A 113171-nucleotide genomic window follows, 5' to 3' on the forward strand; every position below is an offset into this window, starting at 1 on the left:
GCAGTTGGTCCTGGCGCCCAGGACGGAGTTGGCGTACACGACCGCCGACGACTCCATCCAGGCGCAGTGCTCGCCGCGCACCGGCAGGTTCCCCACCTGGTACGGCGTGCACGTGGCGAGGATGTTGACCCCGTGCGCGCCGTAGAAGGACTCGGCGTCCCCTTGGAGCGCGACCATGTTCTCCGGGTACGGCACCACCCCGAGCGCGTCCTCGCCGAATCCGTGCTGAAGCTGGCACGTCGGCACCCGCATGTGCGGGATCTCCAGATCGTCGTCGCTGTCCAGGTTGATCACGGCGAACGCCTTGTTCCAGCCGCCCTCGCGCACCAGCCTGGCCTTCACCGGGGACGGCTGGGTCATCGTCCCCGCGACGTTGCGGATGTCGCACAGCCCGTCGGCGCCCAGCGCCTCCCCGTACCGGACGAGCAGATCCATCGCGGCGGCCACCGCCGGTCCCTCGGCTCCGTCCAGCATCGCCTTCTCGTCGTCCGCCAGCCGCACCGGCCCTCTCCCCTCCCTTGTTCGCGTACAGGTCGCCTACACGTCGCCTACAGGTGCCTACTCGTCGACGTTCTCGCGGATCCGCTCGCGCAGCTCGCCGGTGTCGATCTCCTGGACGGAGCCCTCGCCGGCGAGGTCGAGCGCGTGCGCGGCGGCATGCCCGGTCGCGGCGCACGGGCCCATCACCCGGACGCTCGACAGCGCGGCGGCGTCACCGTCCACGCAGCGCCCGGCCGCGACGAGGTTGTGCGCGCCCAGCGGGATCAGGCTGCGCAAGGGGACGTAGTGGACGTGGTCGGGCCCGAACGTCTCCCACACGTACCCCTCCGCCCGGTCGTGCAGCTCGATCGGCCAGGCCGTGCGGGCCACCGCGTCCTCGAACCGGTACCCGGTCCTGACCTCCTCCAGCGAGAGCTGGTGGACGGCCGCGATCCAGCGGGTCTGGCGGCGTCCGGGGAATCCGTAGTTGCGCACCCGCGCCTCCCCGAACGCCTTCGGGAACTCCCTGCGCAGGAACTCCACGACACGGTCGGCCTGGGCCCGCCCCTCAAGCTGCGCACGGGACGCGTGGACGGCCTCCAGCGGCGCCTCGACATGGGTCATGTTCATGACCGCGGTGTTCCGGCCGGGGAAGAAGAACGCCAGGCCGTCCCGCCGCAGCAGGCCGTACTCCGTCGCCTTCTCCTCGATCCGGGCCACCAGCTCGGCCGGTTCGGGCTTGAACTCCTCGCGCAGGTTCTCCAGCCGGATCTGCTGCGAGCCCCAGACGGTGCGTTCGGGGACCCGGCAGGGCAGGCCCGCCTCCCAGGTGAGGGCCGCGTCGCCGGTCGCGTCCACGAAACCGGTCGCGCGCACCCGGACCAGGCCGTGCCGGGTGGCGAACGTGGTCGCGCCGATCCGGCCGCCGTCCGCCTCCACCCGCAGCACCGACGCGCCGAGCACGACCTGGATCCCCAGGGAGTGGACGAGGTTCTCCACCCACCGGCCCAGGACCACCTCGTCGTAGGCCACGGTCACGGTGTGGCCCTTGTTGAAGTGGATGTCGTTCGTCCTGGCCAGATCGGTGAACATCGGGTCGAAGATCCCGCGGGTGAACCGGTGGTAGCGCGGGGCGTTACCGTAGACGCCGCAGAACAACCCGATGATCGAGTTCACGCACTGCCCGCCGAGCAGCGGAAGGGCGTCCGCGAGCACCACCGACCGGCCGAGCCGCCGCGCCGCCACCGCGGCCGACAGCCCCGAGATCCCGGCGCCCACCACGCAGAGGTCGGCGGTCAGCTCCTCCACCGGGTCCGCGGCCGGCCTGGTGACGGTGTTGACCTTAAGCTCGGTGAGCTCGTGCGGCATTCGTGCTCCTGTCGCTCGGGGGAAGGTCGTTGCCACGCAGGGTCGCCCCACGGTGCAGGGGCTCGACCGAGCGCGCGTACACGGAGAGCCATCCGGAGCTGTCACCGGGCACCTGATGCGGCGGCCGCTCCGCGTGCCGCCGCTCCAGCTCGCGCTCGTCGACGAGCAGGTCGACGCGGCGGGCGGCCAGGTCGATGGAGATCGGGTCGCCGTCCTCGACGACCCCCAGCGGCCCGGGGAGCACGCCTTCGGGCTGCACCTCCCCCACCACGATCCCCTTGTTGACCAGCCCCGACAGTTGACCGTCGGTGACCACGGCGACCCGTTCGGTCAGCCCGGCGCCGTTGAGCGCGAAGACCGTCTGGGACGCCATGCCCATGCCGGGGGTGCCCACGGGGCCGAGCCCGCGCAGCACCAGCACGTCCCCGGGGCGGACGCCGCCGCCTTCGATGGCGGCGATCGCGGACGGCGCGTCGTCGAAGACCCGGGCCGTGCCCTCAAAGGTGGCGGGACGCTCCTCGGTCACCGACAGCTTGACGATGGCCGTGTCGGGAGCGAGCGAGCCGCGCACGACCACGACCGTCGGGTGATCGCCGCGCGGGTCGCTCAGCGGGCGGATGACCCGCTCGTCCTTGACGACCGCGCGGGCCACCCGGTCCGCCATCGTGTCGCCGGTGACGGTGACGGCGTCCCCTTCGAGCGCCTCGCCGAGCTGCTTGAGGACCGCGAGGGCGCCGCCCGCGTCCTCGAACTCCTCGATGCCGTCCTCCCCGTTGGGACGGACGGCGGCCAGCGGCCTGATCGTGTCCGCGTACTTCTCGAACAGCCGGTACACGTCGATCTCGGCGCCGGACTCCCGCGCGATCGCCTGTAGATGCTTGACGCAGTTGATCGAACCGCTGACCGCGAGCACCGCCATCACCGCGTTGGCGAACGCCCCCGGCGTCATGATGGTCCGGGGGCGGCGATCCTCGCGCACCGCCCGGACGATCGCCTCGCCACTGGCCTCCACCGCCCGCCACATCGTCTCGCCGTTCGCCCGTACCGGCGCGGTGCCGGGCAACGTCATGCCGAGCGCCTCGGCCACGATGTGCATGGAGTTCGCGGTGCCCATGCCGGTGCACACGCCCGGCCCGGTGATCGCGCGTTCGCTCAGGTCGCACAGGCCGTCGACGGTGATGCCGCCGAATCTCAGCCCTCCGGCGCGCAGGAACACCTCCTCGATGTCGACCCGCTCACCGTTGTCGAGCCGTCCGCAGCTCTGGTAGCCACAGGCCAGGACCAGCGTCGGGACGTCGGTCCGGGCCGCCGCCATGAGCTGGCCCGGCGTCGTCTTGTCGCACGACGCCAGGCACACCATGCCGTCCAGTTGGGCGCCCTCGACCACCGCCTCGATGTCGGCGGCCAGCAGGTCGCGGCTCGACAGGACATGGCCGCCGCCGCGGCCCGCGGACATGATGAAGTCCGTCGGCGCGACCGTGCGGATCTCGAACCCGACCCCGCCCGCGGCCTCCACCGACCGCTTGACCGCCGCGGCGACGGGGTCGAGATGCGCGAAGCACGGCGCCAGCCCCGACGACGAGTTCACGATCGCGATCTTCGGTTTGGTCAGGTCGTCGTCGGTCAGCCCGAGCGCGCGCCACTGTGCCCTGCGCGTCGCCCAGCGCGGGCTGCCCTCCGGAACCTCGCTCCGCAGCCGCCGGCTCATGTCTTGGGCAGGAGGGAGTTGTCGAACCACGAGGCCGCGTCACCGCCGGGTTTGGCGATGCCGGCGGAGGTGAGCTCCTTGTACCCGTTGGCCCACACGGTCCCGTCCGTGACCAGCAGCGGCTTGCTCGGGTCGCCGCCCGTCCAGGAGCCCCGGAGCTGTGTCAGGCTCGCCTTGACGATCTTGTCGTTGTCGAGCGTCGCGAACGAGTACTTCTCGCGCAGCGTCTTGACGGTCGCGTCCAGCGACCGGTCCGTCACGATCGAGGACACCGCGTCATGGATGGCCGCCATGAACTTCTTGAGGGTGTCCGGATCCTTCTTCAGGGCGTCCTTCGTCGTGACGTACACCTGCTGGTCGGACTTGACGAACTGGGCGGGGTCGAACGCCCCGGCGTCGGGGTTCTGCGACATCAGCAGGTTGGCGGTGTCGACGCTGACCACGTACCCGACGATCCTGCCCCGCTCCACCAGGTTGAACGTGCCCGGGGTGAGGCCCACGACCTGCCGCCTGGTCTCCTTGGGGTCGATGCCGGCGCCGGCCAGCACCAGCGACACCACCTTGTCGCTGGTCCCGCCCTCGGACGGCACGCCCATCGTCTGGCCGACCAGGTCCTGCGGCTTGGTGATCGGGTGGTTCTTCTTGCTGTACATGAACCGCAGCGACGAGCCGCGGCTGAGCGTCCCGATGGCGACGAACGGGCGCCGGGTCTCGGCGATCGCGATCATCACGTCGATCTGGCCGAGCCGGGTGATGGGGCCGATACCGGACAGCAGCGTCTGCATGGCCTGCGGCGATCCCTTGACCGGCTGCAACTTCACGTCGAGCCCGTGCTTCTCGAAGTGGCCGCCGGCCACGGCGAGCAGCTCGGGCGCCATCGACACGGTCTCCAGCGGCAGGTAGCTGAGGAACGTCGTCTGCTTCCCGCCCCCGCCGCCCCCGGAACCACCCGCGGGACCCGAACCGCAGGCCGCCAGCAGGGGAGAGCCGGCCGCCGCGGCGGCCAAGGCGAGGAAGGATCTGCGGGATGAGGCGAACTCGTTCACGGCACGACACTCCTATGTCCGATCTGACCAGGTCACACCCCGATTGCCGACGCACTGAGACTCGTGCCACGGCGCCCCGGCGACCACCCGCGTTTCCACATACCGGAAGGCCAGTCCAACGAATTCCGCTGCGCTCTCCGCGAGCGGGCGGAGCGGGAGGCGCGGCCGAAGATGCCTTTTGAGCGATTGCGCCCCGTATTAGGGTTCGGTCATGAAGGCAGCGGTTGTCGCCAGATACGGCCCGCCCGACGTGGTCAGGATCGCCGAGGTCGAACGGCCTTCACCCGGTGAGGGACAGGTTCTCGTCAAGGTCCATGCGACCACGGTCAACCGGACGGACTGCGCCTACCGGAGGGCATATCCCTTCTTCATTCGGATGGTCAGCGGGATCGTCCGCCCGCGGCGCCGCATCCTGGGAACCGAGTTCGCCGGGGTCGTGGCGGCGGTCGGCGAAGGCGTCACGTCCTTCGCCGTGGGCGACCGGGTGTTCGGCTACAACGAGGGCCCGTTCGGAACGCACGCCGAATACGTGGCGGTGCGCGCGGACGGCATGATCGCGACAATGCCGGAGGGCACGACGTTCGCCGAGGCGGCGCCCGGCACCGAGGGCTCGCACTACGCCTACTCGTTCATCAAGTGCGCCGGGATCGAGGCCGGGCAGGCCGTCCTCATCAACGGGGCGACCGGCGCCATCGGCTCGGCGGCGGTACAACTGCTGAAAGCCCTCGATGTCACGGTCACCGCGGTCTGCGGCACGGCGAACCTGGACCTGGTGCGCGGACTCGGCGCCGACCGGGTCATCGACTACACGGCCGAGGACTTCACCAAGGACGCGCAGACCTACGACGTGGTGTTCGACGCGGTCGGCAAGAGCACGTTCGGCCGGTGCAAGCCGCTGCTGAAACCCGGCGGGACGTACGTGTCGTCCGATCTGGGCCCGGGATGGCAGAACCTGGTCCTGCCGCTGGCCACGCGACTACGGGGCGGGAAGCGGGTCAGGTTCCCGTTCCCGCGGAGCGGCCAGGAGGTGGTGCTGTACCTGCGGGACCTCATCGCCGACGGACGCTTCCGGCCGGTCATCGACCGGCGCTATCCGCTGGACGAGATCGCGGACGCCTACCGCTACGTCGAGACCGGCCAGAAGATCGGCAACGTGGTCATCGAGGTCGTGCCGCCGGACCCACCACACTGACCACCGCTAGATCCGCACGGCCCCGGGACGCCGGTCCTCGACGGCGAAGGACGCGAAGGTCGTCGCGGGCGCGTCGGCACGGCTGACGGTGGGGACCATGCGCAGGTCGGTCCGCCATTCCCGGGCGTTCACCGTGCAGGTGACGTAGCCGCGCCGGTCGCCGTCGAAGAACCTGATGTGCGGGTTCCACTTGATCATCGGGCCGTAGTAGGGCCCGTAGACCTCATCGTCGCCGTTGGTGCTGATGGACGTGCCGACGAACTCCGTCGCGACGACCGGCGCGCCGGGCCGGTCGAAGTCGCTGGTGATGTCGTTGACGAACGTGGAGTGCCAGTCGCCGGCGACCAGGACGGGGTTGCGCACCCTGGCCGAGGTGAAGGTGTCGGTGATCGCCCTCCGCGAGGCCGGGTAGCCGTCCCACGCGTCGTGCCAGATGATGTCGCCGGACGGGCCGTCGTGGTCGAGCCGTGCCATCATCACGCTGGTCGCGATGACGTTCCAGCGCGCGGACGAGCGGCGCAGACCGTCCAGAAGCCACTTCTCCTGCGTGGCGCCGAGCATGCTGCCCTTGGACGGATCGTTGCCGGCGTCGCACGACGGGGCCTCGCCCCAGCCGCACGGCGGCGCGGTGCGGTACTGGCGCGTGTCCAGCAGGTCGAACTGCGCGAGGCGTCCCCAGCGCAGCCTGCGGTAGAGGGTCAGCGAGCCGTTCCTGCGCGGCAGCGACCGGCGGCCCACCGGCTGGTGCTCGTACCAGGCCCGGTACGCGGCGACCCGGTTCGCGCTGATCGGATCGTCCTCGGCACCGGCGTAGTCGTTGACGACCTCGTGGTCGTCCCAGGTGACCAGCCACGGGAAGCGGGCGTGCGCGCGTTGCAGGTCCGGGTCGGACTTGTAGAGCGCGTACTGCATCCGCCACCGGGCGAGGTCACGCGGGCCTTGGCGCAGCACGTCGGGGGTGGGCGTCCTGCGCAGGCCCCCGTCCGCCGGGACACCGTATTCGTACACGTAGTCGCCGAGGTGCAGCACCAGGTCGAGGTCCTCCTCGGCCATGCTGCGGTACGCGGAGTAGTAGCCGTGCGACCAGTCCTGGCAGGAGGCGAAGGCGAAACGCATCGACATCAGAACGTCGCGTTCACGCGGCGCGGTGCGGGTGCGGCCCACCTCGGTGACCTCCCCGCGGTAGCGGAAACGGTAGTAGTACTCCCTGTCCGGTTGCAGACCCCGGACCTCGACGTGCACCGAGTGCGCGAGCTCGGGCAGGGCCGAGACCGTGCCGCCCTTGACGACCTTGCGCATGCGCGGGTCCAGGGCGACCTGCCAGTCGACCGGGACCGCGCGGCTCGGCATGCCGCCGTCCGGGCTGAACGGCTCGGGCACGAGCCGCGTCCACAGCACGACGCCGCCGGGCTCCGGGCAGCCCGAGGCGATGCCGAGCTTGAACGGGAACTCGCCGCCGCGGACGCGCGGAGCGGCGAGGGCGCCGCCTTCCAACGGGATCTGAGCGGCGGCCGCCAGCCCGGCGACCGCGCCGATGCCGCCCAGGAAACGGCGGCGGTCCACGGCGGAAAGAGGGGAGCTGTTCTTGGTCATGGCGGCAGATCACCGGATATCAGCGGCATGACGGCTGCACCCGGATGGCGCGGACATGACGCCTCGCCGAAACATCGGTGCCTCCGATGCGCGGCGAACTGGGCCGCCGCCGTCCGTGCCGCCAGGTCGGAGCAAGATCGGACGGATCCGGCGGTACGCCCGTTATAGTCGTGGCCACGCGCAAGCGGACAAGGCGGTGGAGCAGTCGTGGTGGGTCCGGAAGAGGCGCCCAAGAGAATCGACACCTCGACGCCCAACCATGCGCGGGTGTACGACTACTTCCTGGGCGGCAAGACCAACTACGAGGCCGACCGACTGGCGGCCGGGCGGATCGCCCGGTCGGCGCCGGACACCCCGGTGCTGGCGCGCGAGCTGCGGCAGTTCCTGGTCCGTGTGGTGCGGACGCTGTCCGAGGCGGGGATCAGGCAGTTCATCGACATCGGCACCGGCATCCCGACGTCCCCGAGCGTGCACGAGGTCGCCCGCACCGTCGATCCGGACGCGCGGGTGGTGTACGTCGACAACGACCCCGTGGTGGTCGTCCACGCCGACGCGCTGCTGGCCACGGACGCGGGGGTGGCGGCCGTCGAGGGCGACCTCCGCAAGCCGGAGCAGATTCTCGACGATCCCGCCGTCCGGCGGCTCATCGACTTCGGCGAGCCGGTCGGCATCCTGTGCATCGCCGTGTTCCATCTGGTCGCCGACCACGAGGACCCCGCCGGGATCGTGGCCGCGTATCGGGAGAGGATGGCACCCGGCAGCCACCTGGCGCTCGTGCAGTTCTCCGCCGACAGCGATCCGGAGGGGATCGCCGCGTTCAACGAGATCTACGCCGACTCGCCGGTCAAGGTGACCTTCCGGGAGCGGGAGCGGATCCGCGACCTCTTCGACGGCTTCGAGCTGCTGCCTCCCGGGCTGGTCGGGATCGAGGAGTGGCGGCCCGAGCGGGACCATCCGCGCACCCGGCTGAAGATCGCGGGCGGTGTGGGCGTCAAGCCCTGAGAAGCCCCGGGTCAGGTCGCCCGCACCCGGGCGAGGGCCTCGGTGAGCGCCCGGCGCGTGAAGACCTCGGCCATGGCGCGCTTGTACTCGGCCGTCCCGAGGGAGTCGGTCTCGGGCGCGATCTCGTCCCGCACCGCGGCGGCGGCCTCCGCGAACACCTCTCCGGTGGGGCGCGCGCCGAGCAGCGCGTCCTGCGCGGCCGGGGCGACGACGGTGGCGGGACCGGCGCCGACGAGCGCGAGACGGGCGTCGGCGATCCGCTCCCCCGCCTCGTCCAGGCCCAGCCGGACCGCCACGCCCACGGTCGGGTAGCCGCCCTCGGTCCCCGGCAGGTACTTGAGGTGGACCAGGGTGCTTCCGGCGGGCTGGAACGGGACGTGCACGTCGACGATCAGCTCGTCGGGCCGGACCGCGGTCGCGCCGTCCCCGGCATAGAGGTCACCGAAGCCGATGGTGCGCTCGCCCCTGGTGCTCACCAGGCGCAGGTCGGCGTCCAGCACCGCCAGCAGCGCGGGCAGGTCCAGGCGCGGGTCGCCGCAGGCGAGCGTGCCGCCGACGGTGGCCTGGTTGCGGATCCGGACGACCCCGATGCGCGCGAGCGCGTCCCCGAGCCCGGGGATGAGGCCGCCGACCGCGGACGCCGTCTCCAGGGTCCGCAGCGTGGCCCGCGCGCCGATGCGCAGGCCGCTGAAGTGGTGGTTCACCTCCGCGATGCCCGGTATCCGATGCAGGCCGAGCAGGACGCGCGGCGTGGCGATCCGCCGCCTCATGAGCGGGAGCAGGGCCGTCCCGCCGCCGAGCACCCTGGCGTCGGTGCCGTGCTCGGCCAGGATCTGCGCGGCCTCGGACAGGCGCGCGGGCGCCAGGAACTCAGGCTCGCTCATCGGCCGCCTTCCCCTCCCCGGCCGCGGCCAGCACGGCTTCGACGATCTTGTAGTAGCCGGTGCAGCGGCACAGGTTGCCGGCCATCCAGCGCGTCACCTCGTCGGGCGAGGGGTCCGGGGTCTCGTCCAGCAGTGCCCGCGCGGCGAGGATCTGGCCCGGCGTGCAGATGCCGCATTGGAAGCCGCCGTGCTCGACGAACGCCCGCTGAAGCGCGGACAGCTCACCGTCCTGGGCCACGCCCTCGATCGTGACGATCTCCCTGCCGTCGGCCATGACGGCGGGCAGCAGGCACGAGCTGATCATCTCCCCGTCGACGAGGACGGTGCAGGCGCCGCACGCGCCGGTGCCGCAGCCCTCCTTCGTCCCCGTCAGCCCCAGGTCGTGGCGGAGGCAGTCGAGCAGCCGGCGTGCCGCGGGCACGTCGAGCTGGTACTCCTTGCCGTTGACCGACAGCCGGACGCGCGTCACGAGGCCCTGCCTTCCTTGGCGTGCAGAGCGCGCCAGATCTTCTCGGCGGTGATCGGTGTGCTGGTGATCCGGACGCCGACCGCGTCGAAGACGGCGTTGGCGATGGCGGGCGCGGTGGCCGCCACCGTGTACTCGGCGATGGGACGGGCGCCGAACGGCCCGGGACCCGTCGCGTCCTCGACGAGCACCCTGGTCAGCGGCGGGACGTCGGCGGCCGTGGGGATCCGGTAGTCGACGAAGCTCCCGTTGGCGACATGGCCGTCCACGATCCGCAGCTCCTCCATGAGCGCGTACCCGAGCCCCTGGACGACGCCGCCCTCGATCTGCCCCTCGACCATCATCGGGTTGATCACCGTGCCGGGGTCGTTGGCGGTCGTCAGCCGCAGCACCCGCACCTGGCCGGTCTCGGGATCGACCTCGACCTCGGCGACCTGCGCGGAGAAGCATTCGGTCTCGGCCTCGTCACCCGGATGCAGGAACTGGCCGGGGACGGCGAACGGACCGTCGGCGGCCAGCGTCCCGGCGAGGTCGGCGAAGCCCAGCCTCCGCTCGCCGCCGGGGTGGGAGAACGTTCCACGCTCCAGCGTGACCTGCTCCGGAGGCACCCCGAACGACTCCGCGGCCGTCTCCTTGAGCCTGCCGGCCAGCTCCGCGCAGGCCGACGCGACCGCCTGCCCGTGGACGTAGGTGTGCCGGGACGCGCCCAGGCCCATGTCCCACGGCGACTCGTCGGTGCTGCCGGGGAGGATCCGCACCGCGTCCAGCGGCAGCGTCAGCAGCTCGGCGGCCACCTGCCGCAGCATCGTGTGGCTGCCGACGCCCGCGTCGGGGACGCCGGTGCGGACGGCGACCTCGCCGCCGGGGAGCAGCATCGCCACCGCCACCGAGAACCCGGTGCCGAGCTTCTGGTTGCTGACCGCCAGCCCGCGCCCGACCCGTCCGCCTCCGGGTGGGCTCGGCTTGGGCCCGTGCCAGCCCGCCGCGTCGACGGCGGCGTCCAGCACGGCCTGGAACTGGAGACCGGTCTTGCGGTGCCCGGCCGCCGACGGCTCGTCGTCGGCGAGCAGGTTCCGGCGGCGGAACTCGTACGGGTCCAGCCCGAGCTCCCCGGCGATGGCGTCCATGTGCGACTCCAGCGCGAAGATCACCTGGGGCTCGCCGGGCGCGCGCATGAACCCGGCCGGGACGTGGTTGGTGTAGACGCAGGCGGCGTCCATGAACACGTGCTCGAACCGGTAGCCGCCGCCGAGATGGCGGGGGCCCACCAGATGCACCTCGGGCCGCGGCTTGTAGGCGGCGTAGGCCCCGCCGTCGAAGATCGCCTCGGCGCGGTGGGCGACGAGCGTCCCGTCCCGGCGCACGCCGGTCTTCATGCGGATGACCGAGCCGTGCCGCGTGCTCGCCGCGGCGAACTCCTCGTCGTAGTCCATCGCGAAGCGCACCGGGCGGCCCGTCAGCCTGGCCAGGTGGTACGCCAGCGGGGCGTCGCGCAGGTCGCCCTTGCCGCCGAAGTCGCCGCCGATCCGGACGAACTCGAAGACGATGTCGTCCTCCGGCACCCCGATGGCCTGGGCGAGCCACGCCCGGCCGGGGAACGGGTTCTTGTGCGTCATCCACACCTGGACCCGGCCGTCCTCCCCGATCCGCACCGTGGACACCGAGGGCTCGAGGTAGCCCTGGTGGGTCGGGGGCGTCCTGAACTCGTTCTCGAAGACGAGGTCCGACTCGGCGAAGCCCTGCTCGACGTCGCCGTGGCCCCACTTCACGTACGACTGGACGTTCGGCACGTCATCGGGGATGAGATGCGGAAGCGGCCAGGCCGGCGGCGGGTCGGGCACGTACCCGTAGGACCGGACGTCGGGATGCAGGACGGGCGCGCCTTCGGAGGTCGCCTCGACCGGGTCGAACACCGCGGGCAGCGGCTCGTACTCGACGTCGATCAGCTCCACGGCCGCGGCGGCGATCTCCACCGAGTCGGCGGCGACGGCCGCCACGCGATCGCCCGCGAACCGCACCACGTCCCGGGCGAGCAGGGGCAGGTCGCGGAACATGCGTCCCACCATGGTCGGCGGTGCGTCCCGCCCGGTGAGCACCGCGTGCACGCCCTCCAGTTCCCGTGCGCGGGAGGCGTCCACCGACACGATGCGCGCGTGCGGGTGCGGTGAGCGCAGCGTCCTGCCCCACAGCATTCCCGGGACCGTCACGTCCGCCGCGTACAGCGCCTCACCTGTGACCTTGGACGGGCCCTCGATCCGGGGAATGCGTTTACCAATATGGCTCGTCGTATCGGTCACGGCCGCACCTTGTGAACGCACAGGCCATTGGCCTGCGATCTGCCGAACGCAGAAAGGGGGGACAATGGGGGGACAACCTTCGCGAGGCTAATAGTGGCTCCTGGAGAGGTCAAGGGAGTCCGGCAAGGCGATGCACGAGTCGTTATCCGGGGCGTTTGTGTTTCCGTTCCCCGGGCCGGGTGCTCAGGTCGCGGCGAGGATTTCCTCCAGCAGGCGACGACCGGCGGCCACGGACCCGGCCTCGATGCAGAGCCGGTCCATGATCTCCATGTAGTCGTCCACGTCCCTGGGCTTGTCCAGGTACAGCGCGCTGTTGATCTGCTCGATGTAGACGACGTTGGCCAGGTCGGGCTCGGGGAACTGCAGAATGGTGAACGGCCCGCCCGCGGCGGCGTGCCCGCCGGCGTCGAACGGGACGATCTGCACGGTGACGTTGGGCAGCTCGGTGATCTCGATCAGATGCCGTAGCTGCTCCCGCATGACCTCCCGGCCGCCCAGCGGGCGGCGCAGGGCGGCCTCGTCGAGCACGGTCCACAGCTTGGGCGCGTTGGGCTCGGTGAGCAGCCGCTGCCGCGCGATCCTGAGACCGACCCGATGCTCGATCTCCTCGGGCGGCGCGCCGGTGTGGCGGAGCAGGATGACGGCGCGGGCGTAGTCGGGGACCTGGAGGAGCCCGGGGATGAACTGCACCTCGTACGTGCGGATGGCCGAGGCGACCTCTTCGAGCCCGATGTAGGTCTCGAACCAGGAGGGCAGGATGTCGCTGTAGCGATGCCACCAGCCCTGGGTCCGGGCCCGCCGGGCCAGTTCGAGGATCGCCTCCCGCTCCAGCTCGTCCCGGACCCCGTACAGCGTCAGCAGGTCCGCGACATCGCGTTCCTTGGCGCTGTTGCGCCCCAGCTCAAGCCGGCTGATCTTGGAGTGGGTGGCGCGGATCGCCGCGCCCGCCTCTTCCCTGGAGATGCCGCGCGCCTCTCGCAGCCTGCGCAGTTGGGCGCCCAGCAGGATGCGCAGCGCCGTCGACCCCGTGCGGGGTTGGGGAACAGGATTTCCTGCGCTCATGGTCTCGCTCAACCGGGTCGGGTTCATGGCTTCTCCTCCGGCGGAGTCACCCAACGATGCCGCGCCGCCCACCTCGCGGCCGACTCGATCTGGCCGTGCCTTTCCCTCCCCTCGGCACTATCCAGGAACAGTACTCGGGTTCGCCGAAAACACCAGAGCATTGCACGAATTCGGACTGACACCCCTCTTACCGGCGGTGGCCGGCCTCTCTATAGTCCGCAGGTGTGGACGCGGACGACCCGGGGATCCTCTCCACCTGGTCCGCTGCCGCTTAGCGGTCCCGTGACCACTTCCACACCGGCGACCACTTACGGTTCCGCCACCGCTTACACCGATGGGAAACGTCAATGCGCGCAGCAGTCGCCACCGGGCCGAACACCCGGCTGTCCTTGACCGACCGCGAGGTTCCCGAGCCCGGGCCGGGAGAAGTCCTGGTGAAGGTCATCGCCTGTGGAATGTGCTACTCGGATGTGAACCTGATACGCGGGCGCGTTCCGTTCGCCCGGTTCCCCGTCGTCCCCGGGCATGAGATCACCGGCACGGTCGCCGCGGTCGGCGACGGGGTGCCGGGCCTGTCCACCGGTGACACGGTCGGTGGCCAGTGGCTGTACGACTCGGACGGGTCCTGCGACTACTGCGTGCGCGGCGACCAGATCCTCTGCCCGCGCAGGCGCGTCACCGGCATCGTCGTGGACGGCGGGTACGCCGAGTACGTCCTGCTCAAGGGCGGGTTCACGACCCCGCTTCCGGACGGGCTCGACCCGGTCGCGGCGGCGCCGCTGATGTGCGCGGGCCTGACCGCCTTCAACGGCCTGAGGGTGGCCGGGGCTGGGCCGGGCTCGCGGGTGGCGGTCATCGGCACCGGCGGTATCGGTGCGCTCGCCATCCGGTACGCCGCCGCGATGGGCGCCCGGGTCGCGGCGATCGGACGGTCGTCCCGCGGCGAGGAGAGGGCGAGGAGGCTCGGCGCGGAGCTGTTCGTCGCCGGCTCCGAGACCGACGCGGCCGAGGCGCTGAAGGCGTGGGGCGGCGGTGCGGACGTCATCCTGAACTCCGCCCCGACCAACGCGCCCGCCTCCGCCGTCCTGACCGGCCTGGCACCGGACGGGACGCTGGTGCTCTGCGGTTACGACGGCGCGCCGCTGACGCTGGAGGTCCCCCCGATGGTGCGCGACCGGCTGCGCGTCATGGCCACGCCGTCCGGCTCGCCCCACGACACCCGGGACACGCTGGCCTTCTCGGCGCATCACGGCATCCTGCCCGAGATCGAGCGCATCGGGATCGACGACGCCCCGGCGACGCTGGAGGCCATGGCCGGCGGGTCCCTGCACGGTGTCCGCCGCGTCATCACCTTCGGCTGACCGCCGGGCGGCGTACCCGGACCGCCCGGGCCGTTCACGGGACGGCAAAGTCTCGGCACCCATCCGCGATGGCGTGTTTGTCCCGTCATCCGGTGCGTAAGTCTCCAGTGGGCGATTGGACATTCGGATGGCCACACCTGACGAGACGGCGGGCGGTAAGGCGGGCGCGACGGCAGGCGGTACGGAGGCGTCGGACGCGGCGGAGGTGGCGAGGCCCGCGATCACCGTCCTGAACGGCGCGGGCCGGGTGGTCGGGTGGACGCGGGCCGCCGAGGCGCTCCTCGGGTTCCGCGCCGAGGACATCCTCGGCCATCCCGGCGGCGAGCTCCTCGCGGGAGAGGGCGACGCCTCCCGGATCTGGAGCCGGGACGGCGGCAGCGGCGACATCGAGTACCGGTCGGGTCTCGAAGAGCTCCGTCACCGCGACGGCCGAAGGACCCTGGTCCACCTTGAGCGGTCGCGGCTCCTCGTCCCGAGAGGACCGCACGACTGGCTCGTGCGCGCGCTGCCCGCGAGCGCGGACGGCGACGGGACCTCGGTGCTGGAACCGCTGCTGACCCGCGCCCCCGTGGTCGTGGCCGTCTGGGACCGCGACCTGCGGTGCGTCTGGCTGAACGAGGGCGCGCACCAACTGCGCGACGTGTTCCCCTATTTCCGGGTCGGCGGCCAGTTGACGCAGATCCCTCCCGACGCGGACGCCCCCGTCCCGCCGAACCTGATCCGGGAGGTGCTCGACGGCGGCGAGGCCGTGATCGACCGCGAGTCCCGCTGGTCGCTGGCCGGTGAGGACGAGGAGCGCTCCCTGTCGACCTTCCTGTTCCGCGTGGAGGGGGTGGACGGGCGTCCCCTGGGCGTGTGCCTGCTGGCCATCGACATCACGCACAGCATGGCGCGGGAGCGCCTCGCCCTGCTGCGCGAGGCCAGCGTCCGGGTCGGGACCACGCTCGACGTCATGCGGACCGCGCAGGAACTGGCGGACCTGGCCGTGCCGGGCTTCGCCGACTACGTGACCGTCGACCTGTCGGAGTCGGTCCTCCCCGGCCCCGAGCCCCTGGACCATCTGGACACCGCGGACGCGGGCCGGCCGGTGTTCCGCCGCGCGGCGCTGGCCTCGATCCACGGCGAGGTCCCCGGTCCGCTCTGGCCGGCCGGGCAGGTGGTCTACGTGCCGGAGAACTCGCCGTTCACCCGTGTCCTGGAAACCGGCCACTCCTACCTCGAACCGGTGCTGGACACCTCGCCCGACGGCTGGCTCAGCCACGACCCGCACCGCGCCAGGGTCGTCCATGAGACCGGCATGCACACCCTGGTCATCGTTCCGTTGAAGGCACGCGGGAACATCCTGGGCGTCGCCGCGTTCCTGCGCACCGACAACGAGACGTCCTTCACGAGGGACGACCAGATCCTCGCGGAGGAACTCGCCGACCGCGCGGCGCTGAGCCTGGACAGCGCCCGCCAGTACACGCGCGAGCACACCGCGGCCCTGACCCTGCAACGCCACCTCCTGCCGAGCCGCGTCTCGGGCGGGGACGCCATGGACGTGGCCTCGTACTACATGCCGTCCACGCGCTATGAGGGCGTCGGGGGCGACTGGTACGACACGATCGCCCTGCCCGGGTCCCGCGTCGCCCTGGTCATCGGCGATGTGACCGGGCACGGCATCGCCGCGGCCGCGAGCATGGGGCGCCTGCGCACCGCCATGCGCACCCTCGCCTACCAGGACCTGCCGCCGGACGAGCTGCTGGCCCGCCTGGACGGCGTGTTCGCGCGCGAGGCGGAGGAGGAGGACCGCGACTCCCCCATCGCCGCGACCGTCCTGCTGGCGCTGTACGATCCGGCGGCCGGGCAGTGCACGATGGCCTCGGCGGGGCACCCGCCGCCCGCGCTGATGGACCCGGACGGCTCGATCACCTTCCCGGACGTTCCCCCCGGCACTCCGATCGGGCTGGGCATGGGAACGCACCGGTCGATGGACCTCGACCTCGCCGAGGGGACGCTGATGGTGCTCTACACCGACGGCCTGATCGAGCGCCGCGAGTCCGACCTCGACCAGGGCATGAACCGCCTGGGCGCCGCGCTCGCCGGCTCGCGGGGGCCGCTGCCGGAGAGGTGCAGGCATGTGGTCGACACCCTGGTGGGCGAGGACGCGGAAGACGACGTGACGCTTCTGCTGGCCCGCACCCGCGCGACGTAGCCCCTAGGCGCTCATGCCCTGGTCAGAGCGTCCTCGACGGTCCGGGCGGCCTCGATGAGGACCGGCGCCCACCGTTCGGCGGCGGCGCGGTCGAAGCGGCTGGACGGCACCACCAGGGCGATCGCGCCGAGCGGCGCTCCCGCCGGGTCGCGCACGGCGGCGGCGACGGCGCAGATCCCCTGCTCGCTCTCCTCCAGGTTGACCGCGTACCCGTCCCGGCGGACGGCCGCCAGCTCGGCGCGCAGCCGTTCGCGGGTCGGCCGCGTCCCCGCCGTCAGCACGGGAAGGTCCTCGGCGGGGAAGCGCGAGTCCAGGTCGTCCTCGGGGAGCGCCGCCAGCAGCGCCTTGCCGCCCGCCGTCGCGCCGGCGGGCAGGACGAGGCCGGTGCGGTCGCCGACCCGTACCGCGCGGGTGCCCTCAAGGCACTCGACGAACCGGACGCTCTGCCCTTCGAGGACGGACAGGCTCACCGTCTCCCCGGTCCGCCGCCGCAGCTCCTCGAGCATCGGCGCGGCGGCGCGGCGGACGTCCAGCCGCTCGTTCGCGACCAGGCCGATCTTGGTGAGGGCGGGGCCGATCCGGTACGCGGCGTTCCCCTTGTCCTGGGCGGCGAACTCGTGCTTCTTGAGCGTCGCCAGCAGGCGGTGCGCGGTGGAGCGGGCGATGCCGAGCTCGGCCGCCGCGTCCGCGACGCGGAGGCTGGGGCGGGCGCTGAGCAGGACGAGGATGCGCAGCGCGTTGTCGACCGAACTGAGTCCCGGCGACGAGGAGCCCCCACTATTCGACATAGAGGAATAGTATGCTGCCGTTGTTCAAAGTCAAGGGACGGTAGCCGTCCGGCGGGCGCTCAGCGGTTGGCCCGATAGTTGCACATCGAGACCCGGTCGCCGGCTCCAGATGCGGCACCCGGTCCAGTTGTCACCAGAAGGTCGTGCTCGGAGCCGAAGTGGTGGTCGATCAACCCCGGGCTGACCCCGGCGGCCTCGGCGAGGTCGCGGCACGGGTCCGCCGTCAGGCGTCGAACCACTGGTTCGTCGTCTTCTTCGGCTGCGGCCGCGGGGCGGGCGCCTCCTGGGACGGGGCGGCCGGCTCACGGCGCCGCGCGAGCTCCTGCGTGCGGCGGTCCAGGTCGGCCGCGTGGACCATCTCCGCCTCGCCGGGGAACACCGTCACGATGACCAGGAGGACGACCGCCACGACGCTCACCCCGACGACCAGCGGCATCAGCAGGTCGATGGCGCCGGCCCCGGTCGGCCCGGCCGCGCCCGCCGCGGGGCGCACGTTCAGCGCGGCCATGCCGGTGTAGTGCATGCCGCTGACCGCCACACCCATGATCATCGCGGCGGCGCCGGTCGCGAGCGTGCCGCGGACCCGTAGCGTGAACCAGAGCGCGGCGGTGGCCGCCACCACGGCGATCAGCACCGACAGCAGCACGATGCCGGGGGTGTAGGAGACCTCGGCCGCCAGGTTCATGGCGGCCATGCCCGTGTAGTGCATCGCGGCGACGCCGAGCCCGGTGACGAACCCGGCGGGCAGCACGACGATCGCCTTCGGGCCGCCGAACCCGGCCATGAAGGTCCCCACGCCGACCACCGCGATCGCGATGACCGCGCTGAGCAGCGTGAGCCCGACGTCGTACCGGATCTCCATGCCGGACACGGTGAAGCCGAGCATGGCGATGAAGTGCATGACCCAGATGCCGGTCCCTCCGATCGCCACCGCCGCCAGCGCCAGCCAGGAGGCCCGCGACAGACCCGAGGCCGCCCGCGCCCGCGAGGTGCACTGGAGGCCGATCAGCGAACCGATGAACGACATCACGTACGCGGCGACAGGAGTGAGAACCCCGTAACTGAAATGGTGCACCTGTGACATGAACGCCCCCGCCCCCCGAAAACCGTCCCGCTCCCAGCGTGACGGACCCCTGATCAAATCGGAGGGATCCTACCGGTTTTTGGCACGTTCCCGTTGACCGCATGCGGCCCCTGACCAGGCATTGAACGATCATGACCGGCGGGTCAAGCCGCCACGCCGGACGTGCGGCCGTGCACTCTCCGTGACCGTTCCGGGCGGCACGCACCCCAGGTCGCCCCGGTCCGGCCGGAAGCGGATCATCGCGGCCCAGCAAACCTAACAAGCGCTTGATTCTAGGCCGTCGCCCGCCCTACGCTGCACCGGAGCGCGGTGATCTCTTGCGGGCCGGAAATCGGTTCCGGCCGGGTCGCCGGGGAGGAGGCGCCGTGGCCGAGCAGCGCATCGGGGCGAACCTGCTACAGCTTCGCTGGAACGTGCCGCCGGAGAAGGTCGCGGATTTCGAGGCGTGGTACGACGAGGAGCATCTGGCCGACATGGCGGCGGTCCCGGGGATCCTCGGCGGTCGGCGGTTCGCGCGGGTGGAGACCGGATTCTCCAGCCCCACCCAGTTCGGCTTCCTGACCCTCTACCAGCTCGCCGACCTGGGGGCGCTCACCCGGCCCGAGTTCCAGGCCCTGGTGGACGACCCCAGCCCGTGGACCCGCCGCGTCGCGTTCGACCTCGGCCTCTCCCGTACCGTCTACGAACGGATCGGCCCGTTCGCGGCGGGCGACGCCACACAGCCGGTCGGCTCGGCGCTGCTGCACGTCATGATGGCCGCCGAGCCCTCCGTCGTGGACGACTTCAACTCCTGGTACGACGAGGAGCACGTACCGGCGATCCTGGGCGCGCCCGGGGTGCTGAGCGCCCGGCGGTTCGCCGCCGTCCCCGACGACTCCGGTTACAACGGGGAGAACCCTGAGGCCGATCACACCTTCCTCGCGGTGTACGAGCTGGCCGACGCCGGAGTCGTCGACGATCCGGCCTTCCGCAAGGCGGGCTCCCCGACGCCCCGCCGCGAGCGCCTGGGCACGGCCGTCCGCTCGCACGTCCAGGTCTACCGGCAGGTCTTCCCCAAGGAGGGCGCGTTCGAGGGGAGCGGATCGTGAAGGTCGGAGGCATCGCCGTCACGCCCGTCGACGACGGCATCGGGCACGTCACGCCCGGCCAGCTCTACGCGGCCGGAAGCGGTGGCCGCGAGGGCAAGGGGACCCGCGACGAGGACTGGGAGGAGCACCGCGAGTTCCTGTCCCCCGACGGCGAGCTGGAGATGCCGGTCGGGACGTTCGTGATCCGCTCCGGCGACCGGCTGATGCTGGTCGACGCGGGCTACGGACCGCAGGCGCCGCCGACCGTCTCCGGCCCCCGCCTCCCCGAGAACCTGGCCGCCGCGGGCGTCCGTCCCGAGGACGTCACGGACGTGGTCCTCACCCACCTGCACGCCGACCACATCGGCTGGTGCGCCGTCGAGGGCGAGGCGACCTTCCCCTCCGCCACCTACCGCTGCGCCGAAGCGGACTGGACCCGTTTCGTGGACGGCGCGGGCGACGAGAACGCACCCGACGCGAAGTACCGCGAGGTGGCGGCCGCGACGCTCGGCCCGATCAAGAACCGTTTCGAGATGTTCGCGGGCGAGACGACGCTCGCGCCCGGGGTCGATATCGTGCCCGCCCCCGGCCACACCCCCGGAAGCTCGATGATCGTCCTGAGCGGCGGCGGCGAGCGGGCCCTGCTGATCGGGGACGTCGTCCACCACCCCGTCCAGCTCCTGGACGACGCCTGGGAGCGGGTGATCGACGTCGACGAGGCGCGGGCCCGCGCCATGCAGATCGCGGTCGCGCGGGACCTCGTCCGCGACGGGACACCCGTGGTCGGCGCGCACTTCCCCGGCTTGCGTTTCGGGCGCGTCGTCCGGGACGGGAACAGGCGACGATGGGCGGCATGACCTTCCGTATCGCCGTACTCGACGACTATCAGAACGTCGCCCTCGACCTGGCGGACTGGGACTCGCTCGGCCCGGACGTCACGGTCGTCCCCTTCCACGACCATGTGGCGGACGAGGACGCCCTGGTCGCACGCCTGGAGCCGTACGACGCCATCGTGGCGATGCGCGAGCGCACGCCCTTCCCCGCCCGCGTCCTGCGGAGGCTGCCCAACCTGCGGCTGCTGGTCACGACGGGCTTCGTCAACGCGGCGATCGACGTCCCGGCGGCGCGCGAGCTCGGCATCACCGTCTGCGGCACCGAGGGGCTCGCGGGCATGGTGTCGACGGTCGAGCTGACCTGGGGCCTCATCCTCGCGCTGGCGCGGCGGATCCCGCAGCAGGACGCGGTCGTCCGGTCCGGCGGGTGGCAGCTCGGTCTGGGCATGCTCCTCCAGGGCAAGACCCTCGGGGTGCTCGGGCTCGGCAACATCGGCCGCGCGGTCATCCCGGTCGGCCGGGCGTTCGGCATGCGCGTGACGGCCTGGAGCCGCAACCTCACGCCCGAGAAGGCCGCCGAGGCCGGTGCGGAGTACCGTCCCCGCGAGGCGTTCTTCGCCGAGGCCGACGTGGTGACCGTCCACCTCAAGCTCGGCCCCGGCTCGCACGGCTACGTGACCCGGGACGACCTGCGCCGCATGCGGCCGACGGCGCTCCTGGTCAACACCTCGCGCGGTCCGCTGATCGACGAGGAGGCGCTCGCCGAGGCGCTGCGCGAGGGGTGGATCGGCGGGGCCGCGCTCGACGTCTACGGCACCGAGCCGCTGCCGCCCGGCCACGAGCTGCGCCACCTGCCGGGCACCGTCCTGTCGCCGCACGTCGGATACGTCACCGAAGACAGTTACCGGGGCTACTTCGCCCAGATCGTCGAGGACGTGGCCGCCTTCCTCAAGGGGAAGCCGATCCGCGAACTCGGCTAGGACAGCCGTCGAGGAGGGTCCATGAACGCCCAGCAGGTGCCCGACGCGCCGCTCACGCCCTGGAAGCCGCCCGGCTACCGCGTGGACGAGCGCGGGAAGGTCGTCGGGGCGCGCCCCGGATCGCCCAACAACTGGGGACGCTGGGGCGAGGACGACCAGCTCGGCTGCGTCAACCTCATCACCCCCGGCAGCGTGCGCAGGGGCGCGTCGATGGTGCGCACGGGCACCTGGTTTTCGCTGGGCCTGCCGATCGGGGTGCCGCCGACGGGTGCCGTTCCGCGGCCGATGACGCTGCGCACGGCGGCGGCCGGTGACGGCGTGCTGGACCGTCCCTCCACCCACCCGGCCTACTCCGACGAGGTCCTGGTGATGGGCACGCAGACGTCCACCCAACTGGACGGGCTGGCGCACGTCGCGGCGGACGACACCATGTACAACGGCTACTGGGCCGGTCTGGTCACCGCCGGCGGCGGCGCCAAGCGGCTGGGCGTCCACACCATGGGACGCGGGATCCTCGGGCGCGGCGTCCTGCTGGACATCGCCCGCCATCTCGGCGTCCCCTGCGTCCCGCCCGGCACGGTGATCGGCCCGGAACTGCTGGACGACGCGCTGTCGGCGACCGGGCTCGACCTGGGTTCCGGCGACATCCTGCTGGTGCGGACCGGGGCGCTGGGGAGCTGGGACGGCACGCCGGGCTCGTTCGGCACGTCGCCGCAGCCGGGACTGGACGCCTCGGCCGCCGCCTGGATCGCCGAGCGGGACCTCGTCCTGGTCGGCGCCGACAACTCGGCGGTCGAGGCGCTGGACGCCACCCAGGACTCCTGGGACATCCCCTTCCACATCGCGGCGCTGCGCGACCTCGGCCTGCCGCTCGCCGAGCTGCTGTGGCTGGACGACCTGGCCGAGGACTGCGCGGAGGACGGCGTGGCCGAGTTCCTGTTCGTCGCGCAGCCGCTCCCGATCGTCGGCGCCGCGGGCTCGCCGTTGAACCCGATGGCCGTCAAGTAGGTGGCCGTCAAGGAGTCCGGATCAGACCCCCGTTCCGGTCCGGGTCTGCCCGAGGTAGGACGCGAGCACGGTGTCACGGTCGCGCAGTTCCTCCGACGCGGCCTCCATGACGATCGAACCACCGCTCATCACCGCGGCGCGCTGGCAGATCCTGGTGGTGAGGTGGACGTTCTGCTCGATGACCAGCAGCGCCGTCCGTTCCCGCACGGCCACCAGCGCCTGGGCGACCGCGTCGGCGACCAGCGGCGCCAGCCCCAGCGAGGGCTCGTCCACCAGCAGCAGCCGCGGCGCCGCGACCAGGGCGCGGCCGATGGCGACCATCTGCTGCTCGCCGCCGGACAGCGCGAAGCCCAGCCGGCCCCGCAGCTTGGCCAGCGGCGGGAACAGGTCGTAGACGTCGTCGAAGCCGAACCCGCCGGTCCGTCCTCCACGCGCGGTGGTCCCGATCTGGAGGTTCTCGTGGACGGTGAGGTCGGGGAACACATGGCGCCCCTCCGGCACGTGGATCAGCCCGCGCCGGGCGACCTCCTCGGGTGACACCTTCGCCAGGTCGTGGCCCTCGAACGTGACCGTCCCGGTGCAGGCGGTCAGCCGGCTGACCGCGCGCAGCGTCGAGGTCTTGCCCGCGCCGTTGGGGCCCAGCAGCGCCACCGCCTCGCCCTCGTCCACGGTCAGGTCGATTCCCCGGACGGCGTGCGTGGTGCCGTACCGGACGTGCAGTCCCTCAATCCGCAGCATCTGCCGGAACTCCCAGGTATGCGCTCACCACGCGGTCGTCCCGCCAGACCTCGTCGGGCCGGCCGGAGGCGATGATCCGGCCGAGCTCCAGGACGGCGAGGCGGTCGCACAGCGCGTCAAGAAAGTCGATCTTGTGATCGACCAGGACAAGGGTGTTGCCCGCCGCCCGCACCTCGCCCAGCAGCGTGGCCAGCGCGGTGGTCTCGGCGTCGTTCAGGCCGGCGCTGGGCTCGTCGAGCAGCAGCAGCTTGGGATCGCCCGCGAGCGCCCTGGCCAGTTCGAGCAGCCGCTGCTGCCCGTAGCTGAGCAGCGACGCGTCCTCGGCCGCGAGCTCGGCGAGCCCGACCAGTTCCAGCGCCTCCATCGCGCGGTCCCAGCGGCGGCGCTCGCGCCGGAACATCAGCGGCCGGGCGGGCCACGCGCCGGTCAGCCCGCGCAACGCGGGGTCGGACGAGGACACCAGGACGTTGTCGATGCAGGACAGCTCGCCGTACACCTGCGGGGCCTGGAACACGCGGCCGATTCCGGCGCGGTGCGCGGAGCGCGGCCTGCCCAGGCGCACCGGCGTGCCGTCCACCGACACCCGGCCCTGGGCCGGGACGATGCCGCACAGCGCGTTGAGGAAGCTGGTCTTGCCGCTGCCGTTGGGCCCGGCCAGGCCGATCAGTTCCCCGCGCCCGACGGACAGGGCGACGTCGTCGACCACGCGCAGGCCGCCGAAGGTGACGGTGATCCCCTCAGCTTCGAGCAAAGGGCACCCCCTTTCGCATGAGCCGGTCCGGGACGACCCGGCCGGCGAACCGGCGGACGGCCTCGGCGATGCCGTTGGGCAGCAGCAGGACGACGGCCAGCAGCATCAGCCCGTACACGATCGAGCTGTACTCCTCGATCCCCGACAGCACCCGGGGCAGCCCGACGAACACCGCCGCGCCGATCAGCGGTCCCCACATCGAGTTGATGCCGCCCAGCAGCAGCATCAGGAAGATGCCGATGGCCAGGTCGATGTGGAAGGACTCGGTGCCGATGACCCCCTGCCAGTGGCCGATCAGGGAGCCCGCCAGCCCGCCCAGCGCCGAGCCCAGCATGAACAGCACGAGCTGCACGCGCTGGACGGCGACGCCGGAGAGGCTCGCGACCAGGCCGTTGTCGCGCGCCGCGATCGCCTCGCGGCGCATCGGCGAGCGCTCGATGCACGCGGTCAGCAGCAGGCACAGGCCCAGGGTCCCCAGGAACAGCCAGAACACCTGGCCGTCCTTGACGAACTCGTAGCCGAACAGTCGCGGCGGGTCGATGCCGACGGCCTGCCCGTGCGGGCCGGTGAACCCGTCCGCGCGCTGGAACACGACCATGCCGACCTGGGTGACCGCGAACGTCGCGATCGCGAAGTAGAAGTGCTGCGCCTTGTGCACCAGCGCCCCCACCACGCCCGCCACGAGCGCCGTGACGAGCATCGCCGAGGCGACGCCGACCCAGAACGGCTGGCCGTCCTCGCCTCGGGTGATCCAGGCGGAGGTGTAGCCGCCGAACGCCATCATGAACGTCTGGCAGAACGCGAACCGTCCGGCGAGGCCGAAGACCAGGTAGAACCCCAGCGCGGCGATCGAGTAGACCAGCCACAGGTTCACCAGGAACTGGCTGGACCTCGACGTGGCGACCTGCGGGGCGATCAGGGCGACGAGCACCACGAAGACGGCGATGGCCAGGAAGTGGTGCCGCCGGTAGTCGGGCGGCCGCACCGCCCTGAGCGGGTCCCGCATGACCTGCTTCTCGGATGTCTCTGTCGTGTCGTGCGTCTTGTCGGTCTTGTTGGCGTTATCCGGCTTCGTGGCGGCCTGCGCGGCCGCCGGCTCCCGGGGCGTCACAGCCGGCTCCTCGCGAGGTCGAACAGTCCCTGCGGGCGCAGGGCGATGACGATGAACAGCACGATCGCCGGGTAGGTCGCCGCGTACTCGGGCAGCACGTACCCGCCGACAAGCTGCTGGACGATGCCGATGACCATCGCTCCGGCCACGACGCCGCCCAGGCTGCCGAACCCGCCCAGCACCGCCGCGGCGAACGCCGTGATCATCAGGCCGAAGCCGAAGTTCAGCTCGACGGCGCCCAGCGGCGCCACCAGCAGCCCGGCCAGCCCGGCCAGCATCGCCGACATGGCGAAGGACGCCATCGCGACGTACTTGGTCCGCACGCCCATGAGCTGCGCGGTCTCCGGGTCGGCCGCCAGCGCCCTGACCTGGCGGCCGAACGCGGTGCGCTGGAAGACCATCAGCAGCGCGATCACCGCGATCGCGCCGACGATGAGGATGAGGATGCGCTGGTAGGCGATGTTGGCGCCGGCGACGCGCAGGACGCCGCCGCCCACGGGGCTGTCCAGCGCCCGGGGGGTGGCGCCCTGCCACACCGAGATGAAGCCGCGGATCACGATGGCGGCCGCCAGGGTGGCGATCACGACCACCATCGCGGGCCGCTTGCGCAGCGGCGCGTGCGCCACCCGCTCGATCAGCACGCCGATCAGGCCCATCAGCACGATGGTCAGGACATAGCCGGGGATGGTGGGCAGGCCGAGGTCGGCCACCGTCCACACCCCGATGTAGGCGCCCAGGGTGATCAGATCGCCATGGGCGAAGTTGATCACCCCGGTGGCCTTGTAGAGGACGAGGAAGCCGAGCGCCACCAGGGCGAGCACGGCGCCCAGTGCGATGCCGCCCGCGGTCAGCGCGATGAATTTGTCCACGGTCAGCCCTTCGCCGCCTCCGTCGGCGGGAACTGGTAAGTGATCATTTCGGTGGATTTGCCGTCCGCGCCGAAGCGCTGGATCGAGACGGTGTGGTTCATGAAGTGCGCGCCGTCGGTCTTGTACTGGGCGGCGCAGATGATCCCGTGCTGCGGGGTGACGGTGATGCCGTTCAACGCCTTCTGGATCGCCTCCGGTTCGGTGCTGCCGGCCTTCTCGATCGCGGCCTTGGCGATGTAGACGGCGTCATGGCTCTCCGCGGCCAGGTCGGTCGGGATCTGCTTGAAGCGCCGCAGGTACTCCTGGCCGAAGGCGTTGGTCGCCGGGTTCTTGGACCCGACGGGCGCGCAGGCGTTGGTGCCGTACAGCAGGCTCAGCGCCTCACCGGTGACCAGCTTGTTGTTGGCCGCGATGTTGGCCGAGGACGAGGAGATCGTGGGGATCTTCATCCCGTTCTGCACGAACTGCTTGAGCTGGACGGCCAGCGGGTTGGGGTAGGTGAACGCGATGACCGCCTGCGAGCCCTTCATCGCCAGCACGTCCTGGGTGAGGTCGGTGGCGGTCGGGTCGTAGTTGCGGGTGGCCACCGGGGTGAGACCGCGCTGCTTGAGGGCGGCGGCGACGGCCTTGGTGTTGGTCATCCCGTACGACTCGTTGGTGCCCATCAGGCCGATCTTGGTGGCCTTGAGCTGCTCGACGGCGAACCGGACGGTCGCCTGGTCCTTGAACTCGTCGGACGGCTGCACCACCCAGAACCACTCGCTGCCGCCCGGACCGCCGAAGCGCAGCGGCGAGCTGGCGCTGGCCAGGCTGATCAGCGGGATGCCGGCGCGGTCCACCTGGGTCTTGCTGGCCAGCAGCGCCGACGAGGCGGTGAAGCCGAGCATCACCACGGGGTCCTTGTCGACCGCCTGGAGGAACTGGCCGGTGGCCTTCTGCGGGTTGAGCGGGTCGGCCGGGACCCGCTCCAGCACGATCTTCTGCCCCTTGATCCCGCCGGCGGCGTTGATCTTCTCCACCGCCATCAGGGCGCCGTTGTTGTAGTCGTCGATGGCGGCGGCGCTCTCGCCCTTGACCTCCCACAGCCCGACCATCTTGATCGGCTCGTCGATGCCCTTCTCGGATCCACCGCCGGAGCCACCGCACGCGGCCACGAGGACAGCGCAGGCTCCGAGCAGTGACGTCAAGGCGGGTCTGGCACGCATGGTGAATCGCCTCCATACACACACGTCCGGCCCTGGCGGGAGCCGTTCGCCCGCCCCCCTCGGCCGTTGTGGTGGTCAGCTTCTACCAAGCGCTTGTTTTAGTCAATGGTCTAGATCTGGCCAGCTCAGACGGCGTGATCATCCGAACGCCTGCTGTAGGGTGCGCGCGACCAGCTCGCCGAACCCGTGCAGCGCCCGCTCGCTGGAGCGCTCCTGGGGCGCGGCGACCACGACGGCGGCGGCCGTCCCGGTCTCCGGCGGGACGGGCACCGCGGCCGCCCACAGCGGCCGTTCCGGCTCGGCCTGGACGGCGTACCCGCGGCGCCGCACCTCGTCCAGGACCGGGGCCGCGCCGGCCGCCTCGGCCGCGCCCAGGACGCGCTCGACCTCCGCCCCGTCCATCGCCGCGAGGATCGCCTGGCCGCCCGCCGTGCCCATGCCGAACGGGCCGCTGTAGCCCACCGGGTAGGAGATGCGCAGCGGATGGGTGCTGGCGATCTCGTCGGCGACGATGAGCGACGAGCCGTCCGCGACCGTCAGCCACACGGTCTCGTTGGTCGCGTCGTGCACCGCCCGCAGCACGCCGCGGACCCGTTCGCGCACCGTCCGGTCCCCGACGAACCGGCCGCCGACCGACAGCGCGCGGCCGGTGAGCACCCAGCGGCCGTCGCCGGGCGCGGGCCTGATCCAGCCCTCCTCGTGCAGCGTCGCCAGGATGCGCTGCACCGCGCTCTTGTCCATGCCGAGGTCTCTGGCGAGCGCGCCGAGCCCCACGGGCTGGCGTTCCGACACCGCTTCGAGCACGGTGAGCGCCCTGCTCACCACCTGGATCGTCTTGACAGCCACCGTCCGGAAGCCCCACGCTAGGGTCGATTGGTGCTACACCATATCACTCAGTGATACACCTGTGGGCGCGACCGACCCGGGAGTAGCCGATGGCCCGTATCCACCCCGCCGAGGGCTTCGACCTCGGCGACCTCGACCGGCTCGACCAGCGGACGCGGATCGCCCGGCTGCACGCCTCCGTCCTGGCGCACCGGCCCAAGATCGCCCACGCCGTGAACGAGGCGTACCGCGCCGCGCTCGAAGAGGAGGGCACGCTGCCGCCGCGGCTGGTGGAGCTGGTCCGCATCCGGCTGGCCTTCCACAACCAGTGCCGTAGCTGCATGGCCGTCCGGTACACCTCGGGCATCGAGGACGGCGTCACCGAAGAGCTGGTGTGCTCCCTGGAGAAGCCCGAGGAGGCCGAGGACCTGACGCCCGCCGAGCGCGCCGCGCTGCGCTTCGCCGACCTGCTCGCCACCGACCATCTGGCCATCGACGAGTCCGTCTACGACGACCTGCGGCAGTACTTCGACGAGGGCGAGATCGTGGAGCTGGGGCTGCGGTGCGCCCGCACGATCGGGTTCGGCAGGCTCAACGCGACCTGGATGAACATCGACCATCTGCCCGACCGGTTCAAGGACGTCGAGAACGTCCTGACGCCGTGGGGCGGCGAGACGATCACGTGGTGAGCGAGGCCGAGGCGCTGGTCCTGGAGGACTACGGCCGCCTGGAACGCCGCGCGCTGCCGCTGCCGCCCATCGGCGCGGACGACGCGCTGCTCCGCGTGGAGGCGTGCGGGCTGTGCGGCTCCGACCACGAGGTCTTCACCGGGCGCATGCGCTGGCCCGTCGGCTTCATCCCCGGGCACGAGACCGTGGGCGTCCTGGAGAAGGTCGGCGCCGCCGCCGCCGAACGGTGGGGCGTGCGGGAGGGAGACCGCGTCGCCGTCGGCAACCGGCGCGCCTGCCGCGACTGCCCTCGCTGCCGCGACGGCGACCTGGCGGGCTGCGAGCGCTTCGACCCCCGGGAGTCGTACGGCATGATCCCGGTCTCGACCGCGCCGGGCCTGTGGGGCGGCTACGCCTCGCACCACTACCTGGCGCCGGAGTCCGTCGTCCACCGCGTCCCGGACGGGCTCGACCCGGTCACGGCGACGCTGTTCAACCCGCTGGCCGCCGGGCACACCTGGGCGGCCGAGGTGCCGCGCACCCGTCCGGGCGAGGTGGTGGCCGTGCTGGGGCCGGGCGTGCGCGGCATCTGCGCCGCGGTCGCCGCCAAGGCCGCCGGGGCGCGGTTCGTGCTGGTCACGGGGCATGGGGAGCGCGACGCTTCCCGCCTGCGCACGGCGTCCGAGCTGGGCGCCGACCTGGTGGTGGACGTGGCGCGGGACGATCCGGTGGAGGCGCTCGAGGCGGCGACCGGCGGGCTGGCGGACGTCGTGGTCGACGCCACGGCCGACGCGCCCGAGGCGTTCGGCCAGTCGCTGAGGCTCGCGGGCCGCGGCGCCCGCGTGGTGTGCGCCGGGGTACGCGGGGACGGCGTGACCGCCACCTGCGAACCCGACCTGATCATGTCGAGGGAGCTGCGCGTCACGGGGGTGCGCGGAGTGTCGACGGACGCGCCCGGACGGGCCCTGGACCTCCTCGGCTCGGGGCGCTTCCCGTTCGGGTCGGTGTCCACGCGGGTGGCGGGCTTCGACGACGTCGGCCGCCTGCTGCTCACCATGGCGGGGAAGACCGCGGAGGCACCGCCTCTGCACGCCGTGTTCGTCCCCGGGACGGCCCCATGAGCTGGCTCGACGACGTCCACGAGATCGAGCAGGTCATCTACGCCTACGCGATCGCCATCGACACCCGCGACTGGGACCTGCTCGACGGCTGCTTCGCGCCCGACGCCGCCATCCGGATGAGCGTCGCCGGCCGCTACCCGTCCCCGGCAGCGTACCGGGACAAGGCCAAGGCCACGCTGGCGACGCTCGACGCGACCCACCACGTCTTCTCCTCCCCGAGGATCGTCCCGGACGGGGAAGGGGCACGGGCCCACACCTATTACCAGGCGCAGCACGCGCGCAACGACCTCGCGCCCGACTCGCTCCTCATGATCGGCGGATGGGTCGAGGACCGCTTCGAACGCCGGGACGGCCGCTGGGTCATCACCGCCCGCCACGGAACGGCCGTCTGGTTCGATGGCAACCCTCAGGTGCTCGGCCTGGACGTCACCCGGGGCGCCAATCCCGCGCTCGGCCGATGAGTTCTCGCCCTCACCCGAGTCTGCACTGGTGACAAGCGGATTCCGACTTGGGGGAGGGCATTGATGAGCGAGTCGAAGACCTACACGCTGGACGCGCCGGGAGCCGTGCTGCACTACGACGTGCGCGCCGGCGAGAGCACCACCGAGCCCGTCCTGCTGCTGATCGGATCCCCGATGGCCGCCCCGGGGTTCGTCAGCCTGGCCGCCCACTTCACCGACCGCACCGTGGTGACCTACGACCCGCGCGGGTCCGAGCGCAGCAAGCGCACCGACGGCGCCGCGGAGACCACCGTCGACGAGCACGCCGACGACCTGCACCGGCTGATCGACGCGCTGGACGTCGGGCCGGTGGACGTCTTCGCCAGCAGCGGCGGCGCCGTGAACGCGCTGGCGCTGGTGGCCCGGCATCCCGAGCAGGTCAGGACGCTCGTGGCGCACGAGCCGCCGGCCTCCAGCCAGTTGCCCGACAGCGAGGCGATCCTGGCCGCCTGCGTCGCCATCCGGGACACCTATCTGAGCAGCGGCTTCGGCCCGGCGATGGCGAAGTTCATCGCGCTGATCAGCCACTCGGGGCCGTTCCCCGCCGACTTCGCCGAGCAGCCCGCGCCCGACCCGGCGACCTTCGGGCTGCCCACCGAGGACGACGGGTCCCGCGACGACCCGCTCCTCGGGCAGAACATGGTCACGTGCAACGCCTTCCGGCCCGACTACGAAGCGCTCCGCGCCGCCTCCACCCGTATCGTCATCGGCGTGGGCGAGGAGTCGGGCACGATCCTGCCCGGACGGGCCGCCCTGGCCGTGGCCGACGGGCTCGGGACGAAGGCGGTCACCTTCCCCGGCGGCCACGACGGGTTCCTCGGCGGCGAGTACGGCGCGATGGGCAAGCCCGATGAGTTCGCCGCCACGCTGCGGACGGTGCTCACCGGCTGAGCAGGGGCGCCCCGCCTCCCCCGACCGCCCGGTTCCCCCGGCCGGGCGGTCTTGCATGATCGAAATGCCTGATATACGACCGAGGGCGAATGATCATCTTGCATCGGCTCGTGCCGGAAGGCCGCGCCGCGCCTTGGGAGGCATGATGCACGAGTCCGAGGTCAGCCGCCGCACCCTCCTCCGCGGCACCGGAGTGGCGATGGGCGGTGCCGTGCTCGGCACGGCCGCGTCCACGGCACCCGCCGCCGCGGAGGAGCGGGCCGGGCGGTCCGAGACCGCCCTGGCGGAAGGAACCAACATCTCCGCAACGGCGGCGCACTTCCTCGACGGGATCTGCTCGGCCTACCACGACGCCCGGTTCTTCGGGCTCGCCTGAGCCTCCTAGCCGAGGCCCTTGGTGGTGGTGCGCTGAAGCCGGCGGCGTGAGGTGAGCCCCAGCTTGACGAAGATCTTCCGGAGATGCCATTCGACGGTGCGGGGGCTGATGAAGAGCCGGGCGCCGATCTCCGGGTTGGTCAGGCCCTCGCGGACGAGCCGGATGATGTGCGCCTCCTGAGGCGTCAGCTCGCTCGCGGCCTGGGCGGTGCGCCTGCGCGCGCTCTCACCGGTGCTCCGCAGCTCGCGCGCCGCCCGCCGCGCGAACGCGAGCATGCCCATGGCGGCGAACAGGTCGTAGGCGGCGCGCAGGTGCCCGCGTGCGGCGCGCCGGTGATGCCGGCGGCGCAGCCACTCGCCGTAGAGGAGGGGCCATGAACGCCGCCGCGGCGGCCAGCCCTCCGCGCGCCCGTGCCCGTCCCGCCGAGCCTTCGAGTTCCAGCGCCACGGCCTCGTCCGGGCCGAGCGCGCCGTGCGCCGCGTGCCAGGCGCGCCGGTCGGGGTCGGCCTGCGGGTCGGTGACCGCGGCCAGCGCCCGGTGCGTGCCGCGCCGGCTCTCCGGCGACGCCGACCAGTACACGCCCGACCGGACGAGCGGATGGGCGAAGCGCACCAGCTCGCCGATGTCGAGCAGCCCGGCCGACACCGCGGGCGCCGCCGCCTCGATCCCGATCCGCAGCCGCTCGGCGGCGCGCCACAGCAGCACCGGCTCGCCGCTCGGCTCGGCCGCCGCCACCAGCAGGAACCGCCGGGTCTCCAGCGGGAGGTGGGCGACCCGCCGCTGGTAGGACTCGCGGATCCGTCCCGTCAGGGCCGGCCCGCCGGGCAGGCCGAACCCGCCGGCGAACTCCGCGGGCGTGCAACCCCTGGGCAGCTCCACCAGCGCCAGCGGGTTGCCCCTCGCCTCGGCGACGATGCGGTCCAGCACCTGCGCGTCCCACCGGCCCGGGAGCACCGAGCGCAGCAGTTCGCGGGCGTCCTCGTCGGGCAGGCCCCCCACCAGTAACTCCGGTAGGCCGGTGGGCTCCGTACCGGCCGGGGCGCCGCCCGGCACCCCGTGGGTCACCCGGGACGCGAAGACGATCGCGACCGACTCGGCCATCAGCCGCCGCGCGGTGAAGGCCAGCACCTGCATCGACGCCCGGTCCAGCCATTGCGCGTCGTCCACCACGCACAGCAGCGGCCGTTCCCTCGCCACCTCGGCCAGCAGCCCCAGGGTGGCCAGCGCCACCCGGAATGCGTCGGGCGCGTTCCCCGACCCCAGCCCGAGCGCCGCCCTCAACGCCTCCTGCTGCGCGCCGGGAAGGCGATCGAACCGATCGGACATCGGCGCGCACAATTGGTGCAGGCCCGCGAAAGCAAGCTCCATTTCGGACTGCACACCGGTAATACGCGACACCCGAAAACCCCGGGCCCGGCCGACCACATAGTCCAAGAGGGCGGTCTTCCCCACGCCCGCCTCACCGCGCACCACCAGCGCCCGGCTCTCACCACCACGGACGGCGTCCAGCAGGCCGTCCAGCCGCTCGCACTCCCTGCCCCGCCCCCGCAACACCAGGCACCACCCACCCATCAGCCCATCGCCGACTCGTCCCAGGGGCTGACGCAACCCACACTAGAAAGCCCGTGTCACAACCGGAACGGGCATGGGCCCGGAAACCATGATCGGCCACCTCCGGACACGTTTCGAACCGGCCCGCCCGGTCGCCTCCGGCATCACGTTTCGGAGGGCGGGAATGCCATAACCTATACGCTTTATCGGATCCTCCAATATCACCGGAGGAATCGGATGTCCATAACGCCGCCGTGGTAGTCCCCGGCGAGCCCGGCGGCCCGCCGGGGGCCGGTCGGCTCACGAACGGTCGCCCAGCTCCTTCCGGAGCAGCCGCGCGGCGCCGGACATGGCGCGCATCTTCCCCTCCGCGGACTCGCGCGGAAGGTACTTCATCCCGCAGTCGGTGGCGATGACGATCTGCTCGGGCGGGATCCGGTCGAACGCCCGGCGGACGCGGCCGGCGACCAGCTCGGCGGACTCCACCGCGTGGTCGGACAGATCGATCACCCCGAGGATGATGGTCTTGTCCGTGAGGTCGGCGAGCACCCCCAGGTCGAGCCCGGACTGCGCGGTCTCGATCGAGATCTGGTCCACCGGGCAGCCCGCCAGCTCCGGCAGGAACGAGTAGCCCTCCGGACGCTCGTGGATGATCGCCGCGTAGCCGAAGCAGATGTGCACGGCGGTGGTGCCGGTGATCCCCTCCAGCGCGGCGTTCAGCGCGGCCAGGCCGTACGCGCGGGCGGCCTCCGGGCGCGCCTGCATGTAGGGCTCGTCGATCTGCACGATGTCGGCGCCCGCCGCGAACAGGTCGGCGATCTCGGCGTTGACCGCCTTCGCGTAGTCCATCGCCGCGGCCTCGGCGTCGGGGTAGTACTCGTTCTGCGCCTGCTGGGACATGGTGAACGGGCCCGGCACCGTCATCTTGATCGTCCGGTCGGTGTGCGCCCGCAGGAAGCGCACGTCATCGACCTCGACCGGGTGGGGCCTGTGGATCGGCCCGACGATCCGCGGCACGGGATTGGGGTGGCCGCTGCGGTCCAGCGCCGTGCCGGGATTGTCGATGTCGACGCCCTCCAGCGCCGTCGCGAAATGGTTGGAGTAGCTCTCCCTGCGGATCTCCCCGTCGGTCAGGATGTCGAGCCCCGCCTCCTCCTGCGCCCGGATCGCCAGCAGCGTGGCGTCGTCCTGGGCTTGGGCGAGGAACTCGGGTGGGATGCGCCACAGTTCCTTGGCGCGCACCCGCGGCGGGAAGCGCCCGGCGAGCTTGGAACGATCGATCAGCCATTCGGGCTGGGCATAGCTTCCGACAAGCGACGTCGGCAGTAGGGGCAACGATGCCATGGGGTCTCCTCGGGATCATGACGACCGCCCCAGTCTGGGCATCCCGCCCCGCCCTCGTCCAGTTGCCTCTTGTCCCATAGGTCGGACATACGTCATCATTCCGCCCCATGCGCGGGGGACTGGTCGTACGGAGGATGGGAGGCGACCGGGCCCTGCTGCTGGCCGCCTGCGCGACCGCGCTGTTCACCACGACCCTGCTGGCGGCGCTCGTCGGGTACGCCGGGTCGGTGACGCGGGAAGGGTTACGCAGGACCCTGGCGGAGGCGACGTTCGACTCGTCCGGGACGAGGATCGCCGCGCACGTCCCCGCCGGGGGCTTCGCCGCGACCAAGCAGCGGGTCGAGCGGTCACTGCGGCGGATCTACCGGGACGTGCCGCTGTCGGTCTCGGCAGGGATGCGCAGTGACTCCTACACCCTGCCCGGGCAGGAGCGGCGCGACCACCCCGACCTCACCGCGTTCGCCGGCTACACCGGGATCGAGGGGCATGCCCGGCTGGCACGGGGTCGCCGGCCGCGTGCCGCCGGGGGCGGTGAGGTGGAGGCGACCCTACCGAGTGCCGCCGCCAGGTGGATCCGCGCAGGCGTCGGGGACGTCCTCACGCTGCGCGGCAGGATCGACACCGACGATGTCGTGCGGGTGAGGGTCGTCGGGCTGTTCGACGCCACGCGTCCCGAGGAGTACTTCTGGCAGGGCGACCGGCTCATCACCACGGGCGCCGAACGGCTGGACTACACGACCTACGGGCCGTTCGTGGTGCGTCCCGAGGTGTTCGCCGGCCGGTTCACCGCCACGGGCGCGGACGTCCGCTGACGGGCCGGACGGAGGTCAGGGCGCTGCGCGGCGCCTCGCTGAGCGCGTACCCCGGCGAGCTGGTCGCGATCAACGGCCGTTCCGGCTCGGGCAAGACCACCCTGCTCAACCTGATCGGCGGCCTGGACGTCCCGGACTCGGGCACGGTCCGGGTGGACGGCCGGGACGTCGGCGCGCTCGCCGAGGACGACCTGCTGTCGCTGCGCCGCGACGTCATCGGGTTCGTGTTCCAGTCGCACGGCCTGATCCCCGTGCTGTCGGCGGCCGAGAACGTGGAGGTGCCGCTGCGGCTGGCCCGCAGGCCGGCGGCCGAGCGCGCCGAGCGGGTCCGCGTCCTGCTGTCCCTCGTCGGCCTGCGCGAGCACGCGGAGCAGCGGCCCTACGAGCTGTCGGGCGGCCAGCGGCAGCGGGTGGCCATCGCCCGCGCCCTGGCCAACCGTCCCCGGGTGCTGCTGGCCGACGAGCCGACCGGCCGGCTCGACTCCGAGACCGCGGCGACGATCATGCCGCTGCTGCGCGCGGTGGTCCGCAGCGAGAACGTCACCGCGCTGGTCGCCACGCATGACAGGGTGCTGCTGGGGGCGGCGGACCGCGTCCTGAACCTGCGGGACGGCACGATCGCGGAAAGCCGGCGGCCCGCCTGAATCCTCCCCGCCGCGCCGGAACCCCGGAATGGTACCGGCGCAAGGGGGGAAGGGTGGATCGGAGGGGATCCTTGCGTATCAGCGGTGTTGAGGGGACGGATCTGTTCACCGGGCCGCCGCTCGCACCCCGGCAGGTCGTGCGGGTGGGGCTGGCGGCGGAGCGCGCGGTCGGGGAGCTTCGGGTACGGGTGGACGGGCCGGCGGTCACGACGCCCGAGCCGGTGATCGTGGCCGGGCTCGCGGCGGGCGAGGAACGGTCCGTCGAGGTGGGGGTCCGGCTGGACGAGCCGGTCACCGAGGGGGCCGCGCGCCGGGTGACCGCGGTCGCCGAGGAGACCGGGCCGGACGCGGGACGGTGCACGGCGGAGGGTGAGATCGTCGCGGCGGCCACCGGCTGGACGATGTGGATGGTCTCGCACTTCCACTACGACCCGGTGTGGTGGAACACCCAGGGCGGGTTCACCGAGGCGTGGTACGACCTGCCGGGGGCGGAGGCGCTGCGGCCCGGAACGGTGAAGACCGCCTTCGACCTGGTGCGCGCCCATCTGGACGCCGCGCGCCGGGACCCCGACTACAAGTTCGTGCTCGCCGAGATCGACTACCTCAAGCCGTACTGGGACGTCTTCCCCGAGGACCGGGCCGACCTGCGGCGCCTCCTCGGCGAGGGACGGATCGAGATCGTCGGCGGCAACTACAACGAGCCGAACACCAACCTCACCCACCCCGAGTCGACCATCCGCAACGCGGTGTACGGGGTCGGCTACCAGCGCGACGTGGTCGGCGGCGACCCCCGGTCGGCGTGGATGCTGGACGCGTTCGGGCACGACCCCGCCTACCCGGGGCTCATGGCGGACGCGGGGCTGACGTCCAGCGCGTGGGCGCGCGGCCCCTTCCACATGTGGGGGCCGAACCGGCATGTCGGCGACAACCGGCGGATGCAGTTCCCCTCGGAGTTCGAGTGGATATCACCGAACGGGCGCGGGCTGCTCACCGCGTACATGGCGAACCATTACGGCGCCGGCTGGGCCATGGAGGGAGCCCCGGGACGCGACGAGGCCGCGCGGATCGCCTACGGGCAGTTCGCCGAGCTCAAGCCGGTCGCGGCCACCCGCAACGTGCTCCTGCCGGTGGGCGCCGACCATGTCGTCCCGTCCCGCTGGTGCACCGAGATCCACCGGGACTGGAACGCGCGGTACGTCTGGCCGCGTTTCGTGGTCGGCCTGCCCCGCGAGTTCTTCGGCGCGGTGCGGGAGGAGCTGGGCGCGAGCGGGCGGCGGCCCAGCCCGCAGACCCGCGACATGAACCCCGTCTACACCGGCAAGGACGTCTCCTACATCGACACCAAGCAGGCGCAGCGCGCCGCCGAGGTCGCCGTCCTGGACGCCGAGCGGCTGGCCACCCTCGCCGCGCTGGGCGGCGCCCCCTATCCGGGTGAGGAACTGGACAAGTCGTGGCGGCAACTGGTCTACGGCGCGCACCACGACGGCATCACCGGGAGCGAGTCCGACCAGGTGTACGTCGATCTGCTCGGCGGCTGGCGGGAGGCGTACGAGCTGGCCGACCGGGCGCGGACGCAGGCGATCGACGACCTGGCGGCGCGCGTGGACACCTCCGGCACGGGCGTCGCCGTCGTCGTGGTCAACACGCTGTCATGGCCGCGGCACGGGATCACCGAGGTGCGGTTGACCATCCCGGACGGCGGCTTCCGGGGTGTGCGCCTCGTGGACGAGGACGGGGAGACCGTCCCGGCGCTCGGTGCAGGGGTGCGGCGCGACGGCTCGGGACGGCTGACCCGGATCACGCTGACCTTCCTCGCGAGGGACGTCCCGGCGCTCGGGTACCGCGTGTATCGCGCCGTCCCGGACGAGGCCGTGCCCGGCGGCTGGACCGCCCTGCCCGATGAGGGGCGGGCGGCACCGGTGACCGTGGCCAACCAGGCGTTCGAGGTGACCGCCGATCCGGCGCGCGGCGGTGCCCTGACCTCGATCCGTGCCCTGCGTGACGGGCTTGAGCTGCTGCGGTCCGGCGGGCTCGGCGGCGAGTTCGTCCTCCAGCGGGAGCACCCGACCCACCCGGTGTGGGGCGAGGGGCCGTGGCATCTGCTGCCCGCCGGTCCCGGCACCGGGAGCGGCGACGGCGGGGCGGGGAACGCGGTCGTCCGGGCGGAGGAGTGCGCCGTCGGCCGCCGCGTCGTGACCGAGACGTCGCTCGGCGGTCTGCGGATCACCGGCGAGGTGCTGCTGTGGGACGGCGTCGGCCGGGTCGACTTCCGGAGCCGGGTCCACGGGTCGATCGGCTCGGACCACCTGCTGCGGGTCCGCTTCGATCTCAACGTTCCGGGCGGGCGGCCGGTGTCGGAGGTCGGGTTCGGCGCGATCGGCCGGCCGTTCGGGTTCCCGGACGCCGACGCCGCCGAGGACCTGTGGACGCTGGACAATCCCGCGCACACCTGGACGGCGCTCGGCAGCACCGCCCGCATCGCCCTGACCGGCGACGACGGAACCCGCCACGAGCACGCGATCGGCGTCGCCGAGGTGGTCGCGGCCGACGATCCCCAGGCGGCCGGGGAGGTGCGCGCCGTGCTGGCCGCGCTCGCCGCGCAGGGCGTGACGGCGACCCGGACCCTACCGGAAGGTCCCCGCTACGGCGCCCTGGACGTCGACTCGAACCTGCCGGACGTGCGCATCGTCCTCGGCGGCCCGGAGACCAACCCGTTCGCCGAAGAGGTCCTCGAGGGCGCCGATCCGGCGTACCGGGAGGCGCTGGCGGACCACGGCCGGGTGCTCGTGCCGCCCGCCCGTCCCCTCAGCGAGGTCTGGCGGCCGGGCGCGGACCTGCGCGGGACGAGGGACCTGCCGGTGCTCATCGTCTCCGGCGACCTGGCCGCCTTCCGGGACGACCTCGCCGACGCGACGATCGAGGTGCGCCACTCCGGGGCGCTCGCCGATGCGGACGGCGCTCTGGCCGGGTACTCGGTGGCGCTGCTGAACGCCGGCACGCCCGGTACCGTCACCACGACCGGCGGGACCATCAACCTGAACCTGATGCGTTCGTGTAGCACGTGGCCGAGCGGCGTGTGGATCGACGGGCCGCTGCGCACCGCCCCGGACGGGTCCAGCCTGTCGTGGCAGCACTGGAGCCACACGTTCCGCTACAGCCTGGTGGCGGGCGAGGGCGACTGGCGCACCGCCGGGTTCGTGCAGGCCGGGCAGGAGTTCAACCATGACCTTCTCGCGCGGGAGACCACGTCCCACTTGGGTGGGCTACCGCCGAGCGCCGGGCTGGTGACGGTACGGCCGGGCAACGTCGTGCTGAGCGCGCTCAAGCCGTCCGGCAACCCGCTGGCCGCTGGGCGCGACGGCGCCCAGGACCCTCTGGACGGCCTCACCGTACGTCTGCACGAAACGACGGGACGGGCGACGACCGCGCGGATCGAGCTGCTCACCGGAATCGCCGAAGCGGAGGTGACCGACCTGCTGGAGGCCCCCACCGGCCGGCGCCTCGACGACGCTTCGCCGGAACTGGGGCCGCTCGACGTGGTGACCCTGCGGCTGCGTCCCGAACGCGGGCTACCGGCCGCTGATCACCGGCAGGCCGGGCGGGAGCGGCGGCCGGTGTTCTCCCGCTACTGGCTGCACAACCAGGGCCCGGCACCGCTGGGCAACAAGCCGGTCGCGGTGCACGTGTCCCCGCCGCGGCTCGACGGGCCGGGGACGCTGCGCGTGACGGTGGCCGCGTCCGGGCGCCCCGCGAGGGGAAGGCTGGAGCTGCTCGTCCCCGACGAACTGGTGGCCGCCGTGCAGCCTGGCCGCCTCGACTACCGGTTGGACGAGGGCGAGTTCGCGGCATGGGACCTCAAGGTGGGCGTGGACGGCGCCGCCGAGGGGACGTACTACCTCGCCGCCCGGATCCACGATGACCAGGGCCGCGCCTGGGAGGACGTGGCGGCGATCAGAATCGGCGAGGCGGCCCAAGCCGACCCGCTGGAGATCCTGGTGACCCCTGGCGCCCTCGCCCTGGCGCGAGGGGAGTCGGCGGAGCTGAACGTGGAGGTACGCGGCTGCGCGGCGTCCCCGGTGCGAGGGGAGGCGCAGGTGGTGAGCCCCTACGGCACCTGGGGTCCGGGCGCGGACGTGCTGATCGATCCGTGGACGCTGCCGTTCGAGGTGGCGCCCGGGGACACCGCCGCTCTGCGCTTCCCCGTGCGCGCCGCCGCGTCCGCGAGTCCGGGCGCCTGGTGGGCACTGGTGAAGGTGACGGCGTTCGGGCACCTCCACTACAGCGAGACCACCGCCATCACGGTGGGCTCCTGCTAGCCCAGTTGCTCAAGCGTCATTTTCGCGAGAGAAACCGTGCTCAATGTGGACTCCGGATCGGCCACCAGGTCCCGAAGCATGCGGACGGCCTCGTCCCGATCCCCTCTCTGGTTGACGATGAGCGCCTTGTTGAGCAGCAACTGCCCCTTCGTCTCGGCGTCCGGCGTCGCGGCGAGCCCGCTCTCTATGGCGCGCAGCCGGGCATCGGGATCGTCGGTCAGAAGTCCGGCGAGCTCCTTCCAGGCCGGGGCGAAGTCCGGGAACTGGGCCACGATGCCTTCGAGAATGGCCCTCTTCCGTCCCGGATCGTCGAGGAATTCGAGCATCAGGAACGCGCGTGCGAAGCCCTCGTGCAACTCCCCCGCCAGCTCGCGCCGCAGAATGTGGAGGGAGGTCTTGCAGGTGAAGAATCCGCGCGGCGCCATCTGGTCGACCTGCGCATAGGCCCTCTCCGCCTGGACGATGTCGCCCATGAGCACGTAGGTGAAGGCCGCGTCGTACGGCGGATAGGGCCAGTCGGGCGCCTGCGCGTGGGCGCGTTCGAGCAACCGGAGCGCGCCGTCGTAGTCGCCTTCCTGGCCCGCCATCCGTGCCTGCTGGTGAAGCCGCTGCGCCTCCGCCGGGACGGCGCCGCCTTCCGTGATCTCCATGGCGGCTCACGCTACCGGCGGCTACCCGCCGAAGTAATACCTCCTGGCGCCCGGGTGCAGCGGGATCGGCTCGGTCTTCGCGGCCTGGGCCTTGTCGATGTTCTCGGCCTCGGGATGCACCCTGACCAGGTCCTGCCGGCGGTCGAAGATGACCTTGGCCAGCTCGAAGGCCAGGTTGTCGGGCATCTTCGGTGAAACGATCAGCACGTTGGGCACCAGGATCGTCGACACCGGCCCCGGGGTCCTGTACACGTTCCGCCGGATGGTGGTGGGCTGGTAGATCTGGCCGTACCTGGCCTGCAACTTGGGCAGCTCCCTGCGGAGCGGCACGAAGACCGCCCGGGTCTTCACAGTGGTCATCAGGTCGGTGATGCCGCTGGTGGGCAGGCCGCCCGACCACACCATGGCGTCGATCGTGCCGTCCTTCATGCCCTGGACGGTCTCGGGCAGCGACAGCGCCTGCCGCCGGATGCCCGACTTCGGGTTGATGCCCGCCGCCTCCAGCAGGCGCACCGCCATGGCCTCCGTCCCGGAGTTGGGCGAACCGGTGGAGACCCGCTTGCCCCGCATGTCCGCGACGCTCCGGATGCCGGAGTCGGTGCGGGCGATGACGTGGACGTAGTTGTTGTAGATGCGGGCGAGCGCGCGGATCGGCTGCGGGGAGTCGAACGAGTGCTTGCCCGTCGCGGCCTCCCCCGCCACGTCGGCGAGGGTGAACGCGATGTCGGAGTCGCCGCGCACGACCCGCTGGATGTTCTCGATGGACGCGCCGGTGGCCTCGGCGGTGGCCTGGTAGCCGCGGACGTTCTTGCTGATCACGTCCGCGTAGCCGCCGCCGAGCTGGTAGTAGACGCCGGTGGTGTCGCCGGTGGCGATGGACAGCCGGCCCCGGTTGTAGAGGCCGCCTTCGTCGCTCTCATGTTCGCCGCCGCAGGCCGTCAGCCCCAGCGTCGTCGTCAGCGCCAGCGTCGCCAGGACGGCGCGGGAGCGGAGGATGGTGCGCATCGTTGTCCTTCCCTGGCAGAGGGGGTGGAGGAGAGGAGAAGGGTCTGGCCGGCAGCAGATGGACGGCCACGGCGGCGGCCACCCCGAACGCGACCGCCCCGGCCACGTACGCCACCGGCCCGCCGAGCCTCCGCGCGGGCCGCTCCGCGTCATACTCGGCGATCACGGCCTCGGCATCGCCCGTCCCCACACGTTCGGACACGGCAACCTCCCGTTCGGGGTCGCCCGCACGATAAGTGCGCCCCGCCCGCCCCGAAAACCCCGCACCGCCGTAACTTGACGAACCCTTAACTCGGGACTCCTGCCGGAACCGGTCACGATGGTCTTGGGATGCCGCGGTCCGCTTACGGTTCTCGCAGTGACCGAGCTCTCGGCTGTGACCGATCGCCTACCGCTGGAGGAACCCGTCCATGCCCAGCCTGTACGACCACGCCGGCGGTGATGAGGCGTTGCACCGGCTTGAAGAGATCTTCTACGGCAAGCTGCTGGCCGATCCGGTGCTGAGGCCGCTCTTCCCCGCCCGGAGGCCGGACCATGTGAAGCATCTGACGTGGTTCACGGCGGAGTCCTTCGGCGGACCCGACCGGTTCAGCCGCGAGCTGGGGTTCCCGTACCTCGTCCGGGAGCACCGGCACCTGCGGATCACCGACGAGCAGCGGCAGCGGTTCGTCGACCTCTACATGGAGGCGCTGGACGAGGCGGGGTTGCCCGACGACGAGGCGTTCCGCGCGGCATTCCGCGAACACGCGGAGTTCGGGTCGCGGGTCGCGCAGCAGAACTCCCTGGCAGAGACGGATGCCGACTTGCATCCGCTGAGCGAGGTCCCACGCTGGGCCTGGGACGGTGATGAGTGACAACGGACCACCGCAGGCGGGAGGCTCCGGCCTAGAACGAGAATGTCGCCGACACCCACTTGCCTTGCGGTGGCGTTAGCTCCACCTTCCGATCACCGGTCAGCGCCATCACCAGCGCGAGTCCCCACCCGCCGATGTCCTCCGACTCGTAGCCCTCGTCCAGGGCATGGAGGTCGGGCTCGATGTCGTGCGGCTCCCGCTCTACGACCTGCTTCGGCTGCGGCGTCGCGTTGCTGGAGTCCCAGACCCCCACCCGCACCGATCGCGCTCCGAAGAGCGCCCGGAACGTGATCGCCTCCAGCGGCGTCGCCTCGCAGGCGTTGTTGGCCAGTTCGGACGCGGCGAGGTAGATGTCATCGAGCATGCCCGGCGGCATCCGCTCGGCCAGGCCCGATCCCTCCAGGCGCGTGGCGAGCAGAACGCGAACCGTCTTGGCGAAGTCGGCAGAGGGCAGGCCGCTGTGCGCCACCTCATCGAGGACCGTCGGCCGCCCCCCATCCCGACCGATCCGCACGATTTGGTCATTTTTCACCCTCATGTCTCGCTCCCATTTCTGTCATTCGCATAACAGGATGACCACTCCACCTCTAATCTCGGAAGGTGAATTCACGATCTTCATGACGCCCCCCGAACGGAGAATGCATGCCAGGCACCCCCCCGTCAGCTCGACCCCGACCACGACATGTACGACTGGGCAGCGGTTGAGCTGCACAGACTCCGCAAGGCAAGGTCGTCCAGCCATAGGGACGTTGCGGACATAATTGACAAAGACCGCTCATTGATCTCCAAAATTGAAGCGGGTGAATCTCGGCTTCAGGAGAGGGACGCGGACAAGCTCGATGTTGCTTGGGAGACAGGCGGGCTTCTCGGGCGCATCATCAGGTGGGCCAAGTCCCGGCACTCCTCCGAGTGGAGGGCCGAACGGGCCGCGAGCGAATCGAAGGCAGACCAGATCCGCATCTGGGCACTCGGCTGGATACCGGTCCTCGCCCAGACCGAGGACTACGCCCGCGCCGTCTTCGTCGAGTGCGGGCGGCAGGACGTCGACCAAGCGGTCAAGGCCGTCCTGGAACGCCAGAGGATTCTGGAAAGGAACCCGCCCCCGCTGGTGTGGCTGCTGATCGATCAAGACGCCCTCGAGCATCAGGTCGGCGGCCGGGAGATCCACCGCGCTCAGCTCGCGCGCCTACTGGAGCTGGCGGAATCCCCGGCATGGACGGTCCGGGTGGTCCCACGATCAGCGGGCGGACATGTCGGACGAGATGGCGCCTTCGAACTGTATAGAGTGGGAAACCAGGACGTTCCATACACGGAGACGCTCGGCCCCGGGCGGCTCGTGCGGGACGCCTCCGAGATCACCCAATACGACGTCTGGTTCCGCCGGATCGGGGACGTCGCCGAGTCCAAGACCGCGTCCCTGACTATGATCCGGAGAATCATGGAGGGATTCGCATGATCAGGTGGCGTAAGTCCAGCCGTAGCGAGGGCAGCGTAAACGGAGGCTGTGTCGAAGTGGCCAGGCTAGACGCGCGTCTCGGTATACGGGACTCCAAGGACCCGAACGGACCGAAGCTGACACTCCCCGCCGGGTCCTTCTCCGAACTCCTCACCCGGATCAAGTCCGGAGAGCTCGACCTTTAGCCTCTCCACACGTGCCTGGCCTCGGGTAGCTCGTGCGGGACGCGGCCGAGATCACCCAATACGACGTCTGGTTCCGCCGGATCGGGGACGTCGCCGAGTCCAAGACCGCGTCCCTGGCCCTGATCCGGAAAATCATGGAGGGATTCGCATGATCAGGTGGCGTAAGTCCAGCCGTAGCGAGGGCAGCGTAAACGGCGCCTGCATCGAGGTGGCCAGGCTAGACGCGCGTTTCGGTGTACGGGACTCCAAGGACCCGAACGGACCGAAGCTGACACTCCCCGCCGGGTCCTTCTCCGAACTCCTCACCCGGATCAAGTCCGGAGAGTTCGACCTTTAGCCTCTCCGCACGGATACAGCCATCCTGAGTGAGGCCCTCAGCGGGACCGCCCTCCGCCGACGGTAGGACCGAACGTCGTCGAGCTTTGCCGTGGACGGGGGCGGCGTCCGGGACTAGCGTGCGGGAAGGTGATGATCTTCGGGGGGCGGAGGGAGTCGTCATGTCCCGTCCCCGTGCCCGCGGGCGCCGTCCCGCCAGGCCCTTCGCCGCGCTGCTGGCGGGGCTCCTCACGGTGACCGGTCTCGCCGCGCCCGACGCCCACGCCGGCGGCAAGGACCCGCGGCTGCTCAGGCTCATCCGGTCGATGACGCTCGAGGAGAAGGCGGCGCAACTCTTCGTCCTGCAGGTGTTCGGAAAGAGCGCCGACACCACCGACCCCGCGGACGTCGCGGCGAACCGCAGGCTGTACGGGGTCGACAACGCCGCGCAGGTGATCGCCCGCTACAAGCCCGGCGGGTTCATCTACTACGCCGCCAGCCCCGCGAACGTGGAGAGCCCGAAGCAGCTCGCCGCGTTCTCCAACGGGATCCAGAGGGCGGCCATGGCGCAGCGCAACCGTATCCCCGCGACCATCGCCATCGACCAGGAGGGCGGCATCGTCGCGCGGGTCCCACCGCCCGCGACCCAGTCGCCCGGCAGCATGGCGCTGGCCGCCGGACGGAGCACGGACGACGCCAGGACCCTCGCCCGCATCACCGGGCGGGAGCTGCGGGCCATCGGCGTCAACCAGGACTACGCGCCCGACGCCGACGTGAACGTGAACCCGGGGAACCCGGTGATCGGCGTGCGGTCGTTCGGGTCCGATCCCGCGCTGGTGTCGCGGATGGTCGCGGCCCAGGTCGACGGGTATCGGTCCGGCGGGGTGGCCGCCACGATCAAGCACTTCCCCGGGCACGGGGACACCACCACCGACAGCCACACCGGCGTCCCCCGGATCGGCCACACCAGGGAGGAATGGGAGCGGATCGACCTGCCGCCGTTCCAGCGCGCGATCGCCCGGGGCGTGGACTCGATCATGACCGCGCATATCGTGGTGCCCTCGCTGGACCCGTCCGAGGACCCGGCCACGCTGTCCCGGCCCATCCTGACCGGGATCCTGCGCCAGCGGCTGGGCTATGACGGCGTCGTCGTCACCGACGCCCTGGACATGCAGGGCGTCCGCGACAAGTACGGCGACGAGCGGATCCCCGTCCTGGCGCTCAAGGCCGGGGTGGACGTGCTGCTCAAGCCCCCGGCGGACGCGTCCGGCAACGGGGTGTTCCCCCGCCAGCTCGCCGCGGTCGTGGACGCGGTGAAGAGCGGCGAGCTGACCGAGCGCCGCATCGACGAGTCGGTGTACCGGATCCTGCGGCTCAAGCAGCGGCGCGGCCTGTTCCGCGACCCCTATGCCGACGAGTCGACGATCGACCGGGTGGTGGGGAAGGCCGCCCATCTCGCGGCGGCACAGCGCGCCACGGACCGCACCACGACGCTGGTCAGGAACGAGGCGGGCCTGCTGCCGCTCGCCCCGGGGGCGCGGAACGTGCTGGTGACCGGGTGGGGCGCCACGACCACCGCGACGCTCGCCGGCGAGTTCGCGGCGCGCGGCGCCACCACCACGGTCAGGGAGACGGGGCTGAGCCCCGGGCGGGCGGCGATCGACCAGGCCGTCGCGGCCGCCGAGGGCGCGGACCTGGTGGTCGCCGTCACCAACCGGGCCTGGGACGTCAAGGAGGAGTCCGGCCACAACGGTCCCGGGCAGATGAACCTCGTCAAGGCCCTGGTCGCCACCGGGAAGCCGGTGGTGGTCATCGCCGCCCGCGATCCGTACGACATCGCCTACTTCACCGAGGCGCGGACGTACGTGGCGACGTTCTCCTACACGGCCGAGGCCCTGCGGTCGGTGGCCAAGGTGCTGTTCGGCGAGATCGACCCGAAGGGACGGCTGCCGGTGACGATCCCCGTCCGGGACGGGTCCGCGACCCTCTACCCGTTCGGCCACGGCCTGGGCTACCGGCGCTGACACCTGGGCCAGGGCGGGTCAGTCCACGTTCAGGACCGCCTCGATCTCCAGGACGACCTGGATGCGCTCGCTCAGCCCGAGGTTGCCGCCGGGGATCGTGGCGCGGTCGCCCACGCCGAAGTCGGTGCGGTCGATCTCCCCGGTGGCGGTGAACCCGGCGCGGGCGCCCTTGAACGGGTCGTCCTTCCGGAACGGGTCGGGTCCGAACCCCTCGATCTCCAGGTCGAGGGAGACGGGCTTGGTGATGCCGCGCAGCGACAGGTCCCCGTCCAGGACGAACCCGTCGTCGGTGGCGCGCAGCCCGGTCGACTGGAAGGCCATGGTCTTGTGCCGCTCGACGTCCAGGAAGTCGGCGGAGCGGACGTGCTGGTCGCGCTGGGCGTTGCCGGTGTCGATCGAGCCCAGGTCGATGGTGGCGGAGACCGTGGACTCCAGCGGGTTCGCCCCGGTCACCAGCGTGCCCTCGAACGTGCCGAACCGGCCCCGCACCTTGCTGATCATCAGATGCCTGATCGTGAAGCCGACGGTGGAGTGGAGCGGGTCGATGGTCCAGGTTCCGGCGACATAGCCGGGGATCTCGACAAGTCGGGTCGTCATGGTGTCTCCTGGAGGTGGTTCTGCATAGTGAGTAGGTTCCCTTCCATGCCTTAGTTCCGTTTGCGTTGCCGCTTCCGGAAGGGAACCATCCTCATCGTGCAGCCGCCTCGCACGACCCACAAGAACGCACTTTCGGATGCCCTGGGCACCTGGAGATAACCATGAAGCGCAACGACCCGCGCGGTTCCGTATCGCTTTCGGCGACCGAGCCGAGCTGCCGAGGACGCGAGGTCCTCGAACGAGTGGGCGACAAGTGGTCCCTGCACGTGATCAGCGTCCTGAACGAACGCACCATGCGGTTCGGCGAGCTGCGCCGCTCGGTCGACGGGATCAGCCAGCGGATGCTGACGGTCACGCTGCGCTCGCTCGAACGCGACGGAATCGTGCACCGGACGCTCTACCCCGAGATCCCGCCGCGGGTCGAGTACGGGCTCACCGCGCTCGGCAAGACCCTCCTGGAGGCCGTCAGCACGTTCATCCAGTGGGCCGAGACGCATGTGGACGAGATCGACGCGGCCCGCGCCGAGTACGACGCCCGGAACGGCCAGGCGAACGGCGCGACCGGCGCGACCGGCTGACCTAGGCCGCCCTGCCGCGCTCGCCGTGCGAGACCAGGTCGCCTCCGCGCGGCGGCCACCGCGTGTGCCCGCCGGGGCCGGGGCCGTTCAGCTCCTTCACCTGCACCGCGCGGCTGATGTCGCTGGGCGTGACCACGCCGAGGACGCGCTGGTCGTCGTCCAGGACGACGGCGCGGCCGTCCGTGCAGCCCGCCATCCGGGGCAGCAGGTCGACGAGGTGCTCCTTCGGATGGGTGGTCGGCACCTCGCCCCGCGGGCAGGCGATGTCGGCGAGCCGGCGGCTGCCGCGCTCGCCGGGCGGGACGGCGCGGACGCGGTTCAGCGTCACCAGCCCGGCCAGGCGCCCGTCCCGGACCAGCGGGTACGTGGAGAACCGGTGGGTCAGCACGGTCTCGTCGATCAGCTCGCCCACGGACTGCTGAGGGTCGGCCACGGTCGGCCGGGGCGTCATGATCTCGCCGACCTGGATCCCGCTGAGGGCCGCGTTGATCCGGGTCTGCTGCTCCTCGGCCCGCGCCGCGGAGATCAGGAACAGGCCGATCAGGGCCAGCCACAGCCCGTCGAAGCCCCCGCCGAACACGAACATCAGGACGCCGCCCACGATCAGCAGGAAGCCGAAGGCCCGGCCGGCGCGGGCGGCGGTGATCGCGGACCTGACCCGGTCGCCGGTGCGCCACCACAGCGCGGCGCGCAGCACCCGCCCGCCGTCCAGCGGCGCCGCCGGGATGAGGTTGAACACCGCCAGCAGCACGTTGATCCCGGCCAGGTAGGCGCACACGCCCACCACGAGGCCCGCCCCGATGGCGTTCGCGAGCACCAGCGCGACCAGCCCGGACACCACGCCCAGCGCCAGGCTGGCCAGCGGGCCGACCACCGCGATCAGCAGGTCGGCGGCCGGTGTGCGCGGCTCGCCGCGCAACTGGGCCACGCCGCCCAGCAGCCACAGCGTGATGCCGCCGACCTCGATCCCGTTGCGGCGCGCGACCAGCGCGTGCGACAGTTCGTGCACGAGCAGCGAGGCCAGCAGCAGCACGGCGCTGATCAGGCCGGCCGCCAGGTAGGCGGCCAGGCTCCTGCCCGGGTAGACGTCCGGGAAGAGGCCGAGCGTCAGCCCCACCACCACGATCGCGACGATCACCAGAACGCTGACGTTGACGCCGATCCTGATGCCGCCGATACGGCCAAGAGGGATCGAACCACCCAATGCACCCACGAAACCGGCGTACCCAGGTCACACGCGGTTGCACCGGATCTTCCCGGGTATGGGGCTGTTTTCCACAGAAGCTGAACAACGGTGACCATGAACAACGGTGACCATGGGGGGAACGAGCATGGTGCGCAAGAAGATGGAGGGGGACGAGACGCAGCGGCGTAAGAGGGCCCGGGAGGCACGGGCCGCGGGGTCCTCACCGAGCGCCGAACACGTCACCACGGGCGCGTCCAAGCAGCTCCACACCCGTCCCGAGCATGAACGGCACCACCACGCCGAGCGGCTCGACAGCATTCACGAGGGCAAGCAGCAGGACTTCGGCCCCGACCCGAAGCCGGGCTACGGAGAGCCCTCGTCCAAGCGGCACCGCGACGACTGACCGGCTTCACGCGCGGTAGGCGCGCCCTTCGACACCCCATTCGCCGAAGGGCGGGTTCTCGCCTCGGTCGATGGCGCGGATGCTGGGACGCCCGATGTGGGCGAACACCAGGCGCCGCACCCCGCGGCGCCGCGCCTCCTCGGCGGTGGCGAGGGCGGAGGCGTGGCCGCCGACGCCACGGGCGAACCGGATCGGCCGCCGCCACCCGGCCGCGTCCGCGAACATCAGGTCCGCGCCGCCCGCCCACGCGGGGAACTCCCAGAACTCCGGCGCCCAGACCGTACGGGCGCCGCCGGACTCGATCAGATAGCCGTAGGCCGGATGGGACGTGTGGACGACCGGCCGCGGCCCGATCCTCACGCCCGCGCGCTCGAACGCCGCGACGGCGGGCTCGACGCCCAGGCCGCGCTCCCGGCACACCCGCCGGATCTCGGGCATCAGCTCGGCGCGCCCGTCCGACACCAGCCAGGCCGCCACCGGGCCGGGCGGTGCCGCCTCCTCGCCGCCGTCCAGCATGACGCGGTACCGCCCGTACCGGACCAGCAGCCCGGCGGGCCGGAACCGGGGCGAGTTCATGGCGCCCACGCCCAGCAGCTCGAACGCCGCCGCGCGTGTCACCGGGTGAGCGCCTGGACCAGGACGGTACGGGTCTCGGCGGGGTCGATGACGTCGTCGATCTCGAAGGCCGCTGCCATGCTGAGGGCCTTACCCCGTTCGTAGGACTCGGCGACCAGCTCCTCGTACCGGGCCTGGCGTTCGGCGGGGTCGTCGATGGCCTCCAGCTCCTTGCGGTAGCCGAGGCGGACCGCGCCTTCCAGGCCCATCCCGCCGAACTCGCCGGTCGGCCAGCTCACCGTGAGCAGCGGGGCCTTGAAGTCGCCTCCCGCCATCGCCATGGCGCCCAGCCCGTAGCCCTTGCGCAGGACGACCATGCACACCGGGACGGTGAGCCGCGCCCCGGCCACGAACATCGCGCCGAAGCGGCGGACGGCGCCCGTCCGCTCGGTCTCGGGTCCGACCATGAACCCCGGCGTGTCGCAGAGGGAGACGACGGGAAGCCCCTGGGACTGGCAGAGCGTCAGGAACCGGGTGGCCTTGTCGGCGGCGTCCCCGTCGATCGCCCCGCCCAGGTGGCGGGGGTCGTTGGCGATGATCCCGACCGGGATCCCGCCGATCCTGGCCAGGGCCGTGACGATCCCCGCGCCGAAGCCCGCCCGCAGCTCCAGGACGCTGCCGGTGTCGGCCAGCGTCTCGATCACCGGCCGCACGTCGTAGACCCGCAGCCGGTTCTCCGGGACGAGATGCCGCAGGAGCCGCTGGTCGGCGCAGTCCCAGTCGTCCACGGGCCCCGCGAAGTAGGACAGGTACCGGCGGGCCGCGGCGACGGCCGCCGCGTCGTCGGGCACGAGAAGATCGACCACCCCGTTGGCCGCCTGCACCGGCATCGGCCCCACGTCGCCGGGCGCGACGACGCCGAGGCCCCCGCCCTCGATCATCGCGGGGCCGCCCATCCCGAGGCTCGCCTCCTCGGTGGCGATGATGACATCGCACACCCCGGCGAGCGCGGCGTTGCCCGCGAAGCAGTAGCCCGAGACGATCGCGACCGTCGGCACCCGTCCCGACAGGGCGGCGGCCATCCGGAACGTGGTCACGTCCAGGCCCGCGACGGACGCGGTGTCGGTGTCGCCGGGACGCCCGCCGCCGCCCTCCGCGAAGATCACCAGCGGCAGGCCGCGCCGGGCCGCCACGTCGAGCAGGCGGTCGGTCTTGCGGTGGTTCTGGAGGCCCTGCGTGCCCGCGAGGACCGTGTAGTCGTAGGACATCACCGCGCACGGCCGTCCCCCGATGGTCGCGGTCCCGGCGACCAGGCCGTCGGCGGGGGTGTTGGCGATCAGGTCCTCCAGCGAGCGGCGGCGGCGCTGCGCCGCGATGGCGAGCGCGCCGTACTCGGTGAAGCTGCCGGGGTCGCACAGGTCGGCGAGGTTCTCCCGCGCCGTGCGCCGCCCCGCGTCGTGCCTGCGCCGCACGGCCGCGGGACGTCCCTCGTCCAGCCCGACGCGGTGCCGCTCGACGGTCTCGGCCAGGTCCGGGCGGACGCGGTCGAGGTCCACCTCGGCGGGGCCGGACGCCTCGGCCGCGAGCGCGGCGTCCTCCTCCAGGAACGCCACCGGCGCCGCGGCGGGCACCACGTCACCGGCCTTGACCGGCACGTCCCGCACGATGCCCGGCACGGGGGCCGTGACGACGTGCTCCATCTTCATGGCCTCAAGGACCAGCAGTTGCGTTCCCGCGGGGACGGCGTCGCCCGGCGCGGCGGAGACCTCCACCACGACCCCCTGCTGCGGGCTCAAGACCGGCACCGTCCCGGAGGGCGCCACCGCCGGGGCGCCGGGAGCCTCTTCGGCCGCCTCGGTCAGCTCCGCCAGGTGCGCTTCCACGAAGTCGGTCGTGGCCGCCGCCGTGCCGAGCTCGGGACGGTCCAGCAGGGCGCGCAGCAGCGGGAGGTTGGTGTCCACCCCCTCGACGGCGAAGGCCGCGAGGGCGCGGGACGCCCGGCGCGCGACGCCGCGCGGCGAGCCGCCCGGATCGGTGACGATCACCTTGGCGAGCAGCGGGTCGTACCGGGGCCCGACGGTGTCGCCGGTGCGGCCGTGGGTGTCGACGCGCACGTTCCGCCCGGTCGGCGGCTCGAACCGGGTGAGCGTCCCGGACGCGGGACGGACGGTGCCGTCCGCGAGCAGCGTCTCGGTGTTGACCCGCGCCTGCAAGGCGATGCCGCGCACGGCGGGCGGCGACGCCAGGCCGAGACCGGCGAGGGTCGCGCCGCCCGCGACCAGCAGCCCGGTCTCGATCAGATCGACCCCGGTGACCTCCTCGGTCACCGTGTGCTCGACCTGGACGCGCGGGTTGACCTCAAGGAACGCGACCTCCGTGCCCGCGACCAGGAACTCGACGGTGCCGGCGCCCCGGTACGACAGCGCCCGGCCGAGCGCGAGCGCCGCCTCCCGCAGCCGCGCGGCCACGTCCGGGTCCAGGTCGGGCGCGGGTGCGATCTCGATCAGCTTCTGCCGCCGCCGTTGCAGCCCGCAGTCCCGGTCGGCGAGGTGGACGACCGCGCCGGTGCCGTCCCCGACGATCTGGACCTCGATGTGGCGGGCGCCGCGCAGCAGCCGTTCGACGTAGAGGGAGCCGTCGCCGAAGGCGCGCTCGGCCTCGGACGCGGCGCGCTCGAACGCCTCGGGCAGCGCGGCCGGGTCGGACACGGGCCGCATGCCGCGCCCGCCGCCGCCCGCGACCGCCTTGACCATGACGGCGCCGTGGTCGTCGAGGAAGGCGCGCGCCGTCGCCAGGTCGGTGGGTCCTTCGGTGGCGTCGAGCAGCGGGATGCCCAGGTCGCGCGCCAGGCGGCGGGCGCGCGTCTTGTCGCCGAGCAGGCGGAGCGTCTCGGGGCCCGGCCCCACGAAGGTGAGGCCGGCCTGCTCGCACCGCTCGGCGAACGCGGCGTTCTCCGAGAGGAACCCGTAGCCGGGGTGGACGGCGTCGCACCCGGTCCGTGCCGCCGCCTCGACGATCGCGGCCGCGTCCAGGTAGGCGGCGGGGCCGGAACCGTCCAGCGGGACGGCCTCGTCGGCGAGCCGCGCGTGCGCGGACCCGGCGTCGTCCGCCGCGTACACCGCCACGGACGGCACGCCCAGCGCAGCGGCGGCGTCCATGATCCGGACGGCGATCTCGCCCCGGTTGGCGACGAGCAGCCTGCCGAGGGGTGGGGTGGTCGGAGGCACGTGCGTCCTTTCCCTCCCGGACCGGATCCTCCCGGACCGGTACGAGCGGTACCTTACGTCCTCGCCCCGCCACCGCCGCGTCCACCTCGCTCCCACGAGACCTCGGCGCCCCGTCCGGTCGATGGTCTCGGCCGTCGGCGGCATCCGGCTGGGCCGGCACACGCTGCAACGCATCGGCGGCCTGGAGAGCCTGGTGGACGAGCGCTGAGCGCGCCGCGGGGGTGGGTATGCCCTGGTGATGCGCGGGGAGGTGGGACGTATGGACGACGAGATGCCGCAACCGGCGCCCGAGGCGCTGTTGCTGGACATGACATGGGGGACGCTGGTGTCCCAGTCCCTCAGCGCGGCGGCCGAGCTGGGGGTCGCCGACGCGCTGGCGGACGGGCCACGGGCCGTCGAGGACATCGCCGCGGAGGTGGGGGCGGACGCGCCGTCCCTGTACCGCCTCCTGCGGGCGCTGTCGGATCTGGGGGTGTTCGAGGAGCTCGACGGGCGGCGTTTCGCCTCGACGCCGCTGGGCGAGGCGCTCCGGGACGGCGTGCCCGGGTCGCTCCGAAACTGGGCGATCATGCTCGGCCGCCCGTTCCACCGCTACGCGTGGACGGGCCTGGTGGACAGCGTCCGGACGGGACGGTCGGCGTTCGAGCAGGTGAACGGCCGCATCCTGATGGACTACCTGCGGGATCACCCCGAGGACGCCCGGATCATGGACAGGGCCATGACCGAGGTGTCGGGCGGGTCCGCGGTCGCGGCGATCGCCGCCCGCCACGACTTCGGCCCCGCCCGGACGGTGGTGGACGTCGGCGGCGGCCAGGGCGGGCTGCTCGCGGCGATCCTGGCCGCCAACCCGGGGATCCGCGGCGTGCTGTACGACCTGCCCGACGTGGTCGAAGGGCAGATCGTCGACGCGGCCGGGGTCGGTGACCGCTGCGACTACCGGGGCGGCAGCTTCTTCGACTCGGTGCCCGCGGGCGGCGACGTGTACGTGCTGTCGAACATCCTGCACGACTGGGACGACGACAGGTCCGTCCGGATCCTGCGGAACTGCCGCGAGGCCATGAACCCGGGCGGCCGGGTGCTGCTGGCCGAGGCGGTGCTCCCCGACGGGCGCGAGCCGTCCCGGGCCAAGCTGATCGACCTGGAGATGCTGGTCATCGCGCCCCGTGGCGCCCGGCAGCGCACCGAGAGCGAGTTCCGGGACCTGTTCGCCCGCTCCGGGCTGCGGCTGTCCAGGGTCATCCCGGCGGATGGGATGCCGTTCTCCCTCGTGGAGGCGGAGGCCGCAGGCACGGACCAGAGGACGGACGCGGGCTAGGGGATCAGCAGCAGCTTGCCGGTGGTGCGGCGGGCCTCGAGGTCCTCGTGGGCGGCGCGGGCGTCGGCCACGTCGTACCGGTGGCCGATGTGGACGCGCAGGTCGCCGGACGCGACCCACCCGTACACCGCGGTGGCCCGTTCGAGCAGTTCCTCTCGGGTGTGGGTGTAGTGGTACAGCGTGGGACGGGTGAGGAAGAGCGAGCCCGCGGTGTTGAGCCGCTGCGGGTCCACGGGTTCGACGCGCCCGCCCGCCGCGCCGTACAGCACCATCATGCCGCGCCGGCGCAGGCTGGCCAGGCTGCCGTCGAAGGTGGGCGCGCCGACGCCGTCGTAGACGACGGCCACGCCCTCGCCGCCGGTGAGCCGCCGCACCTCCTCGGCGAACCCGTCGTAGCCGACGATCTCGTCCGCCCCGGCGTCCCGGGCCGTCTTCTCCTTCTCCGGTGTGGAGACGGTTCCGATGACCCGGGCGCCGAGGAGTTTGCAGAGCTGGACCAGCAGCAGGCCCATCCCGCCCGCCGCGGCGTGCACGAGGACGGTGTCGCCCGGCCTCACCTGGTCCGTGGACCGCGTCAGGTACTCCGCCGTGACGCCCTGCAACAGCGAGGCCGCCGCGACTTGCAGGTCCACCTCGTCGGGGACGGGCACCACCAGATCGGCCGGGACGGCGGCGTACTGCGCGTACGATCCGGGCACGTTGACCCATGCCACCCGGTCGCCGACGGAGAAGTCCGTCACGCCCTCACCGAGCGCCGCGACGGTGCCGGCGCCCTCGACGCCCGGCACGTACGGCGTCGGCTGCGGGTAGGCGCCCGTCCTGAAGTACACGTCGATGTAGTTGACGCCGCTCGCCGCCAGTTCGATGAGCACCTCGCCCGGACCGGGGACGGGGTCCTCGCGTTCGGTGGCCTCCAGGACCTCGGGGCCGCCGTTACGGCTGACGACGATCGCGCGCATACTGTGCTCCTGCGGACGTACGGTACGTTTCGTCAGACCGTAGCCGGTTTGGCATCCGCCGTCAGTTCACCCCCTGAGGGGACGACCCCTCAGACTCCCCGGCAAGAGCAGGACTGACCGACCCCCTCCACTCCGCTGGCGCTCCGCTCCGGGTGCCGGTCAGTCCCGCAGCTTCCCGCAGCGCGTCGGCCCGGTCGGTGCGCTCCCACGGCAGGTCGACGTCGGTGCGGCCGAAGTGCCCGTACGCGGAGGTCGGCGAGTAGATGGGGCGGTGCAGTTCCAGATAGCGGCGGAACGCGGCGGGGCGCAGGTCGAAGTGGTCGGCCACCAGCTTCTCGATGACCTTGGGGCTGACCCGCTCGGTGCCGAAGGTGTCGACCAGCACCGACACCGGCCTGGCCACGCCGATCGCGTAGGCCACCTGGACCTCGGCGCGCTTGGCGAGCCCCGCGGCCACGATGTTCTTGGCGGCGTACCGGGCGGCGTAGGCGGCGGACCGGTCGACCTTGGAGGGGTCCTTGCCGGAGAACGCGCCGCCGCCGTGCCGGGCGTAGCCGCCGTAGGTGTCCACGATGATCTTGCGTCCGGTCAGGCCCGCGTCGCCCACCGGGCCGCCGATCACGAACCGTCCGGTGGGGTTGACCAGCAGGTCACGGCGCAGCGCCTCGGGGTCGTAGAAGCCCTCGGGAAGGGTCGCGGTGACCACGTGCTCCCACAGGTCGGCGCGGATCTGCTCGTTGTCCGCGTCCTCGGCGTGCTGGGTGGAGATCAGCACCCGCTCGACCGCGACCGGGACGTCGTCCACGTAGCGGACCGTCACCTGGGTCTTGCCGTCGGGACGCAGGTAGCCGATGGTGCCGTCCTTGCGGACCTCCGCCAGCCGCCGGGCCAGCCGGTGCGCCAGCGCGATCGGCATCGGCATCAGCTCGGGGGTGTCGTCGGTGGCGTAGCCGAACATCATCCCCTGGTCGCCCGCGCCGGCCCGGTCCAGCTCGTCCTCGGACTGGCCGCCACGGTGCTCGTGCGCGGAGTCGACGCCCTGGGCGATGTCGGGCGACTGCTTGTCCAGGGCCACCAGCACCGCGCAGGAGTTGCCGTCGAAGCCGTACGCGGGGTCGTCATAGCCGATCGCGTTGACGGTGTCCCGGACGATCTTGGTGTAGTCGAGCTGCTCCGGCGTGGTGATCTCACCGGCCACGACGACCATGCCGGTGGTCAGCAGGGTCTCGCACGCCACCCGCGAGTTCGGGTCGGCGGCCAGGGCGGCGTCCAGGACGGCGTCCGACACCGCGTCGGCCATCTTGTCCGGATGCCCCTCGGTGACGGACTCGGAGGTGAAGAGGTAGTCGCGGGAAACGGCCGGCATATCAGGCTCCTTGCGCGAGTGGTTCGGTGATCGGCGTGGACGTGCTGTCGGTGGCGGGGCCCAGTTCGCGGCGGACGGCCGCGGTGCCCTCCACCATGGCGGCGAGCTTGGCCCTGGCGACCGCCCCGGTCAGGTTGCGCAGGCCGCAGTCGGGGTTGACCACCAGCCGGTCGGCGGGCACCAGCTCCAGGGCGTTGCGGATCCGGTTGGCGATCAGCTCGGGGGTCTCCACCTCGGCGCTCTTGACGTCCAGGACGCCGAGGCCGAGGTCGCGGTCCCAGCCGAACTTGCGCACGACCGGCAGGTCCTCCTGGCCCTTGCGGGCGAACTCCAGCACGAGCTGGTCGACCGTGGTGTCCAGGACGGCGGGGAACAGGAAGTCGTAGTGGCCCTCCCACAACGGGCGAGCGTAGCGGTTGCCGTAGCAAACGTGCAGCGCCCAGGTGACGTCCACGCCCTCGGTCACCACATTGATCGCCTCGATCGCCGTGACCACCTGGTCGGGGTAGCCGGCCAGGAACGGTTCGTCGATCTGGAGCAGCGTCGCGCCGCGCTCGGCCAGGGCGCGCGCCTCGGCGTTGAGCATCCGCGCCAGCGCGCGCACCAGCTCGCGGTCGTCCCGGTACGCCTCGTCCCGCACCCGGCGGGACAGCGAGAACGGGCCGGTGAAGGAGAACTTGATGGGCGCCGAGGTCTGGGACGCGGTGAAGGCGTAGTCGTCGGCCAGCCTCAGCGGCGGCGCGTCGAAGGAGCCGGGCAGCGGGGCGGGCAGCGTCGCGTCGTAGTAGTCGAAGGAGAAGTCCTTGGACGTCTCCGCGAGCCGGATGCCCGGGGTGCGCGCGAGGAAGTAGTCGATGTCGTTGTCGCGGCGCAGCTCGCCGTCCGACACGATGTCGATGCCCGCCAGCTCCTGGTCGCGCAGCGCCGCCTTGATGGCCATCTCGTGCACGTCGGTGAGCTGCGCCAGGCTCATCCTGCCCCGGTAGTAGTCGGTCTTGAGGCGTTCCATCCACTCGGGCACCGGATACGAGCCGACCACGGTGGTCGGCAGCAACGGCACCCCCGCCATCGCCTTGCCGTGCGCCATCCGTCAGTCCCTCACCTGTGCCGTCATGGTCACGATGTTCCCGCCGCCTCGATGCCGGAACGGGGCGTACCGGACCTCGAACCCCTTGCGGCGTCCCACGTGGGCGAGCAGCGGTCCGTTGACCCAGTTCACCACGGACCCGTCGTACTTGCCGGGGCCGCGGAAGCTCGTCCGATACCCCTGGACGTCGGTGACGAACAGGTCGTGGCACACCAGTTTCCCGTACGGGTGCAGCAGGGAGAGGCTGTCGGTGAAGCTGGCCAGCGCGCCGTTGTTCACGTGCATCCGGACGTCCGCGCCCGGCTCCAGCAGCGGGCGCAGCGCCTCGCCGCTCACCGACGGCGCCAGCTCGTACAGGTCCAGGCCGGCGAGCGGGACGTAGCGTTCCTTCAGCCGCACCAGCGACCACGCCTTCTGCCAGAACCCCACCGCGCTGTTCACGTCCGGGAACCGCGCCGGGTCCGCGTCGGCCAGCAGGGACGGGCCGAGCCGCAGCAGCCGGTGGACCAGTCCGGGCAGTTCCTCCGGTGCCAGGCCGACGTCCTCGGCGAGCCCGGCCGCGCCGTCCGCCGGGAGGTAGGCCCGGGTCTGGACGAGGTAGGTCCGCCCGCCCAGATGAGCGACCTCGTCGGTGGGCAGGTTGTCGTAGACGTTGGAGATGTAGATCAAAAAGACCTTGTACCGGAGGAAGCCGAGCGAGGTGCAGGGGCGGGTGGCGTCCAGCGCGAACGAGCTGACCCGCTCGGCGTGGTCGGCGACGTTCTCCCGCGCCAGGTCCAGGACGTGCGGCGAGTTGTCGCACATCAGGTAGTGCAGCCGCCGGTAGTACTCCTTGCCGTGCGCCCGGTCCAGCTCGCGGAACTCGTCCAGGAACACCCGCGCCTGGTTGCCGTTGCCGACGCCGAACTCGACGACGTACAACTGCTCGGGCAGCGCGCCGGTCTCCGACAGCCGGTCCCACACCGCGAACAGGTCGCCGATCAGCTCGCGTGCGCCGTCGCGGTTGCGGGCGTCGCTCTCGCCGCCGGGCAGGGCCTGCTCGTACTCGCGGCCGGTCGCCTTCTCCCACACCCGCAGCGCCGACCAGTACAGGGAGTTGAACGCCCAGATGCAGCTCTCCCTGCCCGGACCCCAGTCCTCCAGGTAGAGATCGCGGTCGTCGGCGTCGTGCAGCCTGGCGGACGTCAGCTCGTGCAGGGGGTGGTCACCGCTGCGCCGCACGTCCACGGCGATCTCCATGTCGTCGTCCCGGACGCCGACGGGGACGGGCACGGGCCATTCCTGTGCGGGATCCTTCAGAGCGGGCGACGCGGACAGGATGGGACGGACGTCCACCACGTCCCGGAAGTTGTTCCTGTACTGCACCCAGTCGTAGACCACCCGGACCCGCCCGAGGTCGGCGTCCTCGTCGCGCAGCGCCTCCAGGACGGGTGTCACCGCCTTGCCGATGTCCAAGGGCTTCTTGCCCCGCAGCCGGGCGTGCGGGCGGAAGTCCACGATCATGACCGGCCTCCCTTTCCGGCCTCGCCGCGGACCCCGGGGCCGACCCCGGCGCGCTGGACGATGTCGGGCACGCCGCGCTCGAACCCGATGGCCATGACGTGCACGCCCGCCACGCCGGGCACCTCGGTGAGCCGCTTGATGGTCTCGACGCACAGGTCGATGCCCTCCTCGGTCACCCGGTCGGACGGCACGGCGCGCAGCCGCCGCTCCACCTCGTCCGGGATCACGACGCCCGGGACGGTGCGCATGAACTCCAGCGCGCGCAGCGAGCGGATCGGGCCGACGCCCGCCAGCACCGCGCACTTCTCGGTCACCCCGAGGTCGCGCAGGTCGCCCATCCAGCGCTCGAACAGGTCGAAGTCGAACACGAACTGCGTCTGCACGAACTCCGCCCCGGCGGCGACCTTCTTGGCCAGCCGCCGCGCCCGCAGCTCGGTCGGCGGCGCGAACGGGTTCTCCACCGTCCCGATCATCCAGGCGGGCCTGGTCCTGATCTCCCGGCCGGACATCAGCGTGCCCTCGTCGCGCAGGGCGCGGGCCGCCCAGCCGAGCTGCACGCCGTCCAGGTCGAACACCGGCTTGGCGTCCGGATGGTCGCCCGCCTTCGGATGGTCGCCGGTCAGCAGCAGGACGTTCGGGATGCCCAGCGCGCCCGCCGCCAGCAGGTCCGACTGGAGCGCGAGCCGGTTGCGGTCGCGGCAGGTGAGCTGCATCACCGGCTCCACGCCCGCGCGCATCGCCAGCAGGCTCGCGGCCAGGCTGGACATCCGGACCCTCGCGCCCTGGTTGTCGGTGATGTTGGCGGCGTCCACCCAGCCCCGCAGCAGCTCCGCCTTGCGCGCCACAGCGTCCGGGTCGGCGTCCCCCGGCGGCTCGATCTCCGCGGTCACCACGAAATGACCGGCGTCGAGCGCCGCACGCAGCTCACCACCGGGATCGGGAGGGCTCATCTCGGCGTCAACCCCTTCTCCTGTGCGCCCGCGCCGTTCAAGGGCGGGTACGGGTCGGTGTCGGTAAAGGCCGTCCACAGGCCGTCGTCACGGCCCTGCCAGTAGTTCACCCAGGAGCTGCGGCCCCGCTCGCGATGGTCGACGGGACGTTGCAGCAGGTCGAGATCGGCGCCGCGGCCCGACGCCTCCGCCCGCTCGTACGCGATCAGCCACACGCAGCGCAGCTCGGGATGCACCTCGCAGCGGCCGTCGGCCGACACGCCGCCGCAGGGTCCGTTGCGGAGCTGCTTCGGGCAGGTCATCGGGCAGGTGTACCCGGTCGCCGGAAGCTCGCACTGGCCGCACATCCGGCAGCCGAACAGCGCCTCCTTGCTCGCCCTCTCCCCCGCCGTTAACCAGCGGTACAGGCGCGGCCGGTGTTCGATGAGGGCGGCGAGCCGCCGGTAGACCGCGTTCGCGGCCATGAGCGCGTGCAGCAGGTAGCCCATGCGCGCGGACAGCCTCGGACGGAACGGCCTGGGCCAGGTCGGGTCCCGGCGGGGTTCGCTGGACATATCCAATGGCTGCTTCCGGGTTCGATATCGGCGGCACCGATGCGCCTGCCGCATATTGGTCGCGTATTGCGGGCGGTCACCGCTTCACAGAGTCGCATTCGGCTTCCGGGCTGTCTTCGGCTCGCGGGCCAATGGTGGACGGGCGGGCGTTGTGGCGTGACACAGCGGGGTACCGGTCGGCCGAAAGCCTTCCATTGAGCAGAACATCGCTTGTCATCGCCCGTGTCGTGCGTCACCGTGAGCGTGGAGACAACGGGTCAGGGGTGTCACTTGTGCCGTAACACAAAAGGGTGTGAAGGGGGCCGGTCGCGCCATTGCCCGTCCTGGATCGCCGATCGTGAACTCCGGGCATGACCGCGGCCGGCGCAGCGATGAGCACCTCCGCGTTCCCTTCCGACGCGGCGCCCGCGGGCCGGCAGGCGGGCGCCCGCGACGAGACCTATGTCCTGCGGAAGATCGTCGCCATGTGCGGGCGGCTGTCGGCGCTGGCGTCCCAGGACGTCGATGTCGCCGGGGTCGTGCGGTTCCTCTCCGAGGGCGTCGGCGCGCAGGTGGCGCTGCTCGACCGCACGCTCGAAGTGATCGCCTTCGCCGGGGTGGACGACCCCGCGGAGGTGGTCGGCACGCTCCGTGACCACGCCGGCGGGTCCGGCCCGTACACGGTGCTCAACTCCGCCGCCCGCAACCGGCGCCCGCTCACCGTCCCGAACCTGACCGGCGACGCCGCCTCGGTGATCGTCGCCCCGGTCTCGGTCGGCGAGGACGTGGCCGGGCACCTGCTCACCGTCGGCGGCCGCGACCACGACCTCACCGAGGATATGCGGCTACTGGTCACCGAGCACGCCGCCATGGTGTGCGGGGTGATGCTCGGCCGCGAGCTGGTGGTGGCCGCCGCCGCGGGCCGGGCCCGCCAGGAGCTGTTCGAGGGGCTGCTGCACGCACGCGGCGCCGGGACGGGCGACCGGGAGGACGGCGAGGCGGAGCGCTGGGCCCGCCACCTCGGCTACGACCCGGAACGCCGCTACCACGTGCTGGCCGTCGCGCTCGTCCACGCCGGTCCCTCGGCCGCGGCCGGAACGGGGCCGCTCGCCTTCGTCGAGTCGACCCTCACCCGCCTCGCCCCGGACGCGATCGTGGCCGCCCGCCAGGACGAGGTCGTGGCCATCGTCCCGGTGAACGGCGAAGGCGAGGAAGGGCTGGCCGAGGTGCGCAAACTGGCGTCCGCGTGCGCCGACTCGATCGCCGAACGCAGGCTCGGCGTCGTTGCCGCCGGGGTGGGCAACGAATGCGGCGGCGCGGCCGGGATCGCGCGCTCGTACGCCGAGGCCGGTCGGGCGCTCGCCGGCGTCCGGCGGATGGGCGGCTCCGGAGGCGTCGCCGCGTTCGCCGACCTCGGAATCCATCGGCTGCTGCTGCGCGTTCCCGACGTGGGCGACCTGCGCGCGTTCGCCGACGAGGTGATCGGCAAGCTGCTGGACGAGGAGGAGGCGACCGGCATGGAGTACCTGACCACGCTGTCGGTCTACTTCAACGAGAACAGCAGCCCGCGCCGCACCGCCCGGCGGCTGCACGTCCACCCGAACACCGTCAGCTACCGGATCCGCCGCGTCGAGGAGATCACCGGGCTCTCCTTCGACGTCCACCGCGACCGGCTGATGGCCGAGGTCGCCGTGGAGATCCTCACCGGACTGGGAACGTCATGACCGACCTGCGGCAGGCCCTGGAGTCGGGCATCCTGATCTGCGACGGCGCGATGGGCACCATGCTGCACGCGGCGGGCAACTCGCTCGACCAGGCGCTGCCGGCCCTCAACCTGACCGACGCGGCGCTGGTGCGCACCATCCACGACAGCTACGTGGACTCCGGCGCCGACATCGTCCAGACCAACACCTTCGGCGCGAGCCGTCTGCGGCTGGCCGCCTACGGCTTCGGCGACCGGGTGGAGGAGATCAACCGCGCGGGCGTGCGGCTGGCCCGCGAGGCCGCGGCCGCCGCCGACCGGCCGGTCCTGGTCGCGGGGTCGGTCTCCCCCGCGGTGAACGTGCAGCAGCGGCGCAGGGCCGGTGCCGCCGAGCGCCGCGACGCGCTCGCCGAACAGCTCTCCGTCCTGGACGACGCGGGCGTGGACCTGGTGCTCCTGGAGACCTTCGGCTATCTGGACGAGCTGGTCGAGGCCGTGGAGGTCGCGGCCGGGCTGTGCCGTGTCCCGGTGATCGCGCAGGCCACGTTCGCCAGCGACACCCACACGCTCAGCGGCCACACCCCGCGCGAGGTCGCCTCGGCGCTGGCCGGCACCCCGATCGTCGCGCTCGGCACCAACTGCACCCTCGGCCCGCAACGTTCCCTCGCCGTGCTGCGGGCGCTGAGCGAGCACACCGACCTGCCGCTGACCGTGCAGCCCAACGCGGGCCTGCCGCGCCGCGTGGCCCCGGCGCGGTTCGAGTACGACATCGACTCCGAGTACTTCGTCCGGTACGTACGGCAGCTCCTGGAGGCGGGGGCGCGGATCGTCGGCGGCTGCTGCGGCACCACGCCGACCCAGCTCGCCGCGATCGTCCAGGCCGCCGAGGAGTACCGGCGGCGCCCCCTGACCGTGACGCCGCGGGAGGAGCCCGCCCCGGCCCGGCCCGCGCCGGTCCGCCGCGCGCCGTTCGGCGACCGGTTCATCGTCGAGCTGACGCCCCCGCCGACCGGCGGCGGCGAGGAGACCCTCGACATGGCCAGGCGGCTCATGGACGACGGGATCGGCCTCATCTCCGTGGTCGCGTCCCGCACCGCCAGGGCCCAGTTGAACCCCATCGACCTGGCCCTGCACCTGCACCAGACCCTCGGCGTCGACACCATGGCCACGGTCACCACCTGGGACCGGACCATCATGGCGTTGCAGGCGGACCTGCTGGGCGCCCACACCCTCGGCCTGCGCCGCGTCGTCTGCGAGACCGGCAGCCCGCCCCTGCTCGGCGACTACCCGCACGTCGACGGCATCTGGGACGTGGACTCCCTCGGCCTCATCGAACTGCTCGCCGACCTCAACAACGGCGACGACTACTACGGCCTGCGGCTGCCGTCCAAGACCGAGTTCGAGATCGGCGCCCGCGTCAACCCCGGCAGCCGCGAACCCGAACGCGAGGCCGCCCGCGCCGCCGGCAAGATCGCCGCGGGTGCGCGCTTCCTCATCACCCGTCCCGTGTACGACCCGGCCGATCTGGAACGCCTTCTCGACCTGGTCGCCCGGCAGACATCGGGACGGGAGGTGCCGGTGCTCGCGGCCGTCCACCCCCTCACCGGCTTCCCCGAGGCCGAGCTGCTCGCCCACGAGGTCCCGGACGTCCGGATCCCCGACCGCACCCTCGCCGCCCTCCAGGACGCGGGCGACGGCGCCCGCGAGGTCGGTATCGAACTGGCCCTCGACCTGGTGTCCCGCCTCAAGGAGATGGCCGGCGGGATCGTCCTGGCGCCCACGACGGACCCTGTGGAGACCGTGCACGCCATCCTGTCCGGCACCTGAAAGGGCCGGTGACCCCGTTCGGGTCACCGGCCCTGTGCTGACGGGCGTCAAGCGAGGTCGTGCTTCCCCTTCGCCTTGGCGAGGCCCTCGTCCAGGCCCTCTTTGGTCTTCCGCACGACCTCCTGGACGGTCGCGTTCCGGTTCGCCTTCCGGATCAGGTCCTCGGCGATGGACGACGACCGGCCCTCCGCGGGGATCAGCGCCCACGCCGCGGCGTAGACCAGGAAGACCGCGCCGCCGAAGGAGGTGACGGTGCCGACGACCGCCAAGGCGGCCAGGCCCAGCCGCAGGACGTTGACGTCGATCCCCAGGTGGCGCGCGGCGCCGGCGCACACCCCGGCGATCATGCGGCCCTCGTTGACGCGGCGCGGCCACGTGGCGGCGGCGGTGCTGGTCTGCCCGGTCTGCCCGGTGTGCTCGGTGTGCTCGGTGTGCTCGGTGTCCATGCCTTGATCCTGCCGCCGCGGCGATCGCCGGAACATCGGGATTCGCCCTGATCCGCCCCTGATCGGACCCTTGCCGGGCGGCCCCGTCCCCGGGTCCCTACCCTGAGGTGTCCCGGAGTATGGCCGCGACCGGCGGGGAGTGGTAGGCGGACGTCCGGCCGCCCATCCACGTCTCCAGGTCCGGCCTGTGCGGAGGCACGCCGCCGAGCAGCAGCAGCACGCCGCTCACCACGCCGCCGATCAGCGTGACCACGACGGTGATGAGGACGGAGGAGCGGATGCCGTCGCCGAGGTCCGTGTGCGTCATGGCGAGGTACAGCAGCACCGGGCCGACGAGGAACGCCGCCTCGGAGCGGAGCAGCTCCACCAGGCCGAAGGTCGGTCCGAGCCGGCTGGCGGGGACGCTCAGCGCGGCCATGAACAGGCCGGGCGTCACCCCGGCACCGGCCCCGAAACCCAGCAGCACACCGGCCGTGGTCACGACGAGGTGGTCGTGGCCGGCGCCCAGCCCCAGCAGGATCGCGCCGCCGGCCGCCACCGTGAACAGCCCGGTGAACGGGAGCACGGGCAGCCAGCGCGACGTCAGCGTCCTCTTGAACAGCCACGCGGACACGGCGATCCCGGCGAGCTGGGCGGCCAGCAGCGCGCCGGACAGGATCTGGGACCGGCCGGCGACCTGCAGCAGGTAGGCCACGGTGAGTTCGATCAGGGTGATGAACGCGGCGCCCACCACCATCGCCAAGGAGATCCCGGTGACCGGAAGCGTGTTGGTCAGCACCCTCAGCGGCATCAGCGGATGCCGCATCCGGTACTGGGTCACCAGGAGGGCGCCGAGCGCCGCGAGCCCCAGCACGACGGGCACGATGAAGCCCGGGGAGGCGAACGTCACCTCGCCCAGCAGGGCGACCCCGAGAAAGGACAGGATCGTGGCGACGGTCGCGATCGGGATGGCCGCCCAGTCGAAGGTCATCTCGTGGCCCCCCAACGGCCGGCGCGGGAACGCCAGCAGCCCGGTCACGAACCCGAGGACGCCGATCACCGCCGTGCCGACGAACAGCGGGCGCCACTGCGCCACGTCCCCCACGATGCCGCCGACGACCGGGCCGAGCGTCACGGCCCCGAACAGCCCGAGGCTCACGAACGCCGCGGTCAACGGCACCTTGTCGACGCCGTGCCCGGTGACCAGCGGCGGCAGGGCGGCGACCAGCAGCATGCCGGTGGCCAGGCCCTGGAGCACGTGACCGACGGCGAACGGCACGATGCCCGGCGCGAGCGCGGCCAGCAGGGAACCGACCACGAACGCGACCTCGCACGCCAGGTAGACCTGGCGGGCCGGGACGCGCTGGATCAGGTCGGCGGCGATGACGGCGCCGAGCGCGTAGGCGGCGTCCGACATCCCGGCCGCGAGCTGCATGCCCAGCGCCCCGCCGCCCAGCTCGCGTTGAAGCTGTTCGCCGAACAGTTGCGACGCGCCGGACAGTATGAGGAACGGGCACAAGGCGAGCAGCACGAGCGCCACCGCGGCAGGGTAGCTCCCTTGCCACGGGACGGCTTTCGGGTCCCCCGACACCATCGGGCGGCTACCCACACCGTCCCCCTGGAAACCTCATTCGAGTTCGGGACTGGTGCCGCGATGGCGAACGCGAAAGGTCCGGGGGCCGTGTGAAGTCGGCTCGGCCGGGTAGCGGGCTATCCGACGGTGATGGCGAGAACACAACCGGTGATGGCCACCGTGGCGGAAGCCGAGCACGACTGGAGAGACGACGATGCCGGCAACCAAAGGCGAGAGCGCGACCACGGACGACCGCATGCTGGGTCCGGTGCCGGGCGCCCCGGCGCTCGGACGCGGACCGGCGCAGGACGGCGGCTTCGACTGCCCGGGGTGCGCGTGGCCCGATGTCCCCCATGGCCTGCATCTCGACATCTGCGAGAACGGCGTCGAGCCCGCGACCTGGAAGATGACCGGCGACCGTGCCGTCCGCCACCACATCCCCCGCGGCTGCGCTGTGGGATACATGCCCGAGCTGACCGTCCTGTGCGGCCTCGCCGACTCCCGGGAGCAGAGCGGGCAGCCGGTCACCGGGCACCTGATCGTCGAAGTATCCCCCAGTCGTCAGGACCAGGCGACGGCACGGTGAGGCCGGGGGACGCGGATGTGCGCTAGCAGCCTGACCCTTCACCCCATGGTCCTGGACGCCGTGGCGCTGCACGCCGTGGTGGACGCGGGCAAGGACGTCGTCCCGGCCCGCGCGCAGATGGCGACCACGCTGGGCTTCCACATCATCCTGGCCTGCCTGGGGATCGCGCTGCCGACGGTCGTGCTGCTGGCGGAGCTCATCGGCCTGCGCCGGAGCGACGAGACGGCGCTGCGGCTGGCACGGCGCTGGTCCCAGGTCATGGCGGTGCTGCTCGCGGTCGGCGCGGTCACCGGCACCGTGCTGTCGTTCGAGATGGGCCTGCTGTGGCCCGGACTGATGCGCCGGTACGGGGCGGTGCTGGGGATCCCGTTCGCCATGGAAGGCCTGTTCTTCTTCCTCGAAGCGATCTTCGCCGGGATCTATCTGTGGGGCTGGCGGCGGCTGCCGCCCTGGGCGCACTGGTGGTCCGGCACGCCGATCGCCCTGAGCGGGATCTTCGGCGCGATGTCGGTGGTCGCGGTGAACTCGTGGATGAACCAGCCCGGCGGTTTCACCGAACGCGACGGCGTGATCACCTCGGTGGACCCGTGGCAGGTGTTCTTCAACGCGGCCTTCGACTACCAGGTGCCGCACATGATCCTGGCCGCCTACATGGTCACCGGTTTCCTGGTGGCGTCGGTGTACGCGGCGGGCATCCTGCGCGGCCGCCGGGACCGCTACCACTACACCGGCTTCGCCGTCGGATTCGTCCCCGCGGCGGTGCTGACCCCGTTCCAGATCTTCGTCGGCGACACCGCGGCGCGGGCGATCGCCAGGGACCAGCCGGTGAAGTTCGCCGCCATGGAGTACGTCCCGCGGACCTCACGGAACGTGCCGGAATGGATCGGCGGGGTCTATGTCGACGGCCGGGTCCACGGCGGTGTGAAGATCCCGTACTTGGACTCGCTGCTGGTCGGTTTCCGGCCCAGCACCCAGGTCATCGGCTGGGAGAGCGTGCCGCCCGACGAGCGCCCGCCCGCGATCTCGCTGATCCATCTGTGTTTCGACGTCATGGTCGGGCTGGGCACGCTGCTGCTGCTCGCCGGGCTGTGGGCGCTGTACGAGTGGTGGCGGCGGCGCCGGCTGCCGCCGGGGCGGCTGTTCTGGCTTCTGGGGCTGATCAGCGGTCCCGCCGCGACCATCGCGATGGAGGCCGGCTGGGTGGTCACCGAGGTCGGCCGGCAGCCGTGGGTGGTCTACCGGCTGATGAGAACCTCCGAGGCCGCGACCACCAACGAGGGCGTCGCCGTCACCCTGACCCTGATCGTCATCCTGTACGCGGTGCTCGGGGTGGGGACGATCGCGATCCTGCGGATGCTGGCCCGGCGCTGGCGCAGCGGCGACGCCGAGGAGGCGGCCGTCCCCTACGGTCCTCCCGACGTCCCGCGGGACACGCCCGAAGGCGAGAAGGCACGGTGACGGCCGCGGACGTGGTGGGCGGGATCCTGCTCGCCGGGATCACCCTGTACGCGGTCCTGGGCGGGGCCGACTTCGGCGGCGGCCTGTGGGACCTGCTGGCCGGCGGGACGCGGCGGGGACAGGCGCCGCGCGCGCTGATCGACACGTCCATCACGCCGGTCTGGGAGGCCAACCACGTCTGGCTGATCTTCATCCTGGTCGTCTTCTGGACCGGCTTCCCGCAGGCGTTCAGCTCGGTGATGACCACCGCCGCGCTCCCGCTGTGGCTCGCGCTGGGCGGCATCGTGCTGCGCGGCGCCGGGTTCGCGTTCCGCAAGGAGCTGTCCCGGCTGCACACCCAGCGCGCCACCGGCGCCGTCTTCGCCATCTCCTCGCTGATGACCCCCTTCTTCATGGGCACCGTGATCGGCACCATCGCCACCGGTGCCGTCCCGGTGCCCGGCAAGGTCGATCTGGACGCGTGGACGAGCCCGACCTCGCTGCTGATCGGGGCGCTGTTCGTGGCCGCCTGCGGCTACCTGGCGGCGGTGTACCTGGTCGGCGAGGCCGACCGCCGCGACGACCGGCCGATGCTGGACTACTTCGTCGACCGGGCCCGGATCGCGGCCATCGTGGCCGGGGTGTTGTCGCTGGTGACCTTGGCCGTCCTGCGCGGTTCCAACCAGGCGTTGTTCGACCGGCTGATCGGCCGGGCGCTGCCGCTGGTCATCGTGGCCGGGGTCTGCGGGCTGGCGGTGGTGGTCCTGCTCACCGCGAGGCGGCTGAGGGGCACCCGGGCCATCGCCGCCCTCGGCGTGGCCGCCGTGGTGTGGGGATGGGGCGTGGCCCAGTATCCGGTGCTGCTGCCCGGCACGGCGGTGACCCTGACCGACGCCGGAGCGCCGCAGGCCACCTTCGTCAGCCTGATCGTGGTGTTCATCGCCGCGCTGGTGCTGGTCGTACCCTCCTTCGGGCTGCTGTTCGCCCTGCAGAGCAGGCACCTGCTGGAGGCGGAGGAGACCGCGACGCCGTCGGCCGCGGACCCGCCCGGCTGAGGCCGTCCGGTGCGGATTCGTGGGCCCGTCGCGCCGATGCTCGCGGCGACGGTCGAGGAGATCCCGGCGGGCGAGGCCCTGGCCTTCGAGCCCAAGTGGGACGGGTTCCGCGTTCAGGTGCGGGTGGAGGCGGAGGGCGGCGTGGAGCTGTACTCGCGCACCTGCACCAGGCTGACCGGCTCCTTCCCGGAGACCGTGGCCGCGGTCGGACGGCATGTCCCGGCGGGGACGGTCCTCGACGGTGAGCTGGTGCACTGGTCACCGGCAGGGCGCCTCGATTTCGAGGTGCTGCGACAGCGGCTCGGCCTGGGGCCACGGCGCGCCGCCGAGCACGCGCGCCGGCACCCGGTCACGGTGGCGGTGTTCGACGTCCTGGAGACGGCGGACGAGGGGGATCTGCGCGGCCGGCCGCTGGCCGAGCGGCGAGCCGTCCTGGAACGGCTGCTGGCGGGGGTGCCGGGCACCGACCTGGTGATCCTGACGCCGCAGACCACCGATCGTGGCGAGGCCGAGCTGTGGCTGGAGGTGCTGCCCGCCCAGGGGATCGAAGGCTTGGTGATCAAGCCGCTGGCCGGCGCGTACACATCGGGCACGCGCGGATGGATGAAGATCAAGCATCGCCGGGAGACGCTGGTCATCGTCGGCGGCTACACGGGCCCGGTCACCGCCCCAACCAGCCTGGTCATCGGCCGTTACTTCGACGACGGGGTCCTGCGCATCGCGGGCCGTACCGGCGCCCCACCGGCCGACCTGCGCGACGAGCTCCGGGCCGAGCTGGAGGCCAGGAGCCCGGCGCCGCCCGGCCATCCCTGGCCGGAGCTGCTGTCCCCCGGCTGGGGACCCGGCCGGCGCGCCCCGATCCCCTACCAGCGCATCGAGCCGACGCTCGTCGCGCAGGTGTCGGTCGACATCGCCGAGGATCGCGGACGCCGCTGGCGGCACACGGCGCGGCTGCTGGAGCTGCGGACCGACCTCACGCCCGCGGACGTGCCCACCGGCCTGCGGATCGAGTGATCCGCGCGGGTCAGGTGAGGAGGCCGGTCAGGATGCCGCGGACGGCCCGCTCGAAGAGGTCCCGTTCCGGCGCGGGCGGCGCGGGGCGGCTGAGCGCGGCGGCGAAGTGCGGGTACGCGGTCAGGTCCAGCCCCGCGAACGGCACGGATCCGGCGGCGGCCTCGCCGCGGGCGAAGAGGCTGACGACGCCGGTCATCATCGCGATCGCCTCGAACTTGGCGGTGGCACCGGCCGGCACGGGGTCCAGGATGCCCAGGCAGTGGTCGAACCAGGCCAGGCCCTCGGGCCCGATCGCGGACGTCCGGTGCAGCACCTCCACCAGCCAGGGGTGGCGCCGGTAGAGGGCCAGTTGCCTGCGGGCCAGTTCCAGCATCGCGTCCAGCCAGTCCCCGTCGCCCTCCGGGTAGGGCCGCAGCTCGCCCACCACCCGGTCGGTCATCAGGTCCAGCAGGTCGTCGCGGGACGACAGGTACCGGTAGAGCGATCCGGCGCCGGTGCCGAGCGCGGTGGCGACGGCGCGCATCGTCACCGCGGCGAGCCCCTCGGTGTCGGCGAGGGCGATCGCCGCCTCGACGATGGCGTCCCTGCTGTGCGCGGGCGCGGGGCCGCGGGTGCCGCGCTCGGGCCTGGACCAGATCGGGGTCCGGCGGGCCTCGGAGCCGGACGGGCGCGAATTGGCGGGTGCGTCGTTCACCGGTCCACTGTAAACTGCGAACGACGTTTGCAGTTTCAGACACGGAGGACACGCGGGTCATGACACGGATCACGGCACGAGACGGCGCCGACCTCACAGTGCGTACCAGCGGAAGCGGACCCGGCCTCGTGGTCGTCCACGGAGGCGGGGTCACCGTCGACGTCTACCGGAGGCTGGCCACGGCGCTGTCCAGCCGGTTCACCGTCCACCTCTACGACCGGCGCGGACGCGCCGACGCCCCGCCCAGGTCACAGCCCTACGACATCGAGGAGGACATCGACGACCTCGCCGCCGTCATGGAGGCGACCGGCGCCGGCAACGTCCTCGGCCACAGCTCGGGCGGCTTCATCGCGCTGAAGGCGGCGCACCGGCTGCCGATCGACCGGCTCGCGCTCTACGACGCGGCGATCTCCATCGACGGCAGCTTCCCCGCGGCCTGGCTGCCCGCCGCGCGGCAGGCGTTGCGGGACGGGCAGACCGCCCGCGCCCTCGCGATCGTCGGGTCCGGCATCAACCCGCAGACGGGAGCCGCGAAGCTGCCCCTCGGCGCGCAGACCGCGATCGTCCGCGCGTTCATGCGCACCCGGATCGGCCGCACCATGAGCGACCTGCTGGAGATCACTCTCGACGAGACCGACGTCATCGTCCGGAACGACGGCCCCGCCGAGCGGTGGGCGGGGGTCACCTCCGCCGTGCTGCTGGCCTCGGGCGCCGACAGCGCCCCCTTTTACGCCGAGAGCAACGAGGCGCTGGCTCGCGTCCTGCCCCAGGCCCGCACCATGCTCATCCCGCGCAGCGGCCACGACGCCCTCAACAGGGCGCGCCCGAGGCTCGTCAACCCGCTCGCGGCGTTCTTCACCGGCGCCAGGGTCACACGGCCCGCCTAGGCATGAGTTGGCTTCATCGGTATGCGGGTCGTCGTGACGCACATGCGTTCATGCGGACGTGACGGCCCGCCTTACCGACGAGGGCACCGCGCCCGGCACGCCGTCACCACGGAGACCAGCGCGGCGTCCCCTGGTGACCCGAACGGGACCGGCTAGGCGTCGGCGTGCGGGCGTTCCACCGGGACGTCGGCGCCGTCGATCAGGGAGCGCGCGACCGCGGGACGCAGCGAAGCGGGCAACGGGCGCCGCGAGACGCGCAGATGGGCGACCGCCGCGCGCAGGTCCGCGACCTCCTTGCGCAGCGCCTCGATGGTGGCCCGGTCCCTGGCGGCACGATCGGACTCGACCGCACCGGTGATGCGCGACAGCTCCTCCAGCACGGGCGCCAGCGGGCCACGCTGATCAGATTGCGCCGATGTCATCACGCCTCCAGGCCGCCTACCCTCGACGTCGTGTCCGAGGCTAATCGCCTGGTCGGGCCCGTCGATATGTGCGCCGGACCAAGGCGGCGCCACGGTCGGTTGGCAACGGCCACAAACCGGTGAACGGCGAAAAGGAGAGTCCCATGACCGATGACGTGGCTGACGACGTGGCCTACGACGTGGCGGCCGTGCGCGCGCTGTTCCCCGCGTTGAAGGACGGGTCCGCCCACTTCGACGGACCCGGCGGCACGCAGACGCCGCTTCCCGTCATCGACGCCATCGCCGACGCGCTGGCCGGGCCGCTGTCCAACCGGGGCGCGCACACCACGGGGGAGCGGAACGCCGACAGGCTCGTCCTGGACGCGCGGCGGGCGATGGCGGACCTGCTCGGCGCGTCCCCGTCCGGGATCGTCTTCGGCCGCAGCGCCACGCAGCTCGCGTACGACTTCTCCCGGACCCTCGCCAAGACCTGGACGTCTCAGGACGAGGTGGTGGTCACCAGCCTGGACCATGACTCCAACATCCGTCCCTGGACGCAGGCCGCGAAGGCCGCCGGAGCCACGGTGCGCTGGGCCCACTTCGATCCGGCGACCGGTGAGCTGCCGGTGGACGCCGTGCGGGAGGCGCTGTCCGAGCGCACGCGGCTGGTGGCGGTCACCGCGGCCTCCAACCTCATCGGCACGCGTCCCGACATCCCGGCGATCGCGCAGGCGGCGCATGAGGGCGGGGCGCTCCTGTACGTGGACGGCGTCCACTACACCGCGCACGTCTCCGTCGACCTCGAGCGGTTGGGGGCGGACTTCTTCACCTGCTCCCCGTACAAGTTCCTCGGACCTCACCTGGGGGTGCTCGCCGCCCGCCCAGAGCTTCTGGAAACCCTGGAACCGGACAAGCTGCTGCCGTCGACCAACGCCGTCCCCGAACGATTCGAGCTCGGCACCCTTCCGTACGAGTTCCTGGCCGGTACCCGCGCCGCCGTCGACTTTCTCGCCGGGCTGAGCCCGGACGCGGAAGGCGACAGGCGCCGCCGTCTCATCTCCGCGTTCGCGGCCCTCGAAAAGCATGAGGACGCGCTGCGGCTCCGGATCGAAGAGGGCCTCGCCGGTCTTCCCCGCGTCACCGTCCACTCACGGGCGGCGGAACGCACCCCCACGCTGCTGCTGACCTTCGATGGACGCGGCACGGTCGACGCCTACCGCTACCTCGCCGCGCGTGGCGTGGACGCCCCGTCCGGCTCGTTCTACGCGCTGGAGGCGTCCCGGAGGCTCGGCCTGGGCGACGGCGGCGGACTGCGCGTCGGCCTCGCGCCTTACACCAACACCGAAGACGTGGACCGGCTCCTCCAGGGACTCGCCGATTTCCTCGAAGGGGCTTGACGGTCCTCGCCCGGATCGCCCTCGTGACCATAATCGTCCATGGGCTCCCTGCTTCCCAGCGTCGAGGCGCTCCAGCTCGTCGACCACCACTGCCACGGGGTGGTGCGCCGCGACCTGGACCGCGACGGGTTCGAGTCGATGCTCAACGAGTCCGGCGGGCCCGGCCCGCTCGGCGGGTCGCTGTTCGACTCGCAGCTCGGGCTGGCCGTGCGCCGCTGGTGCGCGCCCGTCCTGGACCTGCCGCCGCACGCACGGCCCGGCGACTACCTGGAGCGCCGCGCCGAACTCGGGCCGGACGAGGTCAACCGGCGGTTCCTGCGCGCGACCGGGACGGCGGCGCTGTGCGTCGACACCGGCTACACGCCCGACGCGATCCTGTCCCCCGGCGAGATGGGAGAGCTGGCCAAGGCTCCGGCGTACGAGATCGTCCGGCTGGAGCGGGTGGCCGAGGAGGTGGCGGCCACCGAGCCGTCCCCGCTCGACTTCGCCGACGCCGTCCGGTCCCGCCTGCACGAGCGCGCGGCGAACGCCGTCGGCGTGAAGTCGATCGCGGCCTACCGGGTCGGGCTCGACCTGCCCGCCGAACGCCCGTCCGACAGCGAGGTCGCCGCGGCGGCCGGGGACTGGCTCGCGTCCGGGAACCCCCGGCTGGCCGACGTGACGCTGCACGCGTTCCTCGTGTGGTGCGGGATCGACCTCGGGCTGCCGCTCCAGTTCCATGTGGGGTACGGGGACTCCGATGTCGACCTGCACCGCTGCGACCCGCTGCTGCTGACGCCGCTGCTGCGCGCCACGCGGGACTCCGGGACGCCGATCATGCTGCTGCACAACTACCCGTACCACCGGAACGCGGGCTACCTCGCGCAGGTGTTCCCGCACGTGTTCGCGGACGTGGGGCTCGCCACGCACAACCTCGGCCACCGGGCGCCCGCGCTCATCGCCGAGGCCCTGGAGCTGATCCCGTTCGGGAAGTTCCTGTACTCCTCCGACGCCTTCGGCCTGCCCGAGCTGTACCACCTCGGCGCGCTGCTGTTCCGCAGGGGCCTGTCGGACTTCCTGCGGGACGGCCTGGACGACGGCGCCTGGACGGAGGCCGACGCCGGCCGCATCGCCGAGCTGGCCGGTGCCGGGAACGCCCGCCGCGTCTACCGGCTGGACGAGCGGTGACGTACCCTCTGATGTCCATGAGGACCGTATCGATCAGGGGGTGTCTCGCCGCCCCGGCCCGGTGACCGCCCGCACGGGGGCGATCCGGCCCCGTCCCAGACGCGAGTTGAGACGCTCAAGGCGCCGGCGCCGGCACTCCTGCTGGGATCATCTCATCGCCGCCCCGCTGTGGCCGTTGCACGGCGCGAACCTCGGCACACTGCTCCGCACTTGCGACGCCGTAGGCGCCTGCCTGGCCGTTCCCCGCTTCCGATGGGTGCCCGAGGCGCTGGAGAAGGGCAACACGCTGCGCCATCCCTCATGCGTCCACTGGGTGAACGACCCGCTGGAATGGCTGGCCCGGCAACGGGAGGACGGCACGCGCGTGGTCGGCGTGGAACTGGCCGACGAGGCGGTACGGCTGGCCGACCTGCCCGCGGCGCGACAGCGGACCGTCGCGGTGCTCGGCCACGAGCAGTACGGCATCCCGCCCGACGCCCTCGACCTCCTCGACCAGGCCGTGGAGATTCCCATGGTCGGCACCGGGCACAGCCTGAACGTGGCCGTGGCCGGGTCCCTCGTCCTGTACAAGCTGGCCGGGCTGCTGTAGAGCGGCCCGGCCGGGCAGGCCCACGGGAAAATCCGTTGGACGGGCACCGCGCGGCTCTGCGATCGTTCACCTCATGGTCTGTGAAAGGGGCGCCGCCGCCCTGGTCCGATGAGCGGACACGCGCAGTGGGACGCCGCCGAGATCCGCCAAGCGTGGCTTCGCCGCGCGTCGTCCACACGGCCCGCCGACCGTCCGGCGGCGGAGGCCGCCATCTCCGCGCTCTACCGTCTGGTCGGGCTCGGACCACCCCGCTTCCACTGGGTTCCGTCCCCGCTCACGTCCGCGAGGCCGGGCTGCGGCTGGTCGCGTCCGCGCCCGACCCGGGCAACCCCGGCGGCGAGCTGAAACTCTACGGCGTCTCCGGGCACACCAAAGTGCTGCTCGCCGTCAACGGCTCGGTCGAACGCGACGGGACCCGCCGCCAGTACGGCCTGACCGTGCCCGGGTCCATCGGCGACCCGGTGGCCGCCGCCGCGTGGACCTACGACCTGTCCGCCAGCTCACCGAACCCTCGCCGCACGCCCGGCCGCCGTCGCGATCGGGCCGGCGGCTAGATTCGGGCACATGAGGCGATATGTGATCATCGGTGCCGGGGCGATCGGCGCGACCGTGGCGGCGCAACTGACCCTGGCCGGGGTTCCGGCGGTGCTGATCGCGCGCGGGGAGAACGGCGCCGTGCTGCGCCGCGACGGGTTGCTCTACGTCCGTCACGAGGGTGAGCGGCGGGTGGCGCTGGAGGTCGCGGGCGGCCCGGACGAGGTCGACCTGGAGGAGGGCGACGTCCTGGTCCTGGCCACCAAGTCCCAGGACACCGAGCGGGCCTTGCAGGACTGGGCGCACCGCCCGGTGCGGGGCGCCGAGACCGTCCCGATCCTGACCCTGCAGAACGGGCTGGAGAACGAGCGGACGGCGCTGCGCCGCTTCCCGCTGGTCCTGGGCGCGGTGGTGTGGCTGCCCGCGAGCCACCTGGCGCCGGGCGAGGTCGTGGCACGTGCCAAGCCCGTGACCGGCGCCTTCTGGATCGGCCGGTACCCCTCCGGCCACTCCCCCGTCGCCGACGACGTCGCCGCCGACCTGCGCACGGCCGGTTTCCACGCCGGGACGGTGCCCGACATCGTCTCCTGGAAGGCCGCCAAGCTCCTGAGCAACCTGGTGAACGCGCTCGACGCCCTCTACGCCCCCAGCGACCTGCGCGACCAGGCCGCCGAGGCGCTGCGCGCGGAGGGGCGGCGCGCCCTGGAGGCACACGGCATCGAACCCGCCACGCTCATCGAGGAGGCCGCCGAGGTGCGCGCCGACGTCGTGGCGTCCGACATCCCCGGCCGTCCCGCCCAGCACAGTTCCACCTGGCAGAGCCTGGCCAGGGCGGGCAGCGTCGAGACCGATCACCTGAACGGGGAGATCGTGCTGCTGGCGCGGCTGGCCGGTCAGGAGGCCCCGCTGAACGAGGCCGTCCAGAGGAGGATCGCGAGGGCGGCACGGGAGGGCGTCGCGGCCGGTTCCCTCACCGACGAGGACCTCAAGCGCGACCTCGGGTACTGACGGCTCGCGCGGGCCGGGCCGCCGTGCGAGCCCGTGCTGCGCGCGCACGTCGGCTCGGACGGTCTGGAACGATCGGCTGCATGCGGCAGGTATCGGTAGGGCGTCGGCTGCTCGCGCGGGTGTGGCGGATGCTGAGCGGGCGCGTCCAATGGCGGGTGGCGCGGATCAGGCACCGGACGTTCCTGGTCTACGCCGCCGGGATCGTCCGGGACGAGGAGGGGCGGATCCTGCTGCTGCGGCACCGGCTGTGGCCTCCGTACCGGGCGTGGGGGCTGCCGGGCGGTTACGTCAACGCGGGCGAACGGCTGGAGGACGGCGTCGCACGCGAAGTGCGGGAGGAGACGGGGCTCCAGGTGAAGGTGGCGGGGCCGCCGGTGTGGCTGGCCAGCGGCTTCCGATTCCGCGTCGAGGCGTACTACGAGGCCGAGCTCGTCGGCGGCCGGCTCGATCTGGACCCGGGCGAGATCCTGGACGGCCGCTGGTACGCGGTGGACGGGCTGCCGGAGGAGATGTCGCCTCGCCTGCGGGACCTGCTCATCGCCCTTCCCGCGCCGGGAGGGTCGCGGAAAGGGCGATGAGAACGGCGACGATGCCGGACAGGGGCTCAGTCCTCGGGGAAGTCCTCCGGGTCCACCGTCTCCGTGTTGGCGGGATCGCCGGAGTCCGATTCGAGGTGGATCGTCCAGTCCTTCCAGGAGATGCGGGTTGCCGTGACGGTCGTGCGGTAGCCGATCGGGTCCTTGAAGCGCTCGAACGCGCATTCCCGGCCGAAGGTCCGGGCCTTGGCGTCCCAGTCGGTGCCCTCGGCGATGTAGACGGTGTACTTGCCGTCCGGAATACCCCTGACGGTGGTCTTCTTACCGCTGCGGACGTAGACGGACAGGAAGGTCTTCTTGCCCTTGGCCAGGGCGACCACGGCGTCATCGCCGCCGCCTCTGACGATGAGCGAGCCGCGCCCGCCGCGCCTGCCGGAGTGGATCAGCTTCCCGTTGGACGGGCGCTTGGACCGCTTCTGACCGGCGGCCGGCACGGCCAGTTCGACGGCGCCGCCGGGGAGCTTGGCCTCCAGCGCCGTGATGCCGGTGCGGAGGGCCGTGGCGCCGTCGGTGTCGCCCACCCTGGCCCTCACCGCGCCGCCGGTGCACAGGTGCCGGCCGTCCACCAGGTCGGCGACGACGTTCAGATCGGCGTAGGTCCGCTGCAACGCGAGGAGCAGATTCGTATGCTCCCGCGCGGTCGCCGGGGGCGGTGTCACGGCCCGCAGCGCGTTCGCGGTCTGGCCCGTCGCCTGCCGGACCGCGGTGACCCGGCCTTCCAGGCCCTTGTACCCCTTGGCCTTGTCGAGTTCCTTCAACGCCGACTGCAAAGGCTTGACCGCGCTCGCCACCCTGGACTCGTACTCCTGGAGGGATATGGGCCTGACGGATGGGCCGCCGGACGCCCTTCCCTCGATGTCCGAACCGGCCGAACAGGCCCCGGAACAGAGCGTGCCCGACACGAGGACCGCGCCCCAGGCCGCTCCGCGCAAAGTGATCATCATGGAATTATGGTCGCGAGAATCTCTCACCGACCCGCGCGGGCGCGGCCGGATCGGGCCAACGCGCCGACGCCGTCCGGGGCCTGATCCGGCCTGGGCCGAGGGGTTGACGGGCGCCCGGGTCAACGGGACGCTGTGCATTCACCGGGCTCATGGGAGCGCTCCCATAGCTGGGAGCATGGGAGCGCTCCCACACCCCAGCGCCCACCCATGAGGGAGCATGATGAAACCACGTCCCGGCCTTCCGGCCGCCGCGGCGGCCCTGCTCTTTTCCCTGCTCGTCACCCTGCTGGGCAGCGCCGCGCCCGCACAGGCGACGACCCGGTCCCATGACCCGCTCGACCGCCACACCCGTTTCTACGTCGAACCCGAGACCAACGCCGGGAACCAGGCGAGGATCTGGGCGAAGGCCGGACGCGCCGAGGACGCGAAGCACATGCGGGCCCTCTCCAAGGTCTCGCAGGCGGTCTGGTTCACCAGCGGCACGCCCGCGGAGGTCCGCAAGTCCGTCCAGGCCACGATGCGGCAGGCGGTGCGGCAGCGGTCGGTGCCCGTCCTGGTCGCGTACTACGTCCCGGGACGGGACTGTTCCCAGTACTCGGCCGGCGGCGCGCCCAGCGAGCAGGCGTACCGGGAATGGATCAAGGCGTTCGCGTCCGCGGTCGGCGGCCACAGGGCCGTCGTGATCGTCGAGCCGGACGGGCTCGCGCTGCTGTCCAGCGAGCCCTGGTGCGGCGAGGGCGGCGGCGGCTCCACCGGCCTCCCCGAGGACTTCTCCCTGGTCGACCAGCGCTTCCGCGAGATCAACTACGCGGTCGACACCTTCCGGCGGCTTCCGCGTACCGCGGTCTACATCGACGCGGGCCACTCCGCGTGGCAGCAGCTCAACGACTACGACGCGGGCTTCGGCGTGCCCAGCCAACAGCTCGGCATGGCCAGCCGCCTGCTGCGCGGCGGCATCGCCAAGGCGGACGGCTTCTTCCTCAACGTGTCCAACTACCGCACGACCGCGGAGCTGACCGCGTACGGCACGGACCTGGCGAAGTGCCTGCGCCACCGGCAGACCACAGGCGCGGCGACGTGCTCGCAGGAGGACTTGGCGCGCGTCACGTCCGACCCGCGCAAGCTCACCCACTTCGTGCTCGACACCAGCCGCAACGGCCTCGGCCCCTGGACGCCCCCGCCCGGGAAGTACACCGACGCCCAGGACTGGTGCAACCCGCCCGGACGCGCCCTGGGAGCCCGCCCGACCACCCGCACCGGCAACGGCCTCATCGACGCGTTCCTCTGGGTGAAGCGCCCCGGTGAGTCCGATGGCCAATGCACACGCGGCACGGCCGGACCCGAGGACCCCGAGTACGGCATCGTCGATCCGCCCGCCGGCGCGTGGTGGCCCGACTACGCCCTCGGCCTCGCCCAGCGAGCCGTTCCACCGCTGAACTGACCCCGAACGGCGGCGAGGGCCGCCACATCCCACCGTCGCCCCACCGTTTCGGCCATGATCAGCAGGCCGGTGTACCGCGGGCTGCTGGGAAGGGCGGGGTCGGTGAGGCGACGGTGGTCGGTCTGCCTGGTGGCGGGCGGGTCGTGGGCCGCGCTGTGCGGCGCGGTTCCGGCGGTCGCGGACGCCACGACCGCCGGGGTGACCGCGCCGGAGTACACCTTCACCGCGAAGGTGGCGCCGGGTGTGACGTTCCGGACGTTCGCCACCTCGGGGATCGGCGGCCCCGCCCTCGGCGACCTCATGACGATCGACCTGCGCGACCCACGGGTCGAGGTGGGACTGCTGCGCCCGCCGGTGGTCGCCGCCCGCCGAACGGTGTCGTCGATGGCCAACGCCCGGCACGCCGTCGGCGGCGTGAACGGCGACTTCTTCAATATCGGCTTCAATATCGGCAACACCCAGCCGGGCGTCGAGGCGACCGGGTCGCCGGTCGGGCCCGAGGTGGACGACGGGCGCCCGCTCAAGGCCGCGGTCCCGGCCGGCCAGCGGTTCGGCCCGGAACTGCCGCCGGCCACGACCACCGAGGACGTCATCGGCGTGGGCGAGGACGAGCGCGCGCACGTGGCACGGCTGACCCTGCAAGGGACGATCCGTTCCCGCAAAGCCACGCTGCCGCTGCGCGGGCTCAACCAGTACGCGTTGCCGGTCGGCGGTGCCGGGGCGTTCACCAGCGACTGGGGCGGCGTGTCACGCCGGCGCGCGGTGTGCGGCAGCGACACCGACAGGGACGACCCGTGCAGCACCGACACCGCCGAGGTCACCGTGCGGCGTGGCGCGGTCGTCAAGGTCGAGGAGGCGGTGGGCGCGGGCGCCATACCGCCTGACACGACGGTCCTGGTCGGGCGCGAGAAGGCCGCCGGAGCGCTGCGGACGCTGCGTCCCGGCGACCGGGTGAGCGTCCGGTACCGGTTCACCGGCCCCGAGCGGTTCCGCTTCGCCCTCGGCGGGTTCCCGATCCTCCGGGACGGCGTGCCGCTCGACGGGCTCGACACCCGCCGGCCGGCGCCCCGTACGGCGGCCGGGGTCGGCGGGGACGGCCGGTACCTGTACCTGGTGGTCGTGGACGGCAGGTCGGCGCGCAGCGGCGGGCTGACCGTCGCCGAGCTGGCCGGCCTGCTCGACCGGGCCGGCGCGGACGACGCGGTGAACCTGGACGGCGGCGGCTCCTCGACGTTCGTCGCGCGCCTCCCCGGCGAGCCGTCCGCGACCGTCCGGAACGTGCCCTCCGACGGGACGGAGCGCGCCGTCGCCAACGGGATCGGGGTGTTCACCCGCCGCTGACGACGGCGCGCGCCTCACCGGCTCAGGCGGCCTGGTCGTCGTCGATGACGACCAGGCGGGCGAACCCGGCGCCGATCACGGCGTTCACCGGGACGGAAGCGACGACCTGGTAGGACTGCGGGCCGTCCGCCGCCACCGTGTCGCCGCGCACCGGCACCTGGAGCTCGGGCGCCGCGTCGCGGACGGGCAGCGGCTCGTCCAGCCGCAGCGTCACGCGATGGCCGCCGCCCTGGAACGCCTCGATCGTCCAGTCCTTCGAGGGGGACGGCACCGGGGCCGCGTACGCGGTCCCACCGGCCACGAGCGCCGACACCAGCGCGACACCGGCGACCGCGGATCTCAACGCCGAGCCCCGCGCGGATCCGCGGGCCCGTTCGCGGGCACGCGGGAAGAGGGACATAGGGCGTTCCTTTCGACTGGTTTCGGTCGAAAAGATTCCAAATGACGATCTTGGCCGATTACGTCCGCGTTGCACGGCGGTAAAAGATCTCTACGGGGCCGTAGATTCACGTCTCACGCACACCGTGTTGACGCTGTGGCGCACGGTGCGGAAACCTCGGAGTCAACGCCGTTCAACCCCCCGGACCGGAGGTAGGAACCCGGTGAGCGCGTCGCCCGGCTGGTATCCGGATCCGCACTGGATGGGACGCGAGCGCTACTGGGACGGCCGAGCCTGGACCGACCGGTCACGCCTCTGGGAAGGCAACCGCGGCCCGGCCCCGTCCGCTCCCCCGACACCCGCTCAGCCGGCACCCACTCAGCCGGCACTCGCCCGCCCGGCGCCCGTTCGGCCGGCGCCCGTTCAGCGGGCGCCCCGCGCCGTCGACGCCCCGCCCCGGGCATCCGCCGCGCGTCCGCCCCGATCCGCGACACCGGCGCTGACCCTCCTCACCGCCCTGGCGACGGAGATGGCGATCGTCGGTCCGGTCGCGGTGGCGCTGCACCTGCGCTGGCCCGTCTGGGGCGCGGCGGTGCCCTTCCTGCTCTGGTGGACGGTGGCCCTGCTCCCGTACCGGCCACGCTCGAAGACGCCCCACCGCGAACCGGACGGCAAGGAACTGGCGCGCCTGGCCGACCCCTGGCGGCATGTCCTCCACCGGGCCGGGCTGGACCCGCGCGACCACCGCGTCCTCCTCACCGACCGCGACACGCTGAACGCCTGCGCGACCACCGGTCACGACATCGTGGTCACCGAGCGGTCGGCCCGTACCCTGGCGCCCAACCAGCTCGAAGCGGTGCTCGCGCACGAGCTGGGCCACCGGTCCACCGCGTCCTTCACCCGCCTGACCTGGCCGAGCAGGCTGCTGTGGTGGACGCTCAGCGCCTTATGGACACCGGTCGGGCCCATGTGGAGACGGGCGGTCGCATGGCACCGTCCCATCGGCTTTCTGCTGGTCTTCCTGCTCGCCGCCCTCGCCACCGCGGTGACCGTCATCGCCGTTGTGCCCGCCGCCCTGACCCATGCCCTGCACCGCGCGGCACGCCCGCTGACCGACCGCACCGAGTTCCAGGCCGACGACTTCGCCGTACGCCTCGGCCTGGGCCCCGGCCTTCTCGCGGCGATAGAGCACCGGCTGGAGGCCACGCCCGCCGACAAGCCCCTGCCCCCGCGCCTGCTGCGCCGGGCCGAGCGCCTGCGCCGCCGACTCGCCTGAGGCACGCCGCCGTCCCTCGCTTGCGACCGGCCGGCGACAGGCATTAGGACTGGTCACATGGCATTGGGCTGGAAGCTGGTCATCGACAGCGTGAACGCACCCGTCATCGCGGACTTCTGGGCCGCGGCGCTGGAGTACGAGGTGGAGGATCCCACCCCGCTCATCGAGCAACTGCTCGCGGCGGGGCGTATCGACGCCGAGGCGGTCACCGAGCATGGCGGTCGTAAGATCTTCCGGGGCTACTCGGCGATCCGGCACCCCGACGACCCGTTCGACGAGACCAGCGGCATCGGCCACGGCCGGCGACTGCTGTTCCAGGACGTTCCCGAGCGCAAGACCGTCAAGAACCGCCTGCACATCGACGTCCACAGCGGGCCGGGCGGCTTGGACGACCTGGTCGAGCGCCTGGAAAGCCTGGGCGCGACCCGCGTCCGCGAAGTGGACAAGGGTCCCGCCGGTCACTGGTGGCTCATGCGGGACCCCGAAGGCAACGAGTTCTGCGCCGCCTGAGCCCGTCAGGACTTGCCGCCGAAGAGGGGTGGCGGGCCATGGCGGGGACCGGACTGGTGCCCCGGAGGCGGACCCGGTTGCAGCGGAAGGGGTTCTCGCGGGACGGGCGCCGCAGGCGGGGCGGCGGTCCAGCCCGGAGTGGTGGCCGGAACTCCCGAGGAGATGGCCTGCTGCGGAGCGGGCGGGTCGGGCAGGGGGTCGAGGCTCACCCGGTCCAGGGTCACGATGGCGGGGTCGCACTCGACAGGGGTCAGGACGCGACCGCCACCCGGCGCGGACTCGACCAGGAGGAGGGCGTGGTCGGGAAGGTGCTGGAGGGTGACAGGTTCGATGACGTACTCGTAGACGCGCTGCGTGGAGTCGGTGTCGCTCCAGTTCGTGCCCTCGGCATAGGAGTAGGTGGCGGACCAGTTGCGCGAGGTGGAGGTCGAGGTGCCCGTGGTGTCGCTGGTGCTGCGTGAGCCGCCCCGGTTGGAGCCGGACTGGCGGTTGGTGGAGCGGTCGGGGAACAGGCCGAACATCTCGCCGCCCGAGTAGGTGACGCCCGACGAGCGGCTGGTCCCCCAGTTGGTGGACGTGCCGGTGGTGCGGCTGGTGGAGTAGGTCTCCGAGTCGCTGTGGCCGCTGGTGTCGGAACTGGTGTGGGACTCGTTGCCGCCGACGCTCTTGGTGATCTGGGACAGGACGAAGCGGTACTCGCGGCCGATGAAGTCGGCGGCGCGGGTCGCGTCCTCGTTGTTGCCGAGCCGCATGAACGCCACCGCGCCGCCCCCGATCAGTTCGGCGGACGTCTCGCGCAGGCGCCGGAACAGGAACGTGAGGGGCACGCCGCGTCGCTCGCAGGCGTCCGACAGCCGTTCCAGGTGGCGCCGGGCCAGCTCGTCGGCTCCGGCGACGACCACGGCGGGGGTGGAGTCGGACGTGGCGGCGATGCGATGGGTGACCCACTGGACGATCAGGTCGGTGAGCAGCTCGGAGCGGACGTTGCGGGCGCGGCTGTCCAGCGCGACGACGGTCAGGTAGCCGGCGGAGCGGTCCTCGCGCGGCGCTGTGCCGAGGTTCTCCAGGGGGTGCAGGTAGGACTCGATGCGCGACAGGTTGGCGTGCGCCTGGCGCCGGTACTCGACGGTGAAGAGCTCACTGGCGATGCGGCGGCGCTCGTCGCGGGTGAGGGCGTCGGACGTGTCGGGTTCGCCCATCAGGGCGCGCAGGGCGGCGGCGATCCGGCCGAAGGTGATGTCGCCGTTGAGGGCGCCGCACACGGTGGTGAGGATCCGGTCGTCCATGCTGCGTTCCGCGCGGGCGGTCTCGGGCGTGCCGCCGTGCATGGACTCGACGATGGCGTCCACCAGGTCGCGCGGCGGCAGGTCGACCAGCAGCGTCGCGGACTCCTGGCGGCCGGGCAGGAGCTGGACGTCCACGCCCTTCCAGGCGTGCTGGGCGAGCGAGACCAGCTCACCGCTGACGAGCTCGCGGGACAGGTCCAGCACCAGCAGCGGCTGCGCGGCGAGGGTGGACGTCCCGTACGTGGTGAGCAGCGCCTCCCAGGACCACAGCGTGCCGCCGAACACGTCCAGGCGGCGGGACGGGCGCGGCACCGCGCCCCACTCGGGAAGGCCGTCGAGGCGGGCGCGTTCGGCGGCCTCGTGCGCCTGCTTGCGCGCCTGCCATTGCCGGGCCGCCTCCTCGTAGCCCCCGACGGTCTGCCGGTGCGCCAGCTCGTACGCCTGCCGCGCGCCGTTGCGCCGCTGGACGGCGATCAGCGTCAGGGCCGTCCCGGGTGCCGCGGCGATCAGTGCCAGCAGCAGCGCGCCCGCCGGGACGGGGGTCCCGGCGCCGCCGCCGGACGCGGTGCAGGCCGCGAAGAGCGCGAGGATCGCGGCGACTCCCAGGCTGGCGGGAAGGGTGCGGCGCAGGCGGTGCCGCGCGTCCCGCTCGGTGTCGGTGACCCTGCGGGCCAGGTAGTCGGGGAGTTGCCGCCGCTGGGGAGGCGCCTCGGGGAACGGGCGCAGGAACCACCAGCGGTCGCGGAACACCCAGCCGAGCCGCGGATCCGGGCTGAACAGCCTGTCCCTGCGGCCCAGCAGCGCCTGGTGGTCGATGCCGTCCCGCACGAGCGCGAACCCCCGTTCTGGTGTCGGCCCCTCTCGGTCGATGACGCAAAAACACACAAGCAGATTGACACCGGACTTGTCAGCGGTTCTCCCTAGAATTCGGCTTCCCATCGGGCATCTTGCTCACTAGCCTGACTGATCACGTCCCGCTGCGGAGGGTGTGGAGGCATGGCCGGACGACTGCCCGACACGCTGCGGCAACGGATGCGCGCCTTGCCCGTGTGCCGCCTCCTTGAGGCGCCGCGGCCGCAGGGCGAGGACGCCGAGCCGGACGGCCGCGACGAGTGGCGCGACCAGCGGATGGCCGCGCTGGTGTCGGCGTACCACGCCGGTCACGGCCCGGACGGGGAGAGCGGCGCGGTGCTGGTGGCATGGCGGCGCACCCAGGCGTCCGGGCCGACGGAGGTGTTCGTCGGCGGGGACTCGCTTATCGCCGACGCGTCCGAGGGCGGCGCCGCGACGCTGAGCCTGCCCGCGGGCGGGCGTGGCACCCTCCTGCCCGAGGGGCTGCTGGCGGACGCGATGGGCACGTTCCCGCATTGGGTACGGATCGGCGGCATCTCCGACGGCCTGCTGGCCGACCCCGTCCCGGACGGGAGGAGGGACGGGACGAGGGAACCGGCGCGTCCGTCACTGGAGGACGGCCTGCTGTCGGTGTGGATGCAGCCGTTCGCGTGGCTGCTGCTCGCCGAGCCCGTGGAGACCGGCGAGGCCGACCGGCTCGCAGTCGAGCTGGCGGACCGGCAGCAGTACTTCAGGTCGATGGCGGAGATGTCACCGGAGCACGCGGTGGCCTCGATCCGCGACGAGCATCGGCATCGCGAGCTGCGCCAGGCCACCACGTCCGGACTGTGGAGGGTGCGGCTCCTGGCCGGTGCCACGACGGAACGCGCGGCGGCGCGCGTGGCGGGGCTGGTGTGCGCGTCGGCCGATCTGGACGGGCTGCCGTACGCGCTCGTCCCCGAGACCCAGGCGAGCCTCGGGGGCGAGCGTGACGAGCCCGGCGCGGCCAGGCCGTCGTTCCCGTTCGAGGCGAGCACGCAAATGCTCGCCGCGCTCGCCCGGCCACCGCTGCGGGAGGTCGCGGGGGTGCGGTTCACGCTGCGCCCCGAGTTCGACGTGACGCCCGAGGCGTCCGCCTCGGGCGCGGACGGGATCGCGCTGGGACGCGTCCTGGACCGCAACCGCCGTGAGGTCGGCGACCTCACGCTGCCGCTGTCGAGCCTGAACCGGCACACCTTCGTGTGCGGCGCGACCGGCGCCGGCAAGTCGCAGACCGTCCGCGCGCTGCTGAGCGCCGCGTCGGGGGCGGGGCTGCCGTGGCTGGTGGTGGAGCCCGCCAAGGCCGAGTACCGGCTGATGGCCGCGCGCCTCCCGGACGCCGAGGTGGTGGCGATCCGTCCCGGTGACCCCGGGGCGATCGCGGCCGGGATCAACCCGTTGGAGCCCGCGACCGGACCGGACGGGCGGCCGTTCCCGTTGCAGACGCACGCCGACCTGGTGCGCGCGCTGTTCCTGGCGGCGTTCGAGGCCGACGAGCCGTTCCCTCAAGTGCTGAGCGCGGCGCTGACCCGGTGCTACGAACGGCTCGGCTGGGACCTGGCGCTGGGCGAGCCCGCCGTCCCGGGCGCGACGCCCCGCTACCCGACGCTGGGCGACCTGCAAGCGGCGGCCGAGGCCGTGGTGGACGAGATCGGGTACGGGCAGGAGATCACCGACAATGTCCGCGGGTTCGTCCGGGTGCGGCTGTCCAGCCTCCGCCTCGGCACCACCGGCCGGTTCTTCGAGGGCGGGCACCCGGTCGACTTCGGCGAGCTGCTGAGCCGCAACGTCGTCCTGGAGATCGAGGACGTGGGGGACGACCGCGACAAGGCGTTCCTCATGGGCACGGTGCTGGTGCGCCTGGTGGAGCACCTCCGGCTGCGCCACCGCCACCGGACCGGCGGGGCGCTGCGGCACCTCAGCGTGTTCGAGGAGGCGCACCGGCTGCTGCGGCGCACCGAGGAGGCGGGTCCCGCGTCGCACGCGGTGGAGACGTTCGCGGGGCTGCTGGCCGAGATCCGCGCCTACGGCGAGGGGCTGGTCGTGGCCGAGCAGATCCCGGCGAAGCTCGTCCCGGACGTCATCAAGAACACCGCCGTCAAGATCGTCCACCGGCTGCCGGCCCGGGACGACCGGGACGCGGTCGGCGCCACGATGAACATCACCGAGGCCCAGTCGCAGTTCCTGGTCACCCTCACTCCGGGCGAGGGCGCGGTCTTCACCGACGGCATGGACTTCCCGCACCTCGTCCGGATGCCGGACGGCACGAAGCTGGAGGCGGCCTCCGACCCGGCCGTCGCCTCCCCCGCGTCGGTGGTGTCGCCGCGCAGCCTCACCTGCGGGAACGATTGCAAGGCGTCGCCGTGCACGCTGCGCGACATGCGCACCGCCCACCACACGCTGACGCTGCGCCCGGAACTGGTCCTGTGGGCGGAGCTGGCCGCCGCCGCGCACCTGACCGGCTGGGGAACGCCCGTCCCGGACGAGACCGTGCTGGAGGCGGTACGGGCGCTCCCGCCACGGCTGCGCGACTGCACGCTCTCGCACGCCGTGGACGCCGCCGTCGCCGCCCGGTCCAGCGTGATCCCGCCGTCCAGCGGTGACCAGGCGCTGGCCGGTCACCTGGTCGCCGTCCTGCGCGCCTCGTTGGACGGAACGGCCGGGTGCGCGAACGACGAGACCGAGTTCCTTGCCGCGCCCTACCGATGGTGCCTGGTGCTGGAGGAACTGCGGTCGGCGCAGAAGGTCTCACCGGGACCGGGACGCCATCCGCGCAGCGACGCATGGGCCGCCGCTCACGGGCGCGAGATCCCCGGCGCCACCCTCGCCGAGCAGTACGAGCACGTCTCCGCCTGGTGGGACCGGGACCAGCGCGACCGGGACGCCTGCGCCGCCGCGTTGTGGGGAACGGCCGTCCCCTCCGCGATCGAGACCGCGGTGGGCGTGCGCCGCGACGACGGTGACTGGGCGGCCCGCCTTCGCGAGTCCACGGCGCCGCTCGGCAACCACACAGGACTCCTGGACTCCTACATCCCGGTCGAGCCTGGGAACGGTTAGACGATCTCGGGCATGAAGTGCCGGAGCTCGGGCGGAAGTTCCGGCAGGCGCTCGCCGGAGACCTGCCCGGCGATGCCTTCGACGGCGTCCAGGTCGTCCTGGCCGAGCCGCAGGTCGAGCGCGGCGACGTTCTCCTTCACGCGGGCGGGGTGCCTGGTGCCCGGGATCGGTACCACGGTCAGGCCATGCACCTCGGAGCGCTGGACGAGCCAGGCCAGCGCGATCTGGGCCGGAGTGGCGCCGTGCGCCTCCGCCAGGCGATGGACGGGGCCGAGCAGTGCCGCGTTGTGCCGCGCGTGCTGGGGAGCGAAGCGCGGGAACATCCGCCGCTCGTCCTCCGCGTCCAGCTCGGTGGTGGTGATCGTCGCGCCGGTGAGCACGCCGCGTCCCAGCGGGGAGTACGGGACGAACGCGATGCCCAGCTCGGCGCACGCGGGGACGAGCGCGCTCTCCACCTTCCGGTAGAAGAGGTTCCATTCGTTCTGGACGGCCGCGATGGGATGTTCTCCGTGGGCCGCGCGAAGCTGGTCGGTGCCCAGGTTGGACAGGCCGATGCATCTGACCTTGCCCTCGTCCACCAGTTCGGCCATCGCGCCGACGGTCTCCTCGATGGGGACGGCCGGGTCGGGCAGATGCTGGTAGTAGAGATCGATGTGGTCCGTCCCGAGGCGGCGCAGGCTCGCCTCGCACGCCTCGCGCACGTAGGCGGGGTCGCCGCGGACTCCGAGCGGCCGCCCGGTCTCCGGGTCGCGGACGCCGCCGAACTTGGTGGCGAGCACGACCTCGTCCCGGGGGACGGTGGCGAGGAACTCGCCCAGCAACCGCTCGTTGTCCCCCAGCGCGTACACGTCGGCGGTGTCCCAGAACCGCACTCCGCCGTCGAAGGCGTCCCGGAGGACCGCGAGCGCCTGGTCCCGGTCGACCGGCCCATAGGACGTGGTGAGGTTCATACAGCCCAGGCCGAGGGCGCCGACCCTGAGGCCGGACAGCATGACATCGCGCATCGCTGCGCCTCCTGTACTAGAATGGTGGAAGCGGGATGAGCATCCCACTTATGGTGGACGATACGGGACGCCCATCCCGTTTGTCGAGCGTCCTCGGGAGAAAAACCAGTGCGAGCCGATGCCAGGCGCAACCGCGAGCGGGTGCTGAGCGCGGCGATCGAGGCGTTCGCCGCCGAGGGGCTGTCGGTCCCGGTGCACGAGATCGCCCGCCGCGCCGGGGTCGGAACGGGCACGGTCAGCCGGCACTTCCCCACCAAGGAGGCGCTCTACGACGCGATCATCCTGCACCGCGTCGAGCATCTGATCGGGCGCGCCCGCGAGCTGGCCGCATCGGCGGAGCCCGGCGCCGCGTTCTGGGACTTCTTCGCGTTCATGGTGGACAAGGGCGCGCTCGACCACGGCCTCGCCGAGGCCCTGGCCGGCAGCGGCTACGACGTCGAGGCGGCCGCCGAACGCACCGGCCACGACGTCATGGGCGCCATGCGCGACCTCCTCACCGCCGCCCAGCGGGCGGGCGAGGTCCGCCAGGACGTCGACGTCGCCGACGTCAAGGCGCTGATAACGGCGTGCCTGGCCCGCATGCGCAACGGCTCCGGCGACGACGGCCGCCGCATCATGACGATCATCCGCGCCGGCCTCCGTCCCTAGAGGGCGCGGGCTCCTTGGCCGGGTGTTTGCCCAATCGCGGCCATGCGGAATCCGAAGAGCGGTTGTCGCATCCCGGACCGCGCTGTGAGGATCGAAACGTCGGGTGGTTCCGCCCGATGCCGTCGTTAGGAGCATCCCATGGCCTCACTGCTCAACCCCTACCTCAACTTCGACGGGGACGCGCGCCCGGCGATGGAGTTCTACCAGGGGGTCTTCGGCGGAGAGCTGTCGCTGATGACCTTCGGCGAGCAGGGGATGGCCGACACCCCGCACGCCGACAAGATCATGCACGGTTCGCTGAAGACCGAGCAGGGCTACGTGCTGATGGGCGCCGACGCCCCGCCCGGCACGGCGCTCAACCCCGGCGACAACATCACGGTCTGCCTGAGCGGGGACGACGCCGACCTGCTCCGGGGCTACTTCGCGAAGCTGTCGGAGGGAGGCACCGTCTCCGTCCCCCTGGAGAAGCAGATGTGGGGCGACGAGTACGGCGCCTGCACCGACCGGTTCGGCATCAACTGGATGGTCGACATCAGCACCGGCTGAGGCGCTGGATCCGGCCGCGCCCGCGGGGCCGGATCTCCGTATCATCTGTCGCATGACGAGCGACTCCCCGGACCCGTCCCGGCGGAAAGACCTGCGCGTGTCCCATGCGGAGCGGGACGCCGTCGTGGAACGGCTGCGCGAGGCGGCGGGCGAGGGACGGCTCGACCTCGACGAGCTGGAGTCGAGGGTCGGCCTCGCGCTGACCGCCAAGACCTACGGCGATCTGGAGGCCCTGACCGCCGACCTGCCGCCGCAGCCCCCGCCGCGCCAGGAGCCGCCGCTGGTCCTCAAGGGCGGGCTGAACGGGGCGTCCCGCACCGGGCGCTGGCGCGTCCCCGAGCACATCACCGCGGACGGCGGCCTGGGCGGCGTCAAGATCGACTTCACCCGCGCGGACTGCCCGCTGCCGGAGGTCCGGGTGGAGGCGCACGGGCAGGCGGCGGGCGTCACCATCGTCGTCCCGGACGGCTGGATGGTGGAGACCAGCGGGTTCGACCCCGCCATCGGCGGCCTCAAGGACAAGACCGACCACGACCCGCTCCCCGGCACCCCGTTGATCCGGCTCACGGGCAACGGCGGCTCGGCGGGCGTGGTCGTCCGCCATCCCAACCGCTGGGAACGCCGCAAGCTCGAACGCAACCCCCCGAACACGTCCCTCGGCTGACCCCGCCCGCACGCCGCCACAGGTCACGAAGGAGCATCGGCGTGTTATGGGACCTTGACATGGTGTGGGCGTGATGCCAGTTTGATCGTTCAAATGGGCAATTTGAACGATCAAAATCCGGCCGCCGGCCGACCTGGCGCCACGATTTCCGAGGTGGCGGCGCGGGCGGGCGTCTCCCGGCAGACGGTGTCGAACGTGCTGAACGCGCCGGGACGGGTGGCGCCGGAGACGGCGGAGCGGGTACGGAGCGCGATCGCCGCGCTCGGCTACCGGCCGAACCGGGCCGCGCGGAACCTGCGGGAACGCGCCAGCCGGTGCATCGGATTCAAGATCGCCCATCCGGCCGGGCTGAACAACCTGCTCGATCGGTTCCTGCACGCGCTCGCGGACGCGGCCGGCTCGGCGGGCTACCACGTGCTGCTGTTCACCAGCCCCGAGTCCGACGCGGCCACCGGGGCCGCCCCGGCCACCGCGACCATGGCCACCACGGCCATCGCCGACGCCGAGCTGGCCTGTTACGAGGACCTGGTCGGCACCGGCACGGTCGACGCCTTCGTGGTCGCCGACGTCGTCGTGAACGACCCGCGTCCCGCGTGGTGCGCGCGCATGGGCGTCCCCTGCGTCTGCTTCGGGCGTCCCTGGGGCAGGGAGCACGAGCTGTACTCCTGGGTGGACGTGGACGGCGGCGACGGGCTGGCCCAGTCGGTGGACCACCTGGTCGCACGCGGCCACCGGCGCATCGCCTACCTCGGCTGGCCGGAGGGCAGCCGGGTCGGGGACGAACGCAGGGCCGGCTGGGACAGGGCCATGCGCCGCCACGGCCTGGACCCGTCCGGCCTGGCGGGAGGCTGCGAGGAGGACACGGCCGCGGTGTCGGCGGTGGCCCGCGAGCTGCTGGCGATGCCCGACCCGCCCACCGCGTTCGCCTGCGGCAGCGACACGTTCGCGGTGGCGGCGCGGCTCGCGGGCGGCCTGGACCCGCACGGCGTCCCGAAGGTGGACGTGGTCGGGTACGACGACTCCCCCGCGCTGGCGCTGATGGCGCCGCCGATGCCGAGCGTGCGGCAGCCCGTGGACGAGGTGGCCCGCCGCATCGTGGACCTGCTGCTGGAGCGGATCCGCACGCCCGGCCTCCCGCCCGAGGGGGTGATGCTGCGCCCAGAACTGGTCACTCGGGGGGAGGCCGGGCGGTGACCCGGCGATGGCAATGGCAGCTCCGCGAGAAAGGAAAGATCGTGACACCCCTGACGACGACGATGCGTCACGCGATCGCGATAGGAAGCATGGCGGCCCTCATCGCCGCCTCCGCCGTGGCCTGCGGTGGTGACGAGGGCTCCGGTGGTACGACCGACGAGCTGACGGGACGAGGGCCCATCACCCTCGCCCAGGGCAAGGACACCTCCGGCAACCTCCAGAGGCAGATCAACGACTGGAACGCCCAGCATCCCAACGAGAAGGTGCGGCTCATCGAGCTGCCCGAGGACGCCGACGGGCAACGCCAGCAGATGGTGCAGAACGCCCAGGCCAAGTCCGACGCCTACACGGTGCTGGCCCTGGACGTGGTGTGGACGGCCGAGTTCGCCGCCAACCGCTGGATCACCCGGCTGCCGGAGAACCAGTTCAACCTCGGTTCGCTCCTGCCACCCACGGTGAAGACCGCCCAGTACCGGAACCGGCTCTACGCCGTCCCGTTCAAGACCAACGCGGGCCTGCTGTTCTACCGCACCGACCTGCTGGAGCAGGCGGGCCTCGACGAGCCGCCGAAGACCTGGTCGGAGATGACCTCCGCCTGCGACAAGGTCAAGGACGAGGGGGTGGCCTGCTACGGCGGCCAGTTCGAGAAGTACGAGGGCCTGACCGTCAACTTCTCCGAGGCCGTCCACAGCGCGGGCGGCGTGGTGGTCAACGACCAGGGCGCGCCCAACGTCAACACGCCGCAGGCCAAGCAGGGCCTGGACTTCCTCGCCCAGGGCTTCAAGTCCGGCCGCATCCCGAAGTCGGCCATCACGTTCAAGGAGGAGGAGGCGCGCCGCGAGTTCGAGAAGGGCGGGCTGTTCTTCCTGCGGCAGTGGCCGTACCAGTGGGCGCTGTCGAACAAGAAGGGCGACTCGAAGGTCGTGGGCAAGTTCGACGTGGCGCCGCTGCCCGGCGCGAACGGCCCCGGCGCGCCCACGCTGGGCGGCTACAACCTGGCGATCTCCTCGTTCGGCAAGAACAAGGCGACCGCGCTCGACTTCATCAAGTTCCTCACCGACGAGCAGCGGCAGCGGCAGAACCTGCTGGCGACCTCGGAGGCGCCGACGCTGGCCTCGCTGTACGACGACGCCGAGCTGCAGAAGAAGTTCCCGTACCTGCCGGTCCTGAAGCAGTCGCTCCTCAACGCCAGGCCGCGGCCGGTCGTGGTCCGGTACGGCGACGTGACCGAGGCGATCCAGGAGAACGCCTACGCCGCGCTCAGCGGGACCAAGACCACCGATCAGGCCCTCGCCGACATGCAGGCCAAGCTCACCGAGCTGACCAAGCAGCAGTAGCGGCGCTGCGAGGAGGGGTCTGATGGCCACCACTATCGTCGCCGCCCCCGAGCAGCCCGGATCCGCGCCCCCGTCCCCCGCTCGCCGCGGGGGCGCGCCCGAACGCTCGGGAAGGCTGGCCGCGCTGCTGCTCTCACCGACCTTCGCGGTGCTCGCGCTGGTCGTCGGGTATCCCATTCTGGCGGCGCTGCGCGAGTCGCTGTACCGGCAGGGGCAGGGCCTGGACGAGGAGGGGTTCGTCGTCCAGGGCGACCGGTTCAGCGGCCTGGACAACTATCTCGACATCTTCACCGGGGACGGGGCGCCGGTGTTCTGGGGCGCGCTCTGGAACACCACGTTCTTCACCGTGACCACGGTCGCGATCGAGACCGTGATCGGGATGTGCATGGCCCTGATCATGCACCGGGCGTTCCGCGGGCGCGCGCTGGTCCGCGCCAGCGTGCTGGTGCCCTGGGCGATCCCGACCGCGGTGTCGGCGCTGATGTGGCGCTGGACTTTCCAGGCCGACGGCGTGGCCAACGCGTTGATCGGCCGGGAGGTGCTGTGGACCACCGAGGGTCTCCAGGCCAAGTTCGCCGTGATCATCGCCGACACCTGGAAGACGGCGCCGTTCGTCGGGCTGCTGGTACTGGCCGGGCTGCAACTGATCCCGCAGGACGTGCACGAGGCGGCCAGGGTGGACGGCTGCGGCGCCTGGCAGCGGTTCTGGCGGATCACGCTGCCGCTGGTCAAGCCGGTGCTGCTGGTCGCGGTCCTGTTCCGGCTGCTGGACGCGCTGCGCATGTTCGACCTGCCGTTCGTGCTGATCGGCGCCGACAAGGAGTCGGTGCAGACGCTGTCGATGGTCGCCTTCGACGAGGCGTCCAACCTGCGGTACGGGTCGGCGGCCGCGTACTCGACGGTGCTGTTCCTGTACGTGGCGGCGATCGCGTTCATGTTCGTCAAGCTGCTGGGCGCCGACATCCTCGGCGACATGCGCGAGGCGAAACCCAAACGCAGGCTCCGCGCGCGGCGCGCGGGCAGGCGGAAGGAGGCGGCGTCATGACCGTCATGGCCAAGCCCGGGCAGTCGTCCGCCGCGTCGTCCGCCCGCCGGATCCTGCCGTACGCGGGGATCGCGCTGGTGGTCGTGTACTGCCTGGCGCCGTTCTACTGGATGGTCGTCTCGGCGTTCCGGCGCCCGCAGGACCAGTTCGACAACTCGCCGCTGCCCGCGGTGTGGTCGATGGAAAACTTCAGCGCCGTGTTCAAGCCCGACGTGGGCTTCGGGCGTGCCCTGGCGAACAGCCTGGCGGTGGCCGGGACCACCACTGTGCTCACGCTGGTGGTGGGCACCTGCACCGCCTACGCGCTGGCCCGGCTGCGGTTCCGCGGCAAGAACCTGGTGCTCGCCGTGGTGATCGCGACCTCGATGTTCCCGACCATCTCGCTGATCGTCCCGCTGCTGAAGCTGTTCACCGACATCGGCTGGATCAACACCTACCAGGCGATGATCCTGCCCAGCCTGTCGTTCGCGCTGCCGCTGGCGGTGTGGAACCTGACGGTGTTCTTCCGCCAGCTTCCGTTCGAGCTGGAGCAGGCCGCGATGGTGGACGGCTGCACCCGCGGCCAGGCGTTCCGGCGGATCATCATCCCGCTGGCCGCGCCGGGGGTGTTCACCACCGCCATCATCACCTTCATCTGCGCGTGGAACGAGTTCATCATCGCGCTGTCCATGGTCAACAAGAAGGAGATGCAGACCGCCACGGTCGCGATCTCCAAGTTCACCGGCGCGTACGGCTTCGACCAGCCGTTCGGCACGCAGATGGCGGCCGGTGTGATCGTCACCGTGCCGCTGGTCGCGGTGGTGCTGATCTTCCAGCGGCGGATCATCGCGGGCCTCACCGCGGGAGGTGTCAAATGAGACCCCCTTCCCTCCGCCACCCCCTCATGATCGGCGCGTCCGCCCTGGTCGTCGCGGCGGGCCTGGCCGCGGCGCCGCTCCGTCCCGCCGAGGCGGGCGCCGCGCCAGGCCCGGCCGCCTCGGCGGAACTCAGCACGACGACCCGGCTGGCCGACCGGCGCTCGGTCGTGATCGGCGACCGGTTCTACGCCATGTCCACGGCCGACGGCCTCTACCCCGCCGCCGGGTGGCACATCACCGGCGAGATGGGCGGGTTCTGGACGCCGCCGCTGAAACTGCTCGACGGCATCTGGTTCGGGCTGGACGGGACGTGGCTCGGCGACGCCAAGGGGAAGGCCGAGGCCGAGCGCCACACGTTCGGGTTCGGGTACACGCGCACCCGGTACGCCGCCGCGAACGGCGTCCGGGTCGAGCGCACGGACGTCGTGCCCGACGGGCTCCGTGCGGGCCTCATCGGGCTGAAGCTCACCTCCGACAGGACCCGGACCGTACGGCTGGACGTCGACGCGCATTCGGAGCTGATGAGCGCCTACCCGTGGGGATGGACGACGCCGGACCAGTCCACCTACAACCTGCCCGACACCGGCTCATACCAGAACGGGGCGCTGCTGTTCCGCGAGCAGGGCACGCCTCCGGTGGCGAACGCGCCACGGCACGACTTCGCCGCGTACGTCGCCGCCGACCGGAAACCGGTCTCGCACGCGCTCGGGTCCGCGCATCGCGGACCGCAGGACCCGCCCGTCGTGTGCCCGTCCACCGGGACCGCGCCCGACCGCTGCGACGACTCGGCGTTCGGCAAGGGGACCGGCGGGCGGCTCTCGTACGACGTCCGGGTCCCGGCCGGGCGCGGCACGACCGTCTGGGTGGCGGTGGCCGGATCCGACCGCGGCACGTCCGAGGCGGGCGCCGCGCTGGGCACCGCGCTGCGCGACCCCGCCGGACTGGCCGCCCGCAAGATCGCGTCCCGGAAGGCGCTGGCCGCGAACACGGTGGTGGACCTGCCCGGCGACCGGCGGCTCCAGCAGAGCGTCGAGTGGAGCAAGCAGAACCTCGCCGACTCCGTCCAGGAGGCACGGGACCTGCGGATCCGGGTGACGCGCGAGGGACGGCGGTTCCCCGCGCCGGCGGGGACGGTGAACCGTGCCCGCTGGTACGGCGCGGGCTGGCCCGACTACCCGTGGCTGTTCGGAACGGACGGCGAGTACACCGCGTTCGCGGCCGTGCCCGCCGGGCAGTTCGACGCGATCAAGGCGCATCTGCGGGCGCTGCGCGACACCAGCGAGGTCGCCAACGCGCGCAGCGGCAAGGTCGTCCACGAGGTGATCTCGGACGGCTCGGTCTACTTCGGCGCCAACGACGACGCCGGCAACACCGACGAGACGGCCAAGTTCCCCAGCGCCGTCGCGCTGGTGTGGCGGTGGACGGGCGACCGCCGGTTCCTGGACGAGATGTACGGGTTCACCGTCCGCAACATGCGCTTCATCGTGGAGCGCTGGGACGAGGACGGCGACGGCTGGCCCGAAGGGCTGGGCAACGTCGAGCGCTCCGGCATGGGCGTGGAGAAGCTCGACAACGCCGTCTACACGATCCGCGGGCTGCGCGACCTCGCCGACATGGCGCGGGCCAAGGGCGACGCGGCCACCGTCACGTGGGCCGACGCCCGCGCCGCCGCCATGGAGCGGGACTTCGACCGGACGTGGTGGGCCGGAGGCACCACCGACGGGTTCGCCGAGTCGATCGACGACCCCGCCGACCCGGCCAACGACAACCGTCCGATCTTCCAGCGCCACTGGACGGGCGTGACGCCCATGGACGCCGTGCTGGTGCGTCCCGGGCAGGTCACGCGTCCGCTGGCGTCCGACGAGCGGGCCGCGGTCGCCCTGGCCAAGCGGGAGGAGCCCTGCTACACGGGCGAGAACGGGTTCTTCCACACCGGCACGGGACCCACCTCGGCCGAGGGCGGGAACCGGGGGCCGTCCTGCGACGACGCCGTCTCCGCCGTGCAGAGCGAGCGGTCGATCTACTCGCTCGGCAACGGGGTCATGGCGACCGCCGAGGGCAACCACGGGCGGCTGGCCCAGCAGAAGCGCTACACCGCCGCCAACGCGCGGAGCCAGCTCGACCCCGCGCTGGCGGAGCTGCCGGGCGCGATGCCGGAGATCCTGCCCAGCCCCGACTTCGACCCGCCCAACATCGACCGCAAGCTCACCGACCGTTCCATGGTGCTCCAGGCGTGGGGCGCGTACGGGACGCTCTGGCCGGTGGTCCACCACCAGCTCGGGCTGAGCCCCGACATGGGACGCGGCAGGCTGGAGATCGTTCCGCAGCTACCGCCGGGGCAGTCGCGGATCGCGGGCCGCGACATCCGCGTGGGCTCGGGATCGGTCGCGGTCACCGCCGAGGCGTCGGCGCGTACCCTCCGCACGTCCGTGAACCTGCGGGTCGACGGCGCGTCGCTGGTCATCGGCCATGTGCTGCCGCGCGGCGCCCAGGTCGCGTCGGTGACGCTCAACGGCCGGTCCGTCGCCCACAGCCTGCGCCGGTCCGCCCGAGGCACGGAGGTCGTCGTCCAAGCCGGAACCAGGAGGGGCCAGGCCACGCTCACGATCACCCTTCGCTGACACACCCCCACCACCCCGTATTGGAGGTTCCTTGCACCCGCCACCCCTCCACGAGCACATCACCTGCGTGGCGGCTCCCGCGATCTGGCTTTCGCCGCGCAGCGGGCAGCTCACCGGCGGCGCCGACGGACTGTACGTCGCCGACCGCCGGGTGCTGTCCCGGCTTCTGGTCACCGTCGACGGCGCCGAGCCGGTCCCGGTCGAGGCGGTGCCCGACGGCGCGTCCGGCGCGCGTTTCCTGGCCTCGGCCGGGGACGTGACCGTCGAGCGGATCCGTACGGTCACCCGGGACGGCGGCACCGAGCGGATCGTGCTGCGCAACCGGGGCGAGGCCGCGGTGACCGCGAAGCTGGAGATCGCGGCCGCCGCGGACCTGGCCCCGGTCGCCACCGTGCGTTCCGGGAACGGTGCCACGCTGCGCCAACTGGCGCTCGTGGACGGGGTGGAACGAAGCGCGTCGGACGGCTTCCGGGTACGGCTGGACGGCCGTACCCGGGCCGAGCCGTCCCTCGCCCCAGGGGAGTCCTTCACGACCACGATCACCATCAAGGCGACTCCCCCGCGCACGTCCGGGTTCCGCCCGGCGCCGCCGTCCGTTCCCGCTCCCTGGGCGGACGCCCCTCTCACGGTCGACTCACCCGACACCGACCTCGACCGTCTGGTCGCCCAGGGGGTGGACGACCTCACCGCCCTGCTCCTCGCCGATGGCGACGACCTCTACAGCGCCGCGGGCAGCCCCTGGTACCTGACGCTTTTCGGACGGGACGCGCTCTGGACGGCCCGCCTGGCGCTCCCCCTCGGACACGAGCTCGCCGCCGGTACGCTCCGTGCCCTGGCCCGCCGCCAGGGCACCCGCACCGACCCGGCCACCGAGGAGGAGCCCGGCAAGATCCCGCACGAGCTGCGTCCCGACGACACGACCGGCTGGCTGCCGCCGCTCTACTACGGCACGGTGGACGCGACCCCGCTCTTCGTCGTGACGCTCGCCGAGGCGTGGCGGTGGGGCATGCCGTCCGGCGAGGTCGAGGCCCTGCTCCCGGCGGTGGAACGGGCGCTGGGATGGCTCGGCGGCTTCGACGAGTTCGTGCACTACGTGGGCTCCGCCGAGACCCTCGCCAACCAGGGCTGGAAGGACTCCTCGGACGGCGTCCAGCATGCCGACGGCCGCCTCCCGCGCCCGCCGATCGCGCTGTCCGAAGTGCAGGCGTACGCCTACCAGGCCGCCACGCTGGGCGCGGACCTCCTGGACGCCTTCGGCCGTCCCGGCGCGGACCGCTGGCGTTCCTGGGCCGCGGCCCTCGCCGACCGGTTCCGCTCCCGCTTCTGGCTGGACGGCTACCCGGCGATCGCCCTGGACGGCAACGGCGACCCGGTCGACGGCGTGGCCTCCAACATGGGCCATCTCCTCGGCACCGGACTGCTCACCCCTGACGAGGAGGCACGGGTCGCCGCCCGGCTTCCCGAGCTCGACTCCGGCTTCGGCCTGCGCACCCTCACCCCGCACGCCGCCGGGTTCGACCCGCTCTCGTACCACCTGGGCTCGGTGTGGCCGCACGACACCGTGATCGCGATTCTCGGCCTGGTCCGTACCGGACACGCCGAGACCGCCGCCCGCCTGGCCCGCGGTCTGGTCGCCGCGGCCCCCGCGTTCGGCCACCGCCTCCCCGAGCTGTTCGGCGGCCAGGACGCGACCCGGCCGCCCGTCCCGTACCCCACCGCGTGCAGCCCGCAGGCGTGGGCGGCGGCCGTCTCCCCCGCCCTGGTCACCGCCCTGCTCGGCTTGGACGTCGATCTCCCCGAGGGGCGCGTGTCCCTCTCCCCCGTCCCGGGCTTCGGCCCCTTGTCGGTACGCAACATCCGGATCGGCGCCACCCCGCTCTCGGTGGAGGTCGCCCGGGACGGAACGGTCACGACAACGGGAGGGCCAGACGTTCGTTGACGGGTTCGACCGAGACCTGACGGTTCGCCAGGACGGCCCAGGTTCGGGCTTCGCCCGTGCCGATGACCAGGGACGCGGTGAAGCCGGAGCCCGCGCCGGGATGCCCGGCGACACCCCCTCGTTGCCCAAGGGTCCGCGACATCGGGCGGGAAAGAACATGCCGCTACGTGCTTGGCTGACCGGTGAGCTTGCAGCTCTGCCCGCGGACCCAGAGGCGGCCGGAGAACCACCGCCCCCGACCGTACCCGCGACCCCTTTCCTCGGCAACGGGCCGCCTAGGATCGGCGCCATGGCCGTTCTGGATCATCTCGTGTACGCGGCGCCGGACCTGGAGGCCGCGGTGGAGCGGGTGGCCGAGGCGGTGGGGACCCGGCCGGTCGAGGGCGGACCGCACCTCGGCTTCGGCACCCGCAACTACCTGCTCGGACTCGGCGGGCGCGGCTATCTGGAGATCGTCGGAAGGGATCCCGGCCAGCCCGAGCCCGCCGGCCCCCGCCCGTTCGGCGTCGACGACCTGGAGGCACCCGCGCTGGTCGCCTGGGCGGTCGCGACCACCGACATCGACACGGCGGTGGCGCGAGCCAGGAAGGCGGGGGTCGATCCGGGCGACGCCCACGAGATGTCGCGCCGCCGCCCGGACGGCACGCTGCTGAAATGGCGGCTCACCCCACCGCTACCGGGCGTGCGCCCGTTCCTGATCGACTGGGGCGACACGCCCCACCCAACGGAGACGCTGCCGGCCGTCCCCCTGCGCTCATTCGAGATCACACACCCGAACCCGGAAACCCTCCGCCCCGAACTGGCAGCCCTGGGCGTCTCACCACCGGTGTCCAAGGGACGACACGCGGGCCTGACAGCCCGCCTCCCCGGCCTCACCCTCGAACCCCCACAGACCTGACCTCGCCACCGGCAAGTGCCCCGTACAGTCAGGTAACACATTCTCCGGGGTCAGCTTTTCATGACCGCCCCGGCCGTCGATGACCCACCTCACGCTTTCCCGTCTCCCGTTCGGCGAGAGGCATTCTCCACATCGGCGAGATATCGATCATTAGCCCGGCCGGCCGCGGAACCAAGATCCAAAAAGACGCACCGGCCGACATCGGACCGACACCCGCACTGTGAATTAATACCACTTGCCCACCATTTTCAGCGGTGGTAACATCACAAGTCATGCAATTCGACCGATTCGAGTCGGCGGCCAGGGAAATGGGAAACCATCCGCAAGATCATGGATGGCGGGATTTCTACCGGCTGGTCGGCTACGGACTCGCGGCCCCGTCCGCGGAGTTGCGTCGAATTCTGGCGCTGTGTCATGGCTCCCAGCCGGCGCACAGCGCCACTCACCTGATCAGTCTGGTCGGCATCGCGATCAAGACCGTCCGGCCGGATGCGCTTCCGCTGATCTATCGGGCGCCCTCCATGAAAGAGCGCCTGCGGCTCCTGGAGGAGACGGTAGGCGAGCACGGCGACGACATCAGGCGGCTGGTCTCCATGCGGCGCAACTCCTTCACCGGGGCGCGCCGCTTTCTTGTTCCACAGGCCATCCTGAGCGCCTTCTTCAGAGGTCACGAGGGCGACGGCATCACCTTCGCCGATTTCGGCACAGGATTGGGAATCCTGCCTCGGCAGCTCAACTGCGAGACCCTGTACCGCACGTTCGCCCCCGATCTCGTCTGGGATGACGGGATCCCCCGGTTCCGGCCGATTCCACTGCGATCATCGCTCGGCGTCGACCGTGGCCCGATGCCCGATCTCGAATGGGTGCGCTCATGCTACGGGCCGTCGGACTATTACGACGAGCTCTTCTCCGAGCTGACGTTCACTTTGGACGTTCTCGCCGACGAAGGCGGGCCGGTGCGGTTCCACGAGGTGGACCTGGTGGATGACGAGGCGCTGACGGCGTTCCTGCGCGACAACGCCGTGCACGCCGGCAACCTGAGCTATGTGCTCTACGAGATCAGTATGGCGATGCGGGCGAAACTGGTGCGGACTCTGCGCGAGGGCCTGCGTCCCCCAGGGCTTCTCATCGTCACCGAACCGCACGGGGAGCTCACCCGCCAAGGATGCGACGTGCTGGTCTACTGCCGGGACCGGCAGGACCCCTATCGGGTGTGCGCGGTGTCCGACGGCCATTTCAAGGGGAAGGTGACGAGGTTGGAACACTACCGGGAATTCTTTGACCGCCACCCCGTGACCTTCGACTGAGAACCAGTGTCCATGCATGGCACCGTGGCCCGCCGGAATGGTGAACACACGCAGCCCGCGACCTCCATGCGCGTGCCTCGCTGGCTCGCCCCCGTGGCGGGCGTCGCCGGAACGGTCCTGGGGCTGGCGACGAACCTTTACTCCGAGGAGTTCCGCCGGGCGCTGACGACCTCCGGCCACTGGCTCAGTTCCACGGTCCTGTCCGTGTTGCTGGTCGCGATGGTGGCGAGCGGGTCGGCGATCATCCTGTACCGGCTGCTGGTCCGGAGGCAGGTCATCCACGAGCTCCAGGCCGGCGAGTTCCCGATAGGGACGGACGCGCTGCAGTACATCGAGGACGAGCATGATTCGGTGGTCGGGCGCTCGCTGCATTACCTGGAGGTCGAGCGCGACTCCCCTGAACTGGTCGTCTTCCTGCACGGACTGGGACTGGACGCCGAGGACTTCCGACCCTACATGGCGGAAAGCAAATTCCATTGCATCGCGCTCACCATGTTCGGATTCAACACCGAGGAGCGCGACGATCCGCACTACAAGCCGATCAGCTTGAAGTCGCATCTGCAACTGCTCAGTTACGCCCTCAAGAAGATCCGCGGCGACAACCCGGGAAAGAACATCACCGCGGTCGGCTTCTCCTTCGGCGCCGACGTCCTGCTGCTCCTCAAGCGGTATGCCGGGGACCTGGCCGCGGGGCTGGACATCGAGCGCGCCATACTGCTCGATCCCAACGTCAACCATTCGACCACCACCATCTCCTCCAAGGTCGCCGCGCTCACCGCGGCGGACCCACTGGACGAGTTGGTGGGAATCCTCCACTCCGCCCGGGATGTCAACGATCTCGGCTATCTGTGCAACTACCTCAGGAAGATCACCTCGAAGAACCTCGACCAGGTGCGCCGCCATGCCAGCGAGGTCGTGGACACCTGGCGGGTCGACGGCTACGACCAGTTCCTCGATCGGGTCGGACAGTTGACCACCGTCGTCGGGGACGTCCACATCATCATGTCGTTCTCCTACGAACAGCAGTTCAACGGCATGGCCAGGGCGGCGCAGGATCGCGGTCTGGACATCAGCAATCTCGACTGCTCGCGCTCGGGCCACTTCGATCTGATCACACCCAGGTTCCTGCGCGACCGCTTGGAGGGTCTTCTCTACGCACCGTGACGTGACGCCATCACCAGGACCGAACTTCTCAAGATCATGTTTCGTCCTACCTGCAACGAGCATCACACCGGGAGGGGCACGCCCACCGCCGTCCACACCGGTGATCCGACCGTGGTTTTCATGATTCTTTATAAGCGCCCTTCTTGATCTCGGCGAGGAGGCTACCGTGTCGATAAGTAACCGCCAATAACAGGACGACCTTGGGACCGTTGTCATGGGCTATCTCAGCGTGGCTTGCGCGGATCGGGGCGAGATGACCAATTTGGTCGTTCGCGTTGGGAACCGCGCCACCCGGATCTCCGCGAAGGTCCGGCACTCCGGAAGCGACCTGCTGATTCTGGTGCACGGGCTCGGTTGTGCCAAGGAGAGTTTCGACCGCGCATTCGCGTCACCGGCGCTGGACCACCTTTCGATCTGCGCCTTCGACCTGCCCGGATACGGTGACTCCGAACGCTGGCACGATCACGACTACTCGCTGGAGTCCTATGCGGAGGCGACCATCGGCGTGATCAAGGCGATGCAGGCCGCCGGGGCCGACGGGCGGGTGTTCCTCGTCGGCCACAGTATGGGCGGAGCCGTCGGCCTGCTGGCGGCCGAACGCGTCCCGGCGCTCGGCCACTGCGTCAGCGTGGAAGGCAACCTCACCGCCGAGGACTGCGGGCTCGTCAGCAGGCAGATCGCAAGCCAGATGGCCTCCGAGTTCGTGCCGGGCGGCTACACATCCTTCCTACGCGAGTTGCAAAGTTCCCCCCGGAAAGACCTTCAGGCTTGGGCGACATGGTATGAGGGCGCCGATCCCGCGGCCGTCCATCAGAGCGCGACCTCGCTGGTGCAATGGTCCGACAGCGGCAAGCTTCTCGAACTGTTCACCAAGCTGCCGCGGACCCGCTCGTACATTCACGGCGACGAGGACGGGAAACACCACCTGCGCCGGCTGCTGCCCCCGCGCGACATGCATCGAATCGCCGACGCGGGACATTTCGCCATGGTCGACCGGCCCGCCGAGTTCTACGACCTCCTGGCGACATTGCTCTCCGGCTGACCGCCGTTGCCGTACTGCTTTGTTTCGGGGCGTTCGATGAGGAGGGCATGGGCCTGTCGTTCGGCGACCGGGCGGTGTCTGGTGCCTCGGGGGACCACGAACAGTTCGCCCGCGCCCAGCACAACGGGGTCCCGGCCTTCCAGCTCGATACGGAAGGTTCCGTCCCAGCACAGGAAGAGCTCGTCCTCTTCATGCTCGTGCCAGGGGAACTCCCCCTCCAGCCGGGCGAGCCGTATGACCGTGTCGTTCGCCAATGCCAGGTCTTGCGGTTGCCAGGGTCCCGGCAGAGACCCGACGGCCTCCCCGATAGAAACCGGCCCCGACTGTCGTGGTGTCGTCATGATCCCATCGTCCAGTCGAGGCCGGCCGCGGCTACACGGCCAATCCGAGAATGTGGCCCGGCAGGACCCCGCTCGGCGAGCCGGCGGCGTGCGGGACGGCTGCGGGGGCGGGGTCTGAGCAGGTCCGGGTCGTGGTCCACGAATGCGCGGCGTTCGCTGTACGAGCACTTCGGCGGCAAGGACGAGGTGCTTCGCGGCACCGCGGTCAAGGACCTGGAGACCTGTCGCGCGGTGATGGACGCCGCCGGGGAGCGGCCCGCCGACGAAATCATGGCGATCTTCAAGCGGAGGGCTTCCGCGGTTGCCGCTTTCTCGGCGCGGACCTGGCCCTTCAGGACCCGGACCATCCGGCGCACGCCGTCGCCCGCGAGTACCGCGCGGAGGTGCACCGGTTGATCCGGGCCGAGCTGGAACGGCCCGGCCGTGCCGACCCGGCGTACGATGCCGAACGCATCATGCTCCTGATCGAGGGCACGTCGGCGAGCGCCGGCCGGAGCGCGACGAAGCACCGGCATGAGACGCGGAGGAGGTGCGGACGTGGCGGTGGTCGAGGACGTTCGGGCGCTGGGCACCGCGCTGGAGCGCTCTTACCCGGTGTACGTGCGCGGCAGGTTGAAGTTCCGCGTCGGGCAGATCGTGTACGTGGCGTTCTCCCTCGATGAGAGCGTGATGGGCTTCGCGTTCCCCAAGGAGGAGCGGGCCGCGCTCGTCGCGAGCGAGCCGCACAAGTTCCACCTGCCGCCGGCGTCGGAGATGCGCTTCAACTGGGTCAACGCCGAGCTGTCGGCGCTGGACCCGGCCGAGGCCCGCGAGCTGGTCGTCGACGCTTGGCGCATGGTCGTCCCCAAGAAGCTCTCCCGCGCCTACGACCTCGCCCATCCCGCCGGCCCGGGGTGAGCCGCACGCGGGCCGCCTCGCTCTCAGTTACCGCGGTCGGGTGCCGTCATGTCCCCTGTCCCGGGTGTGCCCTCGGCCAGCCCGTAACGCAGGTACACGGTGCCTTTCGGGCTGGCCACCGGCGGCTCCAGAAGAGTGACGTTGGCGGGCACCGCGCCACCGTCGAACACCTTCTTCCCGACACCGAGCACGATCGGGTGTACCCAAAGGTCCAGGCGGTCGAAGAGCTTTTCGCGTAGCAGCGTCTGCACGAGGTTCAGGCTTCCGACGACCTTCACATGCTCGTGCCGGTCACGGATCTCGCGCACCGCGGCGGGCAGGTCCGGGCCGAGCTGCGTGGACCCCGCCCACGACAGGTCGGGCTTGCCGCGGGAGGCCACGTACTTCGGGACGCTGTTGAACAGCGTGCCGATATCGCCGTCCTGGTACTGCCAGTAGGCGGCGAAGATCTCGTAGGTCCGGCGGCCGAGCAGGAGGGCGTCGGTGCCCTCGTACGAGGACCAGATCTGCGCCCCCGCGACCTCGTCCATCAGGGGCGCCTGCCAGCCACCGAACGGGAACCCCACCGGGTCCTCGTCGGGCGCACCGGGCGCCTGCCCGACCAGGTCGAGGGTCGCGAACAGCTCGATGTGGATGAGGCCCATGTCTTACCTCCGATGAGTCGCTTGTCTCGATCGGGGGTTAGACCTGCGCCCGCGGCCAAACTCATCGCTGCGACGGCAACCCGGCACAACCGCGGTCTTCCCTCAACGCCTTCGCTCGCATCCAACGTCGTACACGACGGCAGGGCCGAGCCCACCGGCGGCGGTCGCCGGTGTCACGGCCTCGTGCCAGGTCGGGTCGTCAGCGCATGCGGTCGAACTGCGGGGTGCCGTTCGCCGGGAAGGGGTCCTCGTCCTCGCGGTTGCGGTTGACGGTGAAGAAGCCGATGAGGGCGGCCAGCGCGGCGACGCCTTCGCCCACGCCGCTGATCGTCTTTTCCGCGTACCAGGACGGGTCGTGCATGGCCGGGATCGGCCCGAGCCGGCCGACGTCGACGTAGTAGTAGAGGAGCAGGGCGCCGACCGCGCTGGCCGCGACCAGGAAGGCGATGGCGTAGGTCCACCTGCGCGCCCAGGCCAGGACGAGCAGGCCGGCGACGGCGGCGACGATCGCCTGGGCCTGGAACAGGACGTCCCCAGGGATCACCCCGCTGGGGGCGTTGGGGCCCGGGTCCATGTCGGGTGCGAACACCCAGTGCACGTAGGCGTCGGCCGCGAGACCGGCGGCGACGAGGATGCGAAGCAGAACTCCCATACCTCTTGCACGTCCGTATCCGGGTGTCCGGATCAATGCCGGTCGAAGAACGTACGGCGGCAGCGGCGGCGGAGGGATGTGCCGAAAATTTTCGAGAACGCCTCTGCGGGCCGTGGAGTGTACCTCGATGGTGTTTCCGTATGGTTGACGGTCGCGCCTGTTGTGGTTACGGTCACACCGACTTCCGAAAGGTATCGAAAACTTTCGATGTCTGCTCCCGAGCTAAGGAGACGCCGATGGGCGGGACCTGGAGGCGCCTGGTGGCCGTGGCGACGGCCGTGATCGTGACGGCGGGGTCGACGGCCGCCGCCAAGGCTCCCGGACGGGACGAACCCGAGGGGAATCCGACCTCCTACCTCTCCGGGCGTCCGGGACCCGGCTACTTCCCCCTGGTCGCGAAGGGCAAGGCCGCGCCGATCGTGGTGAGCGGCCAGGACCACCGGGGCGTCGTGCGCGTGGCCGGTGATCTGCGCGCCGACATCGAGCGGGTGACCGGGGTGCGGCCGGCCGTCTCGACCGGCGCGGTGCCGCGGAAGGACGCCGTGGTCCTGGTCGGGACGATCGGCAAGAGCCCGCTCATCGACGGCCTGGTGCGCGCCGGGAAGCTGAACGTGAACGGCATCGCGGGCAAGTGGGAGACCTCCCTGCAACAGGTGGTGGACGACCCGATGCCCGGCGTGGAGCGCGCGTTCGTCATCGCGGGCAGCGACCAGCGCGGCACCATCTTCGGCGTCTACGACGTCTCCAGGAACGCGGGCGTGTCCCCCTGGTACTGGTGGGACGACGTCCCCGCGCGCAAGAGCGACGCGCTGTACGTGAAGCCGGGCAGGCATACCCAGGGAACCCCTGCGGTGAAGTACCGCGGCTTCTTCATCAACGACGAGAACCCCGCGCTGGGACGGTGGGCGCGCGGGTTCTTCGGCGACGGCCATGCCCCCGGCCACCCGGGCGGCTTCACCAGCGAGCTGTACGCCAAGGTCTTCGAGACGATGCTGCGGCTGAAGGCCAACTACCTGTGGCCCGCCGTGTGGGGACGGGCGTTCGCGGAGGACGACCCGCGCAACCACGCGACCGCGTCCGAGTACGGCGTGGTGATGGGGACCTCGCACGAGGCGCCCATGATGCGCGGCATCGAGGAGTGGAACCGGCATGCCAAGGCGGCCGTGCGTGACGCGGACGGCAACATCGTCGAACCCGGTCACGACCCGTACGGCGGCACAGGCGAGTGGAGCTTCCGCCGCAACCGGGCGGCCATCGAGGCGTACTGGCGCGAGGGCATCCGCCGCAAGGTGCAGCAGGGCTTCGAGGGCGTGGTGACGCTGGGCATGCGCGGCAACGGCGACACCAGCCTGCCGGACGGCGACGCCATCGAGCTGATGCAGGACATCATCGCCACGCAGCGCCGCATCATCCAGGAGGAGACCGGCAGGCCGGCGTCGGAGACCCCGCAGGTGTGGACGCTCTACAAGGAGGTCCAGCGGTACTGGGACCGGGGGTTGCGCGCGCCCGACGACGTCACGGTCGTCTACGCCGACGACAACTGGGGCAACATGCGCAAGATGCCCGACCTCAGCGCGCCGCCGCGCTCCGGGGGGTACGGGCTGTACTACCACTACGACTACGTGGGCGGCGGCCGCAACTACAAGTGGGTGGACACCACCCAGCTCGCCAACACCTGGGAGCAGCTTCACCAGTCGTACCAGTACGGCATCAGGAACCTGTGGGTCGTCAACGTCGGCGACATGAAGAACCAGGAGATGCCGCTTCAGTTCTTCCTCGACTACGCGTGGGACCCGAGCAGGTACCCGCTGGAGAGCCTGGGCGCGTGGGAGCGGGATTACGCGGCGCGGAACTTCGGCACCAGGAACGCCGCCGAGATCGCCGAGGTGCTGCACGAGTACGGCGACCTTCAGGCGCTGCGCAAGCCCGAGCTGACCAACCGGCGCATCACCGTCGACCCGGACAAGGATCTCAGCACCGATCCCAGCGCGGTGGTCTACGACGACAAGCAGACCCCGTACCACCTCAACCAGCACCAGGAGATGGACGCGGTCACCGAGCGGTGGCGGCGTTTGGCGGCCAAGGCAGACCGGTTGCGCCGCCGCATACCCGGCCCCGATCAGGACGCCTTCTACCAGCTCGTCTACTACCAGGTGAAGGCGACGTCGCTGGTGTACGAGATCCGGCAGGCCGAGTTCACCAGCATCCTGTACGCCCGGCAGGGACGCGCGGCGACCAACGACTACGCCGATCTGGCCGAAAGGAAGTTCGACCAGCTCAAGGCGATGAACGACTACTACAACAACCGTCTGGCGGGCGGTAAGTGGAAGGACTTCCAGACCCAGCCCGTCCTCGGGTACGGCGATGTCGAACGGTACGGCCCGAACGCGCCCTGGCAGCAGCCCGAGCTGAACAACGAGGCCCTCCCCGACGAGATCTTCCCGCCGGTCCAGCGGCACACCGTCCCGAACGGCGCGGACATGGGCGTGGGCATCGACGGCTCCGACAAGTGGTGGCCGGACGAGCAGGGCACGGCCGTCCTGCCCGAGTTCAGCCCGTACCGGCGCGGCCCGGACCAGTACATCGAGGTGTTCAACCGCGGCGCGACACCGTTCGACTACCGGATCACGCCGTCCCGGCCGTGGGTGAAGGTCACTCCCGCCAAGGGGCGGGTCGGCAAGCAGATCCGCGCGACCGTGCGGATCGACTGGGACCGCGCTCCCAAGGGCACGACCCGCGTCCCGATCACGGTCACGGGCGCCGGCCGCACCGTGACGGTCGAGGCCGTCGTCACGAAGCCGGACGCGGGACGGCTCAGCGGGTTCGTCGAGGCCGGCGGCTACGTGTCGATGGACGGCGACGGCTACACCCGCGCGGTCGGGACGTCGGCGGCCTCCTGGAAGCGGATCCCCGGCATCGGGCGGACCGACGCGGGCATGACGCCGGTCCCGGTGACCGCGCCCAGCCGGCAGCCCGGCCGTGGCCCGCGCCTGGAGTACGAGACCACGCTGTTCACGACCGGCCCGGTCAAGATCTGGGTGTACCTGTCGCCGCGCAACCCCGTCCTGAACCCCGACGGCCTGCGCTACGCGGTGTCGGTGGACGGCGGCACGCCGCAGGTCGTGAACATCACCCGGGCGACCGGGGCCGATGACACGGCCATGAACCGTCAGTGGGAGCGCAACACCTCCGACAACGTCAACCGGACCGTCACCACGCACCAGATCGCCGCGCCCGGCCGGCACACCGTGAAGGTCTGGATGGTGGACCCGACCGTGGTGGTGCAGAAGGTCGTCATCGACACCGGCGGCCTGCCCGCCAGTTACCTCGGCCCGCCGGAGAGCCTGCGCGTCAGGCACGGCCGGTGATCCCCGCCCCCCGCCGCTCCCCTTCCCGAGAGAGGACACGTCCATGAAGAGAGCGCTCATCGCGGTGCTCGGAGCGGGCGCGCTCACCGCCGGCCTGATGGCGGGCGGAGCGACCACCGCCTCGGCGCACGACGGCCACCACAAGCACAAGGCGCCGCGAACGTTGCAGGACGCCGCCGCCCGTACGGGCCGGGACATCGGGGCGGCCGCCACCGTGGTCCACATGGGTGAGGCCGCCTACCGCGCCACGCTCGACCGCGAGTTCAACCAGCTCACGCCCGAGAACGAGATGAAGTGGGAGACCACGGAACCGGCCCCTGGCCAGTTCGATTTCGCCCCGGCCGACGAGTTGGTACGGCACGCCAAGAAGGAGCGCATGCGGGTCCACGGGCACACGCTGGTGTGGCACAGCCAGCTCGCGCCCTGGGTCAACGAGATCACCGACCGCGACGAGCTGCTGTCCGTGATGCGCCGCCATATCGCCACGGTGGCCGGGCACTACCGCGGGCAGTTGCGGTCCTGGGACGTGGTGAACGAGGCGTTCGACGACAGCCCGCAGGCGGCGCGGCGGGCCACGATCTTCCAGAACGTCATCGGCGACGAGTATCTGGAGGAGGCGTTCAAGGCGGCCCGGAGGGCGGACCGCAAGGCCGAGCTCTGCTACAACGACTACAACATCGACGGCATCAACCCCAAGAGCGACGCCGTGTACGCCATGGTCAAAAACTTCAAGCGCCGTGGCGTCCCGATCGACTGCGTCGGCATGCAGGGGCATCTCATCCTGGGACAGGTCCCGTCCGACATCCGGCAGAACATGGAGCGGTTCGCCAGGCTGGGCGTCAACGTGTACGTGACCGAGCTGGACATCCGGATGCCCACCCCGGCCACTCCCGAGAAGCTGGCCGCCCAGGCCGCCGACTACACCAAGGTCGTGTCCGCGTGCGTCGCCGTCCGGCGCTGCCGGGGCGTGACGCTGTGGGGCGTGACGGACAAGTACTCGTGGGTGCCGGACTTCTTCCCCGGCGAGGGCGCCGCCCTCGTCTTCGACGAGAACTACGCCAAGAAGCCCGCGTACTTCGCCTCGCTGGCCGCGTTGAAGAGCGGTCGCAGGCACTGACCTGGCAGGATCGAGCCGGGGCGGGCCGCACCGTCGCCGTGCGCCTTCCCGCTCGGGGCCCGGCGACGGCGGCGGCTCGTCCCTTACCGCGCCGCGGGGACGTCCCCGCCGCCGCGCCGTACCGGCCGACCGGCCGCAAACGGCCATGCCGCCATTTCCGGAATTGCCGCGGCGGGCTTTCCGGTGGCTTAGTCGCCCGGGACCGGCGAGCGAAATGATCAGCGCCGCGGGGAGCGCTCCGCGGCTTGGTACAGGGTTCCCGCGCGGGCATCGGCGTGCGGAACGACCATTTCGGCGTCCGCTGGAAGGGATGTCGGAGAGGTCGCAAGGGCGCCGCTTGCGCAGCGCACCGCACCCTTGACAAGGTGCTAGGCTGCGTCTGGTCTTAGGTAGCAGCCGCGGGCGGCTCCAGGGGACGAACGAGCGCCGGCGGCCGGGGATTGCTTTGGTCGATGGGACGATGGTGCGGCGGTCGGGACGAATTCTGCGATTCGATGAAGTGCGGGGCTATGGATTCATCGTCCCCGATGACGGCGGGCAGGATGTGTTCGTGCACGCTAATGATCTCGGGGACGACAAGTCGGCGTTCGGCCCCGGAACGGCCGTCGAGTTCGAGGCGATGGAGGGCGAGCGGGGGCCCAAGGCGTTCGCGGTGCGGCTGGCGGGCGGCGGCGCCCGCACGGCCACCGCTACCGAGCCGTCCCGCTCCACCGTCCCGCTCAATGACGACGGGCTGTGCGACGTGCTGACCCCCGGCGAGTTCCGGCAGGAGCTCACCGAACTGTTCCTGCAACGCAGCCCCGACCTGACCGGCACGCAGATGCTGCGGCTGCGCGACGGCATCCTGGCCCTGGCCCAGAAGCACCGCTGGGTGGACGAGTAACCCCAGTAGGGGCGGGCGATCAGCGCTCGCAGGAGTACTCGAACGACGCCGACCCCTGCGCGGTGGGGCTGTTCAAGACGATGAGGGTCGCGGTGAAGGCCCGCGTTCCCCTGCCTTCGATGTC

At 71.8% G+C, this 113171-nt stretch carries 104 protein-coding genes and 2 pseudogenes (2 of these 106 running past the window's edge); 61 read left to right on the plus strand and 45 right to left on the minus strand.

Features of this window, described 5'->3' with window-relative positions:
* The 4 genes in view from QSK21_RS01055 to QSK21_RS01070 are tightly spaced (at most 57 nt apart) and all read right to left on the minus strand, a layout consistent with a single transcriptional unit that may run on beyond the window.
* Positions 1-501: the beginning of an aconitase X gene (locus tag QSK21_RS01055; RefSeq protein ID WP_285692838.1), read on the minus strand. It extends 780 nt beyond the left edge of the window; 501 of the gene's 1281 nt are visible here — the first part of the coding sequence; its start codon is at positions 499-501; its stop codon lies off the left edge, out of view.
* Between the two features lie 57 nt (positions 502-558).
* On the minus strand, positions 559-1848 hold the full coding sequence (locus QSK21_RS01060) for an FAD-dependent oxidoreductase (RefSeq protein WP_285692840.1): 1290 nt from the start codon (positions 1846-1848) through the stop codon (positions 559-561).
* Positions 1823-3556, minus strand: a complete 1734-nt coding sequence (locus QSK21_RS01065) for a dihydroxy-acid dehydratase (protein ID WP_285692843.1) — start codon at positions 3554-3556, stop codon at positions 1823-1825. The genes QSK21_RS01060 and QSK21_RS01065 overlap by 26 nt, the downstream gene beginning before the upstream one ends.
* Entirely contained in the window at positions 3553-4602 is a 1050-nt protein-coding gene (locus tag QSK21_RS01070; RefSeq protein WP_285692845.1) for an ABC transporter substrate-binding protein, read from the minus strand. Before QSK21_RS01070 ends, QSK21_RS01065 begins: the two co-directional genes overlap by 4 nt.
* A gap of 211 nt (positions 4603-4813) precedes the next feature.
* Here QSK21_RS01070 and QSK21_RS01075 point away from each other — a divergent pair, with 211 nt between their 5' ends.
* A complete protein-coding gene (locus QSK21_RS01075; RefSeq protein ID WP_285692847.1) occupies positions 4814-5794 on the plus strand; it encodes an NAD(P)-dependent alcohol dehydrogenase in 981 nt (326 codons plus the stop codon).
* Positions 5795-5800: 6 nt separating this feature from the next.
* Here QSK21_RS01075 and QSK21_RS01080 read toward each other — a convergent pair whose 3' ends face one another.
* Positions 5801-7387: an alkaline phosphatase D family protein gene (locus tag QSK21_RS01080; protein ID WP_285692848.1), complete on the minus strand. Its 1587-nt coding sequence runs from the start codon at positions 7385-7387 to the stop codon at positions 5801-5803.
* 207 nt (positions 7388-7594) lie between these two features.
* On the opposite strand from QSK21_RS01080, the gene QSK21_RS01085 reads away from it, so the two are divergent.
* Positions 7595-8389, plus strand: a complete 795-nt coding sequence (locus QSK21_RS01085; protein WP_285692850.1) for an SAM-dependent methyltransferase — start codon at positions 7595-7597, stop codon at positions 8387-8389.
* Between the two features lie 11 nt (positions 8390-8400).
* On the opposite strand, the gene QSK21_RS01090 is transcribed toward QSK21_RS01085, so the two are convergent.
* The 4 genes from QSK21_RS01090 to QSK21_RS01105 all read right to left on the minus strand — a co-directional run bounded on the left by QSK21_RS01090 (position 8401) and on the right by QSK21_RS01105 (position 13125).
* Positions 8401-9273, minus strand: a complete 873-nt coding sequence (locus QSK21_RS01090) for an FAD binding domain-containing protein (protein WP_285692852.1) — start codon at positions 9271-9273, stop codon at positions 8401-8403.
* Positions 9260-9742, minus strand: coding sequence for a (2Fe-2S)-binding protein (locus tag QSK21_RS01095; RefSeq protein ID WP_285692854.1), 483 nt, complete (start codon positions 9740-9742; stop codon positions 9260-9262). The genes QSK21_RS01090 and QSK21_RS01095 overlap by 14 nt, the downstream gene beginning before the upstream one ends.
* A complete protein-coding gene (locus QSK21_RS01100; protein ID WP_285692855.1) occupies positions 9739-12036 on the minus strand; it encodes a xanthine dehydrogenase family protein molybdopterin-binding subunit in 2298 nt (765 codons plus the stop codon). The genes QSK21_RS01095 and QSK21_RS01100 overlap by 4 nt, the downstream gene beginning before the upstream one ends.
* Before the next feature lie 183 nt (positions 12037-12219).
* On the minus strand, positions 12220-13125 hold the full coding sequence (locus QSK21_RS01105) for a Sco1979 family transcriptional regulator (RefSeq protein WP_285692858.1): 906 nt from the start codon (positions 13123-13125) through the stop codon (positions 12220-12222).
* A 320-nt stretch (positions 13126-13445) separates the two neighbouring features.
* On the opposite strand from QSK21_RS01105, the gene QSK21_RS01110 reads away from it, so the two are divergent.
* Complete coding sequence (locus QSK21_RS01110) at positions 13446-14459, plus strand: alcohol dehydrogenase catalytic domain-containing protein (RefSeq protein ID WP_285692860.1); 1014 nt, start codon at positions 13446-13448, stop codon at positions 14457-14459.
* A 127-nt stretch (positions 14460-14586) separates the two neighbouring features.
* A complete protein-coding gene (locus QSK21_RS01115) occupies positions 14587-16653 on the plus strand; it encodes a SpoIIE family protein phosphatase (protein WP_285692862.1) in 2067 nt (688 codons plus the stop codon).
* An 11-nt stretch (positions 16654-16664) separates the two neighbouring features.
* On the opposite strand, the gene QSK21_RS01120 is transcribed toward QSK21_RS01115, so the two are convergent.
* Together QSK21_RS01120 and QSK21_RS01125 are read right to left on the minus strand one after the other, a co-directional pair.
* Positions 16665-17441 carry an IclR family transcriptional regulator gene (locus QSK21_RS01120; RefSeq protein ID WP_285692863.1) on the minus strand — a complete coding sequence of 259 codons (777 nt, stop codon included), beginning with the start codon at positions 17439-17441 and terminating at the stop codon, positions 16665-16667.
* 223 nt (positions 17442-17664) lie between these two features.
* A complete protein-coding gene (locus tag QSK21_RS01125) occupies positions 17665-18525 on the minus strand; it encodes an MHYT domain-containing protein (protein ID WP_285692866.1) in 861 nt (286 codons plus the stop codon).
* A 365-nt stretch (positions 18526-18890) separates the two neighbouring features.
* Between QSK21_RS01125 and QSK21_RS01130 the strand changes: the two genes are divergently transcribed.
* From QSK21_RS01130 to QSK21_RS01145, 4 genes are read left to right on the plus strand one after another with little or no spacing between them, the layout of a single operon-like run.
* On the plus strand, positions 18891-19613 hold the full coding sequence (locus QSK21_RS01130) for a DUF4286 family protein (protein WP_285692869.1): 723 nt from the start codon (positions 18891-18893) through the stop codon (positions 19611-19613).
* Complete coding sequence (locus QSK21_RS01135) at positions 19610-20449, plus strand: MBL fold metallo-hydrolase (RefSeq protein ID WP_285692871.1); 840 nt, start codon at positions 19610-19612, stop codon at positions 20447-20449. Before QSK21_RS01130 ends, QSK21_RS01135 begins: the two co-directional genes overlap by 4 nt.
* Positions 20446-21405, plus strand: a complete 960-nt coding sequence (locus QSK21_RS01140; protein WP_285692874.1) for a D-2-hydroxyacid dehydrogenase family protein — start codon at positions 20446-20448, stop codon at positions 21403-21405. The genes QSK21_RS01135 and QSK21_RS01140 overlap by 4 nt, the downstream gene beginning before the upstream one ends.
* Positions 21406-21426: 21 nt before the next feature.
* Entirely contained in the window at positions 21427-22413 is a 987-nt protein-coding gene (locus tag QSK21_RS01145) for a cyclase family protein (protein WP_285692877.1), read from the plus strand.
* A 21-nt stretch (positions 22414-22434) separates the two neighbouring features.
* On the opposite strand, the gene QSK21_RS01150 is transcribed toward QSK21_RS01145, so the two are convergent.
* The 6 genes from QSK21_RS01150 to QSK21_RS01175 form a co-directional block, all read right to left on the minus strand.
* Positions 22435-23151, minus strand: coding sequence for an ABC transporter ATP-binding protein (locus QSK21_RS01150; protein WP_285692879.1), 717 nt, complete (start codon positions 23149-23151; stop codon positions 22435-22437).
* Positions 23138-23902: an ABC transporter ATP-binding protein gene (locus QSK21_RS01155; RefSeq protein WP_285692880.1), complete on the minus strand. Its 765-nt coding sequence runs from the start codon at positions 23900-23902 to the stop codon at positions 23138-23140. The genes QSK21_RS01150 and QSK21_RS01155 overlap by 14 nt, the downstream gene beginning before the upstream one ends.
* On the minus strand, positions 23889-25013 hold the full coding sequence (locus QSK21_RS01160; RefSeq protein ID WP_285692882.1) for a branched-chain amino acid ABC transporter permease: 1125 nt from the start codon (positions 25011-25013) through the stop codon (positions 23889-23891). Before QSK21_RS01160 ends, QSK21_RS01155 begins: the two co-directional genes overlap by 14 nt.
* Positions 25010-25882, minus strand: a complete 873-nt coding sequence (locus QSK21_RS01165) for a branched-chain amino acid ABC transporter permease (protein ID WP_285692884.1) — start codon at positions 25880-25882, stop codon at positions 25010-25012. The genes QSK21_RS01160 and QSK21_RS01165 overlap by 4 nt, the downstream gene beginning before the upstream one ends.
* Positions 25883-25884: 2 nt before the next feature.
* Entirely contained in the window at positions 25885-27036 is a 1152-nt protein-coding gene (locus QSK21_RS01170) for an ABC transporter substrate-binding protein (RefSeq protein WP_285692885.1), read from the minus strand.
* A gap of 189 nt (positions 27037-27225) precedes the next feature.
* The gene (locus tag QSK21_RS01175; RefSeq protein WP_285692887.1) at positions 27226-27933 is read right to left on the minus strand and encodes an IclR family transcriptional regulator; all 708 of its coding nucleotides are present in this window, start codon (positions 27931-27933) and stop codon (positions 27226-27228) included.
* Between the two features lie 89 nt (positions 27934-28022).
* Here QSK21_RS01175 and QSK21_RS01180 point away from each other — a divergent pair, with 89 nt between their 5' ends.
* The 5 genes from QSK21_RS01180 to QSK21_RS01200 all read left to right on the plus strand — a co-directional run bounded on the left by QSK21_RS01180 (position 28023) and on the right by QSK21_RS01200 (position 31468).
* Positions 28023-28601, plus strand: a complete 579-nt coding sequence (locus QSK21_RS01180; RefSeq protein WP_285692889.1) for a carboxymuconolactone decarboxylase family protein — start codon at positions 28023-28025, stop codon at positions 28599-28601.
* Entirely contained in the window at positions 28598-29701 is a 1104-nt protein-coding gene (locus QSK21_RS01185) for a zinc-dependent alcohol dehydrogenase (RefSeq protein WP_285692892.1), read from the plus strand. The genes QSK21_RS01180 and QSK21_RS01185 overlap by 4 nt, the downstream gene beginning before the upstream one ends.
* Positions 29698-30162, plus strand: a complete 465-nt coding sequence (locus tag QSK21_RS01190; RefSeq protein WP_285692894.1) for a nuclear transport factor 2 family protein — start codon at positions 29698-29700, stop codon at positions 30160-30162. Before QSK21_RS01185 ends, QSK21_RS01190 begins: the two co-directional genes overlap by 4 nt.
* Before the next feature lie 63 nt (positions 30163-30225).
* On the plus strand, positions 30226-31092 hold the full coding sequence (locus QSK21_RS01195) for an alpha/beta hydrolase (protein WP_285692895.1): 867 nt from the start codon (positions 30226-30228) through the stop codon (positions 31090-31092).
* Between the two features lie 142 nt (positions 31093-31234).
* On the plus strand, positions 31235-31468 hold the full coding sequence (locus QSK21_RS01200) for a hypothetical protein (protein WP_285692896.1): 234 nt from the start codon (positions 31235-31237) through the stop codon (positions 31466-31468).
* A gap of 5 nt (positions 31469-31473) precedes the next feature.
* Here QSK21_RS01200 and QSK21_RS01205 read toward each other — a convergent pair whose 3' ends face one another.
* The 3 genes from QSK21_RS01205 to QSK21_RS01215 all read right to left on the minus strand — a co-directional run bounded on the left by QSK21_RS01205 (position 31474) and on the right by QSK21_RS01215 (position 34363).
* The gene (locus QSK21_RS01205; protein ID WP_285692897.1) at positions 31474-31749 is read right to left on the minus strand and encodes a helix-turn-helix domain-containing protein; all 276 of its coding nucleotides are present in this window, start codon (positions 31747-31749) and stop codon (positions 31474-31476) included.
* Positions 31694-33022, minus strand: coding sequence for an AAA family ATPase (locus QSK21_RS01210; protein ID WP_285692898.1), 1329 nt, complete (start codon positions 33020-33022; stop codon positions 31694-31696). Before QSK21_RS01210 ends, QSK21_RS01205 begins: the two co-directional genes overlap by 56 nt.
* Before the next feature lie 297 nt (positions 33023-33319).
* Positions 33320-34363: a uroporphyrinogen decarboxylase family protein gene (locus QSK21_RS01215; protein WP_285692899.1), complete on the minus strand. Its 1044-nt coding sequence runs from the start codon at positions 34361-34363 to the stop codon at positions 33320-33322.
* A gap of 107 nt (positions 34364-34470) precedes the next feature.
* Here QSK21_RS01215 and QSK21_RS01220 point away from each other — a divergent pair, with 107 nt between their 5' ends.
* The 3 genes from QSK21_RS01220 (at position 34471) to QSK21_RS01230 (ending at position 40135) form a co-directional block, all read left to right on the plus strand.
* Positions 34471-35175 carry a hypothetical protein gene (locus QSK21_RS01220; RefSeq protein ID WP_285692900.1) on the plus strand — a complete coding sequence of 235 codons (705 nt, stop codon included), beginning with the start codon at positions 34471-34473 and terminating at the stop codon, positions 35173-35175.
* A gap of 68 nt (positions 35176-35243) precedes the next feature.
* The gene (locus tag QSK21_RS01225) at positions 35244-35819 is read left to right on the plus strand and encodes an ABC transporter ATP-binding protein (RefSeq protein WP_502871497.1); all 576 of its coding nucleotides are present in this window, start codon (positions 35244-35246) and stop codon (positions 35817-35819) included.
* Between the two features lie 71 nt (positions 35820-35890).
* The gene (locus QSK21_RS01230) at positions 35891-40135 is read left to right on the plus strand and encodes a glycoside hydrolase family 38 N-terminal domain-containing protein (protein ID WP_285692901.1); all 4245 of its coding nucleotides are present in this window, start codon (positions 35891-35893) and stop codon (positions 40133-40135) included.
* On the opposite strand, the gene QSK21_RS01235 is transcribed toward QSK21_RS01230, so the two are convergent.
* Both QSK21_RS01235 and QSK21_RS01240 read right to left on the minus strand, forming a co-directional pair.
* Positions 40132-40785: a tetratricopeptide repeat protein gene (locus tag QSK21_RS01235; protein ID WP_285692902.1), complete on the minus strand. Its 654-nt coding sequence runs from the start codon at positions 40783-40785 to the stop codon at positions 40132-40134. The two genes, QSK21_RS01230 and QSK21_RS01235, sit on opposite strands and share 4 nt — an antisense overlap.
* A 21-nt stretch (positions 40786-40806) precedes the next feature.
* Positions 40807-41790: a TAXI family TRAP transporter solute-binding subunit gene (locus QSK21_RS01240; protein WP_285692903.1), complete on the minus strand. Its 984-nt coding sequence runs from the start codon at positions 41788-41790 to the stop codon at positions 40807-40809.
* A gap of 410 nt (positions 41791-42200) precedes the next feature.
* Here QSK21_RS01240 and QSK21_RS01245 point away from each other — a divergent pair, with 410 nt between their 5' ends.
* Positions 42201-42644: a group II truncated hemoglobin gene (locus QSK21_RS01245; RefSeq protein ID WP_285692904.1), complete on the plus strand. Its 444-nt coding sequence runs from the start codon at positions 42201-42203 to the stop codon at positions 42642-42644.
* Positions 42645-42675: 31 nt separating this feature from the next.
* Here the strand turns inward: QSK21_RS01245 and QSK21_RS01250 are convergent, their stop codons facing one another.
* Positions 42676-43158, minus strand: a complete 483-nt coding sequence (locus QSK21_RS01250; protein WP_285692905.1) for an ATP-binding protein — start codon at positions 43156-43158, stop codon at positions 42676-42678.
* Positions 43159-43326: 168 nt separating this feature from the next.
* On the opposite strand from QSK21_RS01250, the gene QSK21_RS01255 reads away from it, so the two are divergent.
* The 4 genes from QSK21_RS01255 (at position 43327) to QSK21_RS01270 (ending at position 46624) form a co-directional block, all read left to right on the plus strand.
* Positions 43327-44100 (plus strand): helix-turn-helix domain-containing protein, encoded by a 774-nt coding sequence (locus QSK21_RS01255; RefSeq protein WP_285692906.1) that lies wholly within the window; start codon positions 43327-43329, stop codon positions 44098-44100.
* The gene (locus QSK21_RS01260) at positions 44097-44285 is read left to right on the plus strand and encodes a DUF397 domain-containing protein (protein ID WP_285692907.1); all 189 of its coding nucleotides are present in this window, start codon (positions 44097-44099) and stop codon (positions 44283-44285) included. Before QSK21_RS01255 ends, QSK21_RS01260 begins: the two co-directional genes overlap by 4 nt.
* Positions 44286-44433: 148 nt before the next feature.
* Positions 44434-44622, plus strand: a complete 189-nt coding sequence (locus QSK21_RS01265; RefSeq protein WP_285692908.1) for a DUF397 domain-containing protein — start codon at positions 44434-44436, stop codon at positions 44620-44622.
* A gap of 160 nt (positions 44623-44782) precedes the next feature.
* On the plus strand, positions 44783-46624 hold the full coding sequence (locus tag QSK21_RS01270; RefSeq protein WP_285692909.1) for a glycoside hydrolase family 3 protein: 1842 nt from the start codon (positions 44783-44785) through the stop codon (positions 46622-46624).
* A gap of 18 nt (positions 46625-46642) precedes the next feature.
* Here the strand turns inward: QSK21_RS01270 and QSK21_RS01275 are convergent, their stop codons facing one another.
* On the minus strand, positions 46643-47221 hold the full coding sequence (locus tag QSK21_RS01275) for a YceI family protein (RefSeq protein WP_285692910.1): 579 nt from the start codon (positions 47219-47221) through the stop codon (positions 46643-46645).
* 161 nt (positions 47222-47382) lie between these two features.
* On the opposite strand from QSK21_RS01275, the gene QSK21_RS01280 reads away from it, so the two are divergent.
* A complete protein-coding gene (locus tag QSK21_RS01280; RefSeq protein WP_285692912.1) occupies positions 47383-47799 on the plus strand; it encodes a winged helix-turn-helix transcriptional regulator in 417 nt (138 codons plus the stop codon).
* A gap of 1 nt (position 47800) precedes the next feature.
* Here QSK21_RS01280 and QSK21_RS01285 read toward each other — a convergent pair whose 3' ends face one another.
* Complete coding sequence (locus tag QSK21_RS01285) at positions 47801-49012, minus strand: site-2 protease family protein (protein WP_285692913.1); 1212 nt, start codon at positions 49010-49012, stop codon at positions 47801-47803.
* 103 nt (positions 49013-49115) lie between these two features.
* Here QSK21_RS01285 and QSK21_RS01290 point away from each other — a divergent pair, with 103 nt between their 5' ends.
* On the plus strand, positions 49116-49388 hold the full coding sequence (locus tag QSK21_RS01290) for a hypothetical protein (protein ID WP_285693316.1): 273 nt from the start codon (positions 49116-49118) through the stop codon (positions 49386-49388).
* A gap of 6 nt (positions 49389-49394) precedes the next feature.
* Here QSK21_RS01290 and QSK21_RS01295 read toward each other — a convergent pair whose 3' ends face one another.
* Both QSK21_RS01295 and QSK21_RS01300 read right to left on the minus strand, forming a co-directional pair.
* On the minus strand, positions 49395-50006 hold the full coding sequence (locus QSK21_RS01295; RefSeq protein WP_285692916.1) for an MBL fold metallo-hydrolase: 612 nt from the start codon (positions 50004-50006) through the stop codon (positions 49395-49397).
* A complete protein-coding gene (locus tag QSK21_RS01300; protein WP_285692917.1) occupies positions 50003-53170 on the minus strand; it encodes an acetyl-CoA carboxylase family protein in 3168 nt (1055 codons plus the stop codon). Before QSK21_RS01300 ends, QSK21_RS01295 begins: the two co-directional genes overlap by 4 nt.
* Between QSK21_RS01300 and QSK21_RS01305 the strand changes: the two genes are divergently transcribed.
* Together QSK21_RS01305 and QSK21_RS01310 are read left to right on the plus strand one after the other, a co-directional pair.
* The gene (locus QSK21_RS01305) at positions 53157-53378 is read left to right on the plus strand and encodes a hypothetical protein (RefSeq protein ID WP_285692919.1); all 222 of its coding nucleotides are present in this window, start codon (positions 53157-53159) and stop codon (positions 53376-53378) included. The two genes, QSK21_RS01300 and QSK21_RS01305, sit on opposite strands and share 14 nt — an antisense overlap.
* 51 nt (positions 53379-53429) lie before the next feature.
* Positions 53430-54485, plus strand: a complete 1056-nt coding sequence (locus QSK21_RS01310; protein WP_285692921.1) for a methyltransferase — start codon at positions 53430-53432, stop codon at positions 54483-54485.
* On the opposite strand, the gene QSK21_RS01315 is transcribed toward QSK21_RS01310, so the two are convergent.
* The 6 genes and pseudogenes from QSK21_RS01315 to QSK21_RS01340 form a co-directional block, all read right to left on the minus strand.
* The gene (locus QSK21_RS01315) at positions 54482-55444 is read right to left on the minus strand and encodes a quinone oxidoreductase family protein (protein WP_285692923.1); all 963 of its coding nucleotides are present in this window, start codon (positions 55442-55444) and stop codon (positions 54482-54484) included. The two genes, QSK21_RS01310 and QSK21_RS01315, sit on opposite strands and share 4 nt — an antisense overlap.
* Positions 55445-55607: 163 nt before the next feature.
* Positions 55608-56810: pseudogene (metK, locus tag QSK21_RS01320) on the minus strand (methionine adenosyltransferase); the annotation flags it as partial.
* Between the two features lies 1 nt (position 56811).
* A complete protein-coding gene (locus QSK21_RS01325) occupies positions 56812-57897 on the minus strand; it encodes a uroporphyrinogen decarboxylase/cobalamine-independent methonine synthase family protein (protein ID WP_285692925.1) in 1086 nt (361 codons plus the stop codon).
* A 3-nt stretch (positions 57898-57900) separates the two neighbouring features.
* On the minus strand, positions 57901-59400 hold the full coding sequence (locus tag QSK21_RS01330; protein WP_285692927.1) for an SAM-dependent methyltransferase: 1500 nt from the start codon (positions 59398-59400) through the stop codon (positions 57901-57903).
* Positions 59397-60350: a methylenetetrahydrofolate reductase gene (locus QSK21_RS01335; RefSeq protein WP_285692928.1), complete on the minus strand. Its 954-nt coding sequence runs from the start codon at positions 60348-60350 to the stop codon at positions 59397-59399. Before QSK21_RS01335 ends, QSK21_RS01330 begins: the two co-directional genes overlap by 4 nt.
* A complete protein-coding gene (locus QSK21_RS01340; protein WP_285692930.1) occupies positions 60347-60904 on the minus strand; it encodes a methylenetetrahydrofolate reductase C-terminal domain-containing protein in 558 nt (185 codons plus the stop codon). The genes QSK21_RS01335 and QSK21_RS01340 overlap by 4 nt, the downstream gene beginning before the upstream one ends.
* A gap of 350 nt (positions 60905-61254) precedes the next feature.
* On the opposite strand from QSK21_RS01340, the gene QSK21_RS01345 reads away from it, so the two are divergent.
* Both QSK21_RS01345 and QSK21_RS01350 read left to right on the plus strand, forming a co-directional pair.
* Positions 61255-62607: a PucR family transcriptional regulator gene (locus QSK21_RS01345; RefSeq protein ID WP_285692932.1), complete on the plus strand. Its 1353-nt coding sequence runs from the start codon at positions 61255-61257 to the stop codon at positions 62605-62607.
* Positions 62604-64412 carry a bifunctional homocysteine S-methyltransferase/methylenetetrahydrofolate reductase gene (locus tag QSK21_RS01350; protein ID WP_285692934.1) on the plus strand — a complete coding sequence of 603 codons (1809 nt, stop codon included), beginning with the start codon at positions 62604-62606 and terminating at the stop codon, positions 64410-64412. The genes QSK21_RS01345 and QSK21_RS01350 overlap by 4 nt, the downstream gene beginning before the upstream one ends.
* 47 nt (positions 64413-64459) lie before the next feature.
* Here QSK21_RS01350 and QSK21_RS01355 read toward each other — a convergent pair whose 3' ends face one another.
* Both QSK21_RS01355 and QSK21_RS01360 read right to left on the minus strand, forming a co-directional pair.
* Positions 64460-64858 carry a PspC domain-containing protein gene (locus tag QSK21_RS01355; RefSeq protein WP_285692936.1) on the minus strand — a complete coding sequence of 133 codons (399 nt, stop codon included), beginning with the start codon at positions 64856-64858 and terminating at the stop codon, positions 64460-64462.
* Positions 64859-64955: 97 nt separating this feature from the next.
* Positions 64956-66377: an MFS transporter gene (locus tag QSK21_RS01360; RefSeq protein WP_285692938.1), complete on the minus strand. Its 1422-nt coding sequence runs from the start codon at positions 66375-66377 to the stop codon at positions 64956-64958.
* Positions 66378-66624: 247 nt separating this feature from the next.
* Between QSK21_RS01360 and QSK21_RS01365 the strand changes: the two genes are divergently transcribed.
* The 4 genes from QSK21_RS01365 to QSK21_RS01380 are packed head-to-tail and all read left to right on the plus strand — an operon-like array spanning position 66625 to position 70502.
* Positions 66625-66996 (plus strand): hypothetical protein, encoded by a 372-nt coding sequence (locus QSK21_RS01365; RefSeq protein WP_285692940.1) that lies wholly within the window; start codon positions 66625-66627, stop codon positions 66994-66996.
* Between the two features lie 45 nt (positions 66997-67041).
* Positions 67042-68454, plus strand: coding sequence for a cytochrome ubiquinol oxidase subunit I (locus tag QSK21_RS01370; RefSeq protein WP_285692942.1), 1413 nt, complete (start codon positions 67042-67044; stop codon positions 68452-68454).
* Entirely contained in the window at positions 68451-69488 is a 1038-nt protein-coding gene (locus tag QSK21_RS01375; protein ID WP_285692943.1) for a cytochrome d ubiquinol oxidase subunit II, read from the plus strand. Before QSK21_RS01370 ends, QSK21_RS01375 begins: the two co-directional genes overlap by 4 nt.
* A 36-nt stretch (positions 69489-69524) precedes the next feature.
* The gene (locus QSK21_RS01380; RefSeq protein ID WP_285692945.1) at positions 69525-70502 is read left to right on the plus strand and encodes an ATP-dependent DNA ligase; all 978 of its coding nucleotides are present in this window, start codon (positions 69525-69527) and stop codon (positions 70500-70502) included.
* A gap of 10 nt (positions 70503-70512) precedes the next feature.
* Here QSK21_RS01380 and QSK21_RS01385 read toward each other — a convergent pair whose 3' ends face one another.
* On the minus strand, positions 70513-71196 hold the full coding sequence (locus QSK21_RS01385; protein WP_285692947.1) for a TetR/AcrR family transcriptional regulator: 684 nt from the start codon (positions 71194-71196) through the stop codon (positions 70513-70515).
* 59 nt (positions 71197-71255) lie between these two features.
* Here QSK21_RS01385 and QSK21_RS01390 point away from each other — a divergent pair, with 59 nt between their 5' ends.
* Positions 71256-72083: an alpha/beta fold hydrolase gene (locus QSK21_RS01390; RefSeq protein WP_285692950.1), complete on the plus strand. Its 828-nt coding sequence runs from the start codon at positions 71256-71258 to the stop codon at positions 72081-72083.
* A 152-nt stretch (positions 72084-72235) separates the two neighbouring features.
* Here QSK21_RS01390 and QSK21_RS01395 read toward each other — a convergent pair whose 3' ends face one another.
* The gene (locus tag QSK21_RS01395; RefSeq protein ID WP_285692952.1) at positions 72236-72505 is read right to left on the minus strand and encodes a hypothetical protein; all 270 of its coding nucleotides are present in this window, start codon (positions 72503-72505) and stop codon (positions 72236-72238) included.
* A gap of 143 nt (positions 72506-72648) precedes the next feature.
* Here QSK21_RS01395 and QSK21_RS01400 point away from each other — a divergent pair, with 143 nt between their 5' ends.
* The 6 genes from QSK21_RS01400 to QSK21_RS01425 all read left to right on the plus strand — a co-directional run bounded on the left by QSK21_RS01400 (position 72649) and on the right by QSK21_RS01425 (position 77757).
* Positions 72649-73881, plus strand: coding sequence for a cysteine desulfurase-like protein (locus QSK21_RS01400; RefSeq protein ID WP_285692954.1), 1233 nt, complete (start codon positions 72649-72651; stop codon positions 73879-73881).
* 39 nt (positions 73882-73920) lie between these two features.
* Positions 73921-75048, plus strand: a complete 1128-nt coding sequence (locus QSK21_RS01405) for an amidohydrolase family protein (protein ID WP_285692957.1) — start codon at positions 73921-73923, stop codon at positions 75046-75048.
* Between the two features lie 61 nt (positions 75049-75109).
* Positions 75110-75637, plus strand: coding sequence for a TrmH family RNA methyltransferase (locus QSK21_RS01410; protein WP_285693317.1), 528 nt, complete (start codon positions 75110-75112; stop codon positions 75635-75637).
* Positions 75638-75789: 152 nt separating this feature from the next.
* A complete protein-coding gene (locus QSK21_RS01415; RefSeq protein ID WP_285692959.1) occupies positions 75790-76191 on the plus strand; it encodes a hypothetical protein in 402 nt (133 codons plus the stop codon).
* 10 nt (positions 76192-76201) lie between these two features.
* Positions 76202-77179 (plus strand): ketopantoate reductase family protein, encoded by a 978-nt coding sequence (locus tag QSK21_RS01420; RefSeq protein ID WP_285692962.1) that lies wholly within the window; start codon positions 76202-76204, stop codon positions 77177-77179.
* An 80-nt stretch (positions 77180-77259) separates the two neighbouring features.
* A complete protein-coding gene (locus QSK21_RS01425; protein WP_285692963.1) occupies positions 77260-77757 on the plus strand; it encodes an NUDIX domain-containing protein in 498 nt (165 codons plus the stop codon).
* 26 nt (positions 77758-77783) lie between these two features.
* Here the strand turns inward: QSK21_RS01425 and QSK21_RS01430 are convergent, their stop codons facing one another.
* A complete protein-coding gene (locus tag QSK21_RS01430; RefSeq protein ID WP_285692964.1) occupies positions 77784-78719 on the minus strand; it encodes a hypothetical protein in 936 nt (311 codons plus the stop codon).
* Between the two features lie 217 nt (positions 78720-78936).
* Between QSK21_RS01430 and QSK21_RS01435 the strand changes: the two genes are divergently transcribed.
* Positions 78937-80160: a glycoside hydrolase family 6 protein gene (locus tag QSK21_RS01435; protein WP_285692965.1), complete on the plus strand. Its 1224-nt coding sequence runs from the start codon at positions 78937-78939 to the stop codon at positions 80158-80160.
* A gap of 54 nt (positions 80161-80214) precedes the next feature.
* The gene (locus tag QSK21_RS01440) at positions 80215-81501 is read left to right on the plus strand and encodes a phosphodiester glycosidase family protein (RefSeq protein ID WP_285692967.1); all 1287 of its coding nucleotides are present in this window, start codon (positions 80215-80217) and stop codon (positions 81499-81501) included.
* A 22-nt stretch (positions 81502-81523) separates the two neighbouring features.
* Here QSK21_RS01440 and QSK21_RS01445 read toward each other — a convergent pair whose 3' ends face one another.
* Positions 81524-81901, minus strand: coding sequence for a hypothetical protein (locus QSK21_RS01445; RefSeq protein WP_285692969.1), 378 nt, complete (start codon positions 81899-81901; stop codon positions 81524-81526).
* A 202-nt stretch (positions 81902-82103) separates the two neighbouring features.
* Here QSK21_RS01445 and QSK21_RS36030 point away from each other — a divergent pair.
* The 3 genes and pseudogenes from QSK21_RS36030 to QSK21_RS01455 form a co-directional block, all read left to right on the plus strand.
* Positions 82104-82223, plus strand: a pseudogene (locus QSK21_RS36030) (DUF2510 domain-containing protein); the annotation flags it as partial.
* 186 nt (positions 82224-82409) lie between these two features.
* Entirely contained in the window at positions 82410-83156 is a 747-nt protein-coding gene (locus tag QSK21_RS01450) for a M48 family metalloprotease (RefSeq protein WP_285692971.1), read from the plus strand.
* Positions 83157-83213: 57 nt separating this feature from the next.
* On the plus strand, positions 83214-83666 hold the full coding sequence (locus tag QSK21_RS01455; protein WP_285692972.1) for a VOC family protein: 453 nt from the start codon (positions 83214-83216) through the stop codon (positions 83664-83666).
* 5 nt (positions 83667-83671) lie between these two features.
* Here QSK21_RS01455 and QSK21_RS01460 read toward each other — a convergent pair whose 3' ends face one another.
* Positions 83672-85780 carry a hypothetical protein gene (locus QSK21_RS01460; protein WP_285692973.1) on the minus strand — a complete coding sequence of 703 codons (2109 nt, stop codon included), beginning with the start codon at positions 85778-85780 and terminating at the stop codon, positions 83672-83674.
* 168 nt (positions 85781-85948) lie between these two features.
* Between QSK21_RS01460 and QSK21_RS01465 the strand changes: the two genes are divergently transcribed.
* The gene (locus QSK21_RS01465; RefSeq protein WP_285692974.1) at positions 85949-88879 is read left to right on the plus strand and encodes an ATP-binding protein; all 2931 of its coding nucleotides are present in this window, start codon (positions 85949-85951) and stop codon (positions 88877-88879) included.
* Here the strand turns inward: QSK21_RS01465 and QSK21_RS01470 are convergent.
* Positions 88876-89883, minus strand: coding sequence for an aldo/keto reductase (locus QSK21_RS01470; protein WP_285692976.1), 1008 nt, complete (start codon positions 89881-89883; stop codon positions 88876-88878). The genes QSK21_RS01465 and QSK21_RS01470 overlap by 4 nt on opposite strands.
* Positions 89884-89991: 108 nt before the next feature.
* On the opposite strand from QSK21_RS01470, the gene QSK21_RS01475 reads away from it, so the two are divergent.
* From QSK21_RS01475 to QSK21_RS01535, 13 genes are all read left to right on the plus strand, one after another.
* The gene (locus QSK21_RS01475) at positions 89992-90531 is read left to right on the plus strand and encodes a TetR/AcrR family transcriptional regulator (protein ID WP_285692977.1); all 540 of its coding nucleotides are present in this window, start codon (positions 89992-89994) and stop codon (positions 90529-90531) included.
* A gap of 138 nt (positions 90532-90669) precedes the next feature.
* Positions 90670-91077: a VOC family protein gene (locus QSK21_RS01480; RefSeq protein WP_285692978.1), complete on the plus strand. Its 408-nt coding sequence runs from the start codon at positions 90670-90672 to the stop codon at positions 91075-91077.
* A 52-nt stretch (positions 91078-91129) separates the two neighbouring features.
* Entirely contained in the window at positions 91130-91741 is a 612-nt protein-coding gene (locus QSK21_RS01485) for a DUF1707 SHOCT-like domain-containing protein (RefSeq protein WP_285692980.1), read from the plus strand.
* 153 nt (positions 91742-91894) lie between these two features.
* A complete protein-coding gene (locus QSK21_RS01490; RefSeq protein WP_285692982.1) occupies positions 91895-92935 on the plus strand; it encodes a LacI family DNA-binding transcriptional regulator in 1041 nt (346 codons plus the stop codon).
* Between the two features lie 41 nt (positions 92936-92976).
* Entirely contained in the window at positions 92977-94272 is a 1296-nt protein-coding gene (locus QSK21_RS01495) for an ABC transporter substrate-binding protein (RefSeq protein WP_285692984.1), read from the plus strand.
* Between the two features lie 22 nt (positions 94273-94294).
* A complete protein-coding gene (locus QSK21_RS01500) occupies positions 94295-95317 on the plus strand; it encodes a carbohydrate ABC transporter permease (RefSeq protein ID WP_285692986.1) in 1023 nt (340 codons plus the stop codon).
* On the plus strand, positions 95314-96174 hold the full coding sequence (locus QSK21_RS01505; RefSeq protein WP_285692988.1) for a carbohydrate ABC transporter permease: 861 nt from the start codon (positions 95314-95316) through the stop codon (positions 96172-96174). Before QSK21_RS01500 ends, QSK21_RS01505 begins: the two co-directional genes overlap by 4 nt.
* On the plus strand, positions 96171-98795 hold the full coding sequence (locus QSK21_RS01510; RefSeq protein WP_285692991.1) for a glucosidase family protein: 2625 nt from the start codon (positions 96171-96173) through the stop codon (positions 98793-98795). Before QSK21_RS01505 ends, QSK21_RS01510 begins: the two co-directional genes overlap by 4 nt.
* A gap of 31 nt (positions 98796-98826) precedes the next feature.
* A complete protein-coding gene (locus tag QSK21_RS01515) occupies positions 98827-100734 on the plus strand; it encodes a glycogen debranching N-terminal domain-containing protein (protein WP_285692993.1) in 1908 nt (635 codons plus the stop codon).
* A gap of 289 nt (positions 100735-101023) precedes the next feature.
* On the plus strand, positions 101024-101632 hold the full coding sequence (locus QSK21_RS01520; RefSeq protein WP_285692995.1) for a VOC family protein: 609 nt from the start codon (positions 101024-101026) through the stop codon (positions 101630-101632).
* A 272-nt stretch (positions 101633-101904) separates the two neighbouring features.
* Positions 101905-102939, plus strand: a complete 1035-nt coding sequence (locus QSK21_RS01525) for a hypothetical protein (protein WP_285692997.1) — start codon at positions 101905-101907, stop codon at positions 102937-102939.
* A 72-nt stretch (positions 102940-103011) separates the two neighbouring features.
* On the plus strand, positions 103012-104103 hold the full coding sequence (locus tag QSK21_RS01530; protein ID WP_285692999.1) for an alpha/beta fold hydrolase: 1092 nt from the start codon (positions 103012-103014) through the stop codon (positions 104101-104103).
* A gap of 214 nt (positions 104104-104317) precedes the next feature.
* Positions 104318-105145, plus strand: a complete 828-nt coding sequence (locus QSK21_RS01535; protein ID WP_285693002.1) for an alpha/beta fold hydrolase — start codon at positions 104318-104320, stop codon at positions 105143-105145.
* On the opposite strand, the gene QSK21_RS01540 is transcribed toward QSK21_RS01535, so the two are convergent.
* Entirely contained in the window at positions 105112-105399 is a 288-nt protein-coding gene (locus QSK21_RS01540; protein ID WP_285693004.1) for a cupin domain-containing protein, read from the minus strand. The genes QSK21_RS01535 and QSK21_RS01540 overlap by 34 nt on opposite strands.
* Positions 105400-106023: 624 nt before the next feature.
* Here QSK21_RS01540 and QSK21_RS01545 point away from each other — a divergent pair.
* A complete protein-coding gene (locus QSK21_RS01545; protein ID WP_285693006.1) occupies positions 106024-106383 on the plus strand; it encodes an MmcQ/YjbR family DNA-binding protein in 360 nt (119 codons plus the stop codon).
* A 23-nt stretch (positions 106384-106406) separates the two neighbouring features.
* On the opposite strand, the gene QSK21_RS01550 is transcribed toward QSK21_RS01545, so the two are convergent.
* Both QSK21_RS01550 and QSK21_RS01555 read right to left on the minus strand, forming a co-directional pair.
* Positions 106407-107027, minus strand: coding sequence for a dihydrofolate reductase family protein (locus QSK21_RS01550; RefSeq protein ID WP_285693008.1), 621 nt, complete (start codon positions 107025-107027; stop codon positions 106407-106409).
* Between the two features lie 199 nt (positions 107028-107226).
* Positions 107227-107679, minus strand: coding sequence for a hypothetical protein (locus QSK21_RS01555; RefSeq protein ID WP_285693011.1), 453 nt, complete (start codon positions 107677-107679; stop codon positions 107227-107229).
* 236 nt (positions 107680-107915) lie between these two features.
* Between QSK21_RS01555 and QSK21_RS01560 the strand changes: the two genes are divergently transcribed.
* The 3 genes from QSK21_RS01560 to QSK21_RS01570 all read left to right on the plus strand — a co-directional run bounded on the left by QSK21_RS01560 (position 107916) and on the right by QSK21_RS01570 (position 113047).
* Positions 107916-111047 (plus strand): glycosyl hydrolase 115 family protein, encoded by a 3132-nt coding sequence (locus QSK21_RS01560; protein WP_285693012.1) that lies wholly within the window; start codon positions 107916-107918, stop codon positions 111045-111047.
* 43 nt (positions 111048-111090) lie between these two features.
* A complete protein-coding gene (locus QSK21_RS01565; RefSeq protein WP_285693016.1) occupies positions 111091-112164 on the plus strand; it encodes a glycoside hydrolase family 10 protein in 1074 nt (357 codons plus the stop codon).
* 460 nt (positions 112165-112624) lie between these two features.
* The gene (locus tag QSK21_RS01570) at positions 112625-113047 is read left to right on the plus strand and encodes a cold shock domain-containing protein (protein ID WP_285693319.1); all 423 of its coding nucleotides are present in this window, start codon (positions 112625-112627) and stop codon (positions 113045-113047) included.
* A 19-nt stretch (positions 113048-113066) separates the two neighbouring features.
* Here the strand turns inward: QSK21_RS01570 and QSK21_RS01575 are convergent, their stop codons facing one another.
* Positions 113067-113171, minus strand: partial view of a serine/threonine-protein kinase gene (locus tag QSK21_RS01575; RefSeq protein WP_285693018.1) — the end only. 1407 nt of this gene lie beyond the right edge of the window; 105 of the gene's 1512 nt are visible here — the last part of the coding sequence; the start codon falls outside the window, past its right edge; its stop codon occupies positions 113067-113069.

The sequence above is a fragment of the Actinomadura sp. NBRC 104412 genome, from assembly GCF_030269515.1.
In the GTDB taxonomy this organism is placed as follows: Bacteria; Actinomycetota; Actinomycetes; order Streptosporangiales; family Streptosporangiaceae; genus Spirillospora.

What these genes read in the sequence shown, in the direction of transcription:
- QSK21_RS01060 (WP_285692840.1), bottom strand. Translation starts at nt 1,848, where the DNA reads ATGCCGCACGAGCTCACCGAGCTTAAGGTCAACACCGTCACCAGGCCG.
- QSK21_RS01065 (WP_285692843.1), bottom strand. Translation starts at nt 3,556, where the DNA reads ATGAGCCGGCGGCTGCGGAGCGAGGTTCCGGAGGGCAGCCCGCGCTGG.
- QSK21_RS01075 (WP_285692847.1), top strand. Translation starts at nt 4,814, where the DNA reads ATGAAGGCAGCGGTTGTCGCCAGATACGGCCCGCCCGACGTGGTCAGG.
- QSK21_RS01080 (WP_285692848.1), bottom strand. Translation starts at nt 7,387, where the DNA reads ATGACCAAGAACAGCTCCCCTCTTTCCGCCGTGGACCGCCGCCGTTTC.
- QSK21_RS01090 (WP_285692852.1), bottom strand. Translation starts at nt 9,273, where the DNA reads ATGAGCGAGCCTGAGTTCCTGGCGCCCGCGCGCCTGTCCGAGGCCGCG.
- QSK21_RS01105 (WP_285692858.1), bottom strand. Translation starts at nt 13,125, where the DNA reads ATGAACCCGACCCGGTTGAGCGAGACCATGAGCGCAGGAAATCCTGTT.
- QSK21_RS01110 (WP_285692860.1), top strand. Translation starts at nt 13,446, where the DNA reads ATGCGCGCAGCAGTCGCCACCGGGCCGAACACCCGGCTGTCCTTGACC.
- QSK21_RS01115 (WP_285692862.1), top strand. Translation starts at nt 14,587, where the DNA reads ATGGCCACACCTGACGAGACGGCGGGCGGTAAGGCGGGCGCGACGGCA.
- QSK21_RS01120 (WP_285692863.1), bottom strand. Translation starts at nt 17,441, where the DNA reads ATGTCGAATAGTGGGGGCTCCTCGTCGCCGGGACTCAGTTCGGTCGAC.
- QSK21_RS01125 (WP_285692866.1), bottom strand. Translation starts at nt 18,525, where the DNA reads ATGTCACAGGTGCACCATTTCAGTTACGGGGTTCTCACTCCTGTCGCC.
- QSK21_RS01140 (WP_285692874.1), top strand. Translation starts at nt 20,446, where the DNA reads ATGACCTTCCGTATCGCCGTACTCGACGACTATCAGAACGTCGCCCTC.
- QSK21_RS01145 (WP_285692877.1), top strand. Translation starts at nt 21,427, where the DNA reads ATGAACGCCCAGCAGGTGCCCGACGCGCCGCTCACGCCCTGGAAGCCG.
- QSK21_RS01150 (WP_285692879.1), bottom strand. Translation starts at nt 23,151, where the DNA reads ATGCTGCGGATTGAGGGACTGCACGTCCGGTACGGCACCACGCACGCC.
- QSK21_RS01180 (WP_285692889.1), top strand. Translation starts at nt 28,023, where the DNA reads ATGGCCCGTATCCACCCCGCCGAGGGCTTCGACCTCGGCGACCTCGAC.
- QSK21_RS01190 (WP_285692894.1), top strand. Translation starts at nt 29,698, where the DNA reads ATGAGCTGGCTCGACGACGTCCACGAGATCGAGCAGGTCATCTACGCC.
- QSK21_RS01195 (WP_285692895.1), top strand. Translation starts at nt 30,226, where the DNA reads ATGAGCGAGTCGAAGACCTACACGCTGGACGCGCCGGGAGCCGTGCTG.
- QSK21_RS01200 (WP_285692896.1), top strand. Translation starts at nt 31,235, where the DNA reads ATGATGCACGAGTCCGAGGTCAGCCGCCGCACCCTCCTCCGCGGCACC.
- QSK21_RS01205 (WP_285692897.1), bottom strand. Translation starts at nt 31,749, where the DNA reads ATGGGCATGCTCGCGTTCGCGCGGCGGGCGGCGCGCGAGCTGCGGAGC.
- QSK21_RS01215 (WP_285692899.1), bottom strand. Translation starts at nt 34,363, where the DNA reads ATGGCATCGTTGCCCCTACTGCCGACGTCGCTTGTCGGAAGCTATGCC.
- QSK21_RS01220 (WP_285692900.1), top strand. Translation starts at nt 34,471, where the DNA reads ATGCGCGGGGGACTGGTCGTACGGAGGATGGGAGGCGACCGGGCCCTG.
- QSK21_RS01235 (WP_285692902.1), bottom strand. Translation starts at nt 40,785, where the DNA reads ATGGAGATCACGGAAGGCGGCGCCGTCCCGGCGGAGGCGCAGCGGCTT.
- QSK21_RS01240 (WP_285692903.1), bottom strand. Translation starts at nt 41,790, where the DNA reads ATGCGCACCATCCTCCGCTCCCGCGCCGTCCTGGCGACGCTGGCGCTG.
- QSK21_RS01245 (WP_285692904.1), top strand. Translation starts at nt 42,201, where the DNA reads ATGCCCAGCCTGTACGACCACGCCGGCGGTGATGAGGCGTTGCACCGG.
- QSK21_RS01255 (WP_285692906.1), top strand. Translation starts at nt 43,327, where the DNA reads ATGTACGACTGGGCAGCGGTTGAGCTGCACAGACTCCGCAAGGCAAGG.
- QSK21_RS01260 (WP_285692907.1), top strand. Translation starts at nt 44,097, where the DNA reads ATGATCAGGTGGCGTAAGTCCAGCCGTAGCGAGGGCAGCGTAAACGGA.
- QSK21_RS01265 (WP_285692908.1), top strand. Translation starts at nt 44,434, where the DNA reads ATGATCAGGTGGCGTAAGTCCAGCCGTAGCGAGGGCAGCGTAAACGGC.
- QSK21_RS01270 (WP_285692909.1), top strand. Translation starts at nt 44,783, where the DNA reads ATGTCCCGTCCCCGTGCCCGCGGGCGCCGTCCCGCCAGGCCCTTCGCC.
- QSK21_RS01275 (WP_285692910.1), bottom strand. Translation starts at nt 47,221, where the DNA reads ATGACGACCCGACTTGTCGAGATCCCCGGCTATGTCGCCGGAACCTGG.
- QSK21_RS01280 (WP_285692912.1), top strand. Translation starts at nt 47,383, where the DNA reads ATGAAGCGCAACGACCCGCGCGGTTCCGTATCGCTTTCGGCGACCGAG.
- QSK21_RS01290 (WP_285693316.1), top strand. Translation starts at nt 49,116, where the DNA reads ATGGGGGGAACGAGCATGGTGCGCAAGAAGATGGAGGGGGACGAGACG.
- QSK21_RS01310 (WP_285692921.1), top strand. Translation starts at nt 53,430, where the DNA reads ATGGACGACGAGATGCCGCAACCGGCGCCCGAGGCGCTGTTGCTGGAC.
- QSK21_RS01315 (WP_285692923.1), bottom strand. Translation starts at nt 55,444, where the DNA reads ATGCGCGCGATCGTCGTCAGCCGTAACGGCGGCCCCGAGGTCCTGGAG.
- QSK21_RS01325 (WP_285692925.1), bottom strand. Translation starts at nt 57,897, where the DNA reads ATGGCGCACGGCAAGGCGATGGCGGGGGTGCCGTTGCTGCCGACCACC.
- QSK21_RS01330 (WP_285692927.1), bottom strand. Translation starts at nt 59,400, where the DNA reads ATGATCGTGGACTTCCGCCCGCACGCCCGGCTGCGGGGCAAGAAGCCC.
- QSK21_RS01335 (WP_285692928.1), bottom strand. Translation starts at nt 60,350, where the DNA reads ATGAGCCCTCCCGATCCCGGTGGTGAGCTGCGTGCGGCGCTCGACGCC.
- QSK21_RS01340 (WP_285692930.1), bottom strand. Translation starts at nt 60,904, where the DNA reads ATGTCCAGCGAACCCCGCCGGGACCCGACCTGGCCCAGGCCGTTCCGT.
- QSK21_RS01345 (WP_285692932.1), top strand. Translation starts at nt 61,255, where the DNA reads ATGACCGCGGCCGGCGCAGCGATGAGCACCTCCGCGTTCCCTTCCGAC.
- QSK21_RS01350 (WP_285692934.1), top strand. Translation starts at nt 62,604, where the DNA reads ATGACCGACCTGCGGCAGGCCCTGGAGTCGGGCATCCTGATCTGCGAC.
- QSK21_RS01355 (WP_285692936.1), bottom strand. Translation starts at nt 64,858, where the DNA reads ATGGACACCGAGCACACCGAGCACACCGAGCACACCGGGCAGACCGGG.
- QSK21_RS01365 (WP_285692940.1), top strand. Translation starts at nt 66,625, where the DNA reads ATGCCGGCAACCAAAGGCGAGAGCGCGACCACGGACGACCGCATGCTG.
- QSK21_RS01370 (WP_285692942.1), top strand. Translation starts at nt 67,042, where the DNA reads ATGGTCCTGGACGCCGTGGCGCTGCACGCCGTGGTGGACGCGGGCAAG.
- QSK21_RS01380 (WP_285692945.1), top strand. Translation starts at nt 69,525, where the DNA reads ATGCTCGCGGCGACGGTCGAGGAGATCCCGGCGGGCGAGGCCCTGGCC.
- QSK21_RS01390 (WP_285692950.1), top strand. Translation starts at nt 71,256, where the DNA reads ATGACACGGATCACGGCACGAGACGGCGCCGACCTCACAGTGCGTACC.
- QSK21_RS01395 (WP_285692952.1), bottom strand. Translation starts at nt 72,505, where the DNA reads ATGACATCGGCGCAATCTGATCAGCGTGGCCCGCTGGCGCCCGTGCTG.
- QSK21_RS01400 (WP_285692954.1), top strand. Translation starts at nt 72,649, where the DNA reads ATGACCGATGACGTGGCTGACGACGTGGCCTACGACGTGGCGGCCGTG.
- QSK21_RS01405 (WP_285692957.1), top strand. Translation starts at nt 73,921, where the DNA reads ATGGGCTCCCTGCTTCCCAGCGTCGAGGCGCTCCAGCTCGTCGACCAC.
- QSK21_RS01420 (WP_285692962.1), top strand. Translation starts at nt 76,202, where the DNA reads ATGAGGCGATATGTGATCATCGGTGCCGGGGCGATCGGCGCGACCGTG.
- QSK21_RS01425 (WP_285692963.1), top strand. Translation starts at nt 77,260, where the DNA reads ATGCGGCAGGTATCGGTAGGGCGTCGGCTGCTCGCGCGGGTGTGGCGG.
- QSK21_RS01430 (WP_285692964.1), bottom strand. Translation starts at nt 78,719, where the DNA reads ATGATGATCACTTTGCGCGGAGCGGCCTGGGGCGCGGTCCTCGTGTCG.
- QSK21_RS01435 (WP_285692965.1), top strand. Translation starts at nt 78,937, where the DNA reads ATGATGAAACCACGTCCCGGCCTTCCGGCCGCCGCGGCGGCCCTGCTC.
- QSK21_RS01440 (WP_285692967.1), top strand. Translation starts at nt 80,215, where the DNA reads ATGATCAGCAGGCCGGTGTACCGCGGGCTGCTGGGAAGGGCGGGGTCG.
- QSK21_RS01445 (WP_285692969.1), bottom strand. Translation starts at nt 81,901, where the DNA reads ATGTCCCTCTTCCCGCGTGCCCGCGAACGGGCCCGCGGATCCGCGCGG.
- QSK21_RS01450 (WP_285692971.1), top strand. Translation starts at nt 82,410, where the DNA reads ATGGCGATCGTCGGTCCGGTCGCGGTGGCGCTGCACCTGCGCTGGCCC.
- QSK21_RS01455 (WP_285692972.1), top strand. Translation starts at nt 83,214, where the DNA reads ATGGCATTGGGCTGGAAGCTGGTCATCGACAGCGTGAACGCACCCGTC.
- QSK21_RS01465 (WP_285692974.1), top strand. Translation starts at nt 85,949, where the DNA reads ATGGCCGGACGACTGCCCGACACGCTGCGGCAACGGATGCGCGCCTTG.
- QSK21_RS01470 (WP_285692976.1), bottom strand. Translation starts at nt 89,883, where the DNA reads ATGCGCGATGTCATGCTGTCCGGCCTCAGGGTCGGCGCCCTCGGCCTG.
- QSK21_RS01480 (WP_285692978.1), top strand. Translation starts at nt 90,670, where the DNA reads ATGGCCTCACTGCTCAACCCCTACCTCAACTTCGACGGGGACGCGCGC.
- QSK21_RS01485 (WP_285692980.1), top strand. Translation starts at nt 91,130, where the DNA reads ATGACGAGCGACTCCCCGGACCCGTCCCGGCGGAAAGACCTGCGCGTG.
- QSK21_RS01500 (WP_285692986.1), top strand. Translation starts at nt 94,295, where the DNA reads ATGGCCACCACTATCGTCGCCGCCCCCGAGCAGCCCGGATCCGCGCCC.
- QSK21_RS01505 (WP_285692988.1), top strand. Translation starts at nt 95,314, where the DNA reads ATGACCGTCATGGCCAAGCCCGGGCAGTCGTCCGCCGCGTCGTCCGCC.
- QSK21_RS01510 (WP_285692991.1), top strand. Translation starts at nt 96,171, where the DNA reads ATGAGACCCCCTTCCCTCCGCCACCCCCTCATGATCGGCGCGTCCGCC.
- QSK21_RS01520 (WP_285692995.1), top strand. Translation starts at nt 101,024, where the DNA reads ATGGCCGTTCTGGATCATCTCGTGTACGCGGCGCCGGACCTGGAGGCC.
- QSK21_RS01525 (WP_285692997.1), top strand. Translation starts at nt 101,905, where the DNA reads ATGCAATTCGACCGATTCGAGTCGGCGGCCAGGGAAATGGGAAACCAT.
- QSK21_RS01535 (WP_285693002.1), top strand. Translation starts at nt 104,318, where the DNA reads ATGGGCTATCTCAGCGTGGCTTGCGCGGATCGGGGCGAGATGACCAAT.
- QSK21_RS01550 (WP_285693008.1), bottom strand. Translation starts at nt 107,027, where the DNA reads ATGGGCCTCATCCACATCGAGCTGTTCGCGACCCTCGACCTGGTCGGG.
- QSK21_RS01555 (WP_285693011.1), bottom strand. Translation starts at nt 107,679, where the DNA reads ATGGGAGTTCTGCTTCGCATCCTCGTCGCCGCCGGTCTCGCGGCCGAC.
- QSK21_RS01560 (WP_285693012.1), top strand. Translation starts at nt 107,916, where the DNA reads ATGGGCGGGACCTGGAGGCGCCTGGTGGCCGTGGCGACGGCCGTGATC.
- QSK21_RS01565 (WP_285693016.1), top strand. Translation starts at nt 111,091, where the DNA reads ATGAAGAGAGCGCTCATCGCGGTGCTCGGAGCGGGCGCGCTCACCGCC.
- QSK21_RS01570 (WP_285693319.1), top strand. Translation starts at nt 112,625, where the DNA reads ATGGTGCGGCGGTCGGGACGAATTCTGCGATTCGATGAAGTGCGGGGC.